Origin of the sequence: Streptomyces phaeochromogenes (genome assembly GCF_001418655.1) — a bacterium.
GTDB lineage: Bacteria > Actinomycetota > Actinomycetes > Streptomycetales > Streptomycetaceae > Streptomyces > Streptomyces phaeochromogenes.
Genome location: NZ_LIQZ01000146.1, coordinates 1 through 95,437 on the forward strand (window position 1 = coordinate 1; position 95,437 = coordinate 95,437).

81 protein-coding genes and 1 pseudogene are annotated in these 95,437 nt (G+C 70.8%); 29 read left to right on the top strand and 53 right to left on the bottom strand.

The features are described 5' to 3' along the window. Positions 1 to 569: 569 nt before the first annotated feature. From AOK17_RS19900 to AOK17_RS19940, 9 genes are all read right to left on the bottom strand, one after another. Entirely contained in the window at positions 570 to 1,520 is a 951-nt protein-coding gene (locus tag AOK17_RS19900; protein WP_055613858.1) for a VWA domain-containing protein, read from the bottom strand. Between the two features lie 85 nt (positions 1,521 to 1,605). Further along, positions 1,606 to 2,529, bottom strand: a complete 924-nt coding sequence (locus tag AOK17_RS19905) for a DUF58 domain-containing protein (RefSeq protein WP_055613859.1) — start codon at positions 2,527 to 2,529, stop codon at positions 1,606 to 1,608. Next, positions 2,526 to 3,599 (bottom strand): AAA family ATPase, encoded by a 1,074-nt coding sequence (locus AOK17_RS19910; protein ID WP_245697245.1) that lies wholly within the window; start codon positions 3,597 to 3,599, stop codon positions 2,526 to 2,528. The genes AOK17_RS19905 and AOK17_RS19910 overlap by 4 nt, the downstream gene beginning before the upstream one ends. Beyond that, a complete protein-coding gene (locus tag AOK17_RS19915) occupies positions 3,596 to 3,874 on the bottom strand; it encodes a hypothetical protein (protein WP_055613860.1) in 279 nt (92 codons plus the stop codon). Before AOK17_RS19915 ends, AOK17_RS19910 begins: the two co-directional genes overlap by 4 nt. Positions 3,875 to 4,082: 208 nt before the next feature. Continuing rightward, positions 4,083 to 5,612, bottom strand: a complete 1,530-nt coding sequence (locus AOK17_RS19920) for an MFS transporter (RefSeq protein WP_055613861.1) — start codon at positions 5,610 to 5,612, stop codon at positions 4,083 to 4,085. Continuing rightward, complete coding sequence (locus AOK17_RS19925; protein WP_055613862.1) at positions 5,609 to 6,160, bottom strand: TetR/AcrR family transcriptional regulator; 552 nt, start codon at positions 6,158 to 6,160, stop codon at positions 5,609 to 5,611. Before AOK17_RS19925 ends, AOK17_RS19920 begins: the two co-directional genes overlap by 4 nt. A 117-nt stretch (positions 6,161 to 6,277) precedes the next feature. Continuing rightward, positions 6,278 to 7,249, bottom strand: a complete 972-nt coding sequence (locus AOK17_RS19930) for an aldo/keto reductase (protein WP_055613863.1) — start codon at positions 7,247 to 7,249, stop codon at positions 6,278 to 6,280. Between the two features lie 196 nt (positions 7,250 to 7,445). Then, positions 7,446 to 8,879, bottom strand: a complete 1,434-nt coding sequence (gene argH, locus AOK17_RS19935) for an argininosuccinate lyase (protein WP_055613864.1) — start codon at positions 8,877 to 8,879, stop codon at positions 7,446 to 7,448. 157 nt (positions 8,880 to 9,036) lie between these two features. Next, positions 9,037 to 10,230 carry an argininosuccinate synthase gene (locus tag AOK17_RS19940; RefSeq protein ID WP_055613865.1) on the bottom strand — a complete coding sequence of 398 codons (1,194 nt, stop codon included), beginning with the start codon at positions 10,228 to 10,230 and terminating at the stop codon, positions 9,037 to 9,039. Between the two features lie 199 nt (positions 10,231 to 10,429). Between AOK17_RS19940 and AOK17_RS19945 the strand changes: the two genes are divergently transcribed. The 6 genes from AOK17_RS19945 (at position 10,430) to AOK17_RS19970 (ending at position 16,035) form a co-directional block, all read left to right on the top strand. Beyond that, positions 10,430 to 11,290 (top strand): hypothetical protein, encoded by an 861-nt coding sequence (locus tag AOK17_RS19945; RefSeq protein ID WP_055613866.1) that lies wholly within the window; start codon positions 10,430 to 10,432, stop codon positions 11,288 to 11,290. 215 nt (positions 11,291 to 11,505) lie between these two features. Then, a complete protein-coding gene (locus AOK17_RS19950; protein ID WP_055613867.1) occupies positions 11,506 to 12,093 on the top strand; it encodes a pyridoxamine 5'-phosphate oxidase family protein in 588 nt (195 codons plus the stop codon). Positions 12,094 to 12,096: 3 nt separating this feature from the next. Further along, positions 12,097 to 12,813, top strand: a complete 717-nt coding sequence (locus AOK17_RS19955) for a L,D-transpeptidase family protein (RefSeq protein ID WP_055613868.1) — start codon at positions 12,097 to 12,099, stop codon at positions 12,811 to 12,813. A gap of 229 nt (positions 12,814 to 13,042) precedes the next feature. Continuing rightward, positions 13,043 to 14,371, top strand: a complete 1,329-nt coding sequence (locus tag AOK17_RS19960; protein WP_055613928.1) for a ferredoxin reductase family protein — start codon at positions 13,043 to 13,045, stop codon at positions 14,369 to 14,371. A 19-nt stretch (positions 14,372 to 14,390) separates the two neighbouring features. Then, complete coding sequence (locus AOK17_RS19965; RefSeq protein WP_055613869.1) at positions 14,391 to 15,218, top strand: FMN-binding protein; 828 nt, start codon at positions 14,391 to 14,393, stop codon at positions 15,216 to 15,218. 79 nt (positions 15,219 to 15,297) lie between these two features. Then, entirely contained in the window at positions 15,298 to 16,035 is a 738-nt protein-coding gene (locus AOK17_RS19970) for an FAD:protein FMN transferase (RefSeq protein ID WP_079053158.1), read from the top strand. A gap of 488 nt (positions 16,036 to 16,523) precedes the next feature. Here AOK17_RS19970 and AOK17_RS19975 read toward each other — a convergent pair whose 3' ends face one another. The 5 genes from AOK17_RS19975 to argC are packed head-to-tail and all read right to left on the bottom strand — an operon-like array spanning position 16,524 to position 21,412. Beyond that, entirely contained in the window at positions 16,524 to 17,060 is a 537-nt protein-coding gene (locus AOK17_RS19975; protein WP_055613870.1) for an arginine repressor, read from the bottom strand. A 17-nt stretch (positions 17,061 to 17,077) separates the two neighbouring features. Then, the gene (locus tag AOK17_RS19980; protein ID WP_055613871.1) at positions 17,078 to 18,280 is read right to left on the bottom strand and encodes an acetylornithine transaminase; all 1,203 of its coding nucleotides are present in this window, start codon (positions 18,278 to 18,280) and stop codon (positions 17,078 to 17,080) included. Next, the gene (gene argB / locus AOK17_RS19985; protein WP_055613872.1) at positions 18,277 to 19,239 is read right to left on the bottom strand and encodes an acetylglutamate kinase; all 963 of its coding nucleotides are present in this window, start codon (positions 19,237 to 19,239) and stop codon (positions 18,277 to 18,279) included. The genes AOK17_RS19980 and argB overlap by 4 nt, the downstream gene beginning before the upstream one ends. Beyond that, entirely contained in the window at positions 19,236 to 20,387 is a 1,152-nt protein-coding gene (gene argJ, locus AOK17_RS19990; protein WP_055613873.1) for a bifunctional glutamate N-acetyltransferase/amino-acid acetyltransferase ArgJ, read from the bottom strand. The genes argB and argJ overlap by 4 nt, the downstream gene beginning before the upstream one ends. Then, positions 20,384 to 21,412: an N-acetyl-gamma-glutamyl-phosphate reductase gene (argC, locus tag AOK17_RS19995; protein ID WP_055613874.1), complete on the bottom strand. Its 1,029-nt coding sequence runs from the start codon at positions 21,410 to 21,412 to the stop codon at positions 20,384 to 20,386. Before argC ends, argJ begins: the two co-directional genes overlap by 4 nt. A gap of 128 nt (positions 21,413 to 21,540) precedes the next feature. On the opposite strand from argC, the gene AOK17_RS20000 reads away from it, so the two are divergent. After that, a complete protein-coding gene (locus AOK17_RS20000; protein WP_055613875.1) occupies positions 21,541 to 22,305 on the top strand; it encodes a VOC family protein in 765 nt (254 codons plus the stop codon). Between the two features lie 43 nt (positions 22,306 to 22,348). Here the strand turns inward: AOK17_RS20000 and AOK17_RS20005 are convergent, their stop codons facing one another. After that, positions 22,349 to 22,936 (bottom strand): ABATE domain-containing protein, encoded by a 588-nt coding sequence (locus AOK17_RS20005; RefSeq protein ID WP_055613876.1) that lies wholly within the window; start codon positions 22,934 to 22,936, stop codon positions 22,349 to 22,351. Between the two features lie 89 nt (positions 22,937 to 23,025). Between AOK17_RS20005 and AOK17_RS20010 the strand changes: the two genes are divergently transcribed. Continuing rightward, on the top strand, positions 23,026 to 24,258 hold the full coding sequence (locus tag AOK17_RS20010; RefSeq protein ID WP_079053151.1) for a cysteine desulfurase: 1,233 nt from the start codon (positions 23,026 to 23,028) through the stop codon (positions 24,256 to 24,258). Positions 24,259 to 24,271: 13 nt separating this feature from the next. On the opposite strand, the gene AOK17_RS20015 is transcribed toward AOK17_RS20010, so the two are convergent. Then, the gene (locus tag AOK17_RS20015) at positions 24,272 to 26,782 is read right to left on the bottom strand and encodes an alpha-L-arabinofuranosidase C-terminal domain-containing protein (protein WP_055613878.1); all 2,511 of its coding nucleotides are present in this window, start codon (positions 26,780 to 26,782) and stop codon (positions 24,272 to 24,274) included. A gap of 156 nt (positions 26,783 to 26,938) precedes the next feature. Between AOK17_RS20015 and AOK17_RS20020 the strand changes: the two genes are divergently transcribed. Beyond that, the gene (locus AOK17_RS20020) at positions 26,939 to 27,457 is read left to right on the top strand and encodes a DUF6314 family protein (protein ID WP_245697246.1); all 519 of its coding nucleotides are present in this window, start codon (positions 26,939 to 26,941) and stop codon (positions 27,455 to 27,457) included. Here AOK17_RS20020 and AOK17_RS20025 read toward each other — a convergent pair. Together AOK17_RS20025 and AOK17_RS20030 are read right to left on the bottom strand one after the other, a co-directional pair. Then, positions 27,454 to 28,038 (bottom strand): histidine phosphatase family protein, encoded by a 585-nt coding sequence (locus AOK17_RS20025; protein WP_055613879.1) that lies wholly within the window; start codon positions 28,036 to 28,038, stop codon positions 27,454 to 27,456. The two genes, AOK17_RS20020 and AOK17_RS20025, sit on opposite strands and share 4 nt — an antisense overlap. A 182-nt stretch (positions 28,039 to 28,220) precedes the next feature. Further along, positions 28,221 to 29,660, bottom strand: a complete 1,440-nt coding sequence (locus AOK17_RS20030) for an aminotransferase-like domain-containing protein (RefSeq protein ID WP_079053152.1) — start codon at positions 29,658 to 29,660, stop codon at positions 28,221 to 28,223. Here AOK17_RS20030 and AOK17_RS20035 point away from each other — a divergent pair. Together AOK17_RS20035 and AOK17_RS20040 are read left to right on the top strand one after the other, a co-directional pair. Next, entirely contained in the window at positions 29,659 to 30,606 is a 948-nt protein-coding gene (locus AOK17_RS20035; protein ID WP_055613881.1) for a DMT family transporter, read from the top strand. The genes AOK17_RS20030 and AOK17_RS20035 overlap by 2 nt on opposite strands. A gap of 93 nt (positions 30,607 to 30,699) precedes the next feature. After that, complete coding sequence (locus AOK17_RS20040; RefSeq protein ID WP_055613882.1) at positions 30,700 to 30,903, top strand: DUF1918 domain-containing protein; 204 nt, start codon at positions 30,700 to 30,702, stop codon at positions 30,901 to 30,903. Here the strand turns inward: AOK17_RS20040 and AOK17_RS20045 are convergent. Next, complete coding sequence (locus tag AOK17_RS20045; RefSeq protein ID WP_483855179.1) at positions 30,900 to 32,195, bottom strand: glycoside hydrolase family 10-like protein; 1,296 nt, start codon at positions 32,193 to 32,195, stop codon at positions 30,900 to 30,902. The two genes, AOK17_RS20040 and AOK17_RS20045, sit on opposite strands and share 4 nt — an antisense overlap. Positions 32,196 to 32,366: 171 nt before the next feature. Here AOK17_RS20045 and AOK17_RS20050 point away from each other — a divergent pair, with 171 nt between their 5' ends. After that, a complete protein-coding gene (locus AOK17_RS20050) occupies positions 32,367 to 33,227 on the top strand; it encodes a 3-hydroxybutyryl-CoA dehydrogenase (protein WP_055613884.1) in 861 nt (286 codons plus the stop codon). A 228-nt stretch (positions 33,228 to 33,455) separates the two neighbouring features. Then, positions 33,456 to 33,713, top strand: coding sequence for a hypothetical protein (locus tag AOK17_RS20055; protein WP_055613885.1), 258 nt, complete (start codon positions 33,456 to 33,458; stop codon positions 33,711 to 33,713). A 23-nt stretch (positions 33,714 to 33,736) separates the two neighbouring features. Here the strand turns inward: AOK17_RS20055 and AOK17_RS20060 are convergent, their stop codons facing one another. The 10 genes and pseudogenes from AOK17_RS20060 to infC form a co-directional block, all read right to left on the bottom strand. After that, entirely contained in the window at positions 33,737 to 34,282 is a 546-nt protein-coding gene (locus AOK17_RS20060) for an NUDIX hydrolase (protein WP_055613886.1), read from the bottom strand. Between the two features lie 147 nt (positions 34,283 to 34,429). Beyond that, complete coding sequence (locus AOK17_RS20065) at positions 34,430 to 35,770, bottom strand: NsdA family TPR-like regulatory protein (RefSeq protein WP_055613930.1); 1,341 nt, start codon at positions 35,768 to 35,770, stop codon at positions 34,430 to 34,432. 290 nt (positions 35,771 to 36,060) lie between these two features. Next, positions 36,061 to 37,086, bottom strand: a complete 1,026-nt coding sequence (locus AOK17_RS20070) for a PP2C family protein-serine/threonine phosphatase (RefSeq protein ID WP_055613931.1) — start codon at positions 37,084 to 37,086, stop codon at positions 36,061 to 36,063. Positions 37,087 to 37,583: 497 nt separating this feature from the next. Beyond that, positions 37,584 to 40,085, bottom strand: a complete 2,502-nt coding sequence (gene pheT / locus AOK17_RS20075) for a phenylalanine--tRNA ligase subunit beta (RefSeq protein ID WP_055613887.1) — start codon at positions 40,083 to 40,085, stop codon at positions 37,584 to 37,586. After that, positions 40,085 to 41,233 carry a phenylalanine--tRNA ligase subunit alpha gene (pheS, locus tag AOK17_RS20080; protein WP_055613888.1) on the bottom strand — a complete coding sequence of 383 codons (1,149 nt, stop codon included), beginning with the start codon at positions 41,231 to 41,233 and terminating at the stop codon, positions 40,085 to 40,087. Before pheS ends, pheT begins: the two co-directional genes overlap by 1 nt. A gap of 168 nt (positions 41,234 to 41,401) precedes the next feature. Then, positions 41,402 to 42,547: a sensor histidine kinase gene (locus AOK17_RS20085; protein WP_055613889.1), complete on the bottom strand. Its 1,146-nt coding sequence runs from the start codon at positions 42,545 to 42,547 to the stop codon at positions 41,402 to 41,404. 79 nt (positions 42,548 to 42,626) lie between these two features. Beyond that, on the bottom strand, positions 42,627 to 43,469 hold the full coding sequence (locus tag AOK17_RS20090; protein ID WP_055613890.1) for a TrmH family RNA methyltransferase: 843 nt from the start codon (positions 43,467 to 43,469) through the stop codon (positions 42,627 to 42,629). 250 nt (positions 43,470 to 43,719) lie between these two features. Further along, positions 43,720 to 44,103: a 50S ribosomal protein L20 gene (gene rplT / locus AOK17_RS20095; RefSeq protein WP_007457565.1), complete on the bottom strand. Its 384-nt coding sequence runs from the start codon at positions 44,101 to 44,103 to the stop codon at positions 43,720 to 43,722. Positions 44,104 to 44,198: 95 nt separating this feature from the next. Continuing rightward, entirely contained in the window at positions 44,199 to 44,393 is a 195-nt protein-coding gene (rpmI, locus tag AOK17_RS20100; protein ID WP_019065473.1) for a 50S ribosomal protein L35, read from the bottom strand. A 130-nt stretch (positions 44,394 to 44,523) separates the two neighbouring features. Next, positions 44,524 to 45,232: pseudogene (gene infC, locus AOK17_RS20105) on the bottom strand (translation initiation factor IF-3). 413 nt (positions 45,233 to 45,645) lie between these two features. On the opposite strand from infC, the gene AOK17_RS20110 reads away from it, so the two are divergent. Beyond that, positions 45,646 to 46,002, top strand: coding sequence for a DUF1844 domain-containing protein (locus AOK17_RS20110; RefSeq protein WP_055613892.1), 357 nt, complete (start codon positions 45,646 to 45,648; stop codon positions 46,000 to 46,002). A 95-nt stretch (positions 46,003 to 46,097) separates the two neighbouring features. Here the strand turns inward: AOK17_RS20110 and AOK17_RS20115 are convergent, their stop codons facing one another. Beyond that, positions 46,098 to 46,829: an SseB family protein gene (locus AOK17_RS20115; RefSeq protein ID WP_055613932.1), complete on the bottom strand. Its 732-nt coding sequence runs from the start codon at positions 46,827 to 46,829 to the stop codon at positions 46,098 to 46,100. A 215-nt stretch (positions 46,830 to 47,044) separates the two neighbouring features. On the opposite strand from AOK17_RS20115, the gene AOK17_RS20120 reads away from it, so the two are divergent. Then, a complete protein-coding gene (locus AOK17_RS20120) occupies positions 47,045 to 48,049 on the top strand; it encodes a serine hydrolase (RefSeq protein WP_055613893.1) in 1,005 nt (334 codons plus the stop codon). 77 nt (positions 48,050 to 48,126) lie between these two features. Here AOK17_RS20120 and mycP read toward each other — a convergent pair whose 3' ends face one another. Both mycP and AOK17_RS20130 read right to left on the bottom strand, forming a co-directional pair. Further along, positions 48,127 to 49,305: a type VII secretion-associated serine protease mycosin gene (gene mycP / locus AOK17_RS20125; protein ID WP_055613894.1), complete on the bottom strand. Its 1,179-nt coding sequence runs from the start codon at positions 49,303 to 49,305 to the stop codon at positions 48,127 to 48,129. Next, the gene (locus AOK17_RS20130; RefSeq protein WP_055613895.1) at positions 49,302 to 50,120 is read right to left on the bottom strand and encodes a hypothetical protein; all 819 of its coding nucleotides are present in this window, start codon (positions 50,118 to 50,120) and stop codon (positions 49,302 to 49,304) included. Before AOK17_RS20130 ends, mycP begins: the two co-directional genes overlap by 4 nt. Positions 50,121 to 52,205: 2,085 nt before the next feature. Between AOK17_RS20130 and AOK17_RS20135 the strand changes: the two genes are divergently transcribed. Beyond that, positions 52,206 to 53,408, top strand: a complete 1,203-nt coding sequence (locus AOK17_RS20135) for an amino acid deaminase/aldolase (RefSeq protein ID WP_055613896.1) — start codon at positions 52,206 to 52,208, stop codon at positions 53,406 to 53,408. A 56-nt stretch (positions 53,409 to 53,464) separates the two neighbouring features. Here AOK17_RS20135 and AOK17_RS20140 read toward each other — a convergent pair whose 3' ends face one another. From AOK17_RS20140 to AOK17_RS20155, 4 genes are all read right to left on the bottom strand, one after another. Then, positions 53,465 to 54,421, bottom strand: coding sequence for a DUF2510 domain-containing protein (locus AOK17_RS20140; protein ID WP_055613897.1), 957 nt, complete (start codon positions 54,419 to 54,421; stop codon positions 53,465 to 53,467). A 61-nt stretch (positions 54,422 to 54,482) separates the two neighbouring features. Further along, a complete protein-coding gene (locus AOK17_RS20145; protein ID WP_055613898.1) occupies positions 54,483 to 55,274 on the bottom strand; it encodes a 3-oxoacyl-ACP reductase in 792 nt (263 codons plus the stop codon). Beyond that, on the bottom strand, positions 55,271 to 56,659 hold the full coding sequence (locus tag AOK17_RS20150) for an aldehyde dehydrogenase family protein (RefSeq protein WP_055613933.1): 1,389 nt from the start codon (positions 56,657 to 56,659) through the stop codon (positions 55,271 to 55,273). The genes AOK17_RS20145 and AOK17_RS20150 overlap by 4 nt, the downstream gene beginning before the upstream one ends. A gap of 8 nt (positions 56,660 to 56,667) precedes the next feature. Then, positions 56,668 to 58,032, bottom strand: a complete 1,365-nt coding sequence (locus AOK17_RS20155) for a glutamine synthetase family protein (protein ID WP_055613899.1) — start codon at positions 58,030 to 58,032, stop codon at positions 56,668 to 56,670. A 77-nt stretch (positions 58,033 to 58,109) separates the two neighbouring features. Here AOK17_RS20155 and AOK17_RS20160 point away from each other — a divergent pair, with 77 nt between their 5' ends. Next, entirely contained in the window at positions 58,110 to 58,844 is a 735-nt protein-coding gene (locus AOK17_RS20160) for a FadR/GntR family transcriptional regulator (RefSeq protein WP_055613900.1), read from the top strand. 111 nt (positions 58,845 to 58,955) lie between these two features. Continuing rightward, a complete protein-coding gene (locus AOK17_RS20165) occupies positions 58,956 to 59,636 on the top strand; it encodes a gamma-glutamyl-gamma-aminobutyrate hydrolase family protein (protein WP_055613901.1) in 681 nt (226 codons plus the stop codon). Here AOK17_RS20165 and AOK17_RS20170 read toward each other — a convergent pair. Next, positions 59,605 to 60,597, bottom strand: coding sequence for a phosphotransferase family protein (locus AOK17_RS20170; RefSeq protein WP_055613902.1), 993 nt, complete (start codon positions 60,595 to 60,597; stop codon positions 59,605 to 59,607). The two genes, AOK17_RS20165 and AOK17_RS20170, sit on opposite strands and share 32 nt — an antisense overlap. A 199-nt stretch (positions 60,598 to 60,796) precedes the next feature. After that, a complete protein-coding gene (locus AOK17_RS20175) occupies positions 60,797 to 61,747 on the bottom strand; it encodes a LysR family transcriptional regulator (protein ID WP_055613903.1) in 951 nt (316 codons plus the stop codon). Between the two features lie 70 nt (positions 61,748 to 61,817). On the opposite strand from AOK17_RS20175, the gene AOK17_RS20180 reads away from it, so the two are divergent. Beyond that, positions 61,818 to 63,020, top strand: a complete 1,203-nt coding sequence (locus AOK17_RS20180; RefSeq protein WP_079053154.1) for a TDT family transporter — start codon at positions 61,818 to 61,820, stop codon at positions 63,018 to 63,020. Here the strand turns inward: AOK17_RS20180 and AOK17_RS20185 are convergent. The 4 genes from AOK17_RS20185 to AOK17_RS20200 all read right to left on the bottom strand — a co-directional run bounded on the left by AOK17_RS20185 (position 62,947) and on the right by AOK17_RS20200 (position 68,344). Continuing rightward, complete coding sequence (locus AOK17_RS20185; protein WP_055613905.1) at positions 62,947 to 63,666, bottom strand: helical backbone metal receptor; 720 nt, start codon at positions 63,664 to 63,666, stop codon at positions 62,947 to 62,949. The two genes, AOK17_RS20180 and AOK17_RS20185, sit on opposite strands and share 74 nt — an antisense overlap. Positions 63,667 to 63,705: 39 nt before the next feature. After that, complete coding sequence (locus AOK17_RS20190) at positions 63,706 to 64,272, bottom strand: helix-turn-helix domain-containing protein (RefSeq protein WP_055613934.1); 567 nt, start codon at positions 64,270 to 64,272, stop codon at positions 63,706 to 63,708. Between the two features lie 375 nt (positions 64,273 to 64,647). Then, the gene (locus AOK17_RS20195) at positions 64,648 to 67,263 is read right to left on the bottom strand and encodes an ABC transporter permease/substrate binding protein (protein ID WP_055613906.1); all 2,616 of its coding nucleotides are present in this window, start codon (positions 67,261 to 67,263) and stop codon (positions 64,648 to 64,650) included. After that, positions 67,256 to 68,344 carry a quaternary amine ABC transporter ATP-binding protein gene (locus AOK17_RS20200; protein ID WP_055613907.1) on the bottom strand — a complete coding sequence of 363 codons (1,089 nt, stop codon included), beginning with the start codon at positions 68,342 to 68,344 and terminating at the stop codon, positions 67,256 to 67,258. Before AOK17_RS20200 ends, AOK17_RS20195 begins: the two co-directional genes overlap by 8 nt. Before the next feature lie 278 nt (positions 68,345 to 68,622). Between AOK17_RS20200 and AOK17_RS20205 the strand changes: the two genes are divergently transcribed. After that, positions 68,623 to 69,570, top strand: coding sequence for a 5'-3' exonuclease (locus AOK17_RS20205; protein WP_245697248.1), 948 nt, complete (start codon positions 68,623 to 68,625; stop codon positions 69,568 to 69,570). 109 nt (positions 69,571 to 69,679) lie between these two features. Next, positions 69,680 to 70,522, top strand: coding sequence for a siderophore-interacting protein (locus AOK17_RS20210; protein WP_055613909.1), 843 nt, complete (start codon positions 69,680 to 69,682; stop codon positions 70,520 to 70,522). A 134-nt stretch (positions 70,523 to 70,656) separates the two neighbouring features. Here AOK17_RS20210 and AOK17_RS20215 read toward each other — a convergent pair whose 3' ends face one another. From AOK17_RS20215 to AOK17_RS20225, 3 genes are all read right to left on the bottom strand, one after another. Continuing rightward, a complete protein-coding gene (locus tag AOK17_RS20215; protein ID WP_055613910.1) occupies positions 70,657 to 71,436 on the bottom strand; it encodes an ABC transporter permease in 780 nt (259 codons plus the stop codon). After that, positions 71,433 to 72,464: an ATP-binding cassette domain-containing protein gene (locus tag AOK17_RS20220; RefSeq protein WP_055613911.1), complete on the bottom strand. Its 1,032-nt coding sequence runs from the start codon at positions 72,462 to 72,464 to the stop codon at positions 71,433 to 71,435. Before AOK17_RS20220 ends, AOK17_RS20215 begins: the two co-directional genes overlap by 4 nt. Before the next feature lie 199 nt (positions 72,465 to 72,663). Then, positions 72,664 to 73,314: a PadR family transcriptional regulator gene (locus AOK17_RS20225; RefSeq protein ID WP_107102450.1), complete on the bottom strand. Its 651-nt coding sequence runs from the start codon at positions 73,312 to 73,314 to the stop codon at positions 72,664 to 72,666. 264 nt (positions 73,315 to 73,578) lie between these two features. Here AOK17_RS20225 and AOK17_RS20230 point away from each other — a divergent pair, with 264 nt between their 5' ends. Then, complete coding sequence (locus tag AOK17_RS20230) at positions 73,579 to 75,141, top strand: amino acid permease (protein ID WP_055613912.1); 1,563 nt, start codon at positions 73,579 to 73,581, stop codon at positions 75,139 to 75,141. 140 nt (positions 75,142 to 75,281) lie between these two features. Here AOK17_RS20230 and AOK17_RS20235 read toward each other — a convergent pair whose 3' ends face one another. Together AOK17_RS20235 and AOK17_RS20240 are read right to left on the bottom strand one after the other, a co-directional pair. After that, positions 75,282 to 76,631 carry a cytochrome P450 gene (locus AOK17_RS20235; protein ID WP_055613913.1) on the bottom strand — a complete coding sequence of 450 codons (1,350 nt, stop codon included), beginning with the start codon at positions 76,629 to 76,631 and terminating at the stop codon, positions 75,282 to 75,284. A 129-nt stretch (positions 76,632 to 76,760) separates the two neighbouring features. Beyond that, positions 76,761 to 77,810: a terpene synthase family protein gene (locus tag AOK17_RS20240; RefSeq protein ID WP_157881363.1), complete on the bottom strand. Its 1,050-nt coding sequence runs from the start codon at positions 77,808 to 77,810 to the stop codon at positions 76,761 to 76,763. Between the two features lie 461 nt (positions 77,811 to 78,271). On the opposite strand from AOK17_RS20240, the gene AOK17_RS20245 reads away from it, so the two are divergent. Next, positions 78,272 to 79,219: an RluA family pseudouridine synthase gene (locus AOK17_RS20245; RefSeq protein WP_079053160.1), complete on the top strand. Its 948-nt coding sequence runs from the start codon at positions 78,272 to 78,274 to the stop codon at positions 79,217 to 79,219. A gap of 18 nt (positions 79,220 to 79,237) precedes the next feature. On the opposite strand, the gene AOK17_RS20250 is transcribed toward AOK17_RS20245, so the two are convergent. The 6 genes from AOK17_RS20250 to AOK17_RS20275 form a co-directional block, all read right to left on the bottom strand. Beyond that, positions 79,238 to 80,713, bottom strand: a complete 1,476-nt coding sequence (locus AOK17_RS20250; protein ID WP_055613916.1) for a cytochrome P450 — start codon at positions 80,711 to 80,713, stop codon at positions 79,238 to 79,240. Between the two features lie 141 nt (positions 80,714 to 80,854). Then, on the bottom strand, positions 80,855 to 81,475 hold the full coding sequence (locus AOK17_RS20255; protein WP_055613917.1) for a GTP-binding protein: 621 nt from the start codon (positions 81,473 to 81,475) through the stop codon (positions 80,855 to 80,857). Continuing rightward, complete coding sequence (locus AOK17_RS20260) at positions 81,456 to 81,866, bottom strand: DUF742 domain-containing protein (RefSeq protein ID WP_055613918.1); 411 nt, start codon at positions 81,864 to 81,866, stop codon at positions 81,456 to 81,458. The genes AOK17_RS20255 and AOK17_RS20260 overlap by 20 nt, the downstream gene beginning before the upstream one ends. Then, positions 81,863 to 82,270 carry a roadblock/LC7 domain-containing protein gene (locus tag AOK17_RS20265; protein WP_055613919.1) on the bottom strand — a complete coding sequence of 136 codons (408 nt, stop codon included), beginning with the start codon at positions 82,268 to 82,270 and terminating at the stop codon, positions 81,863 to 81,865. Before AOK17_RS20265 ends, AOK17_RS20260 begins: the two co-directional genes overlap by 4 nt. Further along, positions 82,267 to 83,904, bottom strand: coding sequence for an ATP-binding protein (locus AOK17_RS20270; protein ID WP_055613920.1), 1,638 nt, complete (start codon positions 83,902 to 83,904; stop codon positions 82,267 to 82,269). The genes AOK17_RS20265 and AOK17_RS20270 overlap by 4 nt, the downstream gene beginning before the upstream one ends. Before the next feature lie 342 nt (positions 83,905 to 84,246). Beyond that, a complete protein-coding gene (locus tag AOK17_RS20275; protein WP_055613921.1) occupies positions 84,247 to 84,870 on the bottom strand; it encodes a TetR/AcrR family transcriptional regulator in 624 nt (207 codons plus the stop codon). A 179-nt stretch (positions 84,871 to 85,049) separates the two neighbouring features. Here AOK17_RS20275 and AOK17_RS20280 point away from each other — a divergent pair, with 179 nt between their 5' ends. The 6 genes from AOK17_RS20280 (at position 85,050) to AOK17_RS20305 (ending at position 95,355) form a co-directional block, all read left to right on the top strand. Continuing rightward, on the top strand, positions 85,050 to 85,874 hold the full coding sequence (locus AOK17_RS20280) for an urea amidolyase associated protein UAAP1 (protein ID WP_055613922.1): 825 nt from the start codon (positions 85,050 to 85,052) through the stop codon (positions 85,872 to 85,874). Next, the gene (locus tag AOK17_RS20285) at positions 85,871 to 86,485 is read left to right on the top strand and encodes an urea amidolyase associated protein UAAP2 (RefSeq protein ID WP_055613923.1); all 615 of its coding nucleotides are present in this window, start codon (positions 85,871 to 85,873) and stop codon (positions 86,483 to 86,485) included. The genes AOK17_RS20280 and AOK17_RS20285 overlap by 4 nt, the downstream gene beginning before the upstream one ends. Next, positions 86,482 to 90,084: an urea carboxylase gene (gene uca, locus AOK17_RS20290; RefSeq protein WP_055613924.1), complete on the top strand. Its 3,603-nt coding sequence runs from the start codon at positions 86,482 to 86,484 to the stop codon at positions 90,082 to 90,084. The genes AOK17_RS20285 and uca overlap by 4 nt, the downstream gene beginning before the upstream one ends. Positions 90,085 to 90,297: 213 nt before the next feature. Then, positions 90,298 to 91,977, top strand: coding sequence for an allophanate hydrolase (atzF, locus tag AOK17_RS20295; protein WP_055613925.1), 1,680 nt, complete (start codon positions 90,298 to 90,300; stop codon positions 91,975 to 91,977). Positions 91,978 to 92,311: 334 nt separating this feature from the next. Further along, positions 92,312 to 94,624: an MMPL family transporter gene (locus AOK17_RS20300; protein WP_079053156.1), complete on the top strand. Its 2,313-nt coding sequence runs from the start codon at positions 92,312 to 92,314 to the stop codon at positions 94,622 to 94,624. Between the two features lie 122 nt (positions 94,625 to 94,746). After that, on the top strand, positions 94,747 to 95,355 hold the full coding sequence (locus AOK17_RS20305) for a response regulator transcription factor (RefSeq protein ID WP_055613927.1): 609 nt from the start codon (positions 94,747 to 94,749) through the stop codon (positions 95,353 to 95,355). The last annotated feature ends 82 nt before the right edge of the window (positions 95,356 to 95,437 follow it).

Sequence of the window (95,437 nt, forward strand, 5' to 3'; positions counted from 1 at the left end):
GTACGTCGTCTCCGGCGGTGCGGCCGGGGCGAATCCCGTGGGAGGCCGACCGGGCAGGAAGGAAGGGCCGCGCGGCTCGCCGAGGCCCGGGTAGGGCGTGTGGGGCTGCCCGCTGCGGTACGGGTCGCCGGGATCCGCCTCGGCCCGATGGCCGTCCGCCCTGGGGCCGTTGGGGCCCAGGGGGCCCGGCGGACGGGGTGGCCCGGTGGGGCGTGACGGGCCCAGCGGGCGGGTCGGACTGGGGTGCGCCGGAGGCCCCGCGCGGCCGGGGAGGCCCGTGCCGCCCGGAAGGCCCGGCCGGTCAGGCAGGTCAGGAAGAACGGGCTGGTCCGGAAGGCCCGGCCGGTCGGGATGAACGGGCTGGCCGGGGAGGACCGCGTCGCGCGGTGGTCCCGGGTGACGCGGTGGGCCCGGGTGGCCCTGGAATCGGTCGTACGACACGGTCGTTCCTCCTTGGTCGCGGAACCCTGGACCCGAGGGGCCGGGGCGCGGAACCCGGTGGTGCCGGAAGCCGGATGACGGATGACGGGCGCCTTGAGCATGGTGCCGGGATCCGGTGAGGTTGTGGATCAGGGGAGTCGGGAGAACCAGAGGAGTGAGGTGGCCGCGGTGGCGAGGGCCGTGAGGAGACCGGCCGCGACGAACCACTGCCAGATCTCTCGTTGCTCGGTGCGGTGCCCCACCGAGCTGCCGATGTCCTCGTACACCTCCTGGAGTTCTTCGCCCGTCGCGGCCTCGTGGAAGTCGCCGCCGGTGCTGGAGGCGAGGCCCCGCAGGGCGGGACCGTCGACCGGGACGCTCACCGTGTCGCCGGACGGCAGGTCAATGGTCCCGCTTTCCGTGCCGTACGCGATGGTCGAGACCGGGATTTTGTCGCCGGCCGCCTCCTGGGCCGCCGACTCGACGGACCGGCCGGTGGTGTTGGAACCGTCGGACAGCAGCACGATGTGCGCGGGCGGCGGGCTGGTCTCGGCCTCCCGGTCGAGCATGCGGACGGCGTCACGGGCGGCCACGACGGCCTCGCCGATCGCCGTGCCCTCGCCGGTGGTGAGCCGTTCGATGGCCGAACTCAGTGCGCCGCGGTCGGTGGTCGGCGGGACCGCGACCGTGGCGGAGCCGCTGAACGGTACGAGTCCCGCGTTGAAGCGCTCGGGCAGCCGGTCGACGAAGGCGAGCGCGGCACGCTGGGCGGCCTCGAAGCGGGTCGGCTCGACGTCGGTGGCCTCCATGGACGCCGACACGTCGAACGCCACCACGATCGTGGCGCGCTCACGCGGCACCTGCACCTCCGTGGTCGGCCGGGCGAAGCCCACGACGAGCAGCGCGAGCGTGCCGCAGAAGGCAGCCGCCGGAACGTGACGGCGCCAGCCGGGCCGCCGGGGCGCGACCTTGTCCAGCAGTTCCAGGTTGGTGAACCGGACCGCGTACCGGCCGCGCCTGCGCTGCACGAGCAGATAGGCGCCGATCAGCAGGGCGAGCGGCACCAGGAGCAGCAGCCAGCCGGGCGAGTGGAGACTCACGGCACCTCCAGCGGACTCATGACCCCCTCCAGCGGATGCGGAGGTACGGACGCGGCGGGTACGGGGATGGGAGCGACGGACGTGTTCACGCGGCACCGCCTCCCGACCGGCGCCGCTGCTCCTCGACATGGCGTACGACGTCGCGCACCCAGTCGCGGTCCGTACGCAGCCGGAGGTGGGCCGCGCCCGCCCGGCGGATGGACGCCTTGATCAACGCCCGCTGTTCCAGGGCCGCTTCGGCGTAGCGCTCGCGCAATCGCCTTGAGTGGGTGGGGATTTCGCGTCTGATACCGGTCTCGGGATCGACGACGTTGAGCAACCCCACGGAGGGCAGCTCCAGTTCGCGGGGGTCGACGGTCTCGACGGCGAGGATCTGGTGGCGGTGGGCGATCGTTCTAAGGGGTCGCTCCCAGCCGGTCTCCAGGAAGTCGGAGACGACGGCGACCAGGCCGCTGCCGGGGAGTGTGCGCAGTGAGCGCAGGGCGTCGGCCAGGGAGTGCGGGGCGTCCGCGGACACGCCGGCCGCCACCCGGGGCCGGTCCAGGGCGGCCCGCAGGATCGTGAGGAGGTGGTGGCGCCCGGTGCGGGGCGGGATCCGCTGGATGCCGGCCGGTCCGGTGATCTGCGCGCCGAGCCGGTTCCCGGCCCGTTCGGTGAGGAAGGCGACGGCCGCCGCCGCGCCGACGGCCAGGTCGCGCTTCTCCATCCGTGCCGTGCCGAAGTCCATGCTCGCGGACGCGTCGAGCACGATCCAGGTGGTCAGTTCGCGGTCGGCGAGGGTGAGCCGGACGTGCGGGACGGTGGTGCGTGCGGTGGCGTTCCAGTCCATCCGGCGTACGTCGTCGCCGATGACGTACGGCCGGGTCTCGGACACCTCGGTGCCCGGTCCCGGTACGAGGCCGGGGTGGTCGCCCTGGAGGAGGCCGTCGGGGCGGCGGGTGAAGAGCAACTCCAGGTGCTTCAGGGCCTGTTCGGGGGTGAGTTCGCTGAGGGTCGGGGTGCCGCTCATGCCGCTTCGCCCTCCGTTCCCCCCGCGGTGATGCCGCCCTCCGCGCGTCCTTCTGTTCGCGCCTCGGTTCGTCCCTCGGGGCGGGTGGCGGCCTGGCGCGGGGTGATGCGCGGCTGCTCCACGGCGGCCAGTACCTCGTCGACGATCTCGGCGCCGGTGATGCCGTCGGCGAGCGCGTCGAAGGACAGCACGAGCCGGTGGGCCACGACCTCGTGGGCCAGGTCGTGCACGTCCTCGGGGAGGACGTAACCCCGGCCGCGCAGCAGGGCGAGCGCGCGGGCGGCGGCGACCAGGCCCAGCGTGGCGCGCGGGCCGGCACCGTGCGCCAACCGGCTGCCGGGGCCCGCGAGTTCACGGGTCGAGACGACCAGCCGTACGGCGTACTCGGCGACCGCGTGGTGCACGAACACCTCGTCGGCGGTGCGCTGGAGCGCGATGAGCCGGTCGGGGGTGAGGACGGGGCGTGCCCTGGGCGGGTCGACGCTCATGCGGTAGAGGATCGCGAGTTCCTCGGACTCGCTGGGGACGGCGACTTCCACCTTGAGCAGGAAGCGGTCGCGCTGGGCTTCGGGGAGTTGGTAGACGCCCTCGGACTCGATGGGGTTCTGGGTGGCGAGTACGAGGAACGGCTGGGGGACGGGGATGGTGGTGCCGCCGATGGAGACCTGGTGCTCGCCCATCACTTCGAGGAGAGCGGACTGCACCTTGGCGGGGGCTCGGTTGATCTCGTCGGCGAGGACGAAGTTGGCGACGACGGGGCCGGGTTCGACGCTGAACGTCTCCTGGGACGGGCGGTAGATCCGGGTGCCGGTGATGTCGGACGGGACGAGGTCGGGGGTGAACTGCAGCCGGGCGAAGCGTCCGCCGGCCACCTGCGCGAGGGTCTTCGCGGCGAGGGTCTTGGCGACGCCCGGGACGCCCTGGAGCAGGCAGTGGCCCCGGGCCAGGACCGCGGTGAACATCCGTTCCACCATGCGGTCCTGGCCCACGATCACCCGCTTGACCTCGAAGAGCGCCTCTTCGAGGAGCTTCCCGTCGGCGGCGTCACCTCGTGGGTCGGCGGTGGTCACAGTGCTGCCGCGGGGTTGCTCGGATCCGCGGAGGGGGTACCGCTGGTGCCGTCCTTGTCGGGGCAGTCCTCGCGGGTCCAGGTGCGGGTTCCGTTGTCGGCCGCTCCCTCCTCGGTCACGCCCTCCTCTGCCGCGTGTTCCTCGACGACGAAGCGGACCGTTTCGCGGGGGGCCTCGTCGCCGTCTGCGGCGAGTGCGACGCCGCCGGCCGCCAGGGCCGCGGTGGCCAGCACGGCGACGACGAGGGTCTTTCGGTTACGGATACGACGGGTCATGGTCGGTGGCTCCTTCGGCCGTGTGGGACGACGTCCGGTACGGAGCCAAGACCATCAGGTGAGGGCGAAAACGGGCTTAAAGGGGGGCGCTGCCTGCGGGTTTGGGGGCGAGGGGTGTTTGTTGGCTGCAGGTGCGTTGTGGCTTGTCGCGCCCACGCGGCGGAGCCGCACATCGATACGCCCCGCGCCCCTGAAGGGGCGCGGCCCCCTACTCCCCGGTCCCCAGTTTCTGGCCCCGCAGCAGTACCCAGGCCGCCACCGATGCCGCCAGCAGTACCGCCGCGCCCAGGCCCGCCGCCAGGGCGATGCCGTCGACGAACGCCGTGCGGGCAGCGGTGAGGAGGGGCTCGGCGTCGGGCAGAACCGTCGACGCCTCCACCGCACCGCCGAGGGACTCGTGGGCCGCGGCGGCCACCTCGGGCGGTGTGCCCGGCGGGGCCGTGAACCCGGCGTAGACGCCCGTGACGATCGAGCCGAGCAGGGCGATGCCGAGGGCCGCGCCGAGTTCGTACGCCGTCTCGGAGACCGCGGACGCGGCGCCCGCCTGTTCCTTGGGGACGCTGGAGAGGATCACGTCGGCGGTCACGGTGAAGGCGAAGCCCGCGCCCACGCCGACCACCAGCAGGGCCCCACCGAGGAGCGGATACCCGGTCGACTCGTCGAGCAGGGTCAGCGCGCCCAGGGCGAGCCCGATCGCGGCGAGTCCGCCGGCGGTGACGGCACGCACCGAGTACCGGCGCGCGACCGTACCCGCGACCAGACCGGCCGCCACCGCGCCCAGTGCGGCGGGCAGTTCGGAAAGGCCCGCCTCCAACGGGCCCCTGCCCTGCACGAGTTGGAGGTACTGCGAGAGGAAGAAGACCAGGCCGGACAGGCCGAGGATGGTCAGCAGGTCGGCGAGCACGGCCCCGGAGAAGCCGCGGTTGCGGAACAGCCGCATGTCCAACAGCGGGACGGGCAGCGTGAGTTGGCGGCGAACGAAGCCGTAGAGCGCGACCGCGCCGAGCAGGGCCGCGGCGCCCGCCGTGGCGTTCGGGCCGTGCGAGGCGGCCTCCTTGATCCCGTACACGATGCCGACCATGCCGACGAGCGACAGCACGACGCTCATCAGGTCCCAGGGGCCGGGCTCGGGGTTGCGGGACTCGGGGAGCAGCTTCACGCCGACGAGGACGAGGACCGCCATCACGGGGAGGTTGATCAGGAAGACGGAGCCCCACCAGAAGTGTTCGAGGAGGAATCCGCCGACGACCGGGCCGACCGCCGTGCCGGCCGAGGCGGTGGCGCCCCAGATGCCGATGGCGAGGCTGCGTTCGCGCGGGTCGTGGAAGAGGTTGCGGATGAGCGCGAGGGTGGCGGGCATCAGGGTCGCGCCCGCGACACCGAGCAGTGCGCGCGCCACGATCATCAACTCGGGTGTGCTCGCATAGGCGTTGAGCACGGAGATGAGACCGAACGCGACCGAGCCGACGAGCAGCAGCTTCTTGCGCCCGATGCGGTCACCGAGGCTGCCCATCGAGACGAGCAGGCCCGCGATGACGAACGAGTAGACGTCCCCGATCCACAACAGCTGCGTACCGGAGGGCTTGAGGTCCTCGCTGATGTAGGGGGTCGCGAGACCGAGGACGGTCGCGTCGACGGCCACCAGCAGCACGGCGAGGACGAGGACGGCGAGCGCGAGCCAGCGGCCCGGACGCTTCTCCGTCTCCGCCGCGAACGCCGGCCGCACCGTGCTGGTCATGATTCCTCTCTCCGTAGTGCGCCACCGAGCAGCAGCTCGACGATCATGTGGTGGAAGTCGTTGGCGGCCACCCGACCCTCGGCCACGGCCCACGCCCCGGAGGCGATGAGCCCGTAGAGGGCCTCGGTGAGCCAGGCCGGGGTGAGGTCGATGCGGAACTCGCCGCTCTCCTGGCCGCGCCGGAACACCGCGGCGATCCGCGCGTCGAGCCGGGCCCAGCCCTCGTGCCTCTCCTCGCCCTCGAACAGCTGGTTCTCGGAGTAGAGGAAGGCGAGCAGCCCGGCGGCGCTCTCGATCTCCGCCACCAGGCGGCGTACGGCCTCCCGGGCGGTGTCCTCGTCGAGCCGTGCCGCGTCCAGCGCCGCCTCGCACTCGCGGATGCCGAGATCCTCCAGCGCGCGCACGAGGGCGTCGCGCCCGGCGAACTGGCGGTGCAGCGTGGCCCGGCTGATCCCGGCCGCCTTGGCGACCTCGTCCATGGTGGCGGTGGATTTCCGGGTGAGCAGGGCGGCTGCGCTGCGCAGCACGTGGTCACGGTCGATGGCCATGAGACAACCATAAACCATATGAGACATCAATGTCTCACCCGAAGCGTGCGACGCTCACCACCAGTGGGTCCACCGTAGGTCCGCCTGTGTAGGCCCAGCGGGTCTGCCTGTGAAGGCTCAGTGCCAGGGCAGCTGCCCGCGCCGCTCCCAGTACGCCAACGGCTCCTCGGTCAGCGCGTCGAGCCGGGACTGCTGCTCGTCGTCGAGGTCGACCACGGCGGCGTGCAGGTTCGAGGAGAGCTGGAGGGCCGTGGCCGCTCCGGAGAGGACGACGCCTGCCCAGGGCTGCCGCAGGACCAGCGCCAGGGCGACCGCGTCGGAGCCGAGGCCGGCCTCTTCGGCGATGGCGCGTACGGCGTCCGGCGCGTGCGGGTCGGCGAGCCGGCCGTTGGCCATGCCCTCCTTGACGATCACCGTGAGCCCGGCGTCGTGCGCCTCGGCCAGCGCGGGGCCCGCGGAGGTCTCCAGGACGTTGTAGGTGGACTGGACGGTGCGGAACAGCGGCTCGCCGTCGACCGTCACGGCGAGCGCGGTGCGAATCGCGTCGGCCTGGGCCGGGCCGCTGGTGGAGAAGCCGACGGTCAGACCCTGCGCCGCCGCTTCGGCCAGCCTGGCGTGCAGTTCCTTGTCGGTGAGGGCCGGGCTGTCCGGGGTCACCGAGTGGATCTGGTAGAGGTCGAGCCGGTCACCGAGCAGTTCGGCGCTCTCGGCACGCTGCCTCTCGTACGTGGCGAGGCTGTGGTCCTTGACCTCGTGCGCCTCGGCGTCGGTGCGCCAGTCGGCCGTATAGGTGTAGCCCCACTTGCTGCCGACGACGACGTCCCCGATGTCGGACCGCGTGTTCAGCCAGCCGGCGAGGAACTCCTCCGAGCGGCCGTACGAGCGGGCGGCGTCGAAGTAGCGCACGCCCTGGGCGTAGGCGGCGTCGAGGAGTTCGTGTGTGCGGGTGCGGAGCGTCTCGACGCTGCGGTCCTCGCCGAGATCGTGGTCCCGGCCCAGGTTGATGTAGCCGGGGCGGCCGACTGCGGCGAGGCCCAGTCCGATGTGGCAGGTGGGGGTCGTTGCTGTGGCCAGTCGGGCGAAGGGCATCGCGGGCTCCGTTTGGTCGGCTCCAGTACGGCTGTCCGACCAACGTAACCCGCGATGACCTTTGGTGAGGGCGGGGTGCCTGAGAGCCCGGTGCTTGCGGTGCCCTGGCGGGTGCGGGCACGTCGTGGTTGCTCGCGCCCCGCGGCGGAGCCGCAAATGTCATGGCCCCGCGCCCCTAAAAGAGGGCGTGTATCCCCTACCGCTTGTCCTTCGCCGTGGCCCACTCGTGCTGGGCCGCCACGTTCGCCTTCACCTCTGTCAGCTGGATCGCGACCGCGCTCGGGGCCGTGCCGCCCCGGCCGTTGCGGGAGGCCAGGGCGCCCGGGACGTTCAGGACGGACCGGACCTCGGGCGTGAGGTGGGCGGAGATCTTCGCGAACTGCTCGTCGGTGAGGCCGTCGAGCTCGATGCCGTCGGCCTCCGCGGCCTTCACGCACTCCCCCGCGACCTCGTGTGCGACACGGAACGGCACGCCCTGCTTGACCAGCCACTCGGCGATGTCGGTGGCGAGCGAGAACCCGGCCGGGGCCAGCTCCTCCATGCGCTCGCGGTGGACGGTGAGGGTCGCCATCATGCCGGTGAAGGCGGGCAGCAGGACCTCCAGCTGGTCGCAGGAGTCGAAGACCGGCTCCTTGTCCTCCTGGAGGTCACGGTTGTACGCGAGGGGCAGGGCCTTGAGCGTCGCCATCAGACCGGTGAGGTTGCCGATCAGACGGCCGCTCTTGCCGCGCGCCAGCTCCGCGATGTCCGGGTTCTTCTTCTGCGGCATGATCGACGAGCCCGTGGAGAAGGCGTCGTGGAGGGTGACGAAGGAGAACTCCTTCGTGTTCCAGATGATGACCTCCTCGGCGATCCGGGAGAGGTTCACCCCGATCATCGCGGTGATGAAGGCGAACTCGGCGACGAAGTCGCGCGAGGCCGTCCCGTCGATGGAGTTACCGACGCTGCCGTGCTCGAAGCCGAGGTCCTTGGCGACCGACTCCGGGTCGAGGCCGAGGGAGGAACCGGCCAGGGCGCCCGAGCCGTACGGCGACACGGCCGTCCGCTCGTCCCACTGCCGCAGACGCTCGGCGTCCCGGGACAGGGACTGGGCGTGGGCCAGCACATGGTGGGCGAACAGTACGGGCTGGGCGTGCTGCAGATGCGTACGGCCGGGCATCGCGACGTCCGGGTGCGCCTCGGCGAGCCCGATCAGCGCGTCCTGGAGGTCGGCGATCAGCCCGCCGATGATCCGGGCGTGGTCGCGCAGGTACATCCGGAAGAGCGTGGCGACCTGGTCGTTGCGCGAACGGCCGGCGCGCAGCTTGCCGCCGAGGTCCGGGCCGAGCTGCTCCAGGAGACCGCGCTCCAGGGCGGTGTGGACGTCCTCGTCGGCGACGGTGCCGACGAAGGAGCCGTCCGCGACGACGCCCTCCAGCCGGTCGAGCCCCGCGAGCATGCGCTCCAGCTCGTCGTCGGTGAGGAGGTTCGCCTTGTGCAGCACGCGCGCGTGGGCACGGGATCCGGCGATGTCGTACGGCGCCAGCCGCCAGTCGAAGTGGACGGACGCGGACAGCTTGGCCAGAGCCTCGGCGGGCCCGTCGGCGAACCGCCCACCCCAGAGCCGTACATCACCGCTGTTGCTGCTCACTTGCTGTGCTCCTCAAGACTGTTGATGTACGACCGCCGCCCCGCTCTTCCAGCGGAGCGGCGTCAGGCTGCTGCGGGCCGCGCCCCCTTCAGGGGCGCGGGGAACTGCGCGACAAGCCCACGACAACCCGCAGACTACGCACCGACCGCAGCTCCCCCTACGCCAAATCCCTCTTCGCCGCGATCTTCGAAGACAGCGCGAAGATGTCGATGAACCCCTGCGCCTTCGACTGGTCGAACGTATCGCCCGAGTCATAGGTCGCGAGGTTGAAGTCGTACAGCGACTCCTCGGACTTCCGGCCGGTGACGACGGCACGGCCCCCGTGCAGGGTCATCCGGATGTCGCCGGAGACATGCTGGTTGGCCTCGTTGATGAAGCCGTCCAGGGCGCGCTTGAGCGGGGAGAACCACAGGCCGTCGTAGACCAGCTCGCCCCAGCGCTGCTCGACCTGCCGCTTGTAGCGGGCGAGTTCACGCTCGACGGTGACGTTCTCCAGCTCCTGGTGGGCCGTGATCAGCGCGATCGCGCCGGGAGCCTCGTACACCTCGCGGGACTTGATGCCCACGAGCCGGTCCTCGACCATGTCGATCCGGCCGATGCCCTGGGCGCCCGCGCGGGCGTTGAGCTGCTGGATGGCCTGGAGGACGCTGACGGGCCTGCCGTCGATCGCGACCGGGACGCCCGCCTTGAAGGTGACGACCACCTCGTCGGGCTCACGCGGGAGCGCAGGGTTCTGCGTGTACTCGTAGACGTCCTCGATCGGGGCGTTCCAGATGTCCTCCAGGAAGCCCGTCTCGACGGCGCGTCCGAAGACGTTCTGGTCGATGGAGTACGGCGACTTCTTGGTGGTGGCGATCGGCAGGCCCTTCTCCTCGCAGAAGGCGATCGCCTTGTCCCTGGTCATCGCGTAGTCGCGGACCGGGGCGATGCACTTGAGGTCGGGGCCGAGGGCCTGGATGCCGGCCTCGAACCGCACCTGGTCGTTGCCCTTGCCGGTGCAGCCGTGGGCGACGATGCCCGCGCCGTGCTTGTGGGCGGCGGCGACGAGGTGCTTGACGATCGTCGGCCGGGAGAGGGCGGAGACCAGCGGATAGCGGTCCATGTAGAGGGCGTTGGCCTTGATCGCCGGGAGGCAGTACTCCTCGGCGAACTCGTCCTTCGCGTCCGCGACCTCGGCCTCGACGGCGCCGCACGCGAGGGCGCGCTTGCGGATGACGTCCAGGTCCTCGCCGCCCTGGCCGACGTCGACCGCGACGGCGATGACCTCGGCGCCCGTCTCCTCGGCGATCCAGCCGATGGCGACGGAGGTGTCCAGACCGCCTGAGTAGGCGAGTACGACGCGCTCGGTCACGGGCTTCTCCTCACAATGCATTCACTGACATGCATGAGTATGCAGTGCTCTGCATGATTCGTCAATCTCGGTCGGTCTCGGGGTGCGCTGGAAAGTAATTTCGGCGTCGCTTGAACGCGGGAAACCGCTTTCCCGTACTCCATCCCGAACGCCGGCGCCGCGTTTGTAAACCCACTCCTGACCCAAGTGAGGCACTCGCATGTCCAGGGCTCTCCCGAAGTACAACAAGCGCCGTGTGGCCATCATCGGCGGCGTGGCCGCGGTGGCGTTGTCCGGAGCGGTCATCGCAGGATCGGCCTTGGCCGGGGAAACGTCCAAGAGCAACAGCCAGGCCGCCAGAACAAAGGCGTCCCCCGGCACGGTCAGCTGCCCCGCCGTCGCGCCGAGCCTGCCCGCGATCCCCGCCTCCGCGAAGGCCGAGGTCGACCGCAACCTGGCTCTGCTCGACACCCAGATCGCCGAGGCCAACAAGCGCCTCGTCGACACCGTCGGCCAGGGCGGCGCCAACTTCGCGCAGAACGCGATCATCGGCCCCCTCAAGGACAAGCGCGTCGCGACCATCAACCGCATCGCCACCGCCATCGGCCGCACCGCCGCCAAGCCCACGGGCCTCGACTCCCTCGCCGCCTGCACGCTCAACGCGGGCGGAGCCGCCGGGGGCGGTGCCGCGGCGTCGCCGAGCGCGTCCCCCACCCAGCAGGCGGGCGGCAACACCGGAAACACGGGGAACACCGGGAATACGGGGAACACCGGCAACACGAACGCGGCCGGCACGGTCAGCTGCCCCGCCGTCGCGCCGAGCCTCCCCGCGATCCCCGCCTCAGCCAAGGCCGAGGTCGACCGCAACCTGGCTCTGCTCGACACCCAGATCGCCGAGGCCAACAAGCGCCTCGTCGACACCGTCGGCCAGGGCGGCGCCAACTTCGCCCAGAACGCCATCATCGGCCCCCTCAAGGACAAGCGCGTCGCGACCATCAACCGCATCGCCACCGCGATCGGCCGCACCGCCGCCAAGCCCACGGGCCTCGACTCCCTCGCCGCCTGCACGCTCAACAAGTAACCAACGGCAACAAGCGACCGCCGAATCACCGACGTCCCCCCACGGGCGCCCCGCACGCCGACCGGGGCGACCCCGGGACCCGTAGGCCGCAAGGCCCGCGGGCCCCGGGGATCTCCGGGCACCACCCGGAGGCCAGGCACCCCCCCCCACACACCACACGCGGATGGGCGCAATTCCTTAGACAGCCGAAGGAGTTGCGCCCATAATCGTTAGACATGGGAAAGACTTATGAGCGCATAGACGGCCGCCTGCGTACGTTCATCGAGGCGCAGCCCCTCTTCTTCACCGCGACCGCGCCCCTGTCGGGCGACGGCACGGTCAACCTCTCGCCCAAGGGCCTCACCGGTTCGTTCGCGGTTCTCGACGAACTCACCGTCGCCTACCTGGACTTCGCGGGCAGCAACGCCGAGACGATCGCCCACCTCCGGGAGAACGGCCGGATCACCCTGATGTGGTGCGCCTTCCAGGGCCCGCCGAACATCGTCCGCGTACACGGCCGGGGCGAGCCGGTCTTCCGCGACGACCCGCGCTTCAAGGAACTCCTCACGCACTTCCCGGGCATCGACCCGACGCCGCACGGCCTGCGCGCGGTCATCGTGGTGACGGCCGAACTCGTCCGGGACACCTGCGGCTACGCGGTGCCCAACATGTCGTACGACGAGGACCGCGATCTGCACGCCAAGCGCTTCGCGCGCGAGGACGACGCCTCGCTGAGCGCGTACTTCGAGAAGAAGGAGCACGTGGAGACCAGCCTGGATGGCCTACCCGGGCTGCCGCTGCCCCTGCCTCCCAGTAGCGTCTGACGCATGCGCCCAGGAGCCGCCCTTCTCGCGTCCGTGTCCCTCTTCGTGCTGGCCCCAAGTGCCCCCGGTGCGGCCGGTGACACCGTCGGCCGGCCGCCGCTGCCCGAGCGGATGGCGGACACGGGCGGCGGCAGCCAGCTCATCACCGCGCAGGCCTCCCGGACCTCCTCGACGACCGGCACGGTCACCTGGTGGAACCGGCGGGACGGTCGCTGGGTGAAGGCCGGTTCCGTGCCCGCGCGCTTCGGCGCCAAGGGGCTCGTCGAGGGCGGCTCCCGCGAGCAGGGCACGAACACCACCCCCACCGGCCTGTACGACCTGCCGTACGCCTTCGGCATCGAGCCGGCACCCGAGGGGACGAGGTCGAAGTACCGGCCGGTGAAGCAGGACTCCTGGTGGTGCGAGGACAACGCCTCCCGCTCCTACAACCGCTGGACCGAGCCACGCCCCGCCGACTGCCGTGCCGCCGAGTCCGAGCACCTGATCACGTACAGGACGCAGTACGCGTACGCGCTCGTCGTCGGCTTCAACTACGAGCGGCCGGTGCGGGGGCGCGGCGCGGGGATCTTCCTGCACGTCAACGGGAGTGGTTCGACGGCCGGTTGTGTCTCCGTGTCCCAGGACGCGATGCGACGCATCTTGACCTGGGCCGATCCGGCGCGCAGCCCGCACATCGCCATCGGGACGGACGACGGGCCCACCTCGATCGTCCGCTACTGACCTCCGCACCCACTTACACACCGACCTCCGTTCGGCCGGCCGCCGAGGAGACCCGCGTCACCTCGGGTTACCGCGAGTCGCACCAGTTCACGGCTTGCTCCGGGGGCCGTTGAACACTCCGCCGTCCCGGGACGTACCACTGGGCCAAGGGGCCACTCCCCTTCCCAGCGTCCCCCACGGAGGAACCGTGAGCACGATCGCCGGCGGTCGCGCAGCGCGGCGCCAGACGATGCGCCGTATCCGACCTCGCCGCTCCCCCGCCATCCCGTTGCTGATCGCCGTGTGGGCGGGGGCGGCGGGCGTGATCTGGCTGTGGTGGAGCAACACCCCGTCCATCGCGGACGACAAGGGCCGGATCCTGAACGCGGGCCGGATCACCGGTCTGCTGGCCGGGTATCTGATGGCTCTCGTGGTCCTGCAGATGGCCCGGGTGCCGGCGCTGGAACGCCGGGTCGGCTCCGACCGGGTCGCCCGCTGGCACGCCATGAGCGGCCGTTACATGCTCTGCCTCACGCTCGCCCACATCGGTCTGACGATGTACGGCTACGCCCTGCAGGCGAACACGGGGGTCGTCGACCAGACCATCGAGTCGGTCAAGACCCTGCCCGACATGGGCAAGGCGGCCATCGGCACGGGTGTGCTGCTGTTCATCGGCCTGATCTCCGTCGGCGGACTGCGCAAGCGGATCCCGTACGACACCTGGTACCACATCCACCTGCTCACCTACGTGGCCGTGTACCTGTCGTTCTGGCACCAGCTGTCCACCGGCAACGACTTCGCGGTCGAGCCGGCCGCCACGACGGCCTGGTACGCGCTGTACGGGACCGTGACCGCGCTGGTGATCTGGTACCGGGTGATCACGCCGGTCCGGCTGAACCTGCGGCACCGGATGCGGGTCGAGGAGGTCGTCGAGGAGGCGCCCGGCATCGTCTCCGTGCTGATCAGCGGGAAGCGGCTGCACCGCATCGGTGCCGAGCCGGGGCAGTTCTTCCGCTGGCGGTTCCTGGCACCGGGCATGCGGCTCAGTTCGCACCCGTACTCGCTGTCGGCGGCGCCCAGGCCCGGTCTGCTCAGGATCACGGTCAAGGCGCTCGGCGACCACAGCACCGCGCTGAAGGGGCTGAAGCGGGGCACGCGGGTGTGGGCCGAGGGCCCGTACGGCGCGATGACCGCGTCCCGGCGCAGCCGCGGCAAGGTGCTGCTGATGGCCGGCGGTGTGGGGATCACCCCGATGCGGGCGCTGTTCGAGACGCTGCCGGCCGAGCGCGGCGACCTCACCCTGCTGTACCGGGCCAACAGCACGCAGGACCTGGCGCTGTGGGACGAGCTGTCGGCGATCGCCGACGAGCGCGGCGCCCGCCTGATGTACGCGGTGAACAGCCCCGACGGGGAGCGCCCGGACATCAACCCGGAGACGCTGCGCCGGAAGCTGCCCGACATCGACGAGCACGACGTGTTCCTGTGCGGGCCTCCCGGCTTCGCCGAGGGCGCGTACACCGCACTGCGCGGCGCGGGCGTGCCTGCCCGCCGCATCCACCACGAGTCCTTCGAGCTGTGACGAACGGGAGTCCGCACCGATGAAGAAGAGCCACCCCCTGCGACGAATCGTGCTGGCCGGTGCCGCCACGGTGTCCGGGATCGTGCTGCTGCTGACGCTGAAGCCCTCCTCGGACCCGGCGGCCGCGTCGGCCGAGGGCACGCCACAGGGTCAGCAGTCGGTCGCGCCCCAGGGCTCCGGAGGCGTACAGGCCGGCAACGGAGGTGACCAGACCCTCACCGGTGACGTCGTCAAGACCGACTACGGCAACGTCCAGGTCCGTATCACGATGAGCGGCGGCAAGATCACCTCGGCCGCCGCCATCGAGGCGCCCAGCGGCGGGCGCAGCACCGAGGTGAGCACCAACGCGGTGCCCAAGCTCAACCAGGCCGCGATCCAGACGGGCAGCGCCGACATCGACGCGGTCTCGGGTGCCACCTACACGAGCGGCGGCTACAAGAAGTCCCTGCAGTCGGCCCTCGACAAGGCCGGCTCGTCCTCGGCGACCGGCGGAGGCTCGGCCGACGCCAGCGGGTCCACGGGTGGGTCGACAGGCGGGTCCACGGGCGGCTCCACCGGTGGGGGTTCCACCCAGGCTAAGACCCTCACGGGCACGGCAGTCGAGACCGACTACGGCACCGTGCAGGTCCGGATCACCGTCAGCGGCGGGAAGATCACCAAGGCCGAGGCGGTGAAGTCGCCCAGCGGTGGCCGCAGCAGCCAGATCAGCGGTGACGCGGTGCCCAAGCTCAACCAGGCCGCGGTCGCGGCGGGCAGCGCCGACATCGACGCGGTCTCGGGTGCCACCTACACGAGCGGCGGCTACAAGGAGTCCCTGCAGTCGGCCCTGGACCAGGCCGGTGGCTGAACCGACCGAGCCGGCCGATCTGGCCGAACCCACCGAACCCGCCGAGGCGCCCGTAGCGGTGCGTCACGCGGAGGAGGTGATGGGCACGGTCTTCTCCTTCGACGTACGGGGCGGTGAACCCGAGGCCGTACAGGCCGCGTTGGCGGAGGCCGTGGTCCAACTCCACGCGGTGGACGAGGTGTTCAGCACCTACCGCGAGGACAGCCAGATCTCCCGGCTGGCGCGCGGTGAACTGACCGTCGACGGTTGCGACCCCGAAGTCGCCGAGGTGCTCGAACTGTGCGCCGAGGCCGAGCGGTTGAGCGACGGCTGGTTCAGTACGAGATACGCGGGTCTCATCGACCCGACCGGCATGGTGAAGGGCTGGGCCGTCGAGCGCGTGGCCCGGCATCTCGTCGCGGCCGGGGCGAGCGGCGTCAGCGTGAACGGCGGCGGTGACGTGCAGATGTACGGCGTGCCGGGGCCGCACCGGCCCTGGCGGGTCGGCGTCTCCGACCCGCTGCGGCCCGGCGGTCTTGCCGCCGTGGTCTCCGCGGCCGGCGTCGACGAACTGGCCGTGGCCACCTCCGGCTCCGCCGAACGCGGCACCCACATCGTGGACCCCCGCACCGGCCGCTCCGCGGTCACCGACCTGGTCGCCGTGACCGTCGTCGGCCCCCGCATCACCTGGGCCGACGCCTGGGCAACAGCAGCCTTCGCCATGGGCTCCCGCCAGGCCCTCACCTGGCTGGAATCCCTCCCGGACGTCGAGGCCTTACTGATCACGGCGGGCGACGAGGTCAGATGCACGGGGGGCCTGGCCAACAGGCTGGGCTGATCCGTCCGGGGCCACCCTTCAGGCGCGCGGTCGGCCGGGGGCTTCAGAGGCACGGGCCTCCCGACGAGCAGCCTGGCCCGAGGCGGAGTCGGCCCTTCGGGCACGCGCGGGCGGCGAGGGTTCCAGGGGCGCGGACGTCCTGAGGAGTGGCCTGGGTTGCGGCGGGTTTCCAGGAGCGCGGACGTCCTGACAGGCTTGCCTGGGCCGAAGAGGGTTTCCAGGAGCGCGGGTGCCCTGGCAATGGGCCTGGGTTGCAGCGGGTCTTCAGGGCGCAGATGCTCTGGCAATCGACCTGGGCCGGGGCAAGCTTTTCAGGGGCGCGGGCGCCCTGGTAAGCGGCCTGGGCTGAGGCAGCTTTGAGGGGCGCGGATGGCCTGGCGATCCGCATGGGCCGGGCCGAGCATTTCAGGGGCGCGGGGCTGTGACATTTTGCGGCTCCGCCGCGTGGGCGCACCCAGCCACAGCCCACCCGCACCCGAAACGACACCTCAATGATGGTTCTGAGCCAACCGCAGCAAGTGGTCCGCCAACGCCTGCCCACCCGTCGGGTTCCGGCTGATCAGCAGCAGCGTGTCGTCGCCGGCGATCGTGCCGAGGATGTCGTGCAGCTCGGCCTGGTCGATCGCCGAGGCGAGGAACTGCGCCGCCCCCGGGGGGGTCCGCAGGACCACGAGGTTCGCCGAAGCCTCCGCGGAGATCAACAGCTCCGAGGACAGCCTCCGCATCCGCTCCTCCTTCGCCGACTCCCCCAGCGGCGCGCGAGGCGTACGGAAACCCCCCTCGCTCGGCACCGCGTAGATCAGGTCGCCGTCGTTGTTGCGGATCTTCACCGCGTTCAGCTCGTCCAGGTCCCGGGATAGCGTCGCCTGAGTGACGTTCAGCCCGTCGTCGGCGAGAAGCTTGGCCAACTGGCTCTGGGAGCGCACCGGTTGCCGGTTGAGGATGTCCACGATCCGGCGGTGGCGTGCGGTGCGGGTCTGCGGGACAGCGGGCCCCGCGTGCTCGTGGTCCTGCGCCTGACTCATCGTCGTCGTCCCATTCCTCAGGATGCTCCGTCCACGTCGGCGTCTCGGGCCTGGTCGAGGACGCCGGGCAGGGCCCGCAGGAACACGTCCACCTCGTCGTCGCTCACGTTCAGCGGCGGCATCAGCCGTACGACATCGGGGGCGGGCGCGTTCACCAGGAGACCGGCGTCCTGAGCCGTCTGTTGCACACGGGGCGCGAGCGGCTCGGTGAGCACGATACCCAGGAGGAGACCCGCTCCCCGGACATGGTCGATCAGCGGGTGGCCGAGCGTCTCGATTCCGTCCCGCAGCTTCTCGCTCGTCCGCTTCACGTTCTCCAGCAGCCCCTCCGCCTCGATCGTGTCGAGGACGGCGAGTCCGGCGGCGCAGGCGACCGGGTTGCCGCCGAAGGTCGTGCCGTGGTGGCCGGGCTTCAGCAGGTGCGCGGCCCGCCCGAAGGCGACGGTCGCGCCGAGCGGAAGCCCGCCGCCGAGGCCCTTGGCGAGCGTGACGATGTCCGGCAGGACACCCTCGTGGGCCTGGTACTCGAACCAGTGCCCCGTCCGGCCGACACCCGTCTGCACCTCGTCGAGGACGAGGAGCGTGCCGGTGGCGGCGGTGATGGCACGGGCCGCCTTGAGATAGCCGGGCGGCGGTACGACCACGCCGTTCTCGCCCTGGACCGGCTCGATGACGACCAGCGCGGTGTCCTCGGTGACGGCGGCGGCGAGCGCCTGCGGATCCCCGTACGGCACATGTGTGACGTCGCCCGGCAGCGGCAGGAACGGTTCCCGCTTGCCCGGCTGGCCGGTCAGCGCGAGCGCGCCCATGGTCCGGCCGTGGAAACCGCCGTCCGTTGCGACCATGTGCCCGCGGCCCGTGAGCCGGCCGATCTTGAAGGCGCCCTCGTTGGCCTCGGCCCCCGAGTTGCAGAAGTAGACCCGGCCGTCCCGCCCGAAGAGCTGGAGCAGCCGTTCGGCGAGCGTGACGGGCGGCTCGGCGACGAAGAGGTTGGAGACGTGGCCGAGGGAGGCGATCTGCCGGCTGACGGCCTCGACGATCGCCGGGTGGGCGTGGCCGAGCGCGTTGACCGCGATCCCGCCGACGAAGTCCAGGTACTCCTTGCCGTCGGCGTCCCACAGCTTGGTGCCCGCGCCGCGGACGAGGGGCAGTCGCGGGGTGCCGTAGTTGTCCATCAGCGCGCCCTGCCATCGCTGGGTGAGCTGTTCGTTGGCGGTCATACGGCTTCCCCCTCTTGCCTGTTCGGCTCTTGCCCGTGCGGCTCTCGCGGCTGTTGTCCGTGCGGCTCTTGCGCGTCCGGCACGACCATCGTGCCGATGCCCTCGTCGGTGAAGATCTCCAGCAGGATCGAGTGCTGGACCCGGCCGTCGATCACCCGGGCGGTGTTCACGCCGTTGCGGACGGCGTGCAGACAGCCCTCCATCTTCGGCACCATTCCGCTGGCCAGTTCGGGCAGCAGCTTCTCCAGCTCCTTCGCGGTGAGCCGGCTGATGACCTCGTCGGAGTTCGGCCAGTCCTCGTAGAGTCCCTCGACGTCCGTGAGGACCATCAGTGTTTCGGCACCCAGCGCCGCAGCGAGTGCCGCAGCCGCCGTATCAGCATTGACGTTGTAGACATGTCCGTCGTCCTGGCTACGGGCGATCGACGAGACGACCGGGATCCGGCCGTCGGCGAGCAGTGCCTCGATCGCGCCCGTGTCGATCGCGGTGATCTCGCCCACCCGCCCGATGTCGACCAACTCACCGTCGATCTCGGGCTGGTGCTTGGTGGCGGTGATGGTGTGCGCGTCCTCGCCGGTCAACCCCACGGCCAGCGGCCCGTGTTGGTTGAGCAGCCCGACGAGCTCGCGCTGGACCTGTCCGGCGAGCACCATCCGTACGACGTCCATGGCGTCCTCGGTGGTGACCCTCAGGCCCGCCTTGAACTCGCTGACGATGCCGTGCCGGTCCAGGGCCGCGCTGATCTGCGGGCCGCCGCCGTGCACGACCACGGGCTTGAGCCCGGCCTGGCGCAGGAACACGACGTCCTGGGCGAAGGCGGCCTTCAGGTCCTCGTCGATCATGGCGTTGCCGCCGAACTTGATGACGACCGTCCTGCCGTTGTGCCGCGTCAGCCAGGGCAGCGCCTCGATGAGGATCTGCGCCTTGGGCAGTGCGGTGTGCTTGCGGGTAGTGCTCATGAGGAGTACGCGCTGTTCTCGTGGACGTAGTCGGCGGTGAGGTCGTTGGTCCAGATCGTGGCGGTTTCCGCGCCCGCGGCGAGGTCGGCGACGATGTGGACCTCGCGGTAGCGCATGTCGACCTTGTCGCGGTCCTCGCCGACGCCGCCGTTCTTGCAGACCCAGACGCCGTTGATCGCGACGTTCAACTGGTCGGGCTCGAAGGCCGCTCGGGTCGTGCCGATGGCGGACAGCACGCGGCCCCAGTTGGGGTCCTCGCCGTGGATCGCGCACTTGAGGAGGTTGTTGCGGGCGATGGAGCGGCCCACCTCGACGGCGTCGTCCTCGCTCGCCGCGTTGACCACCTCGACCTTGATGTCCTTGCTGGCGCCCTCGGCGTCCCGGATGAGCTGCTGACCGAGATCGTCACAGACCTTCCGTACGGCCTCGGCGAACTCCGCCTCGTCCGGGGTGACCTGGGATGCCCCGGAGGCGAGCAGCAGCACGGTGTCGTTGGTCGACATGCAGCCGTCGGAGTCGACCCGGTCGAAGGTCGTACGGGTCGCGGCGCGCAGGGCCCTGTCCAGTACGCCGCTCTCGACGTCGGCGTCCGTGGTGAGGACGACGAGCATCGTGGCGAGGCCGGGGGCGAGCATGCCCGCGCCCTTGGCCATGCCGCCGACGGTCCAGCCGTCGCCGGTGACCACGGAGGTCTTGTGGACGGAGTCGGTGGTCTTGATGGCGATGGCGGCCTTCTCGCCGCCGTGCTCGGAGAGTTGGGCGGCGGCCTGCTCAACTCCCGGCAGGAGCTTGTCCATCGGGAGCAGCAGGCCGATGAGCCCGGTCGACGCGACGGCGACCTCGCCGGCGTTCTGCCCGAGAACCTCGGCCACCTTCTCGGCCGTCGCGTGCGTGTCCTGGAAGCCCTTGGGACCCGTACAGGCGTTGGCGCCACCGGAGTTGAGGACCACGGCGGAGACCAGTCCGCCCTTCAGCACCTGCTCGGACCAGAGCACCGGCGCGGCCTTCACACGGTTGGAGGTGAAGACGCCCGCCGCGGCCAGTTTGGGCCCGTTGTTGACCACGAGGGCGAGGTCCGGGTTGCCGTTCTCCTTGATTCCGGCGGCGATGCCGGAGGCGGTGAACCCCTTGGCAGCGGTGACGCTCACGGTGCGACTCCGATCGTGGAAAGACCAGTCTCCTCGGCGAGCCCGAGGGCGATGTTCATGCTCTGGACGGCACCGCCCGCGGTGCCCTTGGTGAGGTTGTCGATGGCGCTGATCGCGATGATCCGGTGCGCGGCCGCGTCGAATGCGACCTGCACCTGAACGGCGTTGGAACCGTAGACGGACGCGGTCGCGGGCCACTGACCCTCGGGCAGCAGGTGCACAAACGGTTCGTCGGCGTAGGCCTTCTCGTACGCGGCCCGTACGGACTCGGCGGTGACGCCCTCGCGGGCCTTCGCCGTGCATGTGGCGAGGATGCCGCGGGGCATCGGAGCGAGGGTCGGAGTGAAGGAGACGGTGACGGGCTCACCGGCTGCCGCGCCGAGGTTCTGGATCATCTCGGGGGTGTGCCGGTGGACGCCGCCGACGCCGTACGGGGACATGGACCCCATGACCTCACTGCCCAGCAGGTGCGCCTTGGGCGCCTTGCCCGCTCCGGAGGTCCCGGAGGCGGCGACGATCACGGCCTCGGGCTCGGCGAGACCGGCACCGTACGCCGGGAAGAGGGCCAGCGAGGCGGCCGTCGGGTAGCAACCGGGCACCGCGATGCGCTTGGACCCCTCCAGCGCAGCGCGGGCACCCGGCAGTTCGGGGAGGCCGTAGGGCCAGGTCCCGGCATGCGGCGAGCCGTAGAACCGCTCCCAGTCGGCCGCGTCCTTCAGCCGGAAGTCGGCCCCCATGTCGACGACCAGTACGTCGGGCCCGAGTTTCTCGGCGACGGCGGCGGACTGGCCGTGGGGCAACGCGAGAAAGACGACATCGTGCCCCGCGAGGACCTCGGGTGTGGTCTCCTGAAGCACGTGGTCGGCGAGCGGCAGCAGATGCGGTTGCAGCGCACCGAGCCGCTGCCCCGCGTTGGAGTTTCCGGTCAGAGCGCCGATCTCGATCTCGGGGTGCGCCAGGAGCAGACGCAGCAGTTCCCCGCCCGCGTACCCACTCGCTCCGGCCACTGCCGCACGTACCGCCATGGAACCCTCCTCTTGGATGGCATGACTATACGTTTCGCTGCACGTTTATGCAATCTGGGGAGTGGGACGCCGGACAGGGCCCGCCATCTGCCGATGTCGTCGCGGAGCAGGTGCATAGGATCGTCGGCATGGCGCTGCGACCTGTTCAGGTGAACATCAAGGCTCTCGACGGCCTGGCGGTCGGCAGGTTCTGGGCGGAGGCGCTCGGCTGGAGTGTTTTCAGCCCCGGCGTGACCACCTACGTCGGACCCGCCGGCGCACCGGACGGCGGACCCGACGGCGAACTCCTCTGGCCGCAACCGGTAGCCGTCTGTATCGACGTCGTGCCCGTCCCGGAACCCAAGACGGCGACGAAGAACCGTACGCACCTCGATCTCGCCACCACTTCCGCGGCCCATCAGACGGAGCTGGTCGCGCGCCTGAGGGCTCTCGGAGCGACGCCCGTCGATGTGGGGCAGCGAGACGTGCCGTGGACGGTCCTCGCCGACCCCGAGGGCAACGAGTTCTGTGTGCTGGAGCCTCGGGAGATCTACCGGGACACCGGGCCGATCGCCGCGGTGGTGGTCGACTGCGTGGATCCGCGGGCCATGGGCCGGTTCTGGGGCGAGGCGATGGACTGGACGGTGCACGAGGTGACCGACGATCACGCGTCGTTGCGCTCCGCCAAGAGTGGCGGCCCGTATCTCGAATTCCTCCGCACCCCCGACGTGAAGACCGTGCCGGACCGCATTCATCTCGACCTGCTGCCGTACCCGGGTGACGACAAAGAGGCGGAGGTGGCCCGGCTGCGGGCCCTCGGCGCCACCGACCTCGACCTCGGCCAGGGCGACGTCCCGTGGACGTGCCTGACCGACCCGGAGGGCCACGAGTTCTGCGTCCTCGCCCTGCCCTGACGCGGAGGCCTGACGCCACACCCCGGCACGCCTGAGCCCCCCGTCACCGCCCCTTCCGCGCCGCGTACGCCCTCGCGGCCCGTACCCGGTTGCCGCACTTCGTCGTGCACCAGCGGCGGGCCGCGTGGGAGCGCAGGAACCAGCGGGCGCAGCCCTGGGCCGCGCATTCCGTGAGCTGTTCGGCCTCGGCACCGGTGAGGAGCTCCGTGACGTCCTCGGCGAGGAGCGAGAGGGCGGCTGCGGCCGGGTTGCCGGTGTCGGGCTCGTCGGCGCGGCGCGGCCCGTCGGCCGTCCAGGCGAGCCGTGGAGTCGAAGGGGCCGCCCCCAGAGCGGAGTTGAGGGTGTCGAGACTCTCCCCGGGCGGTACGGCACCGGCGGCTCGCGCCTCGAACAGCGCGCGCGAGGCCTCCCGCAGCCCGAGGAGCCTGCCCGCCTGCCGCCCGTTCAGCGCCACCCGGTCCGGCAGCAGCTCGTGCCGTACGAGCCACAGGTGCGCGGCCTCGGTGCCGTCGAGCAGGTCGACCGGGCCGTGGCTCAGCGCAAAACGCGTGTTGACCAGGGTGAGCGAGACGAACCGCTCCTCGCCGGGGACGTGCAGGTGGTGCAGGTAATGAGGGGCCTCGTGATCCACGCCCTCATGCTAACGCTTGCGATTCTCCGTGAGAATGCCTAGCGTTCCTCACGCTGAACGACCAGAGAAACCGTGAGAGGTGAATCGCCGTGGCCCTCGACGTGGACGCGCTCCGCAAGGACTTCCCGATCCTCGGACGGACGGTGGACAGCGGTGCCCGGCTCGTCTACCTCGACTCCGGGGCCACCACGCAGAAACCGCTCCACGTCCTGGACGCCGAACGGGACTTCTACCTCCGGCACAACGCCGCCGTGCACCGCGGCGCCCACCAACTGGCCGGTGAGGCGACGGAGGCGTACGAGAGCGCGCGACGCACGATCGCGGACTTCGTCGGTGCCGACGAGGACGAGGTCGTGTTCACCAAGAACGCCACGGAGGGCATCAACCTCGTCGCGTACGGGCTGGGCAACGCCCACCGGATCGGCGCGGGCGACCGGATCGTGGTCACGGAGATGGAGCACCACGCGAACCTCGTCCCCTGGCAGCAGCTCGCGGAGCGCACCGGCGCGACCCTGGACTGGTTCGGACTCACCGCCGAGGGCCGCCTCGATCTGTCCCGTATCGACGAACTCCTCGACGAGCGCACGAAGGTCGTCGCCCTCACCCATCAGTCGAACGTCCTCGGCACGCTCAATCCGGTACGGCTGATCGCCGACCGCGCGCACGCCGTCGGCGCGCTGGTCGTGGTCGACGGCGCCCAGTCCGTGCCCCACCGACCCGTGGACGTGCGGGAGTTGGGCGCCGACTTCCTCGCCTTCTCCGGGCACAAGATGCTCGGCCCGAACGGCGTCGGCGTGCTGTGGGGCCGACGCGAACTCCTCGCGGATCTCCCGCCGTTCCTCACCGGCGGCTCGATGATCGAGGTCGTCGAGATGGACCGTGCGACGTTCCTGCCACCGCCCCAGCGGTTCGAAGCGGGCGTCCCGATGGCCCCGCAGGCGGTCGGACTGGCCGCGGCCGTCGACTACTTGAGGGCTCTCGGAATGGACGAGGTCGCCGCACACGAGGACGTCCTGACCGCGCGGGCCCTCCAACTCCTCCAGGAGATCCCGGGCGTACGCATCGTCGGCCCGCGCGGCACCGAGGAACGCGGCTCGGCGGTCTCCTTCGCCGTCGACGGCATCCATCCGCACGACGTCGGCCAGGTCCTGGACGACCGCGGTGTCGCGGTCCGCACGGGTCACCACTGCGCCCGTCCCATCGTCCGCCGCTACGGCGTCCCGGCCACCACCCGGGCGACTTTCTACGTCTACAACACCCTTGAGGAAGTGGAGCAGTTGGCGGAGGGAGTGCGGGCGGCCCAGGCGTACTTCGGTACCTGAGCCGCCCGCCGGTTCACCCCTTCCCGATCCGCAGGAAGGTGACCGAGTTCGCCGGGAAGGTGTACGTGAATCTGTCGGCCACTCCGGAGAACGTGGAGGTGACCGGCGTGACGGGCGCCTCCGTCTCGGTGTTCACGGCGTCGGGCGTGGCGGTCAGCGTGGTCACCGCGGCCTTCGGGCCGACCTTCGCGCCCCCGAGGTCGATCGCCGTACGGGCGTCCGCCGCCTGGGCGTTGACCACCTTGACGATCAGGTCACCGGTCCTCTTGTCCTTGGTGACCACCTGCCGGAACGGCTCGGCCGGCTTGTCGTCGGTGAAGCTGCCCCACTCCTTGCCGTCGAGGAGGAGGGTCACCTGCCGGCCGCGCACCTTGATGTCGATGTCGTAGGCGCGGCCCGTCTCGATGGACCCGGCCTTGGAGACGAGCGTCGACTTGCCGCCGTCCACGGCCTGTTCGACCGCGGACTGGGTGTTGTTCCAGCCGCCCAGGTTCCACCAGTAGTAGTTCCCGGTGTCCTTGACGCCGAAGGCGACGAGGAAGCCCTCCTTGCCGGACTTCTTGGTGGCCTTCACGTGCAGGTCGTAGTCGTGCCAGGCCGGGTCGCCCGCGGAGACCATGGTGTTCTCGGCCGCCACGTCGCTCTGCACGTACTGCCCGTCCTGGACGCTCCAGCTGCCGCCGCCCGTGTGCGTCCACTTGGACGCGTCACCGGAGAAGTCGTCGCTGAGCAGCGCCGTACCGTCCGCACCGGTCACCTTCACATCGTCGTACGCGGCGGTCGTCGCCCACGTCGACAGGCCGACCGCGCCCGTGATGGGCCCGCTCAGCGAGGGTGTGCCGGTCGCGGTCGAGGGCACGACCCGGTCGCCGACGTTGCGCATGAAGAGCTTCTGGACCTCGTAGTTGGCCGAGTTCCAGGAGGCGTGGTTGTTGAACCAGATCAGGTCGGGCCGCCACTGCACGTAGTCCTCGTTGGCGAGCAGCGGGGCGTACGAGGCGAGCTTCACGATGTCCGCGTTGCGCTCCAGGCCGGTCATGAACGCCGCTTCGGAGAGGGCGTTCTTGAAGGTGTTGCCCTGCGAGGCGTACTCGCCGAGGAAGACCTTCGGCCCCTTCCTGTCGTACGAGTCGTAGCGGTCGTTGTTCTGGAGGAACCACTGCGGGCTGTTGTAGTAGTGCTCGTCGACCATGTCGACGTTCGCTTCCCGGTTGAGCTTCCAGGCCGTGTCGAACGTCGAACCGCTGTCGTCCGGGCCGGAGTTGGAGACGACGGTGATGTCCGGGTACTTCGCCTCGATGGCCGCGCGGAACTTCTTGAAACGCTCGAAGTACTCGTTCGGCAGGTTCTCCTCGTTGCCGACCGCGAGATGTGTGAGGTGGAAGGGCTTCGGGTGGCCCGCCTTCGCCCGCTTCCTGCCCCACTCGCTGGTCACGGGACCGTTGGCGTACTCGATGAGGTCCAGGGTGTCCTGGATGTGCCGCTGGAGGAGCGCCTCGTCGTCGACGGCCCTGTTCTGGCCGCAGCCGGTGACGAGCGCGGGCACCACGGGCAGCGGCATCGCTCCGATGTCCTCGGAGAACTGGAAGTACTCGTGGTAGCCGAGCCCGTAACTCTGGTTGTAGCCCCAGAAGTTGGCGTTCGTCGGACGCTGCTCGACGGGTCCGACGGTGTCCTTCCACTGGTACGAGCGCTTGCGCTCCCAGTTGGAGGCCTCGCTGTAGTCCTGCATGGAACCCGTGTTGACGAGGCAGCCGCCAGGGAAGCGGACGAAGGCGGGGTCCAGGGCGGCGATCTTCTGGGCGAGGTCCTTGCGCAGACCGTGACCCTTGTACGTGTCGCGCGGGATGAGCGAGATCATGTCGAGCGCGGCGGGGCTGGCGGCGGCCACGGTGAGCCGGCCGGTGGCGCTGGTGCGGGTGACGGTGAAGCGTGCCTTGTACTTCGCCCAGCCGCCGCGGGCGGTGACGCGCCTGGCCTCGGCGAGTTCGCCGTCGGCGTCCTGGAGGGTGACCGTGAGGGCCGACCTTCCGTCCGCGCGGGCCCACACCGAGAAGTCGTAGACCTTGCCCTTCTCGACCGAAATACCGGTGTTGTAGCCGGAGTTGGTGACGGACGAGCCGCCGTCCAGAGCGAGGTACGTGCGGTTGCGGGCGTTCAGTCGGCCGTCGTCGTCCGCGGTCTTCGCGGTACCGGTGGTCGCCCAGGAGGTCAGCGACGTGTACGAGCCGTTGTCGGCCTTCGAGTACTCGAAGGACCGGTTCTGCACGAGCTCCGCGTACAGACCGCCGTCCGCGGCCCGGTTGATGTCCTCGAAGAAGACGCCGTACATCGTGTCGTCGATCTTCGCGCCCGCGGTCCTCGGGTCGACGGTGATCGCGTAGTCGGTGATGTCCTCGGCGGTGACGTCCTCGGCAGTGGTGCCCTCGGCGGCGGCGTTCACCGGGGCCGGTACGAGGAAGGACGCGGCCAGCAGTGCGGTGGCGGTGAGGGAGAGTCTCCAGCGGGTGCGGGTGCGTGACATGGATCCTCCGCGGCTCTAGAGGGGGTCAGCAAGCGAGGTCAGTAAACGGAGTCCGTTCGAGATATCGGACGCTGATCAATACTTCGAACGGCAAGATAGGTAGAGGGCAGGAGCACGTCAATGGGTTGCACAGGAGAGGCCGGGGAGGCGGAGGGGATGTCCGAATACTGGCCGGTGACCGATGTGTTGGCGTATCTGGCGGGCGGCTGGCACGTGGAGCGTTCGGTGCGGGATCTCGCGAGCGGGGCCCGGGGTTCGTTCGGCGGGGCGACGGTGTTCGAGCCGCTCGACGACGAGAAGGGGCTGCTCCACCACGAGTCCGGCACCTTCGTGTGGCAGGACGTGGCCCGCCCAGCCGAGCGCACCCTGCGGTTCCTGGCGGACGAGGACGGAGCCGGCCGGGCGGACGTACGGTTCGCGGACGGCCGCCCCTTCCACGACCTGGACCTGACCTCCGGGCACCACGTCACCGACCATCCGTGCGCGGCCGACCTCTACCGGGGCGAGTTCACCGTCCACGACGCGGACCACTGGCGGACGGTGTGGCGGGTGGGCGGCCCCGCCAAGGACCTACTCCTCACCACGGACTACACGCGGGCCTCGGAGCGAGGGCCCGCGCACGATTCCGAACGGAAGCCGCAGCACGCCTCCGAGCGGAATTCCGGGCAGGGCTAGAGGCGCTCGGACTGCGCCTCGAAGCGAAGGTTCCAGCGCCCGGCCCGGCCGGTGAGCGTGGCCGTCGACAAGGGCCGGACGTCGAGGTTCCAGTACGCCGACGGGTGCGCCTTCAGGGAGTAGACGAGCGCGGCCCGTACGACGGCGGGCTCGGCCACGGCGACGATGCGGCCCCCGTCGTCGGCGGGGCGGGTGTCGAGCCAACCGCCCACCCGCTGGATGAACTCCACCAGGGACTCTCCGCCGTGCGCGGCGGAGTACGGGTCGGCGAGCCAGGCGTCCACGGCCTCGGGTTCGCGGGCCATCGCCTCGCCGAGCGTCAGCCCGCGCCAGCGCCCCATGTCGCAGTCCCGCAAGGCGGGCTGGGCCAGCGGCGCGAGGCCAAGGGCGTCACCGGTGGCCCGGCTGCGCGGAGTCGGCGAGCAGTACCGCAGCTCGGCCACCGCCAACGGCACCAGCATGTGCGCGACGCGTTGCACCTCGCCCCAGCCCGCCTGGTCCAGCGGCCGGTCGTCGTCGAAACGCTCGGCGAGCAGCGAGGAACTGCGGGCGGCGGCGACCAGCGTGACCCGAACATGCATGCGGCGATCGTGGAGCGCGGGACTCCGCAGGTCAAGAGGTGATCGGCAGCACTCACGGAATGCTCACGGACGGTTGATCGTCGAGGACCCGGTGCCATCGAATCGCCGGGCCTGAGCCGGGTTTGAGCCGGGCCCGGCTCAGGCCCGGTTCCGGCCTGGGTGAGGCCTGTTTCAGGTCAGGCTCAGGCCCGGAGCACCTCGTCACAGGCCGCCCGCAGTCTCCGTACGCCCTCTGTGATCTCCGTCGTCCCCGCGACCGCCGCGAAGCTCAGCCGGAGGTGTGCGGCCGGAGGTTCGGCGCTGAAGTAGGGGCGGCCGGGGGTGACGGCGACGCCCGAGCGGAGCGCGGCGGTGAACAGGGCCTGTTCGTCCGTGCCGTCGGGGAGGCGGAGCCACAGGTGGTAGCCGCCGGACGGGATGTGCGGCAGGGCGAGTTCGGGGAGGTTCAGCCTGAGTGCGGCGGTCATCGTGTCGCGACGGTTCCTCAGCTCGGTCGACACGGCACGCAGATGCCGTGGCCAGGCGGGCGAACCGACGAGTTCGAGGGCCGCCTCCTGGAGCGGGCGCGGCACGAAGAAGGTGTCGACGACCTGGATCGCCCGCAGCCGTTCCAGTACGGGACCGCGGGCGGCCAGCGCGCTCACCCGGAAGCTCGGCGAGGTCGCCTTGGTGAGGGAGCAGACGTGCACGACGACTCCGTCGGGGTCCTCCGAGGCCAGCGGACGCGGCAGCGGCCCGGAGTCCTCGTGCACGAGTCGGCGTACGAAGTCGTCCTCGACGACGAACGCGCCCGCGTCGCGTGCGATCCGCAGGACCTCGCCGCGTCGCTCGGGGGCGAGCACCGCGCCGGTCGGGTTCTGGAAGAGCGGCTGGCAGACGAAGACGCGGGCGCCGGTCGCCCGCAGGGCGTCGGCGAGCAGCGCCGGTTTCACCCCGTCCCGGTCCACGGGCACCGGCACGGGTCTGAGGCCGGCGGCGCGGGCGATCGCCAGCATGCCGGGGTAGGTGGGCGATTCGACGAGGACCGGAGCGCCGGGCGGGGCGAGCGCGCGCAGCGCGGTGGTCAGCCCGGACTGGCCGCCCGCCGTGATGAGCACCTCGGCGGCGGTGACGGCACCGCCGATGCCCCGCGCGAACCACTCGCGCAGCTCCGGCAGCCCGTCCACGGGCGGGCGGCCCCAGGCACCGGGGCGGCGGCCGGCCCGGGACAGGGCGGCGGCCATCGCCCGCTCGGGCTGGAGCGAGGGGTGCAGATAGCCACCGTTGAACTCGACGACTCCCGGCGGCGGGGCGGCGAGCGTGGCGACCACGGCAGAGGCGTCCACCGTGCGCGGTACGAGTTCGGCGGCGGAGTCCGCGCTCAGGGCGACCTCCTGCCAGGAGGTGTCCCCCACGGCCGCCCCGGCATCGCGCGGCGCGGCCCGGAACGCCCCGGCTCCGGGCCGAGTGACCACGAGCCCCTCGGCGGCCAGCTGGGCCAGCGCCCGGGACACGGTCACGGGGCTCACCCGGAACCGCTCGACGAGGGCCCGGCTCGACGGCAGCTTTCCACCTGGAGAGTAGCGGTTCAGCTCACTCCTCAGCTGATTCGCCAGATCACCGACACTGCTACGCTCTTGCATGAGAGCACAGGATAGCGCTACTGCGCAGACCGCGATAGCGGTTCCCGTCGCCCCCGGATCCGGTCGGCCCGCCACGGGCCGGGGCTCCGCCGCGAGGGCCGGCACGCTCCAGGCCGCCCTCGGTGTCACGGCGTTCTCGCTCACCTTCCCGGCCACCGCCTGGGGTCTTGAGGGATTCGGCCCCTGGTCGCTCGTCGCCGTACGGACCGTCCTGGCGGCCGTCATCGCGGGCGGCTGCCTGCTCGCCCTGCGGGTACCGCTCCCCGGCCGCCATCACTGGGTGGGCCTGGCCGTCGTCGCCGCCGGAGTCGTGCTCGGCTTCCCGCTGCTGACGACCCTCGCTCTGCAGACGTCGACCACCGCGCACGCCGCGGTCGTGGTCGGACTGCTCCCCCTGACGACGGCCCTGTTCTCGGCCCTGCGCGTCGGCACCCGCCCCTCGCGCACCTTCTGGGTCGCGGCGTTCGCGGGCGCGGCCGTGGTGATCGTGTTCACCGTGCAGCAGAGCGGCGGCGCGCTGACCAGTGCGGACGCCTATCTCTTCGGGGCCCTGCTGGTCTGCGCCGCGGGATACACGGAGGGCGGCCGACTGGCCCGCGTCATGCCGGGCTGGCAGGTCATCGGCTGGGCACTGGTCCTGTGTCTGCCCGTGACGGTGCCGGTGGCCGTGACCGCGCTGTCGTACGAGCCCGTCCAGCTGACCGCGCACAGCGTGACCGGGCTGCTGTGGGTCGCGGCGGGCTCCCAGTTCGTCGGTCTGGTCGTCTGGTACCGCGGCATGGCGGCGATCGGCATCCCGAAGGCCAGCCAGTTGCAGTTGGCCCAGCCGCTGCTCACACTGGTGTGGTCGGTGCTGCTCCTGGGCGAGCACCTGACACCGGCCGCACCGCTGACGGCCGCGGCCGTGCTCGTCTGCATCGCCGTCACCCAACGGGCCCGGGGTTGACCGGCCCGTACGAGCCGGTACCAACCGGTGTCACCCGCCGTAGACTTACGGCCACCAACCGCTACTCCCGTGCGGAACTAGGAGGCCCTACAGATGCAAGCAACCGTAGGCGACCATCTGCTGGTGCACGGCAGGATCGTCGGGCAGCACGACAAGGTCGCGGAAGTCATCGAGGTACTCGGGCAGAAGGGCAGCCCTCCTTACCGGGTCCGCTTCGAGGACGGCCACGAGACCCTGATGTCACCCGGCCCCGACTGCGTGGTCCAGCATCACGACGACACCGCCACCAACCACTAGGCCCTGCGCGCGGGCTTCGCCGGCTGCTTGTAGTGGTCGGCGACCACGCGTGCCATGGCGCCGATGCTGTCGGCCGCCACTTCCCTGGCGGAGAAGAACACGTGCCCGCGCACCTCGGGATGGTCCCGCGCGAAGGTGAGGTGGCGGGACAGCTCGGCCACCTCCTGCCAGGCCGCGGGCTGCGCGGGGTCACCGGCCTTGTAGAGCGCCTCACCGACGTACAGCTTCGTGCTGCTGCCGCGCGCGGTCTCGGCCCACCAGGGGACCAGCTTCGCGTAGTCGGCGGCGGCGAAGCCGATGTTCCAGTAGAGCTGCGGGACGATGTAGTCGATCCAGCCCTGCCGGACCCACTTCCTGGTGTCGGCGTGCAGGTCGTCGTACGTCTGCACCCCGGCCCGGGTGTCCGAGCCCCGCGAGTCGGTCGTGGCGTTGCGCCACACCCCGAACGGGCTGATCCCGAACTTGGTGCCCGGCCGGACCTTCTTGATCCGGGCGGCCGTCTCCAGCACCAGCCGGTCGATGTTGTCCCGCCGCCAGGCCGCCCGGTCGGCGAAGCCGTCGCCGTACTTGGCGAACGCGTCGTCGTCGTCGAAGACCTGGCCCGCGACCGGATACGGGTAGAAGTAGTCGTCCCAGTGCACGGCGTCCACGGCGTACTTCTTCACCGCGTCGAGCATCGCGTCCTGGACGAACGTGCGGACCTCGGGCAGCCCCGGGTTGTAGTACAGCTTCCCGCCGTACGGCACGACCCAGTCGGGGTGCTTGCGCGCGGGGTGCGAGGCGACGAGCTTCGTCGGGTCGGTGTGGTTGGCGATCCGGTACGGGTTGAACCAGGCGTGCAGTTCCAGACCGCGCGCGTGGGCCTCCTTCACCGCGGCGCCGAGCGGGTCCCAGCCGGGGGCCTTGCCCTGGACGCCGGTGAGGCACTGGGCCCAGGGCTCGTACGGCGAGGGCCACAGGGCGTCGGCCGTGGGCCGCACCTGGAAGATCACCGCGTTCAGCCGGCGCGCCACCGCCTGGTCGAGGTGCGCGAGCAGTTCGGTGCGCTGCTGGGCCGCGGTCAGCCCGGGCTTCGAGGGCCAGTCACGGTTGGCGACGGTCGCCACCCACATGCCGCGCAGTTCGCCCGCCGGAGCGCGGCGCTTGCGGGGCCGGGAGTCGTCGCCCCCGGAGTCCCCGTCGGACCCGTCACCCCCGGAGAGTTCCGCCGCCACCGCCAGTCCCGCCGTCACGAGTCCCGACAGCCCGACCGCCGCGGCCGTCGCGAATCCCCGACGTGACATACGCCCCATGCCGCACGCTCCAAACACTCCGGGTCCGCCTGGTCACGGACCGTTTCCACCGCACAGCATGCCCGACCCGGCCGGACGATCGTGTGCGGTTCCGGAGTAACGTGCGTGGCGGTGACAGGCGCCGGACGGGAACCTGTCGGGCCAGTGACGAGTGAGAGCGAAAGGGACGATGTGACCGACATCGAACGCGTCGGAGTGGTGGGCTGCGGCCAGATGGGGGCGGGCATCGCCGAGGTGTGCGCCCGCGCCGGCCTGGATGTGAAGGTCGCCGAGACCACCGGTGAGGCGTTGGAGATTGGCCGGACCCGGCTCTACAACTCGCTCTCCAAGGCGGCCGAGCGCGGCAAGATCTCCGAGGAGGAGCGCGATGCCACCCAGGCGCGGCTCTCCTTCACCACCGACCTCGGCGAGTTCTCCGACCGCGATCTGGTGATCGAGGCGGTCGTCGAGAACGAGCAGGTGAAGACCGAGATCTTCCAGGTGCTGGACCAGGTGGTGACCCGGCAGGACGCGATCCTCGCCTCCAACACCTCCTCGATCCCGCTGGTGAAGCTCGCCGTCGCCACGTCGCGTCCCGACCAGGTCATCGGCATCCACTTCTTCAACCCGGCCCCGGTGCAGAAGCTCGTCGAGCTGATCCCGGCGCTCACCACGTCCGAGGGCACCATCAGCCGGGCGCAGTCGCTGGTCGAGAAGATCCTCGGCAAGCACGCGATCCGCGCGCAGGACCGCTCGGGCTTCGTGGTCAACGCGCTGCTGATCCCGTATCTGCTCTCCGCGATCCGGATGTTCGAGTCCGGGATGGCGAGCCGCGAGGACATCGACAACGGCATGGAGCTCGGGTGTGCCCACCCGATGGGGCCGCTCAAGCTGTCGGACCTGATCGGCCTCGACACGGTTTCGTCTGTCGCGTACTCGATGTACGAGGAGTACAAGGAGCCGCTGTACGCCGCTCCGCCGCTGCTTCAGCGGATGGTCGACGCGGGGCGGCTCGGACGTAAGTCCGGGTCCGGTTTTTATACGTACGCCTGATTTCTGTGTAACCGCCTGAGCGCCCCTTCGGGGTTTGGTCACTGTCCGTACAACCTCAGGCCGACGCGGGCCCGGCTCCCTTCGGGGGGCCGGGCCCGTGGCATTCACACACCGTGTGCGCGGCGGGCTCGCATATGCCCCTCGCACACTCTCCCCACGTGTCCACCAGGCGAGTTGACTTTCCGTGCGCATGAAGCGGATGTGCCGACTACGGAAAGGAGCGGACCCGTGACCGCCGACCCGGAGCATCCCGTGGTCCAAGGAGAACTCGCAGAGTTACGCCGCAAACTCGATGTGGCTCATGCCCGCGTCGAGGGCGGCCTGGCTCTGCTCAGCCATCGCGCCGAACAGACCGCCAAGGAGGTGAACGACCTGAGCGCACGGATCGTCACCCTGGAACACACCCGCTGGCCGCTGCGTGCGGTAGCGGTCGTCACGGCCGTGGGCGCGCTCGCCGTGGCGGTCTATCAGGCTCTGGGCCGCTAGGCCCCAGGACGCGGTGGGGGGGATCAGGGCAGAGCGTCCTGCCCGAGCCTCAGATGGTGCAGGAGGAGCAGTGCGGCTGCCATATTGGCGGCCGGGACCTCGCCGCGGGCGACCATGTCGGGGACGAGCTTGAGGGGAACCCACTCCCGACGGTCCGACTCGAAGTCGTCCACGGGATGCCCGATGTACGCGCCTTCGTCGGCCCAGTAGATGTGGTGCCGTGCGTCGGTGAGCCCGTTGGACGGCTCGACGCTCATCAGATGGCGCAGGGGTCCCGGTCGCCAGCCGGTCTCCTCCTCCAGTTCGCGGGCCGCCGCGACGGCGATGTCCTCGCCGTCCTCGACGACACCCGCGGGAAGCTCCCATCCCCAGCTGTCGGTGATGAAGCGGTGCCGCCACAGAAGCAGCACCTCGTTCGCCTCATTCACCACAGTGGCCACGGCGACGGGCCGCAGCCGTATTAAGAAGTGATCGAGGTGCCGACCGTCCGGCAACTCGACATCTGCGAGATTGACGCTGAACCAGCGGTTTGCGTACACAGTTTGTTCGTTCAGTTTCGTCCACTGCACTTTTCTGCCACCTTCCGCCGAGTAGATGGCAATATGGCAGCAGGAGCGTCCTCACAGCAGGCTCACAGCAGGCCGCTCGCAGCGCAGCGGTAGGCGCAGAGTGCCCACCGCGGGGAGGCTCGGGGCTCCCCGCGATGGTGGGAACGTCTAGAGCGGTACGCGCAATGCTCCGTCGATGAGCTCGGCGGCTTCGGAGGTGCCCGCGCACCCGTTGGCCACCAGGTGTTCGCGTACCGCCCGCAGTCTGTCGCGCAGCCGCTGGGACTCCATCCCCCGCGCCCGCTCCGCCATTTCGACCGCGGTGACCACCGCCTTGTCGGCGTTTCCCTGGCGCAGTTCGATCTGGCTGAGCATGGCGAGCCGGTGCACCCTGCCCCGGTCGTGCGCCGGGTTGTCCACGGCCGCCGCGGCGTGCTCCCGCGCGGCCGACAGGTCGCCGAGGCTCAGGAGGGCCTCCGCCACCTGTACGTTCACCAGACCGGGTTGGACATAGCCGGTCTCGTCCGGTTCGTAGCCGCGCCGGATGCGCTCGGCGGCCTGCTCGGCACGCCGGATGCAGGACAGCGCGCTGCTGCCGTCGCCGAGGTGTGCGTACGCCTTGGCCTGCATCGCGTAGAGGTCCGACGCGAGCGCCGGAGTGATGTGCCGGCCCGCGGCGCGCAGCGCGGCCTCCGCGAAGGCGACCGCCTGCCGGTGCTCACGCATGAAGAGCGCCTGGTTGACGAGGAGCGCGATGACATAGGCGCCAAGTCCTCTGTCCCCGCTGGCCTTCGCGAGTCTGAGCGCCTGGTGGAAGTACCGCTGGGCCAGGCCGTGCGCGTCGGAGTCGTAGGCGCAGATGCCCGCGATCGCCACCAGACCGCCGGTGGCCCGGTGCAACTGGCGGCCGGTGGCGTCGGTGTAGCTGCCCCTGAGGAGCGGCGCGGTCTCGGAGTTGAGGAAACCGACGATGCGGGTACGGGTCGCCACGCCACCGGCCTTGCGGTACATCTGCTCGTAGTGGGCGCGGGCGGCGCGCAGCATCTCGATGTCGGACATGCTCACGCGGTGCCGTCCGCCGCGCGAGACGTCCACGTCCTCGGGCGGGTTCTCCCACTCCCACACGGGCATCACGGCGGGCGTGCCGGTGACGGCGGGGGCGCCGAGGATGTGCGGGCGCTGCTGTTCGTCGGAGCGCCACAGCGCGGTGGCGCGCTCCACGAAACCGGAGAGCGTCGTGCCGTGCGGGGTGGCCGGTTCGCCGGGCACGCCGAGGCCGATGTCGTCGAGTGTGACGGGCCGTTGGAGCCGGCCGGCGAGTACCTCGCAGATCAGGTCGGGTACCTGGCCGCGCGGTCGCTGCCCCTTCAACCACCGCGCCACGGCCGTGTGCTCGTAACGGAGTGCGAGGCCACGTGCCCGGCCTGCCTGGTTCACATGGGCCGCGAGTCCCGCGTGCGAGACACCGGCCTCGTCGAGGATCGCGTCGAGCAGAGTGTTGGGCTGCATGAATGCCATCCGGTGGCTCGGTGCAGACGGTGCTGCTTAACGTAGCGCCTCCGACTTCACACGGGGTGTGAACGGAGTGCCCGAATCCGGGCAGTACGCGCGCTGTTGCGGAGAGTTGCTACCCGGTTGACTGAATTGCCTCGTAAGAGGCCGGCCGGGCCGCCGGCTCCCCCTCGTACAGTGCGGCGGCCCGATTCGCGCCGTCCGCCCAGCTGCCTGCCCGACACTCCGTGGCGGGGCGGACGGCTCCGCCGGGTCGTTCAACTGGGTTGGGCGGGGTAACAGCGGCCCTACGGGGCGCTGTTGTGAGCCACCGGCTTGCCCTGTTGGGCAGGCACTTTCGCTCGATCGTTGCGCAGGACCAGTACGGCCACGTCGTCCGTCGGGGATCCTCCCGCGTGGCGCAGCAGTTGGGTGAAGACGGTGCGGAGTACGGACTGAGGTGTGAGCGGCTGGCACCGGGAGGCCTCGGTCAGGGCGGTGCTCAGCGGAAAGAACCGGCCGTCGCCGTCGCGGGCGTCCTCGACGCCGTCGGTGTGCAGGAACAGTGCCTCGCCGGGCAGGAAGGGCCCGCAGCGGGCGACGGGCAGCTCGGCGGGGAGCGGGAAGAGCCCGAGGGGTGGCAGGGGGTCACCGACGGCGAGGTGCTCCACATGTCCTCGTACACCGACCGGTTCCGTGTGGTGGCGCAGCAGATACGGCCTCGGGTGACCGCAGTTGATGGCGCGCATCTCGCCGTCGGGACCGATCTCCAGGAGCAGCACGGTGACGAACTCCTCGGCGACCGGGTTGTCGGGATCGAGCCCGGACGAGGGGTGCTCGGCCTTCGCGCGTTCCCGCAGATGGCGGGCCATGGCGCGGTCCAGCCTCCGTAGTACGCCCGCGAGTTCGGCCTCGTCGTGGACGGCCTCCCGGAAGCTGCCGAGCACGGCGGCGACGGTGCCGAGGGCGGCGAGCCCGTGCCCGCGGACGTCGCCCATCACGATCCGCACCCCGTGCTCGGTGCCGATCACCTCGTACAGGTCTCCCCCGACGGTGGCCCCGCGGTCGGCGGAGAACTGCGCCGCCGCGATGTTCAGCCCGTCGACGCGCGGTGGCAGCGGGCGAAGGAGGGCGCCCTGGGCGGCCCCCGCGACCTTGCGGATCTGCCGGAGTTCGCGCAGCAGCCCACGTCTGACGTGCAGCATCAGTCCCGTACCGACGGCGAAGAAGACGGCACAGCTGACGATCCGGGCGCCGAGCCCGTCCTCCTGGGCGAGCGGACAGGCCAGTTTGTACGTGATCGCCGCCGCGCCCCACACGGCGGGCAGCCCCATCTCCAGCACCCGCCGCAGTCGTTGCTGATCCCGGCCCAGCCGACGGGGCTCGCCTCTGCCGGGCCGGCGGGCCCGGGCTCGGGCTCGGCGCAGTCTGTCGGCCTGTGTGCGGCCGAGCGTCCGGGATACGGTTTTCCGCCATCGCGTCCGGTGGCCCACCCCGGGACCGGCCCGACGGAAACCCCCAGCCTTGGTATGGATCATGCCGATGGCCCCCCTAAGGCCCTGTTCAGCGCAGGCACCGGCCTGTTCGGCCGGGTCGATTCTGTCGACCGCCTGCCCCGATCGGCCCGGATCGCCCACACTTGTCACCCATATGAGTGAGGTGACACGAACAGCGCCCCGAAAGGGGCACGGGGCTGTGAATTCTGCGGCTCCGCCGCGAGAGCGCGACCAGCCACGGGCCCCTGAAAGGGGCACGGGGAACTGCGCGACAAGCCACGACGCAGCCGCAGCAAGCCATCAACCCGCAGTTCCCCGGCACCACTTACAAAGAGCTAGCTCCGAAGAACAGCCCCGGCACGCTCGCCCGCGAGGGCAACGGCGGCATCCCGCGCCGCCGAGGCCTCGTCCACGGTCAGCGTGCGATCGTCCGCGCGGAAGCGCAGCGCGTAGGCCAGCGACTTCCGCCCCTCGCCGAGCTGCTCGCCCTCGTAGACGTCGAACAGCCGGATGGACTCCAGCAGTTCACCCGCCCCCTCGCGGAGCGCGGCCTCGACGTCGGCCGCCGGGACGTCCCCGGAGACGACCAGCGCGACATCCTGCGTGGCGACCGGGAACGTCGACACGTGCGGGCCCTTGGGCAGCCCCGCACTCGCCTGCTCCAGCACGTCCAGGTTCAGCTCCATCGCACAGGCGCGCGCGGGCAGCCCCAGGGCCTTGAGGACACGGGGGTGCAGCTCGCCCGCATACCCGATGACCCGCTCGGCGCCGTCGACGACGACGGCGAGCTCGGCACAGCGGCCCGGGTGCCACGGCCCGTACTGGCCCTGGCGCACGAGGAGTTCGGTCCCCGCCTCGCGGGCGAGGGCGCGCGCGGACTCGACGGCGTCGGCCCAGTCGGCCGGGCGGCCCTTGCCCCACCAGCCGGCCTGCTCACGGGCGCCCGCGAGGACGACGGCGGCGTGCCGGGGCTGGACGGGCAGCGCGTCGGTGAGGGACGCGATCTCCTCGTCCGTGGGACGGCGGTCGACGGGCAGCCGCACCGCGACGCGCAGCTCGTCCTGCGGGTGGAAGACCAGGCCCGTCTCGAAGAGCGCCAGGTCGTGCGAGCCCCGCCCGTCGTTGCGGCGCAGGGCCTGGAGGAGGCCCGGCAGCAGCGTCGTACGGAGTGCGGGCTCCTCGTCGGAGAGCGGGTTGACCAGCTTGACGACCCGGCGCTTGGGGTCGTCGGCGGCCAGGCCGAGCTGGTCGAAGACGTGCTCGCCGATGAACGGGTAGTTCAGCGCCTCGACATAGCCGGCGCCGGCCAGCGCGCGGCCGACCCTGCGGTGCAGCCGTTGCCGGCCGGTGAGGCCGAGGCCCGCCGGGGGCTTCGGCAGGGTCGAGGGCAGGTTCTCGTAGCCCTCGAGACGGATGACCTCTTCGGCCAGGTCGTTCGGGTCCGTCAGGTCGGGCCGCCAGGACGGGACGGTGACGATCAGCTCGTCCTGCCCGTAGACGTCGCAGCCGACCTGCTGGAGACGGCGTACGACGGTCTCGCGACCGTAGTCGACGCCCGCGACCTTGTCCGGGTGGTTCGCCGGGATGCTGATGGTGCGCGGCGCCGAGGGCGCGATGACCTCGGTGACGCCCCCGTCGGCGGTGCCGCCCGCGAGGAGGACCAGCAGGTCGACCGTGCGCTGGGCGGCGGCGGACGTGGCCTCCGGGTCGACGCCCCGCTCGAAGCGCTTGGACGCCTCGGAGGCCAGCTTGTGACGGCGGGCCGTGCGCGCGATGGAGATCGGGTCGAAGTGCGCGGCCTCGACGACGACCTCGGTGGTGGTGCCCTCGGTGTCGTCGATCTCGGTGTTGGCACCGCCCATGACACCGGCCAGGCCGATCGGCCCGCGGTCGTCGGTGATCACCAGGTCCTCGGCGTCCAGCGTGCGCTTGGTGCCGTCGAGGGTGGTGAGCTTCTCGCCCGGCTCGGCCCGGCGCACACCGATCGTGCCCTGGACGCGGGAGCGGTCGTACGCGTGCAGGGGCTGACCCAGCTCCAGCATCACGTAGTTGGTGATGTCGACGGCCAGCGAGATCGGACGCATGCCCGCCTTCTGGAGGCGGCGCCGCAGCCAGATCGGGGAGCGCGCTTCCGGCGACAGACCGGTGACGGTACGCGCGGTGAAGCGGTCGCAGCCCTGCGGGTCGGAGACCTGCACGGGGTAGCCGAACGCGTTCGGGCCCGGTACGTCGAGCAGCGCCGGGTCGCGCAGCGGCAGGCCGTAGGCGGTGGCGGCCTCGCGGGCGACGCCGCGCATCGACAGCGCGTAGCCGCGGTCGGGCGTGACGGCGATGTCGAGGACCTCGTCGACGAGTTCGAGCAGCTCGACGGCGTCCGTGCCGACCTCGTGCTCGGGCGGCAGGACGATGATGCCGCCGCTGCCGTCGTCGCCCATGCCCAGCTCGTCGCCGGAGCAGATCATGCCGTGCGAGGTGTGGCCGTACGTCTTGCGCGCGGCGATCGCGAAGTTGCCGGGCAGCACGGCGCCGGGCAGGACCACGACGACCTTGTCGCCGACGGCGAAGTTGCGGGCGCCGCAGACGATCTCCTGCGGCTCACCGGTGCCGTTGGCGGTGCCGACGTCGACCGTGCAGAAGCGGATGGGCTTCTTGAAGCCCTCCAGCTCCTCGATGGTCAGCACCTGGCCGACGACGAGCGGCCCCTTGAGGTCGGCGCCGAGCTGCTCGACCCGCTCGACCTCCAGGCCGGCGGAAACGAGCTTGGCCTGCACATCGCGGCCGGTCTCGGTGGCGGGGAGGTCGACGTACTCCCGCAGCCAGGAAAGCGGGACCCGCATCAGATCTCCATCCCGAACGGCCGGGTGAACCGGACGTCACCCTCGACCATGTCTCGCATGTCTTCGACGTTGTGGCGGAACATCAGCATCCGCTCGATGCCGAACCCGAAGGCGAATCCGCTGTACTTCTCGGGGTCCACACCGCAGGCGGTCAGCACGCGCGGGTTGACCATGCCGCAGCCGCCCAGCTCGATCCAGCCCTCGGAGGAGCAGGTACGGCAGGGGCGGTCGGGGTTACCGACGGACTCGCCCTTGCAGACGTAGCAGAGCATGTCCATCTCGGCGGACGGCTCGGTGAAGGGGAAGTAGTTCGGGCGCAGCCGGGTCTTCATGTCCGCGCCGAAGAGCGACTGGACCATGTGGTCCAGGGTGCCCTTGAGGTCGGCCATGGTCAGGCCCTCGTCGACGGCCAGCAGCTCGATCTGGTGGAAGACCGGGGTGTGCGTGGCGTCCAGCTCGTCCGTGCGGTAGACGCGGCCGGGGCACACGACGTAGACGGGCGGCTCCCGGTCGAGCAGCGCGCGGGCCTGCACGGGCGAGGTGTGCGTGCGCAGCACGACACCGGACTCGCCGTCGCTGTCGGCGCCCTTGGAACCGTCGGCGCCCTTGGGACCCTGTACGAAGAAGGTGTCCTGCATCTGCCGGGCCGGGTGGTCCGGGCCGAAGTTCAGGGCGTCGAAGTTGAACCACTCCGCCTCGACCTCGGGGCCCTCGGCGATCTCGTATCCCATGGACACGAAGACGTCCGCGACCCGCTCCATCATGGTGGTCAGCGGGTGCCGGGCGCCGGGCGGTACGCGGTCGTGGGGCAGCGTGACGTCCACGGCCTCCTCGACCAGCACGCGTGCGTCGCGCTCGGCCTCCAGCTCGGCCTGGCGGCCGGCGAGCGCCTTGTTCACCGCGCCGCGGGCCTGGCCGACGAGCTTGCCGGCGGCGGCCTTGGCGTGCGGGGGCAGGGCGCCGATCTCGCGGTTGGCGAGGGCCAGCGGCGAGGCGCCGCCGGTGTGGGCGACCTTGGCCTCCTGGAGCGCGTCGAGGTCACCGGCGGCGGCGAAGGCGGCGAGCGCCTCGTCCCGCATGCGCTCGATCTCTTCCGGTTTCAGTGCCTCGACCTCAACAGGGTCGTACGACTTGTTCGGTGCCGACATCTCTTCCCGTGCTTCCGGTTGGTTGGCCAACGGTCCCCGTCGCGACTCGCGGGACGCCCTGTCTCTGAGAACGAGACGCCCTGTCCCTGAAAAGGGGACGCAAAGGTGCCAAAGGCCGAGTCTAACGGGGGTGGGGGGTGCGAATGCGCCCGTGGGGCCTCGTCGGCGTTACTGCAGGTACGCCGGGGTGCCCACGGGCAACGTAAATCGGAACTGTGCGCCGCCCTCGGGGGCGCGGCCGACCGTGATGGTGCCGCCGTGGGCCTCGACGATGCCCTTGACAATGTAGAGGCCGAGGCCGGTGCCGCCGCGCTTGCTGCCCCGCCAGAAGCGGGTGAAGACGCGGTTCATGGACTCCTCCGGGATGCCGGGGCCTTCGTCGCTCACCGTGACCGACGTGCAGGCGTCCTCTCCTTCGCGGAGGGACGGCGCGGGCTCCACGTCGATGGTGACGGTTCCCTCGCCGTGGCGCACCGCATTTTCCAGCAGGTTGCTGAGCACCTGGTCGACCTTGTCGGGGTCGGCCCACAGATCGGGCAGGGGCTGGCCCATGCGCAGCAGGAAGCGGTCGGCCGACTGGCCGGAGGCGACGTACGCCTGGATGTGCCGGCCGACGGCGGCGCCTATGTCGACGGGCTGACGGCGCAGTTCGAGGCGCCCGGAGTCGATGCGCGAGATGTCGAGGAGCTCGGCGATGAGGCGGGTGACCCGGTTGGCGTCCGCGTCCACCGTCTCCAGCATCAGCTTCTTCTGGTCGTCCGTGAACCGCTCCCACTTGGCGAGCAGCGTGGCCGTGAAGCCCTTCACGGAGGTGAGCGGCGAGCGCAGTTCGTGGGCGACCGTGGCGATCAGCTCGGCGTGACTGCGCTCGGTGCGGCGGCGGGCCTCGGTGTCGCGGAGGGAGACGACGACGCGGCGGATCGGGCCGGTGGGCCGCACCCGCACGTACCGTGCCGAGACCAGGACCTCCCGGCCCCCGGGGAGCAGCAGATTGCGCTCGGGCTGTCCGACCCGGATCGCCAGCCCGCCGTACGGATCGGTCAGCTGCCACCAGCGGCGGCCTTCGAGGTCCTCTAACGGCAGGGCCCACTCCAGGTGCCGGCCGAGGGCGTCGGCGGCGGAAGTGGCGGTGATGCGTTCCGCGGCGGCGTTGAAGCAGATCACCCGGCCGCGTTCGTCGGCGATCACGAGTCCGTCGGGCAGTTCGTCGGGGTCGAGGCCGAGTTCGGCGAGATCGCCGTGCCGGGACGCGGGCGCGCTCCGCACGTCATGTGCCCGCAGTGCGCTCTTCGCACCGCTCGTGCCGACACTCATCCCCGTACCCCACCTCTCGTCTGGCGCAGGGCCCCCGAGCCCGTCACCCTACTAGCTGGGAGTGACGGAACGGACCCCCTCAGGAACCAGCACGGCGGGCACGCTGCGCACGAGCCGACGCGTAGAGACATACGGCAGCCGCCGTCGCGAGGTTCAAGCTCTCGGCCTTGCCGTGAATGGGTACGCGCACGACGGCGTCCGCCAGCGCACGCGTCTCCTCCGGAAGCCCCCACGCCTCGTTCCCGAAGACCCAGGCCGTGGGCCCGCTCATGGTGCCCTTGTCGAGCTCGTCGTCGAGGTCGTCCTCGCCCGCTCCGTCGGCGGCGAGAATCCGCACGCCCGCGTCCTTGAGCCCCTGCACCGCGTGCTCCACGGGCACGCCGACCGCGACGGGCAGATGGAAGAGCGAACCGACCGAGGCCCGTACGGACTTGGGGTTGTAGAGGTCGACGGACGCGTCGGTGAGGACGACGGCGTCGGCGCCCGCGGCGTCGGCGCAGCGCAGGACGGTGCCGGCGTTCCCGGGGTCCCGGACGTTCGCGAGTACGGCGACCAGCCTCGGCCCGGCCTTGAGGATCTCCTCGAAGGGCGTGTCCAGGAACCGGCAGATCCCGACGAGTCCCTGCGGGGTGACGGTCGTCGAGATGTCCGCGATCACGTCCTCGGCGGCGAGGTGCACGCGGGCCCCGGCGTCCCGGGCCTCCCCCACGATGTCGGCGTACCGCTCGGCGGCGTCCGGCGTCACGAAGAGCTCGACCAGCGTCTCGCCGCTCTCCCCCCGGTGCCCGGCGGCCTCCCGCACGGCCTGCGGCCCCTCCGCGAGGAACAGCCGCTCCTTCCCCCGGAAGTTCCGCCTGGCAAGCCGCCGGGCGGCGGAAACGCGCACGGAACGGGGAGAGATCAGCTCGGGGCCGACAGGCATGGGTTCACCTTTGGTTCACGGGTGGGGCACGTCACTGCCCTGCTTCACGGGTCTGGACAGGTCCGGGCAGGTCGTTCCGCCGGGTTCACGGGGCCGGGGCGGGCGCTCCGTTTCCACCGCGGCGGCGCTCAGCGACGACGGCGGATTCCGGCAGTGACGAACCGGCCGGACGCAGCGCAAACACATATGGACCCGCAAGCCCTGAGGCGAGCGGGTCCACAAGCTAGTCCGGCCAAGGCCAGCGCCAGCGTCACGCAGCCTTCGGCGCGTTGACGTCCGACGGCAGCGCCTTCTGCGCGACCTCGACGAGCGCGGCGAACGCGTTGGCGTCGTTGACGGCCAGCTCGGCGAGGATCTTGCGGTCCACCTCGATGTTGGCGGCCTTCAGACCCTGGATGAGGCGGTTGTACGTCATGCCGTTCTGGCGGGCCGCAGCGTTGATGCGCTGGATCCACAGCTGACGGAAGTCACCCTTGCGCTTCTTGCGGTCGTTGTAGTTGTAGACCAGCGAGTGGGTGACCTGCTCCTTGGCCTTGCGGTACAGGCGCGAACGCTGACCGCGGTAGCCCTTGGCGGCCTCGAGGATCGCCCTGCGCTTCTTGTGGGCGTTGACTGCCCGCTTGACGCGTGCCACTTGTTAACTCCTTGTAGCGGGGCCGTGGTGGTCGTCACACGGCCCGAATTCGATTGGGTCCCGGTCCAGACGTACGGCGCCGAGGCGCCCGAACGTCACTTGCCGAGAAGCTTCTTGATCTTCTTGGCGTCGCCCGGGGCCATCTCGGCGTTGCCGGTCAGGCGGCGCGTCACGCGCGACGACTTGTGCTCGAGCAGGTGGCGCTTGCCGGCGCGCTCACGGAGCACCTTGCCGGAGCCGGTGATCTTGAAGCGCTTGCTGGCACCGCTGTGCGACTTGTTCTTCGGCATAGCGCCGTTCTCTCCTCGTCAGTGGCGCTCCTGTGCCCGGTCGTGAAACCGGGCACAACGGAACGTCATGTGTATCGGTTGACGTCCCCGGACTCGCGTCCGGGAACCCCCTTGGACTCTCGCCCCGGGATCAGGCCTCGGCGGAAGCCTCGGCCGGAGCCTCGGCGGTCTCCGTGTCGGCGTCGGCGACCTCCCCTTCGGGGATGTCGTCACCCGTGTGGTTCTGCGACTTGCCCGGGTTGGCCTTCGCCTCCGCCTTGCGTGCCGCCTGAGCCTCACGGGCCTCGGCCATCGCCTCGGTCTTCTTCTTGTGCGGACCGAGAACCATGATCATGTTTCGGCCGTCCTGCTTCGGGTTGGACTCGACGAACCCGAGGTCCTCGACGTCCGAAGCGAGACGCTGCAACAGTCGGTAGCCGAGTTCCGGCCTGGACTGCTCGCGACCACGGAACATGATCGTGATCTTGACCTTGTCGCCCTGCTTGAGGAACCGCACGACGTGACCCTTTTTGGTGTCGTAGTCGTGCGGGTCGATCTTCGGCCGGAGCTTCATTTCCTTGATGACCGTGTGCGCCTGGTTCTTGCGCGCCTCACGGGCCTTCATGGCCGACTCGTACTTGAACTTCCCGTAGTCCATGAGCTTGCAGACCGGGGGACGCGCGCTCGCAGCCACCTCGACCAGGTCGAGGTCGTACTCCTGCGCAAGCTCCAGGGCCTTGGCAAGCGGAACAATCCCGACCTGCTCGCCGCTGGGACCGACAAGTCGCACTTCGGGAACGCGAATCCGGTCGTTGATGCGGGGCTCGGTGCTGATGGATCCTCCTCGGATAGCACCACACGGACTGTCTGGCAAACAGCTCGCATACGTCTCTTTGACTGGACCAACCGCCGCGGCACATGAAAAATGCCCCGGACAGGACACAGGCGGTGGCTCCAAGAAATACCGGAGCACCGCCGCGGTGACCCGCGGGGCGCATATCCAGCGACTCCATCGTCCGTACGGAACGATGGTGGCCGCCTGACCGGGTGACCCGCCGTCCCGGAGGACAGTCGGGTGGGAGATCGGAGCCTCCACTTGCGGGCCGGGCACAGGAGTGACCGGCCGGTCGTTACACAAGGTTAGCAGCTCCCCCCGGGTGGTGCGAATCGGCCTGCATGCACCGTTCTCCGGCTGTTCCGAGGAAGGGGAGGCAGAAGGGGAACAGTGCTCCCGCGGACGGGGGCCGACGGGCCGGGGCCTATCGTGTGGGGCATGAGTGAGACCCCTCCTGAGACCCCCGACTTCGACGCCATGACCCGCGACATCGCGGAGGTCCCCGCGGTCGAGGTCCTCGTGACGGTCGCCGTCAACCTGATGAGCGCCGCCGCCGTGAAGCTCGGTCTGACCGAGGAGGGCGACAAGTACAAGGACCTCGACGAGGCACGCAAGCTGGTGCACGCGCTGGCCGGGCTGCTCGACGCGAGCGCGACCGAGATCAGCTCCTTCCACGCGGCCCCGCTGCGCGACGGCCTGAAGTCGCTGCAGCTGGCGTTCCGCGAGGCGTCACTCGTCCCGGACGAGCCGGGCCAGGGCCCGGGCGAGAAGTACACGGGCCCGGTCTTCGGCTGACCCGCCCGTCACCACCCTTTTCCGACGGACGCCCAGCCGTCTGTCTTCTTCCGATGTACGCCCAGCCGTCTGTGGCGTACATCGGCGTACGTCCACTACTGGCGTACGTACAGGGGCTCGCCCGGTGGCGTCGCCTCGGCCGGCAGGAGTGCCAGGTCGAGACCGCGTACCAGGCGGGCCCTCAGTGTTTCGTCCGCGGCGAGGCGGCGGGCGACGGCCTGTGCGGTCTCGGCCGGGGCCGCGGACGGGTCCAGTACGAGGGCGAGGGTGCCGTCGGCCCGGCCGGGGCCGAGGTGGGCGCGGAGCACCAGGGGCTCGGCGGCGACCGCCGCGCGTACCGCGGCGACCACGGCCGGATCGGCCAGCGGGTCCGTCGTGGTGCGCCCTTCGGCGAGCGCGAGCAGGGCCGGGCCCGAGAGCTCGTACGGGACGGGGCCCGCCAGGTCGAGTACGACAGTGTCAGCCTTCTCGTGGGCGGCGGCCTGGAGAGCCTGGTGCAGGGGTACGGCGACGGGGCGGGCCTCGGGGTCCCAGCGGGCCAGCGACTCGGTGGACGTGAAGGCGGGCAGGGCGGTCCGGTCGCCGGCCTTGAGGGTGGGGACCGCCATGTCGCTGGTCTTCTCGCGGCGCAGCCCGTTCTCGTCCTCCTCGACCTCACCGAGCACGGCGACCACGGGCACGAGGAGCCGGGCCCCCTTCAGTGCGGCGAGGACGGGGCCGTGCGCGGACCGGTCCTCGGCCCAGGCCGTGAGCGCCGCGCTCAGCCGGGGGTCGGCGGAGCCGTCGTCGTCGGAGAAGCCGGAGTCGGGGATGTTCTTGTTCGCCACGGGCACCGAGCCTATCGGTGGGCGGTGGCGGTCCGTGCCGGTGGGCGGCACCGGCCCCTCCGGTGGGGAACGCCGGCCCGTCTGGTGGGCCGATCGTGCGGTTTGCGACGCTCGGAAACCCGTCGTTCACGGGTTCACGGGATTCTCAGGGATCGCTGACACGCTTCTAACATCCGTCTAACCGGGCACACAGTGCCGGGGCCCACGATCGCGGCATGTTCCCCCACCGGGCTCGTCTGTGCAGTGGCCGTCCGTCCCGTCGCAGGTCTCTCCTGTACGCCTCGGTCGCCTCCGTGGTGCTCGTGGGCGCCACGTCCTCGGGGACTCTGTACGTGAAGGCACAGGCGCACGATGCCGAGGGGCTCGTATCGTCCTCGGTGTCCCGCGGGGCGGAGGCTTCGTCGGGGGCGACCACGGCGATGGAGGCGACGGTGGAATCTTCGGCGATGCCCACGGCTGCGGCCAGTTCCAGGACCAGGCCCAGTCCCGTGGTGGACCGGGACGCGCTGCTCGCCGAGGCGGTGAAGGCCGTGGCCGTCGAGGACGGGGCAGCGGTGTCGGTGGCGGTGCTGGACGTGGCGTCCGGAGAGAGCGCGGTGTACGGGGACGGGGCGTTCGACACCGCGAGCATCGTGAAGGTCGACATTCTGGCCTCGTTGCTGCTGCGGGCGCAGGACGCGGGGCGAGGGCTCACCGCGCAGGAGAAGACGTACGCCGCCGCGATGATCCGGAACAGTGACAACGCGTCGGCGACCGCCCTGTGGACGGCGATCGGGCAGGCGGAGGGGTTGCGGGCTGCGAACAAGCGGTTCGGGCTGCGGGACACCGAGGGCGGGGACGGGGCGCTGTGGGGGCTTACGCAGACCACGGCCGCCGATCAACTCACCTTGTTGCGGCAGGTGTTCGGCGAGAAGCCGGAGCTGAGCGAGAGTTCCCGGGCGTATCTGACCGGGCTCATGGGGGAGATCGCCGTGGGACAGGACTGGGGGGTGTCTGCGGCCTCGTCCGGCGTGGGGGCCTCTGAATTCGCCCTGAAGAACGGGTGGTTGCCTCGGAGCGCGACCGGGTTGTGGGACATCAACAGCGTGGGGCGGGTGAGTGCGGGCGGCCGGGAGTATCTCGTGGCTGTGCTGTCCGACGGCAACTCGTCGAAGGAGAAGGGGGTTTCGGTGGTGGAGGCTGTGGCGAAGGCGGCCGTGTCCTGCTTTGACGGGGACTGAGGCTGTGGTGACGTGCGGGCTGTTCCGGGCCGGTCGCGCCCACGCGGCGGAGCCACAGATGTCGCAGCCTCGCGCCCCTATCGGGGCTCGGTCGGTTTTCTGCTGCCTCGCCAGAGGATGACGGCCACCACCAGGAGGACGCCGCCGGTGCTGCCGGCCAGGGGGCCGACCCAGGCCGAGGTGGGCCTGTCCTCCTTGGCGGTGTCGGGGCCCTTGCCGAAGTACTTGTTGTTGTGGGCCGCCGCTTTCAGGCCCTCGGGCTTCAGGTCGGCGCCTTCCTTGATGGCTGCCGCGGGGTCCACGAAGCCGAAGCCCCGGGAGTCGTCGCGGCCCCCGGTGGGGGCGTCGCGGGCCGTGTCCTCCAGGAGCTGCTTGATCTGGGCCGGGGACAGGCCCGGGTGGGCCGCCTTGATGAGGGCGACCGCGCCCGAGACGAAGGCCGACGCGGCGCTCGTGCCCCAGCCCTCGTAGTACTTCCGGTCCGGATCGGCGATGACGACGTCGACGCCGGGCGCGCTGACCGTGGCGTACCAGCGGCGGGTGGAGAACGAGGCGCGGGTGCCGTAGCGGTCGACGGCGGTCGCGGCGATGACGCCCGGGTAGGCCGCCGGGTACGAGATGTGGTCGCCCTTCTCGCCGCCGTTGCCGGCCGAGGCGACGACGACGGCGCCCTTCTTCAGGGCGTACTGGACGGCGGCGTCCTCGGAGGCCTCGGGGTGGGCGGACTTGGAGTCGTCGCCCAGGGAGAGGTTGATGACGTCGGCGTCGTGGTCGGCGGCCCAGCGGATGCCTTCGGCGAGGGCGTTGCCGCGGGTGTTGCGGGCCTTGCCGCGGGCGGAGTCGCCGTCTTCGAGGATCACGCGGACGGGGAGGATCTTCGCCTCGGGGGCGATGCCCATGACTCCGTCGGCGTCGCCCGCGCCGTGTCCGTGGCCCGCGATGATGCCGGCCATCGCGGTGCCGTGGCGGGCCCAGGGGCGGTCGCCGCGGCCGGCGCCGAAGCCGACCATGTCCTTGCCGGTGAGGACGTTGCCCTCAAGGTCCGGGTGTTCGTCGTCGACGCCCGTGTCGAGGACGGCGACGGTGATGCCCTTGCCCTTCGTCGTCTGCCACGCCTCCTGCGTGTGCATCGCGTCGAGGGCCCACTGCTTGGCGCGGATGCCGTCGGCGTGAGCGGCCGTGGCGGGCAGGAGGGCGATGGCGGCGGCCATGAGGCCGACCACGAGTCCCCTCCCGGGCAGGGCCCTGCGGGTCATGACGGCTTCTCCGTGGCCGAGTTGACGGTTTTTCGGAGGCTTCGCTCGATGCGGTCGGCGAGGCCCTGTGCGTCGTGGCCCAGGCCGCCCTGGGCGGCGGGCGTGGTGGCGTCGGCCTTCATCGCGTCCTCGGCGGGCTGCGGTTCGGTGAAGGTACGGCCGTCGGCGAAACCGGAGACGGCGTAGACGACGACCGGGGCGTCGGTCAGGACCGACACGGTCCAGGACGTGCGTTGGGCGTCGCCGAACCCGGCGGCGAGGGTGCCCTGTGCCGCGTACGGGCGGGGCATGAGGTCGCGCCGCCGGTCGAGGCCCTGGGCGTTGAACCGGGTGCGCAGGGTGCCCATGGCCGCGGAGTCCGCCTTCGTGAACAGCAGGCCGACCGTGGTGACATGGCTTCGGGTGGCGTCCGTGTAGGTCGCGCGCAGGAGGCGCAGACAGCCCGCGGGGGCGAGTGCCTTGCGCAGGAGCGGGTCGAAGGCGTCCTTGCAGCCGCTGTCCGGGGCCACGGCGATACGGGTCCACGCGCGGTCGGCGCCGCCCGGGCCCGCGCCCTCGCCGTCGACGGTGGGCGGGAAGAGTTCGTCCACGGGGATGCTGTGCCACAGGGCCCCGGCCGCCGTGAACGCGTCCGGTTTTCCGGCCCCGCCCGCACTGTCACCGCTCAGCCAACTGCCCGTCACCGCACCACCGATGAGCCCGAGCCCCAGCACGACGCAGGTCACCACGGCCGCGAGGCGGGGACGCGGGCGGGCGCCTCCCGTGTGCGGCTGGACGGTGTCGTTGTCGTACGTGTCCGGGGCCGCGAGGGACACGAAGGGGCGGTGGGCCGGGTCCGGGGGATCGGCGACGTGCGGAGTGGGATCCGTGAAGGACTCCGCCGAGCCTGACAGGCGGATCTCGGGACGGCGCGGGGCGCTGGGCGCCGCCGCGGGCGGGTCGGCCGGGACGGGCCGGAGCCTGGTGGTCGTCTCCGACGGAGTCTCCCAGGGCGCGCCGGTGCGCCGCGCGGAGGGGTGGAACGTGCTCGGCCGCGGCGGAACGGGCGGCCTGGCCGGGCGCTCGGCGACGCCTGGTCCGGAGGGTGGTGCGACGGGGCGTTCGGCGGCACCGGACGCGGACGGTGATGCGACACGGCCCTCGGCAGCGCCCGGCCCGGACGACGGCGCGACCCGACGCTCGGCGGCCCCCGGCCCAGACGGAGGCGCGACCCGACGCTCGGCGGCACCTGGCCCAGACGGCGGCGCGACTCGGCCCTCGGCAGCACCCGGCCCAGAGGATGGCGCGACCCGACGCTCGGCAGCACCCGGCCCGCTCGGCGGCGCTACTCGGCGCTCGGCAGCACCCGGCCCAGACGGCGGGGCGACACGGCCCTCGGCAGCACCCGGCCCAGACGGCGGCGCTACTCGGCCCTCGGAGGGGCCCCGCCTAGGCGCCGGAGTCTCCGGCCTCGGTGGGGCGAAGGGGCGCAGGGGCAGGCCGGTGACGAGGCGCTGGTCCGGTGATGTGCCGTTGGCCGTCCTCGGTTCGGTGGCGGGACGGGGTGGGGCGGACCTGCCCTCGCCGTGCGTCATCGAGTTGCGGGGCTCGGCCGCGGGCCGCGACGGACCGTCGGTCGCCCGGGTGTTCCGGCCGGCGACTCCCGCCCCTCCCGGTGCGTTCGCGGGACGCGGCGGGACCCCGGCCGCTCCCTCGGGGTTCCTCCTCGGAGCCTGCGGATCCCCCGCCGGACGCTGCGGAAAGCCTGTCCGCCCCGCACGCCCTACGGTCGCCCCGGACTCGGTCGCCGGACGGCGCGGAGCACCGGCCTGCTCGGCACGCCCTGTACCCGTCCCGGACTCCGACGCCGGACGGGAGGGAACGCCCGCCCGCTCGGCACGCCCCGCACCCGTCCCGGAGCCGGTCGACGGACGCCCTGGCACATCGGCCTGATCGGTGGTCCTCGGGGCCGCCCCGGGTTCACGCGCCGGACGCGGCGGAGCGCCCGTCGGTTCGGCGCGTCCCGGAGTCGCCCCGGGGGCGCCGGTCGGACGCGGTGCGCGAGCCGCGTATTCCGGGCTCGTCGGGCTCGTCGGAGTGGTGCGTGGGCCGGTCGACGGACGCGGTGGGACGGGCGGCTTCCCTGTCCGTTCCACGCGCGGCATGGCACCCGTGTCGGGCGGCGGTGTGTCCGGGAAGCGTGCCGAAGCGGGCGGCGGCGGGGGCGTCTCAGGCTCGTGTCGTCGTTCGCCGGCGGGGCGGAGGTTCTGGAAGCGGGACGACGCGGCCGAGGACGTACCCCGGGGGCCGGTCCCGTCCGACGCGTGCGGCCGGTGCGGTGTGCCCGGGGCGCCGACGCCCGGCCGACTCCCCGCGCTGCCGGGCCTCAGCGGCGCGTCTCCGAAGCCGCGCCCGACCAAAGAGCCCGTGTCATCTGCGCCGGGTCCCTCGGGCCGCCGCGGAACACCCGCGGTCCCGACACCCGGTGTCCCGGACTCGTGCGGCGCACGCCCCGGCCTCGCAGGTCCGAACGCGTCGAAGGCGTCCTGCCAGGGCCGCCGGTCCGGGCTCCCGGGCACCCCGGCGTCGGCACGGCCCGACGGCGTACCCGAGTTGCCCGTGTCTCCCGTGTCCCCGGACCCCTCGGACTGCTCTCGTCCGCTCTCCGCCGAGGGCTGCTCGGGGGGCGTCGAGGGGCGAGGAGGAATGGAGGCGCGGCGCGCTTCCGTGCTCATGCACCCCCCGTTTCCTCGGCCCCGGCGACCGGCCCGCCGAAGGATCCCCTCCGGATCCGTTCCCTGCTTGCGTGCGCGTCACTCTACGGGTTGACGCTGTGCGAGTGGGAACCAGTCGGCAGGCCCGGGGCATCTGCCCGGAACGTCCCCCTACCCTGCGGTAATCAGGTCTGGCAGGCTTCGCCCATGACTGCCCGCGCCGCAGACCGGGCCCGTTACGACCGGGCCACCGCTCACCTAGACGCTCCCGTCGCCATCGTGGACTTGGAGGCCTTCGACGCCAACGCGGAGGATCTCGTACGGCGGGCGGCGGGCAAGCCCGTACGCGTCGCGAGCAAGTCCGTACGCTGCCGTGCGCTGCTCGAACGCGTGCTGGCCCGGGACGGCTTCGCCGGGATCATGTCGTTCACGCTCGCCGAGTCGCTGTGGCTGGCGCGCTCCGGTTTCGAGGACGTACTGCTCGCGTATCCGTCCGCGGACCGCAAGGCGTACGCGGAGCTCGCCTCCGATCCGAAGCTCGCGGGCGCCGTGACCGTCATGGTCGACGACCCGGCGCAGCTGAAGCTGATCGACGACGCCCGGGACGGCGGACGCGAAGAGGTGCGTGTGTGCCTGGAGTTGGACACCGCGCTGAAGATGTTCGGCGGCCGGGTCCGGGTCGGCGCCCGCCGTTCACCGCTGCACTCCCCCGCCCAGGTCGCCGAGATGGCTCGTACGGTCGCTCGGCGGCCCGGATTCCGGCTCGTCGGGATCATGGCGTACGAGGGGCACATCGCGGGGGTGGGCGACTCCGTGCAGGGGCGGCCTCTGCGGTCGCGTGCGATCCGGCTGATGCAGGCCACGGCCCGCAAGGAGCTGGCGCAGCGCCGTGCGGACGTCGTGCGGGCGGTCCGGGCGGTCGTGCCGGACCTGGAGTTCGTCAACGGCGGTGGCACGGGCAGCGTCCAGCACACCGCGGCCGAGGACTCGGTGACCGAGATCGCGGCCGGGTCGGGGCTGTACCAGCCGCGGCTCTTCGACAACTACACGTCGTTCAGCGGGCGTCCGGCCGCGCTCTTCGCGCAGCCCGTCGTGCGCAGGCCGGGGGTGGGTGTGGTGACCGTCCTCGGCGGCGGCTACCCGGCGTCGGGTGCCGCGGGCCCCGACCGGTCGCCCGTGCCGTACCTGCCCGAGGGACTGCGGTACGACGCCCAGGAGGGGGCCGGCGAGGTGCAGACGCCGCTGCTCGGCTCACCCGCGGACGATCTGCTGATCGGCGACAAGGTGTGGTTCCGGCACGCGAAGGCCGGGGAGCTGTGCGAGCGGTTCGACGTGCTGCAGCTCGTGGAGGGCGACGCGGTGACGGTGACGGTCCCGACCTATCGCGGAGAGGGCCACACGTTCCTGTAGCCGACGGCTGACAGCCGATTGCCGGTCTCGGTCCGGGAAGCCGAGGCCGGGGCCGACTACTGCGTGGGCCCGATGCTGCTGCCCACTCCGCCGCCCGTGCCCTCGTCGCCGACCGGCCGGATCCCCTTGGTGATCCGGTCCATGTCGGCGAGGGGCGGCCCCTCCTCGCCCGCGTCGAAGGCGTAGCGCACCATGACCATCGACTCCGAGCCGACGCTGGACGGGAACGCCATCGATTGGACGTAACCTCCGGGCCCCGCCTCGGTCTTGACGCGCCAGCGCACGAAGTACCCGGTGCGGCCGGCGACCGCCACCGACCCCTGCTCGACCACCTCGTGCGAGGTGATTCCGTGGAAGGGGCGCTGGTTGACCTTGTTGCGGTCGTAGGCGCGGTCTGCCGCCTCGGAGATGTCGTCCTTGGCGAGGGTCTCGGGGGACTTCTCGTCGTTCGAGGTGACCGTGCGCGAGATGACCGTGCCGTGGCGGCAGAGGCCGTCGTCGCCCGGGCAGTCGTACGTCCCGGACGTGGTCATCACGATGTCGGCCTCGATGACGCTCCGCGGTCTGGCCCAGCCGTCGAGGAGCGGCAGGGTGATGCCGTTGAGCTCGTCCACGACGACGGAGGGGTCGTCGGCGGACGGTTCGGAGCTGGACTCCGAGGGTGAGGGCGAGGGCTCGGCGCTCGTGGGCGCGGACGACGTGGGCGTCGGCGCGGTCTGCGTCTGCGGGTCGCCGTCGTCCCCTCTGAGGACGACGGCGCCCGTGACGATCGCGGCGACCAGCACGACCGCCGCCGCGGTGAGGGCGATCGCCTTCGCACGACCGGAGCCGCCGGAGACGCCGGTCCCGAGCGGAACCGTCGGCGTCGAAGGCGTGAACTGCGGCTGCGCGTACGGCTGTTGGGGCGTCGTCGCCTCGGGTGAGCGCCGGTGTTCGGTCCAGGCGGTCCCGTCCCACCAGCGCTCCACGTGCGGGGCGGAGGGGTCCCGGTACCACCCGGGCGGGGGCGTCATGCTCATCCCGGCACTCTAGGCGCCACCCGCCCACCGGCACACGGCCGCCTCCGCCGGAGGCCTAGAGCGGGGTCACGTATGCGCCAGAGATCCCGCCGTCCACCAGGAAGTCCGTGGCGTTCACGAACGAGGAGTCGTCGCTGGCGAGGAACGCGACCGCCGCGGCGATCTCCTCGGCCTGCGCGAACCGCCCGACCGGGATGTGTACGAGGCGGCGCGCGGCCCGCTCCGGATCCGTGGCGAACAGTTCCTGGAGGAGAGGCGTGTCGACCGGCCCGGGGCACAGCGCGTTCACGCGGATGCCCTCCCGCGCGAACTGCACGCCCAGTTCACGGGACATGGCGAGAACTCCGCCCTTGGAGGCCGTGTACGAGATCTGCGAGGTCGCGGCGCCCATCCGGGCCACGAAGGACGCGGTGTTGATGATCGATCCCTTGCCCTGCTGCCGCATGTAGGGGATCGCGGCCTTGCAGCACAGGTACACGGAGGTGAGGTTGACCTCCTGGACGCGCTTCCAGGCCTCCAGGCCCGTCTCCAGGATCGAGTCGTCGTCGGGCGGCGAGATGCCCGCGTTGTTGAAGGCGATGTCGACGGACCCGTACGTGTCGAACGCGGTCCTGAAGAGCGCCTCGACCTGCTCGGGGTCGGTGACGTCGACCTTCACGAAGATGCCGCCGATCTCCTCGGCGGCGGCCTTGCCGCGGGTCTCGTCGACGTCGCCGCAGACGACGTGGGCGCCCTCGGAGGCGAGCCGGCGGGCGGTGGCGAGGCCGATGCCGCTGCCGGCCCCGGTGATGACGGCGGTGCGGCCGACCAGGCGGCGGCAGATGATGTCGTCGGTCGATGCGCTCACTGTGCGGGGCCCTCCGTGCTGATGAAGACGTTCTTGGTTTCGGTGAAGGCGGCCAGGGCGTCCGGGCCGAGTTCGCGGCCGATGCCCGACTGCTTGAAGCCGCCGAAGGGGGTCCAGTAGCGGACGCTGGAGTGGGAGTTGACGGACAGGTTCCCGGCGCGGACGGCGCTGGAGACACGCAGGGCGCGGCCCACGTCCCGGGTCCAGATGGAACCGGCCAGGCCGTACTCGGTGGCGTTGGCGAGGCGGATCGCGTCGGCCTCGTCCTCGAAGGGGAGGACCACGGCGACCGGCCCGAAGACCTCCTCGACGGCCACGCGCGCGTGGGACTCGATTCCGGTCAGGACGGTGGGCGGGAACCAGAAGCCGGGGCCTTCGGGGGCGGCGCCGCGGATGCCGGCCGCACTGCCGGTGGCCTCGGTGACGTACGAACGTACGCGCTCCAGCTGGGACCTGGAGATCAGCGGGCCCATGGCGGTCTTCTCGTCGGCCGGGTCGCCGACGACGACGGACTCGATCGCCGGGGCGAGGAGTTCGAGGAAGCGGTCGTACGCGGACCGCTGGACGAGGATGCGGGTGCGGGCGCAGCAGTCCTGGCCGGAGTTGTCGAGGAAGGACATGGGGGTGGCTGCCGCGGCGGCCTCGATGTCGGCGTCGGCGAAGACGATGTTCGGGCTCTTGCCGCCGAGTTCGAGGGTGACGCGCTTGAGATGCGCCGAGCCCTTCGCCAACACCTGTTTGCCCACGGCCGTTGACCCCGTGAAGACGATCTTCGCGACTCCGGGGTGTTCGACCAGCGCGTTGCCGGTGATCGCGCCCGCTCCCGGGAGCACCTGGAAGAGGTGCTCGGGCAGGCCCGCCGCCAGGGCGAGCTCGGCCAGCCGCAGGGCGGTCAGCGGGGTCGTCTCGGCGGGCTTGAGGATGACCGCGTTGCCCGCCGCGAGCGCCGGAGCGGTACCCCATGCCGCGATGGGCATCGGGAAGTTCCAGGGCGCGATGATCCCGACAACGCCCAGCGGTTCGAGGATCGTGATGTCGAGACCGCCCGGCACCGGGATCTGGCGCCCGGTGAGCCGCTCCACTCCCCCGGCCGCATAGTCGAGCAGATCGCGCACATTGCCCGCTTCCCAGCGGGCGTTGCCGACGACATGCCCTGCCTCGCGGACCTCCAGCTGGGCGAGCTCCTCCAGATGCTCGTCGACGACGACGGCGAAGCGGCGCAGCAGCCGGGCGCGCTCCCCGGGAGCCAGGGCGGCCCATCGGACCTGCGCCCGTCCCGCCCGTACGACCGCGGCGTCGACGTCCTCGGGGGTGGCACCCGGGACGGTGGAGATGACCTCCTCCGTCGCCGGGTTGAGAACTACCAGTTCGTGCAGCTGCGACAACTTCGGCCTCACAGACGTTCGAAGGAGCGGCGGAGCTCCCAGTCGGTCACCACGGCGTCGAAGGCGTCCAGTTCGACGCGCGCCATGTTGCGGTAGTGCGCGACCACCTCGTCACCGAAGGCGGCCTTGGCGATCGCGCTGTTCTCCCAGATCTCGGCGGCCTCGTGCAGCGTGGTGGGCACGTGCTCGTACCCCGAGGTGTACGCGTTCCCGGTGCACGCCTCCGGCAGCTCCAGCTTCTGCTCGATGCCGTACAGCCCGGCCGCGACGAGCCCCGCGACGGCGAGGTGCGGATTGACGTCGCCGCCCGGAAGCCGGTTCTCGAACCGCATCGAGCGACCGTGCCCGACGACGCGCAGCGCACACGTCCGGTTGTCGTACCCCCAGGCCACGGCCGTCGGCGCGAACGACCCGGGCTGGAACCGCTTGTACGAGTTGATGTTGGGCGCGTACAGCAGCGAGAAGTCCCGGAGTGCGGCGAGCTGTCCGGCGAGGAAGTACCGCATGACCTGCGACATCCCGCCCGCCCCGTCGCCCGCCATGGCATTGGTTCCGTCGGCGTCGGCGAGCGAGAGGTGGATGTGACAGGAGTTGCCCTCGCGCTCGTTGTACTTGGCCATGAAGGTGAGCGAGACACCTTCCTGGGAGGCGATCTCCTTGGCCCCGGTCTTGTAGATGGCGTGCTGGTCGCAGGTGACCAGGGCCTCGTCGTACTTGAAGGCGATCTCGTGCTGCCCGGGATTGCACTCACCCTTGGCGGACTCGACGATCAGCCCGGCGGCGCCCATCTCATTGCGGATCCTGCGCAGCAGGGGCTCGATCCGCCCGGTCCCGAGCACCGAGTAGTCGATGTTGTACTGATTGGCCGGCGTGAGCCCCCGGTAGTTCGCGTCCCAGGCCTGCTCGTACGTGTCCTTGAAGACGATGAACTCCAGCTCGGTGCCCACCTGCGCGGTGAACCCGTGCTCGGCGAGCCGTTCCAGCTGGCGCCGGAGGATCTGGCGGGGCGCGGCCACGACGGGCGAGCCGTTGTCCCAGGCGAGGTCGGCGACGAGCATCGCCGTACCCGCGTTCCAGGGAACACGACGCAACGTGCTCAGGTCCGGATGCATGGCGAAGTCGCCGTATCCGCGCTCCCAGGACGACATCTCGTACCCGTCGACGGTGTTCATCTCGGTGTCGACGGCCAGGAGGTAGTTGCAGCCCTCCGTACCGTGGTGCAGGACCTCGTCGAGGAAGAAACGCGCGGCGAACCGCTTGCCCTGGAGCCGTCCCTGCATGTCCGGGAAGGCCAGGACGACCGTGTCGATCTCGCCGCTCGCGACGAGGGCGTGCAGCTCCTCGACACTGAGGGGTGGTGTGCGGTCTGCCACGGGAAATGCCTCCTTCGGTCAGCCGAGAGCCATAAGGTATTGCCGAGAACCATTGCTTGGGAAGGGGGCACGGCCAGATGCCGCAGCCGGATCCACACGAACTGAACGACCGGTTGACGCCGGTACTGCGCCCGGTGCGCGCGGGCAACGGCTTCGAGGAGGCCCTGGAGCAGATCCTCCAGGTCGTCCGGCTCGGCCTGGTCCCCGGTGGCGAACGGCTGCCCGCGGAACGGGAGTTGGCGGACCGCCTCGGCATCAGCCGGGTGACGCTGCGCGAGGTCCTGAAGGTCCTCCAGGACCAGGGCCTGGTCGAGTCGAGACGCGGCCGCTACGGCGGCACGTTCGTCCTCCCCCGGACCGACGCCCCCGGCGAGGCGGAGCTGCGCCGCCGGATCGACGAGGTCGACATAGAGGACGTGCTGCGCTTCCGCGAGGTCCTGGAGGTGGGCGCGGCGGGCCTCTGCGCCACCCACGGCCTGCCCCCCGGCCACTCGGCACGCCTGCGCGATGCCCTGGCCCGCACCCAGGACGCCCCCCTGGCGGACTACCGCCGCCTGGACACCCTCCTGCACCTCACCCTCGCCGAACTGTGCGGTTCGCCGACGCTCACCGCCCAGTACGCGGCCGTACGCGCCACCGTGAACGACCTGCTCGACTGCATCCCGCTCCTGGTCCGGAACCTGGAGCACTCGCAGCGCCAGCACGAGGCACTGGTCGAGGCGGTGCTGGACGGCGACGCGGACGGAGCCCGGGAAATGATGCGAGAACACTGCGCGGGCACGGCGGCACTCCTGCGCGGCTTCCTGGCATAAGAACGTGTGCGAGACGGTCTCGGACAAGATCCGACCAAGCCACCCCTGTAAAGGTATGGGGTCGGTCTATTAGCCTCCTCCCGAGGGGCACGAGAAACAGGGAGCGTGGGGATGGCAGGCAGACCGCTCATCGGAGTCAGCACATACCTGGAGACCGCACGCTGGGGCGTCTGGGAACTGGAGGCGGCACTGCTGCCGGCCGGCTACCCGCGCCTGGTCCAGTCGGCGGGCGGCCTGCCCGCGATGCTGCCACCGGACGAACCCACCCGCGCGGCCGAGACCGTGGCCCGGCTCGACGGCCTGGTGATCGCCGGCGGCCCCGACGTGGACCCGTCCCGCTACGGCGCCGCCCGCGACCCGCGATGCGGCCCCGAGGCCCGCGCCCGGGACACCTGGGAACTCGCCCTGATCGACGCCGCGTTGGCCTCCGGCACACCCCTCCTCGGAATCTGCCGCGGAATGCAGCTCCTGAACGTCGCCCTCGGCGGAACCCTCGTCCAGCACCTCGACGGTCATGTCGAGGCCGTAGCGGTCTTCGGCCGACACACGGTGAAGCCGGTCCCGGGTTCCCTCTACGCCGGCTTGATCCCCGAGGAAACCTCCGTACCGACCTACCACCACCAGGCGGTGGACCGCCTGGGCACAGGCCTCGCCCCCTCCGCCCACGCAACGGACGGCACGATCGAGGCAATCGAACTCCCCGGCCCCGGCTGGGTGTTGGGCGTCCAGTGGCACCCGGAGATGGGCGAGGACCCGCGCGTCATGTCCGGCCTGGTTCGAGCCGCTTCCTGAGCCATTCGAGGGCGGCGTCGCCCTGGGCCCGCTGGAACACGCGGAGCGTCGGCAGGCCGGGCGGCGAGGGCCGCCTCGACTGTCCGACGAAGTATCCCGCCAGCGCCGCCAAGGTGGCCGTCACTCCGGCCGGGTCCGCCGCCCTCCCCAACGGGTGCCCGGTGAACAGCATTTCCGGATCAGGGCCGCCCTGTGCGCGGACGCACGGCAACATCACCAGGAGGTCGAACCAAGGGGCGGCCAGCTGGGCGTGCGGCCAGTCGACGAAGAGCACACGATGCGGTGCGTTCCCCGGGGCCGTGAGGAGGATGTTGTCGGCGCGGAGGTCGCCATGGGCGAGGGTGTCGCCCGAGGCGAACTCGGCCCAGGGCGCGGCGAGTTCGGCGAGCGCGGGAAGATTCCGTACGGTCCAGGGGTCGAGGCCCTCGCCCCTGTCTCCGGCTCGGGCTCCGCGCCCCTCGTCCAGCATCTTCTGCCAGCCTCGGAAGGCGCGCGAGAGTGCCTCTCCGACCGGCGGGACGTCCACGGGGGACGGCGTGAGCGTGCGGCTGAGCTCCCCCACGGCGTCGAGAACGCACGCCAACTCGCCCTCCTCCCAAGGCACATGGGGCTGACGCCCGTCGATGTCCTCGAAGACGAGCGCCACCCAGTTCCCGTCGTCGTGCACTCCGAGCAACCTCGGTGCGGGGGTCTCGGTAGGCAGGGCGGCGGCGTTCCTCGCTTCGCGTCGGTGCATGTCCGGGCTGTCCGGGTTCGCCTCGGCGCTCACGGCCTTGACGAATGCCCGTCGGCCGTCCGCGGTCCTCACCCGCGCTGCCAACCCCGGCGAGAATCCGCCGGTCTGCGTGACCGCTTCCACAACGGGGGCGCCGAGCAGGTCCGCGACGGCTCGCCGCACCGGCTCGGGGACCGCTTCCCACGGGGTGCGGACGCCTGTCGCCGGCGGTGCGCTCATCGTCATGCCCTACATCGTCCGTCGGCAGCGCGCCCCGTCGCCACCACATTTGCCACGGCGGGTGCGACGGGGCTCCGCCCGGGTGCGATGGGGTGCCTCGGGCGGGTGACCGGGTGAAGTGCCCCCGGTGGAGGGTCATGTACGGGTGGGTGAGCGCTGGTCGTAGCCACGCGGCGGAGCCGCAGATGTCACAGCCCCGCGCCTCCTACGACCGCGTCAACGTCAACAAGTCCCGCGCCGGTCCCGTAGGCCGATGCCCCACAGGCCAGACAGCCCGCAGATCGCGGCTCAGCCGGACCCCCTCCACGGGAATCTCGACGAGCCGCCGAGCAGACAACTCCTCCCCCAACGCCAGCTCGCTCAGAACCGCAGGCCCCGCCCCCGAAGCGGCAGACGCCTTGACCGCAGTCGTGGACGAGAGCTCGATCAGAGGGCGGGCCAGACCGCCGAGCGCCGCGTCCAGTACCTGTCGTGTCCCCGAGCCCTCCTCCCGCAGGATCAACGGCGCCCCCGCCAACTCCCCCGCGTCGAGCGCCCGCCGCCTCCGCGCCCACGCGTGCCCTGGTGCGGTGACCACGATCAGCCGGTCGTGGGCGATCACCACGGAGTCCAGGCCGCTCGGCACGGACACGCCCTCCACGAAGCCGAGGTCCGCCTCGCCGGAGAGCACGCGCTCGGCGACCACCGTCGAGTTCCCGGCGATCAGGGACACCGCGGTGTCCGGCCGCTGTGCGCGCAGCGCGAGCAGCCACCCGGGCAGCAGGTACTCGGCGATCGTCATGCTGGCCGCGACCCGCAGCCGGGAGTCCCGCCGGTCCCGCAGGGCCTGTGCCCCGGCGTCGAAGGCCTCCGCGGCCTCCACCACCCGCCGGGCCCAGTCCGTCACCAGCGCCCCCGCGTCCGTGAGCCGCGACCCGGTGGGCGAGCGGTCGACCAGGGCGACCCCCAGCTGCCGTTCCATGGACCGGATCCGGCTGCTGGCGGCCGGCTGCGTGATCCCGACCTCCCGGGCGGCCCGCCCCAGACTCCCGAGCCGCGCCACGGCGAGCAGCAGCTCCAGCGCACCCAGATCGGGGACCCGATGCGACAGCCCACCCACCGGTATGGACGCCGTCTCGCGAACCCCCTGGTCACTCGTCCCGTCATCCCGACTCATAAGCCCACCTTATGTCCTCATAGACCGGTACTCCCTGGTGGGCCGTCCCCCACCGAGGCACGGTGAACTCATGGCCACAGCCCACCCGCTCACCGCCACCACGGACAACACCAGCCATGCCAACCCCGGCCGCCCCACAAGGGCAAACGCGGAGGCAGCGGCAAAGTCATCCCCCTTCCGCCACCTCGGCCCCAACTGGTACGCCCCGGTGATGGGCACCGCGATCGTGGCCACCGCGGGCGCGGGCCTCCCCTTCGACGTCCCGGGCCTGCGCACGTTCTGCACTGCCATCTGGGCACTCGCCCTGGCCATGCTCATCGCACTCCTCGCTGCCCGAGCCGTCCACTGGACGCATCACAGGGACCAGGCCCGCGCCCACCTCCTGGACCCGTCGATGGCCCCCTTCTACGGCTGCCTCTCCATGGCCCTGCTGGCCGTGGGCGGCGGCGCCCTGGTGGTCGGGCGGGACTGGATCGGCGTACAGGCGGCGGTCGCCCTGGACGTAGTGCTCTTCTCCACGGGCACCCTGATCGGCCTGGCGGCGGCGGTGGCCGTCCCGTACCTGATGGTCGTGCGCCACCGGGTGGACCCGTCCCAGGCCACCCCGGTGTGGCTGCTCCCCCTCGTCGCACCGATGGTCTCCGCAGCGCTCGGCCCCCTGCTCGTACCGCATCTCCCGGCCGGCCAGCCCCGCGAGACGCTGCTGCTCGCCTGCCTCGCGATGTTCGGCCTCAGCCTGCTGGCCACGCTCGTGATGCTGCCGATGATCTTCGCGCGCCTCGTCACGGGCGGCCCGCTGCCGCTCGCGCTCACCCCGACCCTGTTCCTGGTCCTGGGCCCGCTGGGCCAGTCCACGACGGCCGTCGACAAGTTCGCCGTCGCAGCCCCGGGTGTGGTGCCCGCCCCGTACGAGGGGGGATTCGCGATCCTGCCGGTGCTCTACGGCGTCCCGGTGATGGGTTTCGCCCTGCTCTGGCTGGCGCTGGCCGCCGCCCTGGTGCTGCGGGCCCGCCGCCGGGGCATGGCCTTCGGCATGACCTGGTGGGCGTTCACCTTCCCGGTCGGCACGTGTGTGACGGGCGCCGAGGGGCTCGCCCGGCACACCGGACTCGTCGTCTACGACGGGCTCGCGGTCGCCCTGTACGCCCTGCTCCTCGCGGCCTGGGCGGTGGCCGCCGTCCACACGGCCCGCGGCCTGGTCAGCGGACGGCTGCTCGCAGCGCCTCGCCGAGTACTCGCGGTGCCTGCACCAACGACGGCCCGTACCACGTGAGATGGCGCCCGCCGACCAGCGCGCAGGGCAGCCCCGGGAACGCCTCCGGGCCGTCGTCGCTCGTGAAGCGGTACGGCTCGTCGGGCAGCACGACCAGGTCGAGGCCGGCGGCGCGCAGTTCGTCGACCGGGACGCGCGGATAGCGTTCGGCATGGCTCGCGTACGCGTTGTCGACGCCCAGCCGCGCCAGCACGTCCCCGGCGAAGGTGTCCCGTCCGACCACCATCCAGGGCCGCCGCCAGATCGGTACGGCGGCGCGCAGGCGCCTCTCCGGGCGGGGCGGGTCCAGCCAGGCCTCCTCGGCCTCGTCCAGCCACCGCGGCCGTGTCCGCAGTCCGCACGCGCGGACCACCCGGTCCAGTTCCCGAAAGGCCCCCGGCACGTCCCGTACCTCGGTGACGAGCACGTCGAGTCCCGCTTCCCGCAGGGCGGTCAGGTCGGACTCGCGGTTCTCCTCCTCGTTGGCGATCACCAGGTCGGGCGCGAGGGCGACGATCCGCTCGACGTCCGGGTTCTTGGTGCCCTTGACGCGTACGACGTCGAGGCCGGCCGGATGGCTGCACCAGTCGGTCGCCCCGACCAGGACGCCCGGCGCGGACACGGCGACGGCCTCGGTGAGCGACGGGACGAGTGACACCACTCTCATGGCCGAACCACCCTCATGGCCGAGTACTCCGGATGACGGTCATCGGCGTGGATCGTCCTCCACGGCCTCGATGTGGTCCGCGACCGCGACGATGAGCACGCGCGTCTCCGCGTCGGTCGCCCGCCACCGGTGCCGTACGCCGCCTGTCAGGTGCAGTGTGTCGCCGCGTCCCAGCCGGTACGCGCGGCCCTCCGCCTCGACCTCGACGGCGCCGTCGGCCACGTACATCAACTCGTCGTTGCGGTGCTGGAATTCGCGGCCGGCGTCGTGGTCGCCGGAGAACTCCATTGCGTGCAACTGGTGGTGACCGCGCACCAGGGGGCGCACTCGGGGCTCATGGGTGAACTCGGAGTCGTCCGCGCGCACCACGTCGACGCTGCGCGCCGGGTCGGCGGCGGCGAGGAGCTCGACACAGGTGGTGTGCAGGGCGTCCGCGACCCGCTGGAGGGAACGCATGCTGGGCCGCGCCCGCTCGTTCTCGACCTGGCTCAGGAACGGCACCGACAGGCCGCTGCGCTCGGCGACGACGGCGAGGGTGAGCTCCAGTGCCCGGCGCCGCCGCCTGACGGCCGCGCCCACTCGAAGGGTCTCTTTGTTTTCGTCCATCGCCTCGGCTCCCCCCTGTGCGTCGTCGGTGCGCTGCTCGGTGCATGCGTGCGGTGCGGTGCGGTGGCGGCACGTTCGTTGTACGTACACGCCAATTTCTCGCGAGTTCCTGATGTCTTGTCTGCACCCTACGGGTGTTCGGCAAACCGTTTCATGCGCCCGTCACATCGCTGTAAACATCGCCGCACCGATCGCGTGACCGCCCGTCACGGTTCGCGCCGGTGGGAGAGCCGGCGCGGCCGTCGGGGCGTGCGGACGGCGCCGGAAAGCCGGCGTGGCCCTTGCCCGGGTCGTATGCACAGGAAACGCCGCGAGGGGTGGGCCTCGCCGTTCGGCGCTGCCCACCCCTCGCGGGGGTCCCCACTGGGGACGTGTCTACTGCGGAGTCATCCGTTCCACCATGTCCGGGTGCTCCTTGAGCCACGCGGAGACGGCTTCCTCCTCCTGGCCCTGACCGCGGTCCTTGATCTCGCTCTCCAGGCTGCCGAGCTCGTCCTCGCTCATCTTGAAGTTCTTGATCCACTTCGTGAGCTGCGGGTACTGCTCGGGGAACTTCTTGCTGGAGATGGTCCGGATCGTGTTGCCCTCACCGAACGTCTTCTTCGGGTCCGCGAGCTTCGTCAGCTCGTACTCGCTGTAGGCCCAGTGCGGCGACCAGAGCGTGACGGCGACGGGCTCCTTCTTGGCGTACGCGCGCTTCAGCTCGGCCAGCATCGCGGGCGTGGAGCCGTCGACGATCTCGTACTCCTTGTCCAGGCCGTAGCCGGGCAGGACCTTCGTCTTGGCGAGGTTCATCTCGCCGGTGCCCGGTTCGATGCCGATGATCTTCCCGTTGAAGAGATCGCCCTTGCCCTTGAGGTCCGCGAGGGACTTGACGTCCTTCACGTACGAGGGCACCGCGATCTCCAGGGAGGTCGGCTCGTACCAGGTGCCGAGGTCGCGCAGGTTGTTCTTGTGCTTGTCCCAGTAGTTCGCCTGCGCGTACGGCAGCCAGGCGTCGAAGTTGAGGTCGATGTCACCGGTGGCCAGGCCTGTGTAGACCGGGCCGACGTCCATCTGCTTCAGGTTCAGCTTGTAGCCGCGCCGGGCCAGGACGTCCTTCCACAGGTAGGTGACGGCGACGTCCTCGTCCCAGGGGAACCAGGCGACGTCGACCGTGCGCTTCGCCTCGGCCGGGGTGCCGGAGGACGACTTCTCGACCGGGGCCAGCTTGTCGACGACACCGGGGTTGCTCTTCAGCCAGGTGCGTACGGCGTCCTGCTGCTTGCCCTTGCCGGCCTTGTTGATGTCCGCCTCAAGGCTGGTGAGCTGCTTCTCGGTCATCTTGAAGCTCTTGAGCCACTTGGCGACGACCGGGTTGTCCTGCGCGAAGCCCTTGCGGGAGAGCGTGTGCACGCCGTCGCCCTTGCCCCAGGCCACCTTCGGGTCCTTGAGCTTCTTCATCTTGTACTCGCTGTACGCCCAGTGCGGCGACCAGAGCGTGCCGACGAACGGCTCCTTCTTGGCGTACGCGCGCTTCAGCTCGGCCAGCATCGCCGGCGTGGAGCTGTCGACGACCTTGTACTCCTTGTCGAGCCCGTACTCCTTGAGGACCTTGGTCTTGAGGAGGCCCATCATTCCGGCGCTGGACTCGATGCCGGTGATCTTGCCGTCGAACTCGCCCGCCTTGCCCTTGAGGTCCTCCAGGGAGTCGATGCCCTTCATGTAGGCGGGCACGCTCAGTTCCAGGGACGTCGGGCCGTACCAGGAGCCCAGGTCGTCGAGCTGCTTGCCGTACTTCTTCCAGTACTGCTCGTGGGTGACCGGCAGCCAGGAGTCGGTCTGGAAGTCGATGTCGCCCTGGGCGAGCGAGGTGTAGAGCGGGCCGGCGTCGAACTGCTTGGTCTCGACCTCGAAGCCGCGCTGCTCCAGGATCTCCTTCCAGAGGAAGGTGGAGGCGACGCCCTCGTCCCAGGGGATGTAGCCGATGCTGACCTTCTTGCCCTGGCCGACGTTCCCGCCGTCGGACGCGGTGGTCTCGCTGTCGCCGGAGCCGAAGATGCCCATGCCGCCCGCGACGAGCGCGAGCACGACGACGCCGATGACGGCAACGGAGGGCCGGGGGCGGTAGGACCAGATCTGCAGGCCCTGTGCGGCACGCAGCTTGGCGGCGGTTCGGCGGCCGAGCGGCGAGACCTGGGTGCCCAGGGCGCTGGTCATGCGGTCCAGGTAGATGGCGAGGATGACGATGGCTATGCCCGCCTCGGCGCCGAGGCCGACGTTGAGCTGGCCGATCGCCTCGTTCACGTCGCCGCCGAGGCCGCCGGTGCCGACCATGCCCGCGATGGCGGCCATGGACAGGCCCAGCATGATGACCTGGTTGACGCCGGCCATGACGGTGGGCAGCGCCAGCGGCAGCTGGACGCGCAGCAGGATGTTGCGGGGGGTGGTGCCGAACGCGTCGGCGGCCTCGACCAGCTCCTTGTCGACCTGGCGGATGCCCAGTTCCGTCATACGGACGCCGGGTGCCAGGGCGAAGATCAGGGTGGCCACGATGCCCGCGGGTCCGCCGGTGCCGAAGAACAGGATCGCCGGGATGAGGTAGATCATCGCGGGCATCGTCTGCATGAGGTCGAGCACGGGGCGGACGATGCCGCTGACGCGGTCCGAGCGTGCCGCCCAGATCCCGACGGGCACGGAGATGACGAGCGCGATGATCGTCGCCACCAGGACCAGCGACAGGGTCACCATCGCGTTCTCCCACAGTTCGAGGGAGTCGATGAAGGCGAATCCCACGAAGGCGAGGACACCGGCGGACGTGCCGCGCAGCCAGAACGCGATGACCGCGAAGATGCCCGCGAGGAGAAGGGGTTCGGGCGCCTGGAGGACGTCGTTGATGACGTCGTAGGTGCCCTGGAAGACGGTCTTCAGGAAGTCGAAGAGCCACGCCATGTGGTTGAGCAGCCAGTCGACCGTGTCGTTGACCCAGTCGCCGAAGGGGATCCTAGGCACCGGCCTTCACCGCCTTGACGCTCTTGTCGCGCGGTGTGTCGCAGGGCACTGGTTCGCCCTGTTCGTCGCCGAGGAAGCCGACGAGCCGCTGCCGGGGTACGACACCGAGCAGCTTGCCCTTCTTGTCGACGACCGCCACGGGGTGCGTCAGCCGCGCGCTGATGGCGCACAGGTCGCCGAACGAGGAGTCGGGCCTGGCGGTCTCACAGTTGCAGTCGGCCTCGTCGCCGCGCAGTTCCGTGTCCATGACAGAGGACGCGGTGAGGACCCGGGAGCGGTCGACGTCCTTCGTGAAGGAGGCGACGTAGTCGTTCGCGGGGCGGACGAGGATGTCCTCGGCGGTGCCGATCTGGACGATGCTGCCGTCGCGCATGACGGCGATGCGGTCGCCCAGGCGCATGGCCTCGTTGAGGTCGTGGGTGATGAAGACGATGGTCTTCTTGAGCTTCTTCTGCAGCTCGATCAGCTGGTCCTGCATGTCGCGGCGGATCAGCGGGTCGAGCGCGCTGAAGGACTCGTCCATCAGCAGCAGGTCGGCGTCGGTGGCGAGCGCCCGGGCGAGGCCCACGCGCTGCTGCATACCGCCGGACAGCTCGTCGGGCCAGGACGTCTCCCAGCCGGCGAGTCCGGCCAGCACCAGGGCCTTGGTGGCACGCTCCTCACGCTCGGCGCGCGGCACGCCCTGCACCTCGAGGCCGTACGCGGCGTTCTCCAGGACGCTGCGGTGCGGGAAGAGCGCGAAGTGCTGGAAGACCATGCTGACCTTCCTGGAGCGGACCTCGCGCATCTCGCGGTCGTTGAGCGCGGTCAGGTCCTGCCCGTCGAAGACCACACGTCCCGCGGTCGGCTCGAGGAGCCCGTTGAGCATGCGCAGCAACGTGGACTTGCCGGACCCCGACAGGCCCATGACGACGAAGATCTCGCCCGGTTCGACGGTGAACGACGCGTCGATCACCGCGGCCGTGGTGCCGTCCGCGCGCAGTTCCTCACGGTCGGCTCCCCCGCGCAGTCGCTCGACCGCCTCGCCGGGTCGTCTGCCGAACACTTTGTAGAGCTGTTCCGCCTGCAGCCTGGATGACACAAGTACCTCTCGGGTCGAACGAAGACGGCCCGCCTCCCCCGCCGGCGGGCCGTGGAGCGACGCGGGTTCCGCCCGCTCGTCCGGTGCGCATATGTCAGATGTGGTTGAAAATGCGACCGGGTTCGCTCCGGCTCGGCGCCTGCCCCCGCCTCGATGGCGCAAACGCGACCGTGTCCCAGTTCACAAGGCGTTTACATCCGGACGGTGCGGGCACTCGTTTTCGCCCACTCTCCGCGCCGGCCGGTGACTACCGGTGACTGTCAGCGGCGTACGGCATGATGCGAGGCGTGACGCAGCAGACGCAGCAGCCCCGGCGAACGATGCTCCTCGACACCGCCTCCCTGTACTTCCGAGCCTATTTCGGGGTCCCGGATTCCGTACGGGCCCCGGACGGCACACCGGTGAACGCCGTGCGGGGCCTGCTGGAGTTCATCGACCGGCTGGTGAAGGACCACCATCCGGACGACCTGGTCGCCTGCATGGACGCGGACTGGCGGCCCCAGTGGCGGGTCGACCTGATCCCCTCCTACAAGGCGCATCGCGTCGCCCAGGAGACCGAGACCGGCCCGGACGAGGAGGAGGTGCCCGACACCCTCTCGCCCCAGGTGCCGGTCATCGAGGCGGTCCTGGACGCGCTGGGCATCGCGCGCGTGGGCGTCGAGGGGTACGAGGCGGACGACGTGATCGGGACGTTCACCGGCCGCGCCACGGGCCCGGTCGACATCGTCACCGGCGACCGCGACCTGTACCAACTGGTCGACGACAAGCGGGAGGTGCGCGTGCTGTACCCGCTCAAGGGTGTCGGCATGCTCCAGATCACGGACGAGGCCTGGCTGCGCGAGAAGTACGGCGTCGACGGCGCGGGGTACGCGACCCTGGCGCTGCTGCGCGGCGACCCGAGCGACGGTCTGCCGGGGGTGCCGGGCATCGGCGAGAAGACGGCCTCCAAGCTGCTGGCCGAGTTCGGCGACCTGGTCGGGATCATGGCCGCGGTCGACGACCCCAAGGCCAAGCTCACACCGTCCCAGCGCAAGCGTCTCGACGAGTCCCGGCCGTACGTCGCCGTCGCGCCCAAAGTCGTCCGGGTGGCCGGAGACGTACCCTTGCCGGACGTAACCACCGCTCTGCCCCGCACGCCGCGCGATCCGGCAGCTCTGGAGGAGCTCGCGACACGCTGGGGCCTGGGTGGTTCGCTGGCGCGACTGCTGACGACACTCCACGGGTGAAGCAGCAATTCGATTCCCACGAAACGGTAATCGGGTTCTCAAGAAGGGGGCGCCAGTGGACGGTGAGGTGCTAACTTAGGTAAGCCTAAGCGAACTTCGGGAGGCTGTCATGGCAGAGCGTCCGGCACGGAGGGCCCCCAAGCCCCACGCCGCGAGCGTGATCCGCACGGAGCGACTCACGCCGCATATGCAACGTGTCGTCCTCGGCGGCGACGGCCTCGCCGAATTCACCGCGGGCACGAGCACCGACCACTACGTCAAGCTGCTGTTCGGCGCCGAGGGCGTGACCTATCCGGAGCCCTTCGACATCGCCCGGATCCGCGAGGAGTTCCCGCGCGACCAGTGGCCCGTGACGCGCACGTACACGGTGCGCGCCTGGGACCCCGAACTGCACGAGCTGACACTCGACTTCGTGATCCACGGCGACGAGGGCCTCGCCGGGCCGTGGGCGACACGCGTCCAGGCCGGCGAGATCGTCCGGTTCCTCGGCCCCGGCGGTGCGTACGCCCCCGACGCCGGGGCGGACTGGCATCTGCTGGCCGGTGACGAGAGCGCGCTGCCCGCGATCGCCGCCTCGCTGGAGGCGATGCCCGACGGTGCGCGGGTGCACGCCTTCGTGGAGGTCTCGGGGCCCGAGGAGGAGCAGAAGATCGACTCCGACGTGGAGGTCGTCTGGCTGCACCGCGGCGACCGGCCCATCGGTGAGGCGCTGGTCGAGGCCGTACGGGGCCTTTCGTTCCCCGAGGGCCGGGTGCACGCGTTCGTGCACGGTGAGGCCGCCTTCGTGAAGGAGCTTCGGCGGCTGCTCCGCGTCGAGCACGAGGTCGCCCGCGAGGATCTGTCCATCTCCGGGTACTGGCGGCTGGGGCACAACGAGGACGGGTGGCAGGCCGCGAAGCGGGACTGGAACGCGCAGGTCGAGGCGGAGCAGGAGGCTCCGCCGGTTTCCTAGGGTTCCGCTCCCAGGGTTTGGTTGTCGACTGCGGGTCCGCCTGGGCTGGTCGCGCCCACGCGGCGGAGCCGCAGAATGTCACAGCCCCGCGCCCCTGAAGGGGCGCGGCCACAGAGCGACCGCCCCCCAAGGGGCTACACCGAGCGCTGGTACGCCCTGAACGTGCGGATCGACAGCCACACCGCCGTCACCGCCAGGGCCAGGAGTGCTCCGCTCCTGGTCAGCACTACGGACCAGTCCGGGTTGTCCGACATTGCTGAACGGCCCGCCACCATCGCCCAGTTGAGCGGGTTGTAGTCGGCGATGGTGCGCATCCAGCCGGGCATCTGGGACGGGGCCATGAAGGCGGAGGAGAGGAAGGTCAGCGGCAGCAGCAGGAAGGTGTTGATGCCGATGATCGACTCCCGCTGGCGCACCAGCATGCCGAGCGCGTTCGAGAAGGCGCCGAAGACCGTGCCTAGCAGTGAGGCCGCGACGACGAGGACGAGCAGGCCCGCGGCCCCGCCGGGATAGTCCGCGCCGCCGAGCTTGCCGAGCAGGATGATCAGCAGGGACTGCACGGCCGTGGTGAGCGCCTGCTGCACGACGTTGGCGTTCATCAGGGCGCCGCGGCCGACCGGAGTGGTCAGGAACCGGTTGAGCGTGCCGCGCTCGATCTCCTCCAACGTGCCCATGCCGGCCCACATGTTGGAGCTGAGCGCGCTCATCACGACGATGCCCGGCACGAGGTAGTCGAGATAGCTGGTCGTGCCGAAGCCACCGAGCTCGACGACCTCCTTGAAGAGGTTGCCGAACAGGAAGAGCCAGATCGCGGGCTGGATCAGCATCATCACGACGTACGCGGGCTGGCGCAGCACCGCCGTCAGCTGGCGCTGTGTCATGTACCAGGTCTGGGTGAGGGCGTTGATGCTCATCGGGTGCCTCCCGTGAGGGCGAGGTCGTCGGAGCCCCCGGCCGATACCGCTGCCGCGGCCTCGGCTTCGCCGTAGCGGCGGCCCGCGTAGCGCAGATAGACGTCGTCGAGCGACGGGCGGGCGACGGTGGCGGCGCTGACGGCGACCCCGGCGCGTTCCAGGGCGGCGAGCAGGGCGGGCACGGCCGCGGCCCCGTCCTCGGCGCGGACGCTGATGCGGCGGCCGTCGAGGAGTGCCTCGTACACGCCGGGCAGGGCGGTGAGGGCGCCCGTCAGGAGCGTACGGCCGGCCTCGCCGACCGGGTGGCGCAGTTCCACGTGGACGGCGTCGCCGCGGAGTTCGCCCTTGAGGGCGTCCGGCGTGCCCTCGACGACGACTCGGCCGCGGTCGACGATCGCGATGTGCCCGGCGAGACGGTCGGCCTCTTCCAGGTAGTGCGTGGTGAGCAGGATGGTCAGGCCCTCGTCGCCGGCGAGGCGGGCGATCTCGTCCCACATCGCGGTGCGCGCCTCGGGGTCGAGGCCGGTCGTCGGCTCGTCGAGGAAGAGGACCTCGGGCCGGTGGACGAGGCCGAGAGCGACGTCGAGGCGGCGCTGCATGCCTCCGGAGTAACCCTTGACCTGGCGGCCGGCCGCGTCCGTGAGGTGGAAGCGGGCCAGCAGCTCGTCCACCCGTCGACGGAGGGCCGCGCCCTTCAACCCGTAGAGCCTGCCCTGGAGTTGGAGATTCTCGCGGCCGGTGGCCACCGGGTCGGCGCCGGACTTCTGGGCGACCACGCCGATCGCGCGGCGCACCCGGTCCGGGTGGCGCAGGACGTCGTGGCCCGCGACCGTGGCGGTACCCGAGTCGGGGCGCGCGAGGGTGGTGAGGATCTTGACGGTGGTTGACTTGCCGGCGCCGTTCGGGCCGAGGAGTCCGAAGACGGTGCCTGCCTCGACGGTGAGGTCCATGCCGCTGAGGGCGGTGACCTCGCCGGGGTAGGTCTTGATCAGCTGACGCGCCTGCACTGCGGGCGCACGGGTGCTCATGACGACTGCTCTCCTGGGTGAGCGGATGACGGCCGATCCACGTGAAGAGCGCCGGGCTATCCTGGGTGTGCCGCACCTCGATCGCCTGGCCTGCCTCACCGCGGAGTCGGCTCGGGGTTCGAGACCCTGGCGGAGCTGGTGCAACAGCTCTGCCGGGGTCTGTTCTTCTTGCTACTGCTTCACTCCTGGTCGAAGTGATTCACTCCTGGTCGACGTGGCGGGCCTCCAACTCCTCGAATTCGGGCGGTACTTCCCCGGTCTCGTGGAAGCTCCGCCACTCCTTGATCCCGTCGAGCGCGCCGGACCGCAGCTCCCGCAGGAATCCGCGGACCCACTCGGCCTGCGCCTCGACCATGTGCAGTTGGTACTCGCTCTCGACGAGGAAGATCCGCGGCAGCGTCTCGTACAGCTTCGTGAGGCCGCCGCGGGCGCTGGCCGCCTGCACCTCCAGCACCTTGAGCCGCTCGGTCAGCAGCCTCGCCACCTCGTCGGGGTGGATCACCGCCATCAGCGAGAGGGCGGCCTCGAAGATCGGGAACTCACGGGCCGGGACGGAGAGCAGGTCCGACAGCCACTCCGTCGCCTCCTCGCGCCCGGCGTCCGTGATGCCGTAGAGCGTGCGCTCGGGACGGTTGCCCTGCCGCTGCACCTCGGCGACCTCGACGAATCCGTGCTTCTCCAGGTTCTGCACGACCGTGTAGAGCGAGCCGTAGTTGATCTTCAGGCTCGCGTCCTTGCCGCGGCTGCGCAGGGTCTGGGCGATCTCGTACGGATGCATCGGCCGCTCGGTGAGCAGCACCATGACGGCCAGCGCCAGGGGGTTGCCGAGCTTGCGGCGCTTGATCGCCACCGGGATCACCACTCATATCCTCGTACACGAATATCCGTGGCCGAACATATCGCGTCTTGACGGCGAGCGTCAATACACACGATGTATCGCGATTCAGGGTCCGGCGCAAGGGCGTGAGGACTTAGGCCCGGCCTCGACATGGTCGCGTCATGCGGGCGAAACAGGCTCTCCCTAATTTCTGTCACCCGACAGGAATTCCGCCGCGGAGTTCCTCAGTCGCCGCCAGGATCCCGCTCCCCTGCGCCGAAGGCAGGTGCCGCCGCCGTGACCACTACCGCCCCCTCCGACGTACGCCCCGATCCGCCGGAGTCGACCGGCGACCGCTCCCTCGCGGAGTTCGGCTACCGCCAGGAGCTGCATCGCAGCCTGGGCCGGTACGCCTCGTTCGCCGCCGGCTTCTCCTTCATCTCCGTCCTGACGACCGTCTTCCAGTTCTTCGCCTTCGGGTACGCGTTCGGCGGTCCCGTCTTCTTCTGGGCCTGGCCCGCCGTGCTGATCGGCCAGATGCTGGTCGCCGCGTGCTTCGCCGAGCTGGCCGCGCGCTATCCGATCTCCGGCGCCATCTACCAGTGGTCGTCCCGGCTCTCCAACCTCACCTTCGGCTGGTTCGCCGGCTGGATCATGGTGATCGGACAGATCGTGGTGGTCGCCGCCGCGGCGCTCGCGCTGCAGGTGGTCATGCCCGCGATCTGGTCCGGCTTCCAGCTGATCGGCGACGACCCGGCGCCCACGTCGGCGAGCGGCGCGGCCAACGCGGCGGTCCTGGGCGTGCTCCTGCTGGTCCTGACGACGTTCGTGAACGTCATCGACAACCGGGTGATGTCCCTGATCAACCGCATCGGTGTGACCGCCGAGATCATCGGCGCCGCCCTGATCATCGTGCTCCTGTTCACCCACTCCGAGCGCACCCCCGGCATCACCTTCCACACCGGCACGGCCGCCGAGTCGGGCCTGGTCGGGGCGCTGCTCGTGGGGTCGTTCACGGCGGCGTACGTGATGATCGGCTTCGACAGCGCGGGCGAGATGAGCGAGGAGACGCACCATCCCCGGCGCACCGCGCCCCGCACGATCCTCACCGCGCTCGGTGCCGCGGGGCTGCTCGGCGGCCTGATCATCCTCGGCGGTCTGCTCGCCGCGCCCAGCCTCACCGACGGCCGGCTCGGCGTCGAGGGCCTGAGTTACGTCCTCACCAGCAGCCTGGGCGACGGCGTGGGCCGGGCCCTGCTCGTGGACGTGGTCATCGCCATCGCGGTCGCGACCCTCGCGATCCAGACGTCGGCCTGCCGGATGCTCTTCTCCATGGCCCGCGACGGCCAGATGCCCTTCTCCGGGCGCCTGGCGAAGGTCAACCCGCGCACCGGTATGCCGAGCGCCCCCGCCCTGGTCGTCGGTACCCTCGCCGCGGCCCTGCTGCTCCTCAACTTCGCCTCGCCGGAGGCCTTCCTGGCCATCGGCACCACCTGCATCGTGATGCTGTACCTCGCGTACGCGATGGTCACCGGCCCCCTGCTGTGGCGGCGCCTGCGCGGCGACTTCACGGTCGAGGGCACCGACGAGACGGGCCGCCCGCTCTTCTCCCTCGGCCGCTGGGGCGTCCCCGTCAACGCGCTGGCCCTCCTCTACGGCCTGTTCATGACGGTCAACCTGGCCTGGCCCCGGGCCGAGGTGTACGACCCGGCGGGCGGGCACTGGTACTTCCAGTGGTTCACCGTGCTGTTCTTGCTGGTCACGGTGGGACTGGGATGCCTGTACCGGTGGCTGGGGGCGCATCGAGGGCGCGCTGTGGAGGAAGAGGTACCGCTGGCAGTGCCCGCGGAGTCCAGCTGATCGCCCTGCCTGGCGTCCGGTCCGTGCGGGCTCGGCCGAAGCCGTGAAGGCTCCGGCCGAGCCCGCTTCTCCAGGCCGTCGATCAGACCCTCGATCGATCCCTCGATCAGGCCAACCTGACAGAGGCCGGCAATGCGCCGTCAGTCAGGCACTGTCTCTGTCTGCAGGCACTCCGCTCGGACCCGGACCCCGTGAGGGGTCAGGGTCATACGCGGTTCGATGTGCGGCGGTTGATCGTCAACACTCGTCAGGCGCCACTGGGCCACGATCGTGGCCAGGGCGAGCGTCGCCAGGGTCATCGCGTAGTTGTCACCGATGCACTTGCGCGCACCGCCGCCGAACGGAATGAAGGCGCCGCGTACGTGTTTCTGCTCAGGAAGCCACCGGTCGGGATCGAAATCGCTCGGGCGCGGATTGAATCGTGCGTCGTGGTGGATGAGATACGGGCTGTAGATGAGGGTGGTCTCGGCGGGGATCAGGGCGTCCGCCAGCCGGGTTTCGGTGGCGGTCGTTCGCGTCAGGATCCATCCGGGAGGGTAGATGCGCAGCGTCTCCGTGATGACCCGGCGTGCCAGGTCGAGCTGGGGAAGGTCGTCCCACGTGGCGGTTCGAGTGCCGAGAACCTTGGCTGTCTCGGTGCGCAACCGCTCTTGCACATCAGGGTGTTGGCACAGGAGATGTAGAGCCCAGGTGAGAGCCACCGCGGTGGATTCGATGCCGGCGACGAGCAGGGTCATGATCTGAGCGTGGATCTCGGTGTCGCCGAGCCCGTTTCCTGCGTCGTCCCGCGTCTTGAGGAGCATCGACAGCACATCGCCGTGGCTCTCGTCGTCCTGCCGGTACGAGCTGATGGTCTTGCTGACCTCGGCCCATGCCCGGTTGCGTGCCCGCTCGTAGCGCACGTTCGAGGGGAGCGGCAGACGGTTCAGTAACGGCGGGAAGACGGCCTGCTGGTAGATACCTCGGAAGATACCCGGCAGACATTCCTTGACGGTGTCTATGGCGGGTCCCGCGGATTCAGCCGTGAACAGTGTCCGGGCAATGGTGTCGCTCGCGAACGTGTACATCTGCTCGGCCACATCGATGGGCTGTCCGTCGCCCCAGTCGATGGCCAGCGTGTCGATCTGCTGGGTCATGATGGCGGCGTATTCGCGCAGGCAAGCGCGGGAGAAGGCCGGCTGCAAGGTGCGTCGCTGCCGCCGATGGGCGCTGTGGGGGCACGCGGCGAGGCCGTCCCCGAGCGCGTTCCCGATCCGCTCGATGAGGGGTCCGCCCTTGTCGTACGTGCGGTCGTGCAGGAGGACTTCCTGGACGAGCTCGGGCCGACAGACCACGACGGCCGTTTGCGGACCCAGCCGTATCTGTACCAAGTCACCATAGGAGGGAAGGGTTTTCAGGAACCGCAGCGGGTCACGGATCAGGGGAAGCAGATGCCCGACGACCGGCAGTGCCCCCGGCGCCCGTGTGATTCCTTCAAGGTCCGTTGCCATGGCGTGTTGGCCCTTCTTGTCGATCCAGGATTTTGACGAGCCAGTGCCCCGAGCCACTCTTGGTCGCATCGACGGGGCGGGAGCATCGTGCGGGCCGGCACCGAGGAGGCCGGGCGCATTCCCTGCCGGTCACCCGTAACTGTGCCGGTAGGCAAGATCCTGGCTCGGGAGCATCGCCTCCAGGTGGGCATGCTGTTGGTCCGACGCGTCCGAGGCGGTGGGGATTGCGTAGCGGGTGGTGTTCCCATACCAGTGCAGGCATCCGTTCGTCCACTGCCGCATTCCGGCTGTGACCTGCAGAATCTCGTCACGGGTGGTGGGCGGCACCCCACGGCTCTTCAGGAAGGGCCGGAGCCGTGCTTCGGCGGCCAGGAAGTCGGCAACTCGCCCCTGAACCTTGGCGACGGCCAAGCGGATGGCTTCCTGCAGCGATATTCCGCTGGAATGCTTCATGACGATGACAACGTTGTGGAAATCTCCACGCATGTCGTCCAGACGAACCGAGTGCAAGTCGTTCTGCCAGGCGACCACATCGCTCGCAGCGTCGATGATCTCCCTGAACAAGGCCGAATCATAGACGCCTTCGGGTACCTCCGTGCCCTGGCTGAGTTCGACCAGATCGAAGCCGAACTCCATTCCTACCGACAAGCGCCTGGTCTGGGTGAAACTTTCAATCCCGGGGGGAGTTCCGCGGAACCGATTCCTGGATTCTTCGGTGAATCCCTGGAAAAATAAATCCAGGTGCCGGTTCAGTCGTCCGCGAAGCGTCGGCGAGAGCCTTTTGCCGGTGCGTATGGACAGGTCCGTGAGCGCCTCGGTGAAAGGAGTTTGCTCCCGTGCGGGGGCAGGGTCCTTCCCGGTGTCGATGATGCCCATCAGGCGTCGGTGGACCGGAGCCCAGGCTTCGGGATCGTCGTAGACCTTCAGCGTGTGCAGGTCGTCCAGGATGAAGGTGACGAAAAGCCATTCCGCGCAGAGGCAGAGGTCCTCGAACGAGGCTTCCGGATAGGTCCAGGCAACAAATTTCCCGTAGCCTGCTTCCAGTCGCTTCCGACCGGCCCGTGTCTCTGCCAGTCCGAGGCTCTCTCCGAGTGAGCGGACATACTCCTCGATCCGCTGAGCGTATGGGCTTTCAGCCGGTGGGGTGGGCTCCGCGTACGTCGGGATCATGGCGAGCATTGAGTCCTCCATGTCTATGGCGCCGGAGTTCGCCAACGCGGGTGAGGCGTGGACGGGCTGCCCGCTCTCGCAGCGAGAAGCCGGGGAATCGGTGGCCGATCGGTGCTTCACGAGGTCCTGGGAGGACATCTCCGTCTGCGCTGTTGGCGTGCCCACTCACGGGCGTGCTCCAAGAGGGCCGAGGCAGTGGCGGCCGCGGCGGGAGGGGCCAGGACGGGTGGCGGCACGGGCTCCCCTTCCACGATGGCGCGAGCAGGACGTGCCGCCTTCGGCGGTACAGCTTCTATCACATCGCAGTTACGTCCAGACCGGAAGTGGCCGTCTTTGATCCGGGCGTGAACGTGTTGCACTCACATCTGGACGGTCGCCCGATCAGGACGTGCACGCCCCCTGCTGTTGACTCCGACTGCCAGGACGCCTCCTGGGACGTCGGCGGAGGGCGGCTCGTACGCTTGATCGTGATGAGACGCAGAAGCCCGATCCCTCCCTCTCCCCTGCCACAACGTGGCGGGGTCGATCCGGTGCGGGTGAAGCTGCCTCCGGGGGCGGCGTGGGCGACCGTGCGTGATCATCTGGTGGAGCGGCTCGCGGTCGAGGCGGGCGTGATCGACGGGATGCTGGACGCGGGGCTGATCGTGGACGCCGCCGGGCGTGCCGTGCCGCGTGACATGGCGTACGTGCCGGGCATGTTCGTGTGGTTCCACCGGGAGCTGCCGTACGAGGTGCCGGTGCCGTTCGCGATGGACGTCGTGTACCGCGACGAGCACGTGGTCGTCGCCGACAAGCCGCATTTCCTGGCCACGACACCACGCGGCAGTCATGTCGCGGAGACCGCGCTCGCGCGGCTGCGCCGGGAGCTGGGCCTGCCCACGCTGGGCGCCGCCCACCGCCTGGACCGGCTCACCGCCGGGCTGGTGCTGTTCACCGTGCGCCCTGAGGAGCGCGGCGCGTACCAGTCGCTGTTCCGCGACCGGCTCATCGCCAAGGAGTACGAGGCCGTGGCCCCGTACGATCCGGCGCTCGCTCTGCCGCGCACCGTGCGCAGCCGGATCGTGAAGGAGCGTGGGGTGATGGCGGCGCGCGAGGTCGAGGGGGAGCCCAATGCCGTCAGCGCCGTGGAGTTGCTGGAACAGCGGGAGGACGGGCTGGCCCGGTATCGGCTGAAGCCCCGCACCGGGCAGACGCACCAACTCCGGGTGCACATGAGCGCGTTGGGGGTGCCGATCCTGGGCGATCCCCTCTATCCCGTGGTGACCGCCCCCGTGGCGGACGGTGACTTCCGGCGTCCGCTCCAACTGCTGGCGCGGGTACTGGAGTTCACCGATCCGGTCACGGGGTGCGAGCACCGGTTCGTCAGCCCGCGCGTGTTGCGGGCCTGGTCGTCGTACGACGAGTGGGCCGCCGGGTAGCCCCGGTGCCCGGTCGGCTCACATGCCGCGCCACCAGCGCTGGAGGCGCCGGAACACGCCCGGTCGGGGGGCCGGTTCGGGCGTTGGCGTCGGCGTCTGGGCAGGGGCCGGAGCAACGGGCTCCGGAGCCGCCGTCTGCGGCTGAGGCCTGCTGACCTGCCAGTCGCTGGGATTCTGTGACGGCACGGCGTACGCGGGCCGCGCCATGACGTCCTGCTGGGGCTTGGGCGCGAACCTCACCGGCAGTTCCACCAGGTGCCGGTTCGAGATGGACGCCCGCCAGCGCAGCTCGTGCTCTTCGCAGTCGAGCTGGACGTCCGGAAGGCGGGTCAGCAACGCGTCGACGCCGACGTCGGCGATGGCCCGGCCGATGTCCTGGCCCGGGCACTCGTGGGGACCACCGCTGAAGGCGAGGTGGGAGCGGTTGCCCTGCATGTTGGCCTTGAGGTCGGGACGGACGCGCGGGTCGACGTTGCCCGGTTCCATACCGAGGATGAGGCCGTCGCCCTTGCGGATGCGCCGGCCACCCAGCTCGGTCTCCTGCTTGGCGACGTACGGGAGGATGGTGCTGAACGGCGGCTCGTCCCACAGGGACTGCTCGACCGCCTGTGGCACCGTCATCTGGCCGCCGTTGAGCTGGGCGCGGAACCCCGGGTCGGTGAGCACGACCCGCAGTACGTTGGCGAGAAGGTTGGCGGTCGCCTCGTACGCGACGATCAGGACGACGCGCAGGTGCTGGGCGACCTCCTCGTCGTTGAGCTGCGCCGGGTCGTTGATCAGCCGGCTGGTGAAGTCGCCCTTGGGTTCGGCCCGGCGGCGGACGGTGAGCCGTGTCAGTACGTCCATGATGTACGCGTTGCTCGCGATGGCGGTCTCGGTGCCCTTGAGCATGTCGCGAGCGGCGTGCACGATCCGGTCGCTGTACTCGTCGGGCATGCCGAAGATCTCGCACATCACCGCCATCGGCAGGTGCTCGGCGAACTGCGCGACCAGGTCGGCCCTGCCCTCCTCGCAGAACTTGTTGACGAGGTGCTGGGTCGCGCGGTTGATGTGACGGCGGATGCCCCGGTGGTCGATGGTCGACATGGCGCTGGTGACCGCTCCGCGCAGCCGCAGGTGTTCGTCGCCCTCGGCGTGGCAGCAGATGGGCTGCCAGGCGATGATCGGCATGAGCGGGTGGTCCGGCTTGACCGTGCCGTCCTGCAGGGCGGTCCACAACCGGGTGTCACGGCTGTACTGCGAGGGGGTGCGCACCATGTGCATGTTCTCGCCGTGGCCGAGCACCACCCAGATCGGCACGTCCTCGTGGAGCAGCGCGGGGGCCACCGCGCCGTGTTCGGCGCGGAGTTTCTCGTACACGGCTCCCAGGTCCTCCGCCTCGGGGCCGTACAGCCGGCGCAGGCCGCCGGGGCCCTTGCCGTGGGCGGGGCAACCGGGGGGCGGACCGAGCGAGGGGTCGTCCGTACCGGTCAGGGAGTGGGATTCAGTCACGATGATCGCTCCGAGCTGAAGTGGATCCGGTGTCTGGGGAGTTGGTGAAAACCGGGAGGGGACTCCGTGCGGGACGACACGGCTCCCGGCCCTGGGGACTCGTACGGCGTGCGGTTCAGGGAACCGGTCGAACCGGTACCGGGCTCATGTCGACGCCCCCGTCATCGTCAGGGAGTGCAGGAAGCGCATGAGGGTCATCAGGACGTCCCGGCTGGAGGCCCGGCGCCGCACGTCGCAGCGGATGATCGGGATCTCCTCGGCCAGGTCGAGCGCCTGGCGCAGCTCCTCGACGGCGTACCGGGGTGCGTCGGGGAAGTCGTTGACCGCGACGACGAAGGGCACGCCGCGCTCCTCCAGGCGTCCCATCACGTCGAAGCTGACCTCCAGCCGACGGGTGTCGATCAGGACGACCGCGCCGAGCGCGCCCTCGAACAGCCCGTTCCACAGGAACCAGAAGCGCTCCTGGCCGGGGGTGCCGAAGAGGTAGAGCACCAGCTCGTCCGTGACGCTGATGCGGCCGAAGTCCATGGCCACGGTGGTGGCCGTCTTGGACTTGGAGCCGAAGTTGTCGTCGACTCCGATGCCGGCCTGCGTCATGGTCTCCTCGGTCGTCAGCGGCTTGATCTCGCTGACGGAGCCCACCATGGTCGTTTTTCCGACGCCGAAACCGCCCACGATCACGATCTTCACGGCGGCCTGCGCGGTGCCCGGCAGGTGGTCCTCGGTCCGTGGCCCCGTGATGGTGTCAGAGTTTTTGAAGTCCATGCATCACCGCTTCGAGGAGGGAACGGTCGGCCCGCGCCTGCCTGACGACCGGTGCGCGTGCCTGTACGAGTTCGGCCGTCAGCAGCTCGGTGAGCAGGACGGTCACCACGCTGATCGGCAGGTTGAGATAGGCCGAGATCTCGGCCACGGACAGCGGGGCCTGACAGATCCGGAGCAGCGCCGACTGCTCCGGCGCGGCGGAGTGCGGCGGATCGGCGCGCGCCACGATTAACGTGACGAGGTCGATGGGAGCCCGCTCGCAGTCCTCGCCGGTGAGGATGTACAGCCGCTCGGGTGGGCGGTCCCCCGCACCGGCCTGGGGCCCTTCCACGGCCGGCGGGGGAGGTTGCTCCTGCTTGGGTTTGCGCCGTCGGCGTTGCGGAGGCGTCATACGGTCTGCCCGTTCCGCCGCGGCGGACTGGTGAGATGGGAGCCGATCCGGTCGACGAGGTCGCGCATGCGGTTGCTCATCAGCCCGGGCTCCGCGGTCTCGTTGGCGAGCACCGCGAGATAGGCGTTGGACCCGGCGGCCATCAGGTAGAAGTAGCCGCCGTTGATCTCGATGATGACCATCCGCATCTGGCCGTCGCTCTGCGGGATCTCGCCGGCGACGGCCCCGGCCAGACTCTGCAGGCCCGCGCAGGCCGCGGCGACGCGGTCGGCGGTGTCCGGGTCGCCGCCGAAGCGGGCGATCCGCAGGCCGTCGGCGGAGAGCACGACGATCTGCTGGATGCCGGGTACGCCGTCGGCCAGGTCCTTGAGCATCCAGTCGAAGTTGGCTCGCTGCTGGATCACTTGAGATCCCCTTCGTCGTCGGCGTCGGTGCGGGCCGGCTCGTTGTTCACGGTGGAAGCGGTGGACGCCGTCGGGTCGTCCGGGTTCCGGGTGAAGGCGTTCGGGTCCGGGTCGCGCTTGAGGCCGGCCATGAACGCCTCGACCCACATGCCGGGCGGGGGCAGCTCCTTCGCCGGTTCGGGCTCGGGCTGCCACACGGGCGCGGCGGCCATGGCGGCCTCGGCCGCGGCCTCCGCGGCGGCGGCCTCGGCCATCCGCTGGCTGAGCGGGGTCTTCATCCGGCTGCGGCGCTGCGGCAGGCCGTTCGGCGTCCACTCGGTGACGACGGGGACGTCGTCCTCCATGCCCGGGTCCATCTCCTCCGCGGAGCTCGGGACCCGCGGTCCGGTGGTGGGGCGACGGCGTTTGGGCTTGCGGTTGGGGCCTTCGACACCACCGGTGTCCATGGTGGGCACGGCGGCTGCGCCGATGCCGTGGGCGAGTCCGGGAGCGGGCTCGATGCTGAGCATGTCGCGCGGTACGACGATCACGGCGCGGACCCCGCCGTACGCGGACTGCCGGAGCGCGATGTGCATCTTGTACATCGTCGACAGACGGCCGACGACGGCGAGGCCGAGACGCGGACTGTCGCCGAGTTCCTGCAGGTCGACGCTTGCCTGGGCCTTGGCGAGCATGTCCTCGACCTTGGCGCGGGACTCCTCGCTGAGGCTGACGCCGCCGTCCTCGATCTCGATGGCGATGCCGGTCTGTACCTCGACGGCGGTGACGTGCACCTTGGTGTGCGGCGGCGAGTAGCGCGTCGCGTTGTCGAGGAGTTCGGCGCAGGCGTGGATGACCGGTTCGACGGAGACGCCGTTGACGTTGGCCTTGGCGATCGAGTGCAGCTCGATGCGCCGGTAGTCCAGGATGCGGGACATCGCGCCACGCAGCACGCTGTACAGCGGCACGGGCTTGGGCCACACACGTCCGGGACGGCTGCCGCCGAGGACGGCGATGGAGTCGGCTAGGCGGCCGATCAGCGCGGTGCCGTGGTCGATGCGCAGGAGGTCGTCGAAGACCTCGGGGTTGCGCCCGTGGTCCTCCTCCATCTCCCGGAGTTCCTTGTTCTGCTGGTGGACGATCGCCTGGACACGCCGGGCGATGTTGACGAAGGACCGCTGCGAGGAGTCGCGCAGCGCTTCCTCACGGTCGACGATCTCGAGCACCATGTGCACCAAGTCGCGCTGCGACTTGGGGAGTTCGCCCCACTCGGCGTCGCCGTCGATTTCATTGCGAATCACCTCGTCGGGGGATTCTCCGCACTGCAGGCGGTACAGCGCGGCAGGCAGGATCTCCGTGCCCAGCCGGGTGAACTCCTGGTCGTGGGCAGCGATCCGCTGCTCCAGGCAGGCGGTCCTCCGAGCGTGCTCGGCACGCAGGTCACGGACCATACGGCCGCGGCGCACCGCGACGGCCGCGACCGCGATCACCAGGAGAGTCGCGCCTGCTCCGCACAAGCCGACGGCGATCCGGGCCGACCCCGTCACCAGGGCGACACCGGTCCCGGTCACCGCGGCCATCAGTATCGCCGGCAGCAGCAGCACGCGCGCGTAGGGAAGTTCACGGCCACCGGGAGGCGATTGAACACTCACCATGTATGCCCTCTGAGACAAATCGGCTGAAGGTCGGGGAACTTGCTGGGGGTTTATCTGCGAATCAAACTGGATCTTCAGTATCTTTTGGAACAAGCGCACGAATACACCCCAACTTGGTGCGCTGCGGGCGAGCTTAGTCCGACCGGATCATCGCCGTGTCATATTCAGCAAGCACCTGAAATCACCCTCGCGACAGGAGTACGCTCTGCCCCATTTACACGCAGCGACATCATTCGCACACGGTGCGTGACCGCGTACGGGCATACGAAAACCCCTCATCAGAAGGGGTGAGAGACCGCCTGGGGGCCGGGTTCCGACCCGATTTCCTGCCCGGCTTCCGGGTCAGATTCCGGCGATGCGCAGGGCCGCGTCCGCGGTGGCTTCGGCGAAGGCCGAGACGGGTCGCTCGGGATCGGAGCGGTGCACGAGGATCACCCCTTCGATGAGACCGAAGAGCAGATCGGTGCGAAGGTCCAGCTCACTCTTGGCGAGCGCGCCGCCCGCCTCGGTCGCGGCGAGCAACTGCCGGTAGGCGTCCTTGAGTTCGGCCCGTACGGCGTGGAAGCCGGCGAAACGCTCCGAGTGGACCTCGGGCAGCAGATAGAGCCCGCCGAGGTTGTGCGAGCCGCCGCAGAGCAGCTCGACGTCCGTGCGGCACAGATCCCAGAGCCGGTCCGCGGCGGGGGCGTCGTGCTCGGCGAGGAGCTGCCGGGCGAAGGCCAGCGAGGGCGTGACGGTGGACTCCAGGAGCGCGGCGAGGAGCTCCTCCTTGCCGGACACGTAGTGGTACATGGACGCCTGGCGCATACCCGCCCGCTCGGCGACGGCCCGGGTGGTGGTGGCCGCGTACCCCCGTGTCGTGAACAGCTCCGCGGCGGCGGCGAGCAGTTCGTCGCGCGGCGAGAGGCCGCTGTCCGGCCGCTGCTCGGCGCGCGGCCTGCCCACTCGTCGCCCACTGGAACCCATGTGTTCGATCCTCGCACACCGCCCCATCAGGCGATCTCGGTGAGGGATCGGTAACGGGGCCGCAACCCGCGGGCAACGGCGGCGACCCGCCCGGCTCCTAATTTCTGTCGGGCGACAGAAATACGAGCACCCGCTCGACCGCACCCATGACCGACCACTGCCGAGCCGGAGGTCCCGCGATGGCGACAGCGACCACTTACGGAGCCCGCGCGCATGCCCGCGCCCAGGAGGGCACCCGCGCCGAGGCCATGCCCGTCGTCCCGGCGAGTGCCTGGCCCGCGCCGCCGTGCGAGGCGGGCCACCTCGTGTGGGCGGAGACGGTGGCGGGCGGCAACTACACGCACAAGGTGCTGGCACGCGGCACGGAGCTGCGGCTGACCGACCTGTCGGGCGACGCCTGCGCCCATCTGCTCCTCTTCGCCGCCGACCGGCCGTGGGAGCGCCTGAACGTGGCCGACACGGTGAAGGTGCAGTGGAACGCCTACCTCGGCGAGGGCCAGTTGCTCCTCTCCGACCAGGGCCGCGTCCTCGCCTCGGTGATCGCCGACACCTCCGGACGGCACGACGCGCTGTGCGGCACCTCCGGTCTCGTACGGAACACGGAGCGGTACGGGGACGGGACGCCGCAGTCCGAATCGCCCGCCGGGCGTGAGCTGTTCAAGCTGGCGGCGGCCAAGAACGGGCTGGCGCCGCGTGATCTGCCGCCGTCGCTGTCCTTCTTCCAGGGCGTGGAGGTACGCGAGGACGGCTCCCTGGACTTCACCGGTTCGGCCGGTCCCGGGACGAGCGTGACGCTGCGCACCGAGCAGGACGTCACGGTGCTGCTGGCCAACGTGCCCCACCCGGCCGACCCCCGCGAGGCCTACACGAGCACTCCGCTGGAGGTACTGGCCTGGCGCGCCGAGGCCACCCGGTCGGGCGATCCGCTGTGGGACGCCACGCCCGAGGGCCACCGCGCCTTCCTCAACACCGCCGAGTTCCTTGCCGCGAGGGGGATCGCATGAGCGAGCAGACCGTCGAGAAGACCACCGTCGCGGCCCGGGCCGCCTGGTCGGCCGTCGTCCGCGCGGGCGCCACGCTCACCATCACGGACCTGCACGGCAACCAGGCCGTCGACTTCCTCGTGTACGACGCCGGGGACACGGCCGTGCGGTACAGCGCGCCCGACACGATCCAGGCGCAGGGGAACATCTTCCTGACCACGGGCAGTGTGCTCATGTCGAACGAGCACACGCCGCTGATGACGGTCGTCGCGGACGACGTCGGCCGGCACGACACGGTCGGCGGCGCCTGCTCCAAGGAGTCGAACACCCTGCGGTACGGGCACCACACCTGGTCCCAGCACGCCTGCGTGGACAACTTCCTCGCGGAAGGCGCCCGTCACGGCCTCGGCAAGCGCGACCTGGTCTCCAACATCAACTGGTACATGAACGTGCCGGTCGAGAAGGACGGCACCCTCGGCATCGTCGACGGCATCTCGGCACCGGGCCTCTCGCTGACCCTCCGCGCCGAGCGCGACGTGCTCGTGCTGGTCTCCAACTGCCCCCAGATCAACAACCCTTGCAACGGCTTCGAGCCGACAGCGGTGGAGATGACGATCGGGGCTCCCGAATGAGCGGCGACGGAGGGACCCACTTCGACACGCTCCTCGTCGCCAACCGGGGCGAGATCGCGGTCCGGATCATCCGTACGGCAAGGGAGTTGGGCCTGCGCACGGTCGCGGTGTACTCCGACGCCGACCGCTCGGCACCCCATGTGCGGCTCGCCGACGAGGCCGTACGGCTGGGGCCCGCGCCCGCCAAGGAGTCGTATCTCGACGCGGATCTCGTCCTGCGGGCGGCGAAGGACACCGGCGCCGGGGCGATCCACCCGGGTTACGGCTTCCTGTCCGAGGACGCGGCGTTCGCGCGGCGCTGCCAGGACGCGGGGATCGTGTTCGTGGGGCCCACGCCGGAGCAGCTGGAGCTGTTCGGGGCGAAGCACACGGCCCGGGCGGCGGCCGAGGCGGCCGGGGTGCCGCTGGCACCGGGGACGGGCCTGCTCGCGGACGTCGACGAGGCGCTGCGCCGGGCCGAGACCATCGGCTACCCGGTGATGCTCAAGGCGACCGGCGGCGGAGGCGGCATCGGCATGTCCGCGTGCCGCTCGGCGGAGGACCTCCGTGACGCCTGGGAGCGGGTGCAGCGCGTCGCCGCGGCCTCCTTCTCCTCCGCGGGTGTCTTCCTGGAGCGGCTCGTCGAGCACGCCCGCCATGTCGAGGTGCAGGTGTTCGGCGACGGCGAGGGCCGTGTCGTCACCTTCGGCGACCGCGACTGCTCGCTCCAGCGCCGCAACCAGAAGGTCGTGGAGGAGGCACCGGCGCCTGGCCTGCCGTCCCGGGTGCGGGAGCAACTGGCCGATTCCGCCCGGGACTTGTGCGCGAGCGTCGGCTACCGCTCCGCCGGCACGGTCGAGTTCGTCTATGACGCGGCCCGCGCGGAGGCGTACTTCCTGGAGGTCAACACCCGGCTCCAGGTGGAACATCCGGTCACCGAGGAGATCTACGGCGTCGACCTCGTCGCGTGGATGCTGCGCCTTGCCCGCGGCGACTCCGATGTCGTACGCGATCCCGGGGCGCCGCGCGGTCACGCCGTCGAGGCGCGGGTGTACGCCGAGGACCCGTCACGCGAACACCGGCCCAGCGCGGGCCTGTTGACGCGGGTCGAGTTCCCGCGAGGTGTGCGCGTGGACGGCTGGATCGAGACGGGTACGGAAGTCACGACGGCGTACGACCCGATGCTCGCGAAGGTCGTCGCGTACGGCTCCGACCGGGCGCACGCGCTGGAGCGGCTGGACGAGGCGCTGGCCAGGACGCGGGTGGACGGTATCGAGACGAACCTCGGCCTGGTGCGGGCCGCGCTGTCGGACCCGGCCTTCCGGGCGGCGGCGCACTCCACGGCCACCCTCGCCGCGGTGAGCGATCCGACGCCGCGGATCGAGGTCGTCTCCGGCGGAACGCTGACCACGGTCCAGGACTGGCCGGGCCGGACCGGCTACTGGCAGGTGGGCGTGCCGCCGTGCGGGCCGATGGACGACCTGTCCTTCCGGCTCGGCAACCGGGCGCTCGGCAACGACGAGGGCGCTCCCGGCCTCGAATGCACCTTGCAGGGACCGGCGTTGAGGTTCACACATCCGACGACCGTGTGCGTCACGGGTGCTCCGGCGCCGGTGACGGTCGACGGAACGGCGGTCCCGCAGTGGGAGCCGGTGACGGTGCCCGCGGGCGGTCTGCTGGAGGTGGGCGCACCCTCGGAGCACGGGCTGCGGACGTACGTACTCCTCGCCGGCGGCGGCCTGGACGTGCCCGCCTTCCTGGGGAGCGCCTCGACGTTCACGCTGGGCCGGTTCGGCGGGCACGGCGGGCGGGCGTTGCGGACGGGGGATGTGCTGCACGGGGGCGCTGCGCAGCCTTTGCCTTCGCGCGGTGAGCCGATTCCCGTGCTCACTCCAGTTCCTGCCGGCGAGCGGCCGGTGTTCGGTTCCGAGTGGTGGGTCGGTGCGCTCGAAGGGCCGCACGCCGCACCGGAGTTCTTCACCGAGGAGGACATCCGCGACTTCTACGCGGCCGAGTGGAAGGTGCACTTCAACTCGGCGCGTACGGGCGTACGGCTGGTCGGTCCCAAGCCCCGCTGGGCGCGCACCGACGGCGGCGAGGCGGGCCTGCATCCCTCCAACATCCATGACACGCCCTACTCGGTCGGCGCGGTCGACTACACGGGCGACATGCCGGTGCTGCTCGGCCCCGACGGGCCCTCGCTGGGCGGGTTCGTGTGCCCGGCGACCATCGCGAAGGGTCAGCGGTGGAAGCTGGGGCAGCTGCGGCCCGGGGACACGGTGCGGTTCGTGCCGGTGACCGTGCCCGAGGCCGCGCGACTGCGGCGTACCCCGGCTGCATCGCCGGTCGCGGACCGTGCGGAGATCGCCGACGGCGGCGTACTGGCCCGGGACGCCGCCGTGACGTACCGGCGCAGCGGTGACGACAACCTACTCGTGGAGTTCGGGCCCATGCAGCTCGACCTGGCGCTGCGGATGAGGGTGCACGCGCTGATGGAGGCGGTGTCGGCGGCGGGGATGCCCGGCATCACGGACATCACGCCCGGCATCCGTTCGCTCCAGATCCAGACGGACCCGGACGAGCTCCCGCAGCCCGAACTCCTGCGCCTGGTAAGGGAGATCGTCACCTCGCTGCCACCCGCCGACCAGCTCGTCGTTCCGTCGCGGACCGTGCATCTCCCGCTCTCCTGGGACGATCCTGCGACCCGCGAGGCCATCGCCCGCTATATGGCCGGCGTGCGTGACGACGCGCCCTGGTGCCCGTGGAACATCGAGTTCATCCGCCGCGTCAACGGTCTCGACTCGGTCGAGGACGTGTACCGGACGGTGTTCGACGCCGAGTACCTGGTCCTGGGCCTCGGAGACGTCTATCTGGGGGCGCCGGTGGCGACGCCGCTCGACCCGCGGCACCGGCTCGTCACCACGAAGTACAACCCGGCGCGCACGTGGACTGCCGAGAACTCGGTGGGCATCGGCGGGGCGTACCTGTGCATCTACGGGATGGAGGGGCCAGGCGGCTACCAGTTCGTCGGCCGTACGACGCAGGTGTGGTCCGGGTGGCAGCAGCGGGGCGCGTTCGAGCCGGGCTCGCCCTGGCTGCTGCGCTTCTTCGACCGGATCAAGTGGTACCCGGTGGACGCGGACGAACTGCTGGACCTGCGCTCCGACATCACCTCGGGCCGCTTCGTCCCGAGGATCGAGGAGGGCACGTTCTCCCTCGCCTCGTACGAGGCCTTCCTCGCCGAGAACGCCGACGCGATCGAGGAGTTCCGCACCCGGCAGGGCACGGCCTTCTCCGCGGAGCGCGACGCCTGGGAGGCGGCGGGCGAGTTCACCCGTGCGGAGGCTGTGGCGGCTCCGGTGGCCGCCGCCGTGCAGGTGACAGTGCCTCCGGGCGCCCGCCTGGTCGAAGCCGAATTCGCCGCCTCGGTATGGCAACTCAACGTCCAACCGGGCGACACGGTCGCGCAGGGCCAGCCCCTGCTGGCCCTGGAGGCCATGAAGATGGAGTCCCGAGTCCCCTCCCCCATGGACGGAGTGGTCCTGGACCTCCTGGCCAAACCGGGCGACCAGGTGGAAGCGGGCACGGCATTGGCGGTGGTGGGCCCACCGCAGCACTGAGACCCCGCGCCGTGCGTCTACGGGCAGGCGGCGCACCCACCCGCCTGTGCGCAGACAGCCCGCCCGCCTGTCTGAGCGCAGGCGCTCCCGCCCGTCCGTGGGCAGGCGCCCCACCCGCCACAGTCTGTGGGCAGGCGTTCCGCAGGGCGGAACGGGTGGGCACAGACGACCACCGGCCGGCAGCCGACAACGAAACCCCCGTAAGGAGCACAGATGTCGCCCCAGACCCAGCCCCACGCAGTGGCCCGCGTTCGCGCGGCCTACGCCCGTATCGAGGCCACAGCCCGCCCCGAGGTCTGGATCGACCTGCGCCCCCAGGCAGAGGTCGAGGAGGAGGCCCGAGCCATCGACACCCGCCTCGCCGCAGGCGAACACCTCCCCCTCGCAGGCAAGCTCTTCGCCGCGAAGGGCAACATCGACGTGGCGGGCCTCCCCACCACGGCAGGCTGCCCGGCCTACGCATACCGCCCGCAGACGGACGCCCCGGTGGTAGCCCGCCTCCGCGCGGCAGGCGCGATCCCCCTGGGCACCACCAATCTGGACCAGTTCGCCACAGGCCTGGTCGGCACCCGCTCCCCCCACGGCCCCGTCCGCAACGCCATCGCCCCCGAAAGAATCAGCGGCGGCTCCAGCTCAGGAAGCGCGGTAGCCGTAGCCCTCGGCATCGTGGACCTCGCCCTGGGCACGGACACCGCGGGCAGCGGCCGCATCCCCGCCGCCTTCAACGGCATCGTCGGCCTCAAGCCGACCCGGGGCCTCGTCCCCACGGGCGGCGTGGTCCCGGCCTGCGCCACCCTCGACTGCGTGACGGTCTTCGCCCGCACCCTCCAGGAGGCGGAACAGGCCCTGGCGCACATGACCTCCCCGCCCGCCCGCGACCTCCCCGCACTCCCACAGCGCACTCCAGGCCCATGGCGCATCGCCGTCCCGCCCCGCGAACAGCTCGGCGAGCTGGACGAGGGCTGGGCGGAGGCGTACGAGGAGGCCGCAGCCCAACTCCGCGCGGCGGGAGCCGAGTTGCTCCCCCTCGACCTCGCCCCGTTCACCGAAGCCGCCGCGATGCTCTACGAGGGTGCCTTCGTGGCCGAGCGCTACACCGCCGTGGGGGGCTTTGTCGACAAGTTGCTCTCCGAGGGCGGCGCCGGCCTCGACCCGACGGTCGCCGGCATCATCACCCGCGCCCGCGACATCCCGGCCCACCAGCTCTTCGCCGACCAGGACCGGCTGGCGGCCCTGCGCACCCGCGCCCTGGCGGAGCTCGGCGACGCGGACGCCCTGCTCCTCCCGACGGCCCCCGGTCACCCCACGCTCGCCGAGGTCGCCGCCGACCCGCTCGGCTCCAACGCCCGGCTCGGCCGCTTCACCAACTCCACGAACCTCTTCGACCTGGCGGCCGTGGCCGTCCCGGCGGGCGAGGTGGCGGGCCTCCCGTTCGGTGTGATGCTGATCGGGCCGGCCTTCACCGACGAACGCCTCGCCCGGATCGCCCGCACCCTGGAGGCACCGACGACCCGGATCGCCGTGGTCGGCGCCCACCTTTCGGGCCAGCCGCTCAACGGCCAACTCCTCTCCCTGGGAGCCCGGTTGGAACGTACGACCAGGACCGCGCCCGTCTACCGGCTGCACGCCCTGTCGACCGAACCGCCCAAGCCGGGCCTCGTCCACGTGGGCGAGGGCGGCGCCGCGATCGAGGCCGAGGTGTGGCGGCTGCCCGCCGAGGGGCTCGGCCGCCTGCTCGCCGCGCTGCCCCGACCAATGGCCCTGGGCCGGGTCGAACTGGCCGACGGCGACGAGGCACCCGGCTTCCTCTGCGAGCCGGGCGCGCTGGACGGCGCGCGGGACATCACGGAGTACGGAGGATGGCGTGCGTATCTGAACTCCGCCGACGAGTGACACACCCCGGCACCGGACCGGCCACGACTGCACCGGACCGACCGCGACGAGACACAACCCCTCTGCGCAACCGACCACTGCGTGACGAGCCCCCTTCTCAACCGATCGCGGCGTGACGAGCCCCTGCTCAAGCAGCCCCGCGTCACGCGGCCCTTCCACTCAACCGGCCGCCGCGTGACCCAACCTCTGTGCTCAGTCAGCCGCCGCGCGACCCGACCCCTTCACCCAGCCCGCCAACGCGCGCCCCGGCCCCTGCCCCCGACCCAGCCGACCCTTTAGCCCCTCACCGGACGATCGTCTTTCGCGAGAGCGACCGTCCAGGAGGGCAGGGCCGATGACACCGCAGACATCGCCGACTTCGCAGACATCGCCGAGTTCGCCGACCTCTTCGTCGCCACAGTCCGCAGCCGGGCCGCGGGGGCGGGTCGCCCGCGCGGTGAGCACCCGGCCGCGTCTGCTGCTCCTCCTGATACTGCTGCTCACCGCGGGCGCGGTCCTGGTCGGCGGCGGGGTCGCCGAACGCATGAGCAGCGGCGGCTCACAGATCCCGGGCTCCGAATCCTCGTACGCGACAGCCGAGTTGGAGCGCCGCTGGCCCGCCTCGCAGCCGAATCTCCTGCTGCTCGTGTCGCCGCGCGACGGGTCCCGGGACGTCGACGACCCGGCCGTCGCCTCGGCGGCGCACGACCTGGCCCGCCAACTGGCGGACGAGAACACCGTGTTGGGCGTGGTCTCGTACTGGCAGGCCAAGGACACCGCGCTGCGCGCCCGCGACGGCGGCGAGGCGCTGATCACCGCCCGTATCAAGGGCGACGAGGACGCGGTCGACGACGCGCTGGAGGCTCTGGAGCCGCGCTACCAGGGCACGCACGGCGCGGTCGACGTACGGCTCGGCGGCCCGGCGGCGGTGCGGCACGCCTCCCAGGAGGTGATCGCCGACGACCTCGTACGAGCCGAAGTCATCGCGCTGCCGGTCACGTTGGTGCTGCTGGTCGTGGTGTTCGGCAGCGCGGTCGCGGCAGCCCTGCCCCTGCTGGTGGGGATCGTGTCGGTGCTCGGCACGAACGCCGTACTGCGGGTGATCACCGAGTTCACGGACGTGTCGGTGTACGCGCAGAACCTCACGACGGCTCTCGGGCTCGGACTCGCCATCGACTACGCACTGTTCCTGGTACGACGTCATCGCGAGGAACTGGCGGCCGGCCATGATCCACGGGACGCGGTGGCCGTGACACTGCGGACCGCCGGGCGAACGGTGCTGTACTCGGCGCTGACCGTCGCCGTCTGCCTCGCTTCGATGCTGGTCTTCGAGCAGTACTTCCTGCGCTCCCTCGCGTACGCCGGTATCGCGGTCGTCCTCATCTCAGCCGCGGCCTCGCTCGTCGCGCTGCCCGCGGCGCTCGTGCTGCTCGGACACCGGGTCAACGCCCTGCGGCTGCCGGTCGGCAGGCGCGGCGGGAATCCGGGAGCGGGCTGGGCGCGGCTCGCCCGACTGGTGATGCGACGTGCCCCGCTGTTCGCGGTCGGCACGGTCGCCGTGCTGCTCGCACTCGGACTGCCCTTCAAGGACGTGCGGTTCGGCACGGCCGACGACCGTCAGCTCCCGTCGAGCACCGAAGCCCGGGTCGTACAGGAGGAGTTGAGGAACGAGTTCCCCGGCAGCCCGGGCAGCGCGCTGGCCGTACTCGTCGAGGGGAAGCCGGACGCCAAAGCACTCACGGAGTACAGCGGCGAGGTCTCGCGGCTGGCGCATGTCGTCCAAGTCGCGGGCCCCGCGGGGCGGTTCGTGGACGGGAAGCGCGTGGATGGGAAGCGCGTGGGCGGGAAGCGCGTGGGCGACGCGCCCCCGGCCGTCGGATTCGTCTCCGTACTGCACTCGGCGGAAAGCGCTTCACCGCAGAGTGTGAGTCTCGTAAAGAAGATCCGTGCGGTTCCGGCCTCGTTCGAGACCTCGGTGACCGGACCGGCCGCCGTGCTCGCCGACACCCAGCACGGTACGGCCGAGCGGCTGCCGTGGGCGCTCGCGGTCATCGCCGTCACGACGCTGATCCTGGCCTTCCTGCTCACCGGAAGCGTGCTGCTGCCGCTGCTCACCGTCGTCGTCAACGGGCTCAGTCTGACCGCGATGTTCGGGGCCGTGGTCTGGGTCTTCCAGGACGGGCACCTGTCCGGCCCGCTCGGTTTCACGCCCACCGGGGACATCGAGACGGCGCTGCCCGTGCTGATGTTCTGCGTGGCGTTCGGTCTGTCCATGGACTACGGGGTCTTCCTGGTCTCACGCATCAAGGAGGAGTACGAGCTCGGCGGCGACCACCGTGACGCGGTGGTCCTCGGCATCCGGCGCACCGGCGGGCTCATCACTGCGGCGGCGCTGATCCTGGCCGTGGTGATGGTGGCGATCGGCACCTCGCGCGTGACCAACATCAAGATGCTGGGCCTGGGCGTGGGGCTGGCCGTGCTGATGGACGCGATGGTCGTACGGGCCCTGCTGGTCCCCGCTGTGCTCCGGCTCACCGGGCGGGCGACCTGGTGGGCCCCGGCACCCCTGCGGCGGCTGCAGCGGCGGGTGGGGCTCGAAGAGGAGGCGCGTACGACGTATCCGGACATCCCCACGCGCACCGAGCGCCCCGTGAGTGGCCGGACCTGACCCCGGTACGCCCCTACAACGGACCCCTGCACACAAGTCCTGCACAACTCGGCTATATGACCCAACTAGACTTCCTCGCAAGGGGGTTGCGGAGTCGCGCCCGCGGGAGAGCTGGGGGCGGGTTGATACGGATTCTGCTGGCCGAGGACGTCTCGATGGTGCGCGGTGCGTTGGTGGCGCTGCTCAACCTCGAACCCGACCTGGAGGTCGTGGCAGAGGTGGACCGGGGCGACACGATCCTCTCGGCGGCACTTGCCGTACGGCCGGATGTGGCTGTCATCGACTACGACCTTCCGCACACGGACGGGATCACCGCGGCGGGGCAGTTGCACGAGCGGCTGCCCGGCTGCCGCACGGTGATCATCACCAGCCTCGGCAAGCCGGGGACGCTGCGGCGGGCGCTGGCCCAGCAGGTGGCCGGGTTCGTCCTCAAGGACTCACCCGCCTCCTACCTCGCCGAGGTCGTCCGCAAGGTGGCGGCCGGTGAGCGGGTCATCGACCAGCAGCTCGCGCTCTCCGCCTTCTCGGACGGCGAGTCGCCTCTCACGGGGCGCGAGACGGAGATCCTGCGTCTCGCGTCGCAGGGCGCGGACGCCACCGAGATCGCCGAGGCGCTCCATCTCTCCGTGGGCACGGTGCGGAACTATCTGACCTCCGTCGTCACGAAGCTCAACGCCCGCAATCGGGTCGATGCGGTTCGGATTGCTGCGGAGTCGGGGTGGCTGATGTGAGCGTTCGGGTGTGCGGGTCCATCGGGGTGCGGGTCGGTGGGAGGTGCGGGTCGGTCGGGGGTGCTCGCGCAGTTCCCCGCGC

Coding starts and splice junctions, on each gene's coding strand:
- AOK17_RS19945 (WP_055613866.1), top strand. CDS start 10,430: ATGTCCAGGGCTCTCCCGAAGTACAACAAGCGCCGTGTGGCCATCATC.
- AOK17_RS20275 (WP_055613921.1), bottom strand. CDS start 84,870: ATGGGTTCCAGTGGGCGACGAGTGGGCAGGCCGCGCGCCGAGCAGCGG.
- AOK17_RS19950 (WP_055613867.1), top strand. CDS start 11,506: ATGGGAAAGACTTATGAGCGCATAGACGGCCGCCTGCGTACGTTCATC.
- rpmI (WP_019065473.1), bottom strand. CDS start 44,393: ATGCCGAAGAACAAGTCGCACAGCGGTGCCAGCAAGCGCTTCAAGATC.
- AOK17_RS19975 (WP_055613870.1), bottom strand. CDS start 17,060: ATGAGTCAGGCGCAGGACCACGAGCACGCGGGGCCCGCTGTCCCGCAG.
- AOK17_RS20170 (WP_055613902.1), bottom strand. CDS start 60,597: ATGACGATGAGCGCACCGCCGGCGACAGGCGTCCGCACCCCGTGGGAA.
- pheS (WP_055613888.1), bottom strand. CDS start 41,233: ATGTCGGCACCGAACAAGTCGTACGACCCTGTTGAGGTCGAGGCACTG.
- AOK17_RS20160 (WP_055613900.1), top strand. CDS start 58,110: ATGCCGCAGCCGGATCCACACGAACTGAACGACCGGTTGACGCCGGTA.
- AOK17_RS19905 (WP_055613859.1), bottom strand. CDS start 2,529: ATGAGCGGCACCCCGACCCTCAGCGAACTCACCCCCGAACAGGCCCTG.
- AOK17_RS20240 (WP_157881363.1), bottom strand. CDS start 77,810: ATGCTCGCCATGATCCCGACGTACGCGGAGCCCACCCCACCGGCTGAA.
- mycP (WP_055613894.1), bottom strand. CDS start 49,305: ATGACCCGCAGGGCCCTGCCCGGGAGGGGACTCGTGGTCGGCCTCATG.
- AOK17_RS19960 (WP_055613928.1), top strand. CDS start 13,043: ATGCGCCGTATCCGACCTCGCCGCTCCCCCGCCATCCCGTTGCTGATC.
- AOK17_RS20220 (WP_055613911.1), bottom strand. CDS start 72,464: ATGAGCACCCGTGCGCCCGCAGTGCAGGCGCGTCAGCTGATCAAGACC.
- AOK17_RS20300 (WP_079053156.1), top strand. CDS start 92,312: ATGACACCGCAGACATCGCCGACTTCGCAGACATCGCCGAGTTCGCCG.
- AOK17_RS20025 (WP_055613879.1), bottom strand. CDS start 28,038: ATGCATGTTCGGGTCACGCTGGTCGCCGCCGCCCGCAGTTCCTCGCTG.
- argB (WP_055613872.1), bottom strand. CDS start 19,239: ATGAGCACTACCCGCAAGCACACCGCACTGCCCAAGGCGCAGATCCTC.
- AOK17_RS20020 (WP_245697246.1), top strand. CDS start 26,939: ATGTCCGAATACTGGCCGGTGACCGATGTGTTGGCGTATCTGGCGGGC.
- AOK17_RS20190 (WP_055613934.1), bottom strand. CDS start 64,272: ATGGACGAAAACAAAGAGACCCTTCGAGTGGGCGCGGCCGTCAGGCGG.
- AOK17_RS20070 (WP_055613931.1), bottom strand. CDS start 37,086: ATGGGGCTGCCCGCCGTGTGGGGCGCGGCGGCGATCACGTACAAACTG.
- uca (WP_055613924.1), top strand. CDS start 86,482: ATGAGCGGCGACGGAGGGACCCACTTCGACACGCTCCTCGTCGCCAAC.
- AOK17_RS20280 (WP_055613922.1), top strand. CDS start 85,050: ATGGCGACAGCGACCACTTACGGAGCCCGCGCGCATGCCCGCGCCCAG.
- AOK17_RS19930 (WP_055613863.1), bottom strand. CDS start 7,249: ATGCCCTTCGCCCGACTGGCCACAGCAACGACCCCCACCTGCCACATC.
- AOK17_RS20210 (WP_055613909.1), top strand. CDS start 69,680: ATGGCAGAGCGTCCGGCACGGAGGGCCCCCAAGCCCCACGCCGCGAGC.
- AOK17_RS19925 (WP_055613862.1), bottom strand. CDS start 6,160: ATGGCCATCGACCGTGACCACGTGCTGCGCAGCGCAGCCGCCCTGCTC.
- AOK17_RS20205 (WP_245697248.1), top strand. CDS start 68,623: ATGCGAGGCGTGACGCAGCAGACGCAGCAGCCCCGGCGAACGATGCTC.
- AOK17_RS20270 (WP_055613920.1), bottom strand. CDS start 83,904: ATGGTGAGTGTTCAATCGCCTCCCGGTGGCCGTGAACTTCCCTACGCG.
- AOK17_RS19965 (WP_055613869.1), top strand. CDS start 14,391: ATGAAGAAGAGCCACCCCCTGCGACGAATCGTGCTGGCCGGTGCCGCC.
- AOK17_RS19920 (WP_055613861.1), bottom strand. CDS start 5,612: ATGACCAGCACGGTGCGGCCGGCGTTCGCGGCGGAGACGGAGAAGCGT.
- AOK17_RS20120 (WP_055613893.1), top strand. CDS start 47,045: ATGTTCCCCCACCGGGCTCGTCTGTGCAGTGGCCGTCCGTCCCGTCGC.
- AOK17_RS20285 (WP_055613923.1), top strand. CDS start 85,871: ATGAGCGAGCAGACCGTCGAGAAGACCACCGTCGCGGCCCGGGCCGCC.
- AOK17_RS20260 (WP_055613918.1), bottom strand. CDS start 81,866: ATGACGCCTCCGCAACGCCGACGGCGCAAACCCAAGCAGGAGCAACCT.
- AOK17_RS20175 (WP_055613903.1), bottom strand. CDS start 61,747: ATGAGTCGGGATGACGGGACGAGTGACCAGGGGGTTCGCGAGACGGCG.
- AOK17_RS20030 (WP_079053152.1), bottom strand. CDS start 29,660: ATGCAAGAGCGTAGCAGTGTCGGTGATCTGGCGAATCAGCTGAGGAGT.
- AOK17_RS20235 (WP_055613913.1), bottom strand. CDS start 76,631: ATGGCAACGGACCTTGAAGGAATCACACGGGCGCCGGGGGCACTGCCG.
- AOK17_RS20045 (WP_483855179.1), bottom strand. CDS start 32,195: ATGGGGCGTATGTCACGTCGGGGATTCGCGACGGCCGCGGCGGTCGGG.
- AOK17_RS19955 (WP_055613868.1), top strand. CDS start 12,097: ATGCGCCCAGGAGCCGCCCTTCTCGCGTCCGTGTCCCTCTTCGTGCTG.
- AOK17_RS20140 (WP_055613897.1), bottom strand. CDS start 54,421: ATGACGCCCCCGCCCGGGTGGTACCGGGACCCCTCCGCCCCGCACGTG.
- AOK17_RS19970 (WP_079053158.1), top strand. CDS start 15,298: ATGGGCACGGTCTTCTCCTTCGACGTACGGGGCGGTGAACCCGAGGCC.
- AOK17_RS20215 (WP_055613910.1), bottom strand. CDS start 71,436: ATGAGCATCAACGCCCTCACCCAGACCTGGTACATGACACAGCGCCAG.
- AOK17_RS20180 (WP_079053154.1), top strand. CDS start 61,818: ATGGCCACAGCCCACCCGCTCACCGCCACCACGGACAACACCAGCCAT.
- pheT (WP_055613887.1), bottom strand. CDS start 40,085: ATGCGGGTCCCGCTTTCCTGGCTGCGGGAGTACGTCGACCTCCCCGCC.
- AOK17_RS20110 (WP_055613892.1), top strand. CDS start 45,646: ATGAGTGAGACCCCTCCTGAGACCCCCGACTTCGACGCCATGACCCGC.
- AOK17_RS20085 (WP_055613889.1), bottom strand. CDS start 42,547: ATGAGTGTCGGCACGAGCGGTGCGAAGAGCGCACTGCGGGCACATGAC.
- AOK17_RS20040 (WP_055613882.1), top strand. CDS start 30,700: ATGCAAGCAACCGTAGGCGACCATCTGCTGGTGCACGGCAGGATCGTC.
- AOK17_RS20185 (WP_055613905.1), bottom strand. CDS start 63,666: ATGAGAGTGGTGTCACTCGTCCCGTCGCTCACCGAGGCCGTCGCCGTG.
- AOK17_RS20165 (WP_055613901.1), top strand. CDS start 58,956: ATGGCAGGCAGACCGCTCATCGGAGTCAGCACATACCTGGAGACCGCA.
- atzF (WP_055613925.1), top strand. CDS start 90,298: ATGTCGCCCCAGACCCAGCCCCACGCAGTGGCCCGCGTTCGCGCGGCC.
- AOK17_RS20000 (WP_055613875.1), top strand. CDS start 21,541: ATGGCGCTGCGACCTGTTCAGGTGAACATCAAGGCTCTCGACGGCCTG.
- AOK17_RS20135 (WP_055613896.1), top strand. CDS start 52,206: ATGACTGCCCGCGCCGCAGACCGGGCCCGTTACGACCGGGCCACCGCT.
- argC (WP_055613874.1), bottom strand. CDS start 21,412: ATGGCGGTACGTGCGGCAGTGGCCGGAGCGAGTGGGTACGCGGGCGGG.
- AOK17_RS20090 (WP_055613890.1), bottom strand. CDS start 43,469: ATGCCTGTCGGCCCCGAGCTGATCTCTCCCCGTTCCGTGCGCGTTTCC.
- AOK17_RS20015 (WP_055613878.1), bottom strand. CDS start 26,782: ATGTCACGCACCCGCACCCGCTGGAGACTCTCCCTCACCGCCACCGCA.
- AOK17_RS20035 (WP_055613881.1), top strand. CDS start 29,659: ATGAGAGCACAGGATAGCGCTACTGCGCAGACCGCGATAGCGGTTCCC.
- AOK17_RS19915 (WP_055613860.1), bottom strand. CDS start 3,874: ATGACCCGTCGTATCCGTAACCGAAAGACCCTCGTCGTCGCCGTGCTG.
- AOK17_RS20245 (WP_079053160.1), top strand. CDS start 78,272: ATGAGACGCAGAAGCCCGATCCCTCCCTCTCCCCTGCCACAACGTGGC.
- AOK17_RS20065 (WP_055613930.1), bottom strand. CDS start 35,770: ATGCAGCCCAACACTCTGCTCGACGCGATCCTCGACGAGGCCGGTGTC.
- AOK17_RS19980 (WP_055613871.1), bottom strand. CDS start 18,280: ATGACCGCCAACGAACAGCTCACCCAGCGATGGCAGGGCGCGCTGATG.
- AOK17_RS20255 (WP_055613917.1), bottom strand. CDS start 81,475: ATGGACTTCAAAAACTCTGACACCATCACGGGGCCACGGACCGAGGAC.